We start from the raw sequence: 82,403 nt of genomic DNA, 5'->3' as shown, positions 1-82,403 counted from the left end.
AGTCATCAGTCCAATTTATTATAGAGCCTAAAAAAACTGAGAAATGCTACATGGGAGCGTCTTCTCAGTTATTTTATCTTAATATATTTATGTTTAGTTAAATTCAACGGTTTTTATGACTTACTTCAATTTAGAATAGGCAATTTCATCATCATGATCTACTTTTTCAACGAGGACTTCATTGTCCTCAAAATACCATAGATCTTCTTCTGAAACGACTAATATCAAATCATTATAATTTTCTTCGTAACCAATTTCTACATCTTCTCTTGGTTCAACGCGAAAGGCAGGACTGAAACCTTGTTTAAGTTGAAATTCACCACCATAGCGAACGTAAAACTGTAAAACTTTGTTATTTTCAGGTAAGTCTAGTTCATCTTTAAACCATTCTACAGCTTGATCTGTTAGTTTAATTTTCATTACATTATCCTCCTACCTTATTTATCTATTACTTGGATTTTATTTTTTAAATGGAACTCTTAGAATTATAACATATTCATATTTTGAGATAATCCATAAGGTTTCAATGAAGATATAAAAAAGCATTAAGCGAATTGATACGCTTAATGCATTATTATCGGTATTAGATTTACATCCATTTTATTTTTGGCTCTTCGCCTTTAAAAATTCTTACAATATTGGTGAGATGTCTTACTATTAAAATTATGGAAACGAGTAAGCTCATCCCAAATAATATGTAATCTTGTATGATGAGAGAGCCAATAACGCAACAAATTGCTGCAATAATACTTGAGAGTGAAACATATTTAAATATATATAATACTCCAAAGAATATAATTGCCAATATAAGTAGTAAGATAGGATTTACGCCTAAGACAACACCAGCACTTGTAGCTACAGCTTTTCCACCCTTAAATCTAAGATATATTGGATATACATGGCCAAGTATTGCGAATAAACCTACAATTAACCCATGTGTGAAGAACGTGCTAAGCGGTCCATCTGCATGCACTGGAAACCAAATAGGAAAGAACACAGTAATAAATCCTTTAAATATATCTAAAAAGGTTACAATAAATCCTGCTGGTTTACCTAGAACTCGGAAACTATTAGTTGCGCCAGTATTACCACTGCCATATTGTCTAATATCTTTTTTGAAAAACAGCTTTCCTATAACATATCCATTAGGAATAGCACCGATGAGATAGCTTAATATGAGCATGACTACTATCATCATATAACTTTACACATCCTTTAATAACGTAGCTATATTTTACCATAATCTAATAGATAACAACGACCAATTTTAAAAATTTGTTCTTAACAGGAACTTTAAATAGATTAGTTTTAACTCACGCTTGCAATTTAGACCGATTTATATAAGAATAACTATTGTATAGTTTTTAAAACGAACGTACGTTTGTAGGAGGCGAACGCATTGGCAACAAAAAATTCAAATCATTACTCAGATGATTCTATTCAAGTATTAGAGGGATTGGAAGCTGTAAGAAAGCGTCCAGGTATGTATATAGGATCTACTGATAAACGAGGACTACATCATTTAGTGTATGAAGTAGTAGATAACTCCGTAGATGAAGTTTTAAACGGATATGGTAACGAAATAAATGTAACAATAAACCAAGATAATAGTATTTCTATTGAAGATAATGGTCGTGGTATGCCTTCAGGAATGCATGCATCAGGTAAACCTACTGTTGAAGTTATTTTCACTGTATTGCACGCCGGTGGTAAATTCGGCCAAGGCGGATATAAAACATCAGGTGGATTGCATGGGGTTGGTGCATCTGTAGTTAACGCATTAAGCGAATGGTTAGAAGTAGAAATACATAGAGACGGGAATATTTACAAGCAAAGCTTTAAAAATGGTGGAGTGCCAGCATCTGGATTAGTTAAATCAGGTAAAACAAAAAAAACGGGAACTAAAGTTACATTTAAACCAGATCCCGAAATATTTAAAGCTACAACTACATTTAATTTTGAAACCTTAAGTGAGAGGTTACAAGAATCTGCCTTCCTATTAAAGAATCTTAAAATAACATTGAAAGATTTACGTAGTGGCAAAGAACGTGAAGATGTTTATCATTATGAAGAGGGGATTAAAGAGTTTGTCAGTTATGTAAATGAAGGCAAAGAGGTTCTTCACGACGTAACTATGTTTACAGGTGCTTCAAATGGTATAGAAGTAGATGTCGCTTTTCAATATAATGATCAATATTCAGAGAGTATATTAAGCTTCGTAAATAACGTGCGTACCAAAGATGGCGGAACACATGAAGTAGGATTTAAAACTGCAATGACACGTGTGTTCAACGATTACGCAAGAAGAATCAATGAATTAAAAGAAAAAGACAAGAATTTAGACGGTAATGATATTCGTGAAGGTTTAACTGCAGTTATATCAGTTCGCATACCTGAAGAATTGTTACAATTTGAAGGGCAAACTAAATCTAAATTGGGTACTTCAGAAGCTCGTAGTGCTGTTGATTCAGTAGTTTCTGATAAATTGCCATATTATTTAGAAGAAAAAGGTCAACTTTCTAAATCTCTAGTGAAGAAAGCAATTAAAGCACAACAAGCTAGGGAAGCTGCGCGTAAAGCACGTGAAGATGCACGTTCAGGTAAGAAGAATAAACGTAAAGACACTTTATTATCAGGAAAGTTAACACCTGCTCAAAGTAAAAATACTGAGAAAAATGAATTATATTTAGTCGAAGGTGACTCAGCAGGTGGTTCAGCTAAACTTGGAAGAGATAGAAAATTCCAAGCGATTTTACCTTTAAGAGGTAAAGTTATTAATACTGAAAAAGCAAGACTTGAAGATATTTTTAAAAATGAAGAAATTAATACTATCATTCATACAATTGGTGCTGGTGTTGGAAACGACTTTAAAATAGAAGACAGTAATTATAATAGAATTATTATCATGACTGATGCCGACACAGATGGTGCACATATTCAAGTATTATTATTAACCTTCTTCTTTAAGTACATGAAACCGCTTGTACAAGCTGGAAGAGTATTTATCGCATTGCCGCCACTATATAAACTGGAAAAAGGAAAAGGTAAATCTAAGCAAGTTGAATACGCATGGACTGATGATGAACTTGAAAAACTTCAGAAGAAATTAGGAAAAGGATTTATGTTGCAACGTTATAAAGGTCTAGGTGAAATGAACCCTGAACAGTTATGGGAAACAACTATGAATCCTGAAACTAGAACATTAATTCGTGTTCAAATTGAAGATGAAATGCGTTCGTCTAAACGAGTTACAACTTTAATGGGTGATAAAGTTGCGCCACGTCGTGAATGGATTGAAAGTCACGTTGAATTTGGCATGCAAGAAGATCAAAGTATATTAGATAATACTGAAGTACAAGTACTAGAAACTGAAGAATATACTGAGGAGGAAACAAATTGAGTGAGATAATTCAAGATTTATCACTTGAAGATGTGATAGGTGATCGTTTTGGAAGATATAGTAAATATATTATTCAAGAACGTGCATTACCGGATGTTCGTGATGGCTTGAAGCCAGTACAACGAAGAATTCTTTTCGCAATGCATAGTAGTGGGAATACGTATGATAAGAATTTCCGTAAGAGTGCGAAGACAGTCGGAGACGTTATTGGTCAGTATCATCCTCATGGCGACTCATCAGTATATGATGCAATGGTGCGCTTAAGTCAAGATTGGAAATTACGTCATGTTTTAATTGAAATGCATGGTAATAACGGTAGTATCGATAATGATCCTCCTGCAGCAATGCGTTATACTGAAGCGAAGTTAAGCCAATTATCGGAAGAACTTGTCAGAGATATTAATAAGGAAACTGTTGCATTTGTTCCAAACTATGATGATACAGCTTTAGAACCAATGGTTTTACCAGCAAGGTTTCCTAATTTATTAGTTAATGGTTCAACAGGGATTTCTTCAGGTTATGCGACTGACATCCCACCGCATAATTTAGCAGAGGTAATTCAATCAACATTGAAATACATCGATAATCCTGATATTACTGTTACTCAACTAATGAAATATATAAAAGGTCCAGATTTCCCTACTGGCGGTATTATTCAAGGTGTGGATGGCATTAAGAAAGCTTATGAGACTGGTAAAGGTAAAATTGTTGTACGTTCTAAAGTGGATGAAGAAACCCTTCGTAATGGTCGTCAACAACTTATCGTTACTGAGATTCCTTACGAAGTGAATAAAAGTTCACTAGTCAAAAGAATCGATGAGTTAAGAGCAGATAAAAAAGTAGATGGTATTATCGAAGTCCGTGATGAAACTGATCGCACTGGATTACGAATAGCGATCGAACTGAAAAAGGATGTAAATGCAGAAGCTATAAAAAACTATTTATTCAAAAACTCTGATTTACAAATTACTTATAACTTTAATATGGTTGCAATTAGTGACGGTCGTCCAAAACTAATGGGTATTCGCCAAATTATTGATAGTTACTTAAATCATCAAATTGAAGTTGTGGCAAATCGTACGAAATATGATTTAGATCACGCCGAAAAACGCATGCATATTGTGGAAGGTTTAATGAAAGCACTATCAATATTGGATGAGGTTATCACGTTAATTCGTAACTCTAAAAATAAAAAAGATGCTAAAGACAATTTAGTTGCTGAATTTGAATTTACGGAAGCTCAAGCAGAGGCTATTGTCATGCTTCAACTTTATCGTTTAACTAATACAGATATCGTTGCATTGGAAAATGAACATAATGAGTTAGCTAAATTGATTAAAGAATATCGTCATATACTTGATAATCATGATGCATTGTTACAAGTAATTAAAAGTGAATTGACTGATATTAGAAAACGATTTAAATCTGAGCGTTTATCATCAATTGAAGCGGAAATCGCAGAAATTAAAATTGATAAAGAAGTTATGGTTCCAAGTGAAGATGTTGTTTTAAGTATTACACGTCAAGGATATATTAAACGGACATCTACACGTAGTTTCAATGCCAGTGGTGTCACTGAAATAGGGCTTAAAGATGGAGACAGTTTACTCAAATATCAAACAGTTAACACGCAAGATACGGTACTTGTTTTTACAAACAAAGGAAGGTATATATTCATTCCGGTTCATAAATTAGCAGATATCAGATGGAAAGAACTTGGACAGCATGTATCTCAAATTGTTCCCTTAGATGATTATGAAACTGTAGTTGATGTTTACAATGAACAAAGTTTTAAAGATGACGCATTTTATGTACTAGCGACTCGAAATGGAATGATTAAAAAAAGTAACGTTAGCTTATTTAAAACGACTCGTTACAATAAACCATTAGTTGCTATGAAAGTTAAAGATAATGATGAATTAATAAACGTCATTCGATTAAATGAAGATCAACTCATCAATGTATTAACACATAAAGGTATGTCATTAACGTATTCAAGTGAAGAACTATCTGATACGGGATTACGAGCAGCTGGGGTGAAATCTATCAACTTAAAAGATGAAGATTTTGTCGTTATGACGGATGTTGTAGATAATGACAGCTCAATTATAATGGCTACTCAAAGAGGTGCTGTAAAACGAATTAGCTATAAGATTTTACAACAAGCTAAAAGAGCACAAAGAGGTATTACATTACTTAAAGAGTTGAAGAAAAATCCACATCGTGTTGTTGCAGGTTATGTTGTTAAAGATGAAAGTATGTATACTTTATATTCTGAAAGTCACTCTGAAGAAGGACAAATCACTGATATTCATTTATCTGAACAATACACAAATGGGTCATTTGTTGTTGATGTTAAAGAGTTTGGAGACGTCTTAAATATGACAATCGACTAATGGATTATAAAAATTATATTTTCAATTTTAAAAGAAAATGATAAAATTGAACTTGTTATTTTAACCAATTTTAATCTCTCAAGAGATTTATATTGATATTGTATAACACTCAAACGTAATATGTACTAGTATTATTTTATTGGGTTTATTCAATACAGTATAAATCTCTTGTAGTATATCTTTGGATATTAATTTATTGTAGATGAGAGGGATTTAATGAGTGATTTTGATAATTTAATACCTGGATGGTTTAAAACAATTGTTCAGGTAGGTAATGATTTAATTTGGTCGCAATATTTAATTGGATTGCTATTAACTGTAGGGTTCTTCTTTACTATTAGTTCTAAATTCGTGCAATTACGTATGTTGCCGGAAATGTTTAGAGCTTTAACTGAAAAACCTGAAACATTGAATAGTGGTGAAAAAGGTATATCGCCATTCCAAGCATTTGCAATTAGTGCTGGTTCACGTGTAGGTACTGGTAATATTGCAGGTGTAGCTACGGCAATTGTACTAGGTGGTCCTGGTGCAGTATTTTGGATGTGGGTAATTGCTTTTATCGGTGCTGCAAGTGCATTTATGGAGGCAACTTTAGCTCAAATTTATAAAGTTCATGACAAAGAAGGTGGATTCCGAGGGGGTCCCGCATATTACATAACTAAAGGTTTGAACCAAAAATGGTTAGGTATCTTATTCTCAATATTAATTACAATAACATTTGCGTTTGTATTTAATACTGTTCAATCTAATACGATTGCTGAATCATTAAATACTCAGTACAACGTAAGTCCAGTTGTAACAGGAATTATTTTAGCTGTTATTACTGCAGCAATTATCTTTGGTGGTGTCCGCAGTATCGCGACATTATCTTCATTGATTGTTCCAACCATGGCTATTATTTATATCGGTATGGTTTTAGTTATCTTATTATTAAATATCGATCAAATTGTTCCGATGATTGGCACAATCATTAAGAGTGCATTTGGTTTCGAGCAAGTTACAGGAGGCGCTGTAGGTGCAGCGATACTTCAAGGTATTAAACGTGGTCTATTCTCTAACGAGGCTGGTATGGGTTCTGCGCCGAACGCAGCAGCAACAGCGTCAGTGCCACATCCAGTTAAACAAGGTTTAATTCAATCACTTGGTGTATTTTTCGATACAATGTTAGTTTGTACAGCCACAGCGATTATGATTCTTTTATATTCAGGATTAAAATTTGGAGAAAATGCACCTCAAGGTGTTCAAGTTACACAATCAGCATTAAATGAACATTTAGGTTCAGCTGGAGGTATCTTCTTAACAATCGCAATTACGCTATTTGCATTTTCTTCTGTTGTTGGTAACTATTATTATGGTCAATCAAACATAGAGTTCTTATCTAAAAACAAAGTAGTTATGTTTATTTTTAGATGCTTAGTTGTCTTATTAGTATTTGTTGGATCAGTAGTAAAAACTGAAACTGTATGGAGTACTGCCGATTTATTCATGGGATTAATGGCAATTGTTAACTTGATTTCTATAATTGGTCTTTCAAATATAGCGATAGCTGTAATGAAAGATTACCAAAAACAACGTAAAGCTGGTATGAAACCTGTGTTTAAACCAGAGAATCTTGAAATTAACTTATTTGGTATTGAAACTTGGGGTAGAGAAAATCAACTACCTAAAAAATAATCACTTAAGTGATTGATTAAAATAGAATTTATTCATACTCCTTTCAATGTGTTGAAACTTTCATTCAAAACTTTGAAAGGAGTTTTTACATTAAGTTAGAAATCTTTTCATTTTTAATAAATAGATTTATAATTCATATATTACAGAGAAAGGTGATTATGATGAGTGAGTATACCATTTCTAAAGCTTTAAATAATAACGTCATCATATGCACTTATAATAATCAAGAGGTCATTCTCGTTGGAAAAGGTATTGGCTTTAATAAAAAGGCTGGAATGACCTTAGATGAAAGTGCTTCAATAGAAAAGGTTTATAAATTAGAGCAAAAACAACAGCAAGAATATTACAAATCTTTAGTTGAAATTGCCGATGAAGATGTTCTACAAGCGATTATTGAAGCAGTCAATTTTATTACAAGTACAACTCATACTACAGATGATAAAAACCTTGTTGTTGCATTGACTGATCATATTATATTTGCATATAAAAGATTAAAACAAAATCAAATTATTAGTAATCCATTTGCTATCGAAACCAAACATTTATATAGTGGTGCGTATGCTATTGCAAGTCAAGTTATTGATAAATTGAATCAACGACTAGATGTTAAGTTCCCAGCTGATGAAATTGGATTTATTGCATTACACATTGCTTCAAACACAGAGGATTTAACGATACATGAGATGTCTTTGATTAATAAATTGATTAGTAAAAGTATACTTATTATTGAAAATGATTTAAATCATGAAATCGATAATCATACGGTTCAATATCAACGTTTTATAAGACATATTCAATTTTTAATTCGACGACTTAATAAAAAAGAATACATATATGCTCAAGATTTTTTTATAGATATGGTTAAAAATCATTATCCAAATGCATATAATACTGCTTTTAAAATCTCAAAAATGATTCAAAAGCACTTGAATATTCCTATCGATGATTCCGAAATTGTGTATCTTGCATTACATATTTATCATTTTGAAACTCAAATAAGTTCATCGCATAACTAAGGAACACTTAGTTATTTTTTGTGTTATGATGTAAAATAGCTTTAGTTTTAATAGTTAGTTAAGGTATGGTGAAAAACATGGCAATTGAAAATAAGCAAGTTGAAGAAAAAAGCGCAAAAAAATTTAGTTTTACAGAAACGCGTTTTATGAAATTCTTAGGCGGTAAAGATTTATTATTTGCTTTGCTTTCATTAGTGCTCATAGGTATTGTAATATTTATATTTGATAAAGTTTCTTATGTTTTTGAACCATTTATCATCATATTTAATACAATTGTAGCACCAATTATTTTATCGCTTATTTTATTCTATCTTATTAATCCAGTGATTAATTTGATGGAGAGATATAATATTCCAAGATTACTAGGAATCATTATTGTATTTTTAGCTATTGTTGGTGGAGCGACATTAATTATTAATTTATTAATTCCGCTTATTGGAGATCAAATCACACGTTTAGCTAACAACTTCCCTAAATATGTAGATAAATTTAATAACGCAATAGATCAAGTCACACATTTTTCTTTCTTATCATCATTTTATACTCAAATACAAGATTGGTTAGACTCAGTTTCCAATAAGATACCTTCTATGGTTTCAAGTTATTTTGATGGATTTGGAACTAAAATTAGAAGTTTTGCAGAAGCTATTGTTAACGTAGGTGTAGTTCTTGTCACAACACCTTTTGTATTATTCTTCATGTTAAAAGATGGTCACAAATTTAAAGAGTATTCAACGAAGATTATGCCACCTAAATTTAGAAAAGATTACCATGATTTAATGGAAAAAATGAGTGTACAAGTTGGATCATATATCCAAGGTCAAATTATTGTTTCATTTTGTATTGGTATCTTACTCTTTATAGGCTATTCAATTATTGGTCTTGATTACGGTCTTGTACTTGCTTGTATAGCTGCTGTTACAAGTGTTGTACCTTATCTAGGACCAACGATTGCTATTTCACCAGCCATCATTATAGCGATTATTACATCGCCATTCATGTTATTGAAATTAATTGTAGTATGGACGCTTGTTCAATTTATTGAAGGACATTTCATTTCACCTAATGTTATGGGAAAAACATTGAAAATTCATCCTTTAACGATTATTTTCATCTTATTGAGTGCTGGTAATTTATTAGGTATTGTTGGTGTTATTTTAGGTATTCCTGGATATGCAATACTTAAAGTAATAGTCTCACACCTATTCTTATTATTTAAACGTCGTTATAACAAGTATTATGGTGATGATTCAGGAGAATATGAAATTAAAAAAGAAGAAACTAAAGAATATACTAAAGCTGAATAAGCTCTAAACGAGTATTAAGTGTAAAAGCCAGTTTATCTAGCTTTCTCAGTTTTAGTTACCTAAGCGGGAATGAGATAATGAATTCATTTTGGATTCTGTATCATTCCCGCCTTTTTTTAGAAAGTATTTAATCTTACACACATTACAATAATGTTAGTATGAGTTATACATATTCATATGTTCATTCAAATGAAGGTATGATATATTTTTAAATAATCGTAGGTGAAGGTAGAGGTATGACATGACTGAAGAACTTAAGAATAGATTATTATCATTACTCAAATTTGTTTTTGCTGCAGTTTTATTTATAGCAGTTGTTGCAACGCTATATCATGAATTAGCACACATTAATTTTAAACAAACACTTGAAGCATTTAGCAAAATTAATCGTTGGTATCTAGTTGGCTTATTCATTTGCGGTGGTTCAGCTATGATTTTACTAAGTTTGTATGATCTTATCTTAGTAAAAGGGTTAAAACTGGATATACCACTTATTAGGGTTTTTAAAATCAGCTATATCATTAATGCACTTAATGCCATTGTTGGCTTTGGTGGATTTATAGGGGCTGGATTTAGAGCATTTATTTATAAAAATTATACAACTGATAGAAAAAAATTAGTTCATGCTATTTCAATCATACTGATTTCTATGTTAACGGGTTTGAGTCTTTTATCAATCCTTGTCGTGTTACATATCTTTGATGCTTCTCATATAATAAATAAAGTAAGTTGGGTTCGATGGATTTTATATGTTGTTGCATTATTTTTACCTTTATTTATTTCCTATACCATGATTAATCCTATTGATCGTAACAATAAATATTTAGGTGTTTATTGCACACTAGTATCAAGTTTTGAGTGGCTGGCAGCTGCCACAGTACTCTATTTATCAACAGTTATTGTAGATATTAACATAGCATTCACTACTGTTATCGGTATATTCATCATTGCTGCTCTTTCTGGATTGGTTAGTTTCATACCAGGTGGCTTCGGTGCTTTCGATTTAGTTGTATTATTAGGTCTTAAGTCTTTAGGCGTTCCTGAAGAAAAAGTACTATTAGCGTTATTATTATATCGTTTCGCTTATTACTTTGTACCAGTTGTTATTGCACTTGTTTTATCTACATTTGAGTTTGGATCATCTGCGCGAAAATACTTCGAAGAATCTAAATATTTTGTACCTGCAAGAGATGTAACATCTTTTTTATTCTCTTATCAAAAAGATATTATTGCTAAGATTCCGTCATTTGCCTTAGCTATGTTAGTACTAATAACAAGTTTTGTTTTCTTTATTAATAACATTACAATTGTTTATGATGGTTTATACGATGATCATCATTTCGCATATTATATTATGTTATCTGTGCATACAAGTGCTTGCTTATTATTACTTATCAATGTTAGAGGTGTATTTAAACAAAGCCGACGTGCTATTTTGTTTGTAATGATTTCACTTGTTTTAATATTTAGTGCAACAGTATATACTTATGCATCTTTAATTCTTTTATCATGGATTTTATTAATATTTGTATTACTTGTTCTCGCTTATCGTCGTTCTAAAGTGATGAAACGACCATTCAGATTAAAACGTTTAATTTTTACAATTATTTTAAGTATGCTGGTATTGTATGTTAATCATTTTATAATTTCAGAAACTTTATATGCACTTGATATTTACCACATTGAAATGGATACTTCTTTATTGAAATATTATTTCTGGTTAACGGTTCTTGTCGTAGTCATACTTGTAGGTATCGTCGCATGGTTATTGGAGTCTAGATACACTAGACCACACCAATTAGAAGATTTATCGAGATGTAAATCAATTATTGAAACGTATGGTGGCAATTATTTAAGTCATTTAATCTATAGTGGAGATAAAGATGTCTTTATGCATGAAGCGCAACAAGCTTTTTTAATGTATCGCTACAAAGGTAACGCTCTTGTTGTGTTAGGAGATCCAATCGGTGATACGAAGGCGTTTCAGTCTTTACTTATTGATTTTTATAACTACGGTGAAAAGTTAGGCTATGATATTATATTCTATCAAGTTTCAGATCGCTTTATGCCGCTATATCATAATTTTGGTAATCAGTTTTTCAAACTTGGTGAAGAGGCAATTATAAATTTAACTCAATTTACGACATCAGGAAAGAAACGTCGTGGTTTCCGAGCAACACTTAATAAATTCGATGATTTAAATATTCAATTTGAAATTTTAGAGCCACCTTTTTCGAAAGATCTCATTTTTCAATTAAAACAAGTTAGTGATCAGTGGCTAGATGGACGTAATGAAATGCATTTTTCAGTAGGTCAATTTACAGAAGAGTATTTACAACAAGCACCTATTGGAATAATGAAGAATGAAGAAGGTAAAGTCATTGCGTTTTGCACTTTAATGCCTACTTATTATAATGAAGCTATTTCAGTAGATTTAATTCGTTGGTTACCTGATTTAGATTTACCTTTAATGGATGGCCTATATCTACATATGTTACTTTGGGGTAAAGATAAAGGCTATAAAGCATTTAACATGGGTATGGCAACTTTATCAAATGTAGGTCAATTAAATTACTCTTACCCTCGAGAGCGTGTAGCTGGGCGTGTATTTGAACACTTCAATGGTCTATATCGCTTTCAAGGACTACGTAAGTATAAAGAAAAATATAGTCCAAATTGGGAACCAAGATTTTTGGTTTATAGAAAAGATAGTTCACTATGGTATAGCATGTTAAAAGTAATGAGAGTTATTCGTCATAAATAATTGTTAAAAAAGGCATCCAACAAGTGAATGGGTGATAATCACCTTGAAGGGTGCCTTTGATTATTTAAAACTTTAATTGGATTTATAGTTTGCTCGGTCTTGTTGTTCTTGAGCATAACGCTCAGGGTTCTTTTTGTAAAAATCTTGATGATATTCTTCTGCTTTGTAAAAAGTTGAAGCGGGTAATATTTTAGTCACTATTGCTTTTTCTGAATGAATTGTTTGCTCGAGTTGGTGAACGTATTGCTCAGCAAGTCTTTTTTGATCCTTATTCGTGTAGAATATAGCTGTTCTATATTGTGAACCTCTATCTTGAAACTGGCCACCATCATCAATGGGATCAATAACCGAGAAAAATACTTCTAATAATTTGTTATAAGAAAACAATGCAACATCATATTCAATTTTTACAGTTTCATAATGTCCTGTGGTCCCACTTTTCACATCTTCATAAGTAGGGTTGTGAGTTGAACCACCCATATAGCCAGATGTTACTGTTTCTATACCATCGAATTGATCGAAAGGTTTGGTCATACACCAGAAACACCCACCAGCAAAATATGCTGTATTAATATTCATTTATGACATCCTTTCATTGGACCTTAGTACCATTTATTTAAAAATTACTTGATTTTTCAAAGCAACTTCTATAATTTAATTATATATAATTATAGTACATAGATATATAATTTTGAAGATTTTTACTAGACGTAAGGTAGGTAAATATGACAGAAGAGAAGGATAAGACAGTATACAGGCGACAAGCAGACGCACAGACACCTTCTAAACGACGGAATAAGAAAAAACTACGTAAATTACCTTTTATCATTTTGATTATATCGATATTGCTAATCGCAGCTATTATCTATATTGTCCATGGTTATCGTAGTGGTGTTAATTACGCTGAGAAACATGCAAAAGATATCAAAGTACATAAGTTTAATGGACCAGTAAAAAATGACGGTAAGATTTCTGTACTCGTGTTAGGTGCTGACAAAGCTAGCGGTGGTAAGTCGCGTTCAGATTCCATCATGGTAGTTCAATATGATTATATCCATAAAAAAATGAAAATGATGTCAGTGATGCGTGATATTTATGCGGAAATACCTGGATATCAGAATTATAAAATTAATGCAGCCTATTCACTTGGTGGACCTGAACTTCTTAGAAAGACTTTAAATAAGAATTTAGGTATTAATCCTGAATATTATGCAGTCATTGATTTTACGGGTTTTGAAAAAATGATTGATGAATTAGAACCTAATGGCGTTCCTATGGACGTAGAAAAAGATATGTCTGAAAATATTGGCGTATCTCTTAAAAAAGGTCATCATCGTTTAAACGGTAAAGAATTACTTGGATATGCGAGATTTAGACATGACGAGGAAGGAGATTTTGGGCGAGTTAGACGTCAACAACAAGTTATGCAGACGTTGAAAAAAGAGTTAGTTACACCTAGTTCAGTAATAAAATTGCCTAAAGTAGCTGGTATATTAAGGGGTTATATTAATACAAGTATGCCAAATTCAGCTATCTTCCAAACAGGTATTAGTTACGGTTTAAGAGGAGATAAGAACGTAGAATCTCTTACAGTTCCAATTAATAATTCGTACCAGAATATTAATACAAATAACGATGGCAGTGCCTTAGAGATTGATAAGAAGAAAAATAAAAAAGCTGTCAAAGAATTTCTAAATAACTAAAACGTAAAAGAGCGCACTCGATTGGGTGCACTCTTTTTTTACGCCTTTAATAAATACCATAATATTATTATGTAAACTAATCGAAGTTTTATTCTGCGTCTGATTTTCTAACTCCTGCAACGCCATAGTGATTTTTTTGCATTTCTTCAATAATCACATGAATTGCCTCTCTATTAGCTCCAGTAGTTTTTTCAACTGCATTTGTTACTTCTGTTACTAAATTTTTTAATTGTTCATCTGAGCGTCCTTCTAACAATTTAACATTGATGATTGGCATTTTATTTCCTCCTTGAATTAGTAATTTCATCCATAGTATAGCATGTTTTAGGGCAGTACTCCAAAAGAAATTTGAGAACATTAGTTCTTATTTTTATTGAAATAGAACAAGTGTTCGTATATAATAAAAAGGACTAAGGGAGGTATCTTGGCATGTATGATTATAATTTATTGGAAGAAAGAGACATATTATGTATCGATCAAAAGAGTTTTTTTGCTAGTGTGTCATGTATCCAAAAGGGATTGGATCCTCTAGAAACAAAGTTAGCAGTAGTTGCAGACACTAAAAGACAAGGATCGGTTGTTTTAGCAACCACACCTAAATTAAAAGAAATTGGTATCAAAACAGGGTCAAGACTATTCGAGATTCCGCATCGTAATGATATTTATATTATCAATCCTAGCATGAGAAAATATTTAGAAGTTTCAATAGCAATTTCTAAAATTGCGCTTAAATATGTACCGGGAGAAGATTTACATCAATATAGTATAGATGAATTCTTTTTAGATGTGACTGATAGCTATCATCGATTTAACTCTACTGTACAATCATTTGCAGAAAGATTACAAAAGGAAATAGAAGATAAAATAGGGATATATTGCACTATTGGTATAGGATCAAACATGTTATTAAGTAAGGTCGCAATGGATATTGAAGCAAAACATACATCCAATGGTATTACAGAATGGAGATATCATGATGTCCCACAAAAGATGTGGAAAATTACGCCGTTACGTGATTTTTGGGGCATTAACAAGAAAACAGAAGCAAAGCTCAATAAGAAAGGGATTGTAACTGTTGGAGATTTAGCTCAATATCCATACAGATTTCTTAAAAGAGATTTTGGTGTATTAGGGATAGATATGCATTTACATGCTAATGGTATTGATCAAAGTAAATTGAGAGAAAAATATAATGTTACTAATCCATCCATATGTAAAAGCCAAATACTGATGAGAGATTATCGGTTTGAGGAGTCGAAAATTGTAATGCGAGAATTAATTGAAGACGTTGCTAGTAGAATAAGAGCACGTAAACAACTGGCAAGAACAATTCACTTTTCATTTGGTTATACAGAAGGCGGTGGTGTTCATAAGCAATATACACTAACAGATGCGACTAACTTAGAAAGAGACATCTATAAAGTAGTCAATTATTATGCGAATCAATTGTGTGATAAGAATGCACTGTATCGAACATTGAGCGTATCATTGACTCAACTTATTAATGAGGAAGACCGCCAGCTTAACTTATTTATAGACGAATATGAAAGAAGAAGAGATGAAAAGCTAGCTAAAACCATTGATTACTTACAAAACAAATATGGTAAGGGAATCGTATCTAAAGCGATATCTTACACTGATGCTGGAACAAAGCATGGTCGCTTGGGCTTAATGGCAGGGCATAAAATGTAAAATATACCCTCCTATCAATGAAATGAGCATTTAAAAGAAATCGAGCGCATTTCATTGTATTAGGAGGACATTATTATAGAATGTATGTTTCAAAATCACTGAGCGCCTTAATACCTCGTTCACGATCTTCAGGAGTTTTAAAGCTAATTTGCAAAGCACCTAAAATATCTTCACGAATTTCAAGGATTTTTAAGTTACTTATAGAAATATTATGTAAACTCAAAATAGAAGTTACTTTGCTAATCATACCTGATTTATCTGGAATATCTACATAAAGATCATACGAAATACTTAGTGCACCTTGTTGTTTAACGGGAAGTTGATCCCTAAACTTTTTAGCAGCTGAAAAGAAATTATGGACTTCGTTAGTATCATTTAAACGAATATGGGATGAAATTGAATCTAACTGTTGTTGCAACATTTCTAATAGGTGTAATATATTTTCTTGATTACTAAACGTAATATCTCTCCACATATCTGCGTTACTACTAGCTATACGTGTGACATCTCTAAAGCCACCAGCTGCTAATTGTGTTACTAGAGTATGGTTCTTTGAGTTTGTTTCACTCAAATGAACTAAGCTTGAAGCGATGATATGTGGAATATGACTCACAACTCCAGTAACATAATCATGCTCTTGTGCCGATGTTGTTATAAATTTTGCCGATGTAGTTGATAACAATGTTTGTAGTTTTTTTGCCGATTCAGCATTACGTGCATCATCATAAACGAGAATGTAATAAGCATTTTCGAATAAATGCTTTTTTGAATTAAGAACACCAGATTTATGACTTCCAGCCATAGGATGGCCACCTACAAGATGAATGTTGTTGTTTAAGAGAAACTTTTCATAGCTTTGAATATTAGATTTAGTGCTACCAGTATCAGTTACAATTAAATGAGATTGTGTTTGATAATTAGGTAATTCTTTTAAGTATAATTCAGTTTGTTGTACGGGGGTAGCGTAAATGATGATATCTGCATTTTTTACGCCTTCACTATAGTCTTCAATTTTTTTATCAATTATTCCTATTGATAATGCTTTTTCAAGTTGATCTTTATCAGCGTCGAATGCTGATATTGTTAGATTAGGTTGATAATATTTTAAATTACTTGCTAAACTGCCACCAATCAAACCGAGTCCTATAAATAAAATATTTTTCATGATGAATCACCTTATTTCAAAATTTTCAGAATATGTACATTGTAAGGTAGAGTGTGCAGATAAACAATAGTAAAATGAATGAATTAATAGTGATAGTTCTATAAATACGATAAAATGTTATCAATAATTATTTTAAAAAAGGGGAGATAATGATGACGCAAAAAGTATTGAAAACAATAAAAGAACTTACAGAAATTAATAGCCCATCTGGTAATGCTACGGAAGCAATTAATTATGTTAAGAACAAAGTTGAAGCGTTAGGTTATGATACTAAGACAACCAATAAAGGTGCCTTAATTATCGAAGTACAAGGTGAAAATGATGAACAACAAAGATGCATTACTGCCCATGTAGATACACTAGGCGCGATGGTCAAAGAAATTAAAGAAAATGGTCGATTATCTATTAGTTTAATAGGTGGATTTACATATAACGCGATTGAAGGAGAGTATTGTGAGATACAAACTGATTCAGGACAAGTATATACAGGAACGATTTGTTTGCATGAAACAAGTGTCCATGTTTACAGAAATAATCATGAAATACCTAGAGATGGCGAACATATGGAAATTCGTATCGATGAAAAAACAACGTCTGATCAAGAGACAAGAGATTTAGGGATTGAAGTGGGAGATTTTGTAAGTTTTGATCCCAGAACTGAAATTACATCATCAGGATTTATTAAATCAAGACACTTAGATGATAAAGCAAGTGTAGCAATGATACTAGAACTGCTTGAGAAACTTAAACAAGAAGAAACGCAATTACCACATACGACTCAGTTTTATATTTCTAATAACGAAGAAATAGGATATGGTGCAAATGCATCAATATCCGATAAGATAGTAGAGTTTATTGCATTTGATATGGGAGCGCTAGGCGATGGTCAAACCTCAGATGAATATACTGTATCGATTTGTGCTAAAGATGGATCAGGTCCTTATCATAAAGAATTAAAATCACATTTAATAAATTTATGTAAAATTAATGACATACCTTATAAAGTTGATATTTATCCTTATTATAGCTCTGATGCATCAGCAGCACTAAAAGCAGGTGCAGACATTCGTCATGGTTTATTTGGTGCTGGTATAGAATCATCTCACGCGCTTGAAAGAACTCATATTGAGTCTATTGATGCAACTCAAAATCTTTTATACGCATATTGTTTATCGCCAATAAATTTATAATTGATTGTTGACAAATAAAATAGAGTTTTGTATTATACTGAATTATAAGAAATATCAAACAATTCTATGAATGAAGTAGATAATATGATTTGTAGCAAATAGAAAGCCAATGGGTGATGTAAATTGGCACAACATATTAATCGAATTGGGTCTAGAATTTTAAATTTTAATAAAGTATGAGTGAGCAAAGTATTGTTAACTAAGGTGGCACCACGGTAACGCGTCCTTATAGAGTAAAGCGCGTATGCTGTGGTGTTTTTATGTACAATTAAATAGGCATAAATGAAGTAGTGGTGAGTAAGGTAGTGACAGAAAGTTGATGGTAGATGCAAATCAACACCCCTTATCATGAATTTGGGTTTATGTTGAAAGACAAATCAATAAGACTGAGTGAACGCTTAATATTTCGATTATTCGGAATATTTCGTTAATTAAGGTGGTACCGCGCGTCAGCGTCCTTTACATAAGGAGGCTGGCGTTTTTTTAGTGAAAGGGATGAGAAAATGGAATTTTATTATGAAGTATTAAAAGCTCACATAACACCTGAAGCTTTAGGACAGTTGAATGAACATAAAATTATATTTGAAAGCGCAAGTCAACAACAATTAAAAGGCAGATACTCTATCGTAGCATTCGATTATTATGGCACCGTCAAATTAAATGATAATGAATTAATTATTAAGACTTTGAAAGAAGATAAAGTTATAACTACTGAGCCATATAATTATTTAAAAACATTCATCAATCAATTTGATTGTGTCATAAATGATGAAAAATTAAAGCAACTGCCATTTATTTCTGGCTTTATGGGAACATGTGGTTTTGATTTAGTGCGACATGAATTTCCAATTTTAAAACGAGTAGCTATTAAGAGTATGAAAACAATATCAGACGTGTCTTTCTACATGATAGAGGATGTATTTGTATTTGATCATTACAAGGATGAATTATACGTGATTGCTTCTAATCAATTTTCAAAAGCAAGTAATGCAGAATTAAAATTAAGAGTGAAGCATAGAATTCAAGCATTGTCTCAAATTAAAATTTACCAAGAGAATAATAAAATGGTGCCTAAGAGATCAGAGATAAAAGTAAATATTTCTGATAAACAATTTATCGATATTGTTACTCAAATGAAACAACGGATTACTGAGGGAGATATGTTTCAAGTTGTGCCCTCTAGAATATATAGCTACCAACATCATTTCGGAAAAAATAAAAACCAATTGAGTTATCAGCTTTATCAAAATTTAAAACGTAAGAACCCTAGTCCATATATGTATTACATGAACATGGAAAATGAGATTATAGTTGGAAGTTCACCAGAAAGCTTTGTAGCAGTGCATAACGGCGAAGTAATAACTAATCCAATTGCAGGAACGATTAGACGTGGCACTACCTCAGAGGTAGATGAACGCAATGCACACCAATTAATTACAGATGAGAAAGAAATAAGTGAACATAGTATGCTTGTGGATTTAGGTAGAAATGATATTCATAGAGTAAGTATTACGGGGACATCTGAAATATCAAAACTAATGGTGATTGAAAGATATGAACATGTCATGCATATCGTTAGTGAAGTAAAAGGAAAAATTAGAAAAGATATATCTCCAATGACTACTATAGCAAGTCTTTTACCAACTGGGACAGTATCGGGAGCACCTAAACTAAGAGCTATTCAACGCATATATGAATCCTATCAATATAAAAGAGGCGTATATAGCGGTGGCGTTGGTTATATCAATTGTAATCAAAATTTAGATTTTGCATTGGCAATACGAACCATGTTGATTGATGACGACACTGTTAATGTCGAGGCAGGCTGTGGTGTTGTGTACGATTCTATACCTGAAAAGGAACTTGAAGAAACACGACTTAAAGCAAAAAGCTTATTGGAGGTAACACCATGATATTAATTATAGATAATTACGATTCGTTTACGTATAACTTGGTTGATATAGTTAGTCAAATTGATGAAGTGATTATTAAATATCCAGATGATAAAGATGTATTGAACTATTTAGAGAAAATTGATGGGGTAATCATTTCTCCAGGTCCTGGTCATCCTTTAGATGGCGATGAATTGGTAAAAATTATCGATAAATATCATACTTTACCAATTTTAGGTATTTGTTTAGGTGCTCAAGCATTAACGTGCTACTACGGTGGCAAAGTTATTCAAGGAGAGAAAGTCATGCATGGAAAGGTAGATACACTTGAAGTTAAAAACGAGTCAGAACTCTATTTGACGATACCGCACCAATTCAAAATTATGAGATATCATTCACTTGTAAGTGAGATAAAATCTTTTCCTAAAAATTTAATCATTACGGGAAGTACATCAGATTCAATACAATCCTTCGAGGACAAACAACATCTTCATTTCGGTATACAGTATCATCCAGAATCATTTGCTACTGAGTTTGGTTCACAAATTATTAAAAACTTCATTCGTATTGTAAAAGAAAGGGTGAATTTGAGTGGGATTACTAAAACAATTGGATAATGACATAACTTTAACGCAATCAGAGACAACACAATTCATAACCTATCTAACTAATCCTGAAATTGATGTGGAAGACAAGGTCGACTTATTAACGCGATTTACGAAAAAGGAAATTAAACAACAAGAATTAACCTATGTCGTTAATAGTTTAATTCAAACCATGTATCCTAATCAACCAACATATGAAGGAAGTATGTGTGTATGCGGTACAGGAGGGGATAAGTCAAACAGTTTCAATATTTCTACAACAGTGTCTTTTGTAGTAGCAAGCGCTGGTATTCCAGTCATTAAACACGGAAATAGAAGTATAACATCCCATTCAGGAAGTACTGATTTGTTAAATCAATTGGGAATAAAGACGACAAAAGTTTCAGAAGTCCCATTACAAATTGAAGAACAGGGATTGGCATTTATTAGTGCAATTGAGTCTTATCCAATAATGAAATATATCCAACCTGTTAGAAAAATGATTTCTATACCGACTATTTTTAATATAGTTGGGCCACTTATCAATCCATTTAAATTGACCTATCAAGTGTTAGGAGTGTACGACCCAAGTCGATTGTACATGATAGCACAAACATTGAAAGATTTAGGGCGACGGAGAGCAATAGTGTTACATGGAGCAAATGGTATGGATGAAGCTACGCTTTCAGGAGACAATGAAGTTTATGAATTAAATGAAAATGGAGACATAACGCATTATTTTGTAAATGCTAAAGATTATGGTTTAAAGATTGCAAGTAATCAAGATTTAGAAGGAGGCAGTCCAAGAGAAAACAAAATGATTACATTAGATATTATAAGTGGAGATGATAAAACTTGTAGAAGGGATGTTGTTTTGTTAAATGCTGCACTTGCGTTATATGTTTCTGAAAAAGTAGATACGATAGCATCTGGAATAAGTTTAGCTACGTTCTTAATTGATAGTGGTAGAGCGATGGAACAATTTATGAGAATGAGAGGTGATATCTGTGACGATATTAAGTGAAATAGTGGATTATAAAGAGCAATTATTAAAAGACGGCTATTATCATGATAAATTACAAAATTTGAAAGAGGTTAAACATAAAAATAAATCACGATTAACGGATGCTTTAATTAATAATGACAATTTAACATTAATTGCTGAAATCAAATCGAAGAGTCCATCTGTACAAGCTTTTCAACAAACGAATATAATTAAACAAGTAATTGATTATGAACGTTATGGAGCAAATGCGATCTCCGTATTAACAGACGAACGTTATTTCGGTGGTAGCTTTGAAAGATTACAGCAAATATCCGAAACAACACAATTACCTGTTTTATGTAAAGATTTCATCATTGATTCGCTTCAAATTGATGTTGCACAAAAAGCAGGTGCTTCAATTATTTTACTCATTGTAAATATACTTACCGATGAAAAGTTACGACAACTCTATCAATATGCAAGTTCTAAGGGACTAGAAGTGTTAGTAGAGGTACATGATGGTATTGAATTACAACGTGCCTATCAATTAAATCCACAAATCATTGGGGTAAACAATCGTGATTTAAAATCATTCAACACCGATGTTAAACATACTAATCAAATACTTAAGTGTAAGAAAGAGAACTATTTATATATATCTGAAAGTGGAATTCATTCACAACAAGAGGTTAAGCAAATAGTAAAAAGTGGGATCGATGGCTTATTAGTTGGTGGAGCCTTAATGAATTGTAATGAGTTAGAACATTTTATACCCTCACTCAAATTAAAAAAGGTGAAACAATGATTTTAAAATTTTGCGGTATAAAAACTAAAGTAGAAGCATTAAGCATTCGACCACTCAATATAAACATGGTGGGATTTATACACTATCCCAAAAGTAAACGACATTTGGATATTGAGCAAATAAATAAACTATCAAGATTGTTGCCAGACGAAATAGATAGATTAGTCGTATTAGTTAATCCAACATTGCAATTAATAAAGAAAATTATTAATGCTACTAATATTAATGCTATCCAACTCCATGGTGAAGAGACGATTGATTTTATCAAACAATGTCGTTTAAATTTTAAGAATATTAAGATAATTAAAGCTTTACCAGCTACTCAAAATATAATAAATGATATCGATCAATTCAAAGAGCATGTTGACTTATTTATTATAGATACGCCATCAGAGCAATATGGTGGGACTGGACAATCTTTTGATTGGACATTGCTTAAGGGCTTAGATCAATCTATACCGTTTTTAATTGCTGGAGGTATTGACGTTGATAAGATAAAACAAATTGAAATGATGAAGTTGAATCATTTAGGTTATGACATTTCAAGCGGCATTGAAACGGATGGTATAAAAGACAAAAATAAAATGTTAACTGTGATACAACAAGTGAAGGGAGAATTATAATATGTATAATATACAAACTGAAGCAGATGAATTAGGTTTTTTCGGAGAATATGGTGGGAAATATGTTCCAGAGACATTAATGCCAGCAATTATTGAATTAAAACAAGCGTATAAGAAGGCTAAACAAGATCAATCATTTCAAGATGAATTAACTTATTATTTGAAAGAATATGTAGGTAGAGAAACCCCATTGACTTATGCAAAATCATATAGTGAAGCGTTGGGTGGAGCTCAAATATATTTAAAACGTGAGGATTTGAATCATACCGGCGCACATAAAATTAATAATGCGATAGGGCAAGCTTTATTGGCAAAACGTATGGGCAAAAATAAACTAGTTGCTGAAACGGGCGCGGGTCAGCATGGTGTAGCAAGTGCCACAGTAGCTGCGTTATTTGATATGGAATTAATCGTATTTATGGGAAGAGAAGATATCAAACGTCAACAGCTTAATGTATTTCGTATGGAATTATTAGGAGCTAAAGTTGAAGCAGTGGATGAAGGTCAAGGAACACTTTCTAATGCGGTAAACAAGGCATTACAGTATTGGGTAAGTCATGTTGCAGATACACACTATTTACTAGGTTCGGCATTAGGACCTGATCCTTTTCCAACGATGGTCAGAGATTTTCAAAGTGTTATAGGTCAAGAAATTAAAGAACAATTACTTCAAAAAACTGGTCGATTACCAGATGCAGTTGTTGCATGTATAGGCGGAGGGTCTAATGCAATAGGGACTTTTTATCCTTTTATTAAAGATAAGGTCAAATTATATGGTGTAGAGGCTGCAGGACAAGGGATTGATACTGCTAAGCACGCACTTGCAATTGGAAAAGGACGTCCGGGCGTACTTCATGGTTCAAAAATGTATTTAATTCAAGATGAATATGGACAAGTAGAATTAGCACACTCTATATCTGCAGGTTTAGATTATCCAGGTATAGGTCCTGAACATTCATATTATCACGATATTGGACGTGTGCAATATAAACATGCCACTGATACAGAAGCAATGGAGGTGCTCATCCGCTTCAGCAAAATGGAAGGAATCATACCTGCCATTGAAAGTGCACATGCACTTAGTTATGTTGAAAAGATAGCACCTAAAATGAATAAAGATGAAATTTTAGTAGTTACTATTTCAGGTCGCGGTGACAAGGATATGGAAACAATTAGACACTATATGCAAACAAGAGGTGAATCACATGACTAAATTATTTATTCCATACATTATGGGGAATAAGTCATTTATTAAAAATATGAAAATCTTAGATGAGAATGGTGCTGATATAATAGAAATTGGTATACCATTCTCTGACCCAGTAGCTGATGGTCCCATAATAATGGAAGCAGGCAACCGAGCTATCAAGCAAGGCGTTACCATTAATTACATTTTTAATGAATTATCCAAAAATAAAGATGAAATTAATTGCAAATATGTACTAATGACTTATTTCAATATCATTGTTTCTTATGGAGAAGAAGCTTTCTTTAAAGAATGTGAAAAAGTAGGTGTTTACGGGGTAATTATTCCGGATTTGCCTAACGAATTAACTCAAAAATTAAAGCATAAAATATCCAAATTTGATGTTAAAGTAATATCTCTCATATCAATGACTGCAAATGATGATCGTATAAAAGAAATCGTTAAGCATGCTGAAGGGTTTATATACACTGTAACTATGAATGCAACAACAGGCAAAAAATGGAACGTTTCATCCTCAATTAAAAGATAAATTAAAACATCTAAAAGCACATACGGATATACCTGTAGTTGCAGGTTTTGGCATCAGAACTAAAGAACATATAAAGGATTTAGCTACTTTTGCTGACGGCGTAGTCATTGGTAGTGAAATTGTAAAACGCTTTTGTCAAGATAATAACGAGGATACGATTCACTATTTGAAACAAGTAAGAGAAACGCTAGATACGCTTTAGGTATAAGATGTACCTTGGTGGATATGTAATTTATAAAGGAAGTTCACTAGAGATTAAGACGATGTTTGATGTCTTAATCTCTATTTATTTATTTTGCAAAATATTTCAAACTAATAAATGGTTTGTATTTTAGTTTTGTTAATATCTATTGTATACTTAATGAAACTGGATAAATAAATTTTTGGTTGAAGATAAAGATATTATTGAAAATTATAATTTAAATTTTGAACTAAAAAGTAGATAAAGATTCTTTGAAGTAGGAGCAATAAATAATGAAGTTTACAAATTTAACAGCTGCAGAGTTTGGCAATTATACAGATAAGATGTCATATAGTCATTTCACACAAATGACTGAAAACTATGAGATGAAAGTTGCAAATAAAACAGAAACTCACTTAGTTGGTATAAAAAATAAAGAAAATGAGGTTATTGCAGCCTGCATGTTGACAGCAGTACCAGTCATGAAATTTTTCAAGTACTTTTATTCTAACCGAGGACCTGTAATTGATTATGATAATAGAGAGCTTGTTCACTTTTTCTTTAATGAGTTAACAAAGTATTTAAAACAGCATAATTGTCTTTATGTTCGAGTTGACCCTTATTTACCATACCAATACTTAAATCATGATGGTGAAATTACAGGTAATGCTGGTAATGATTGGTTCTTTGATAAGATGAAGCATCTCGGATTTGAACATGAAGGCTTTAATAAAGGTTTTGATCCGATTAAACAAATCCGATATCATTCTGTTTTAGATTTAAAAAATAAAACATCTAAAGATATATTAAATGGAATGGATAGTCTACGTAAACGTAATACTAAAAAAGTTCAAAAAAATGGTGTGAAAGTTAAGTTCTTATCAGAAGAAGAACTTCCAATCTTCCGTTCATTTATGGAAGATACAACCGAAACGAAAGAATTCCAAGATAGAGATGATAGTTTCTATTATAATCGTTATAGACATTTCAAAGATCGCGTGCTTGTACCGCTAGCTTATATTAAGTTTGATGAGTACATCGAAGAATTACAAAATGAACGTGAAACTTTAAATAAAGATGTTAATAAAGCTTTAAAAGATATTAAAAAACGACCAGACAATAAAAAGGCATTTAATAAAAAAGAAAATCTTGAAAAACAATTATATGCCAATCAACAAAAATTAGACGAGGCTAAAAAATTACAAGCCAAACATGGTAATGAATTACCAATTTCAGCAGGTTTCTTCTTTATTAATCCATTTGAAGTTGTTTATTATGCAGGTGGAACTTCTAATAAATATAGACATTTTGCAGGCAGTTATGCTGTTCAATGGACAATGATTAACTATGCAATTGATCATGGTATTGATAGATACAATTTCTATGGTATTAGCGGTGATTTCAGTGAAGACGCTGAAGATGTTGGAGTCATTAAATTTAAAAAAGGTTTCAATGCAGACGTAATTGAGTATGTTGGAGACTTTGTGAAACCTATTAACAAACCTATGTATTCAGTGTATAAGACACTCAAAAAGATTAAAAAATAGATTTAATTAAGAGGGGAATAGACGAATATGAAATTTACAGAGTTAACAGTTAAAGAATTCGAAAACTTTGTACAAAACCCATCATTAGAAAGCCATTACTTCCAAATGAAAGAGAATATTCAAACACGTGAAAATGATGGCTTTGAAGTAGTGTTACTAGGTGTAAAAGATGAAAGCAATAAAGTACTAGCTGCTAGTCTTTTCTCTAAAATTCCGACCATGGGAAGCTATGTATATTACTCAAATCGAGGCCCAGTAATGGATTATTCTGATTTAGGCTTAGTTGATTTTTATTTACGTGAATTAGAAAAGTATTTACATCATCACCAATGCTTATACGTTAAAATTGATCCATATTGGATTTATCAAATTTATGATAAAGATATTAATCCACTTGAAGATAGAGAGAAAAATGATGCTGTAGTTAATTTATTTAAATCACATGGATATGAACACCATGGATTCACTACTAAATATGACACATCAAGTCAAGCAAGATGGATGGGTGTTAGCTTTCTAAAAGGGGAAACACCTGCATCATTAAGAAAACAATTTGATAGCCAACGTAAAAGAAATATTAATAAAGCGATAAACTACGGGGTGAAAGTAAGATTCCTTGGTAGAGATGAGTTTCATATATTCTTAGATTTATACCGTGAAACAGAAGCAAGAACAGGTTTTGTATCAAAAACAGACGAATATTTCTATAACTTCTTTGATACTTATGGAGATAAAGTGCTTGTTCCACTTGCATATATTGATTTAGATGAATACATAAAATCATTGCAAGACGCTTTAAATGATAAAGAAAACCGTCGTGATCAAATGATGGCAAAAGAAAATAAAAATGATAAACAACTTAGAAAAATTGCAGAATTAGATAAGCAAATTGAACACGATAAAAAAGAACTCTTACAAGCAAGCGAATTACGTCAGACAGATGGCCAAATTTTGAATTTGGCATCAGGAATTTTCTTTGCAAATTCATATGAAGTGAATTACTTCTCTGGAGGTTCATCTGAAAAATATAATAGTTATATGGGACCATATATGATGCATTGGCATATGATGAACTATTGCTTCGAACATGGATATGATCGATATAATTTTTATGGTTTATCTGGTGATTTTACAGAGAACAGTGAAGATTATGGTGTTTATCGCTTTAAAAGAGGATTTAATGTTTACATTGAAGAGCTAATCGGGGACTTCTATAAACCTATAAACAAGGTTAAATATTGGTTGTTTAATACACTTAATACAATTCGCAAAAAAGTAAAAAAATAAATTGATGTTATTAAAGGCTGTGACATGGTGGATGTCACAGCTTTTTTTTATCGTAACTCGTGATAGAGACAAGTTACAATACAGTGTAGGTAAATTCTAAGTTGATTTTCATGTTGCCCCCTACAATTTAATATTACCACACGTCTGATTTTTAGCAATAATATTACAAAACAAATTTATTTTGCTAAATTTAAAATATTTTCATTATTATTCTTTAGCAAATTTAGTTAAGACTAACAATTTATATAAATAGATACCAAGATTTATACGAAAAAGTTACGATTCATTCAAATGTAATAACTAAACCTAATATCTAAAATTGAGATTATTACATTTACTTAAGTCTATATAATAAGAATTCTTGATGGCTCGCTTTATGTAGATGATATTAATGATTGTTGTAGTACTTAATTAGTTAACAATTAGCTTTGACAAAGATTAAACACATTATCATAGGATTAATATCTCTAAACGTATAGACATATATAATCATGTGTATTTATGAGTTTTAAATTAATTAGCTTAGGATGAACAAATTATTTAAGCTAAATATTGTAAGATAACAATCAATCATACGTAACAATAATAAAACATGTTCAGAAATCGTCATGACAGCGTATTAATTTAAAGGTTTTATGTAGATAATTATTTGTGCTCCATTTTAGTTTACATAATATATATTATAGGAAGTTATAAATAGTAACTCAGGGGACCTATCTTGCTACCTACTATGTCTGATTTTATATATACATTTACTATCTATTCAGCAACAATTCATTTAAATATCTGGTTATATATAGTTATTTATGCTTAACTCTAAATATACTAATATATAAAGGAAATATATCAATATCGTGTTGGATATTGATTGAACAATTTGCTTTGATGGTCGTCAAATTGACTGTAAAATTACCGACCAACTTTTTAGTTTACATAATATAAGACATAAAATTATTTTTGCTTCAGCTAGACCAATTCGTGATTTATTACCTGTACTACCTAATAAATTTCATAAATTTGCACTTATTGGTGGTAATGGTTCCATTATCTCTATTAATGGTCGTATAAATACACTTGCAACTAATCAGTTTGAAACATTTAATGTGATAAAACATGTCATTAATCAATATAACTTGAATTACATTGTTAATGATGAATGGAATTATGCAGCACGTGTTGATGCTACAAATACAATTTATCAACGCCTAGATCCTCAACTATTAGCACAAAAATTAACTATTAATGAGATTACTTCACCTATTAAGACGATTTTATTGAACATAGATGAAAAAGACTTTGACGAAGTTGTAACATATATAGCTACCAATGCACCTAGTCTTTCACTAATTAATCATTCAAATGAACTTAATATTGATATTACAGCTAAATATATTAATAAATTTACTGCTATTGAGCATATACTCGGTAAATATCCTACGTATGTTGCATTCGGTAACGATCATAATGATATTGAAATGTTGCAACATGCTAAAGTTGGTTATTTTGTAAATAATGAATCAATGGATGCATCTATTTTAAAAAATAATAAAAATATCCGTTGTATTTATGCAAATACGGAAGCGCTATGTGTATCTTTAGATGAATTAAGCAAACATTACTAAAATAGCTACATTTATAATGAAATATAAACAACTTCTTATCGAAAATGATTATCAATTGCAAATATAATAATTTCATAGGAGGTTAATTATGAAAAATTCATTTAAATTTATAGCTATACTTTTCACAATAGTTTTATTATTATCTGCGTGCGGTAAGGATTCAACTTCTAAATCGTCGTCATCTTTAAAGGATACGATTACAGTTGAGAATACATATGAGTTTAAAGATAAGAATAATACACATACTAAAGGAAAAATGAAAACTGAGAAAGTTAAGGTACCAGTAAATCCAGATAGAGTGGCTGTAATAGATTATAGTGCATTAGAAATTATGAAACAGATGGGATTGGAAGATAGGATTGTGGCAATTGCGAAAGGTAAAGGTGCTACTTTCTTACCTTCTTCCCTTTCAGAATTTTAAAATGATAAGTATACTAATTTAGGTAACCCTGGACAACCTAATTATGATAATTTAGCTAAAGCTAAACCCGAAGTTATCTTCACATCATTTAGACAAGCACATACTAAAACGCTAGATGAAATAAAAAAAGCTGACCCTAACGCTAAAATATTATTTGTAAGTCTTGATAATAATCGTTATATTGATTCCATTAAAGAAAATACGACATTGTTTGGGAAAATATTCAAACAACAAAACAAAGCTAAAATGCTTAATGAGAAACTAAGTAAAAAAGTTGCTGAAACTAAAAAGTTATTAATGACGATACGGTCTTGTTTTTAAATGTGGATGATAAAGGTGTTAAAGCATTTGGACCTACTGGTCGTTTCGGAGGGTTCTTAAATAAAGATTTAGGATTAAAACATGCTGACACAGCCATGAAAGCCAATTCTGCTGGGAATTCTATTACTTATGAGTATTTAAACAAAGTAAACCCAGATAAACTATTTGTAATTGATCGTACTCAAAAAGGAAATGATAAGTCGTTACCTTCTGCATTAAATAACGACCTTATAAAAATTTTAAAAGCTATTAAGAACAAACAAGTATATCAATTTGAATCTAACGCATGGTATTTTTCTGAGGGTGGAATTGAAACTACCATTGAGCAATTAGACAAAATTGAAAAAGCTTTTAAAAATAATTAGTGAAACGCTTTTTTATTATCTTCTACGACGACGGATTGTTTCGTCATCATCTTCATATTTACGAATTTCTTTTTCTAGTTGTTTCTTTTTACGTTCACGACGCCAATTTCTAGTGAAATACCATAATAAAAAGCTGATAATTAAACTGATAATGGCTAGAAAAGCAGCATATCCTAGTAATGGTTGAAATGAGATATCATAAAAATTAGGAATAAAAAATGCTAAGATAGCTAACGCAACAAATGTAATTACTGCGGATACAAACCATTTCTTAAGTACTAAAGCACAGAAGACAGTTAAAATTATCGTTGCAACTATTGTAATCCATAAATAGTTGGGCATATCAAAAATAGTCATGTATATCTCCTATCATAATAAAAATCTTTCTTTTAAATACTATACAATAATATGAAATTAAATTATACCCCTTTGCCTATAAGCATAACTCGGTCTTGAGGCTTAATAATGAGTTTGAAAATGATATTGTGTATAATGATTGTGAAATGATTTTTAAGGGAGTGGAATTTATGACGTCAGGTTTACCATTTAGAAAAGATGTTCCAGAACTAGAAAAATGGAATTTAAATGATTTGTTTGATAGTGATGAACAATTTTTTGACGCTTTAGATAATGTACTAAATCAATCGAAGTCGTTTAATCAACAATATAAAGGGAAAATTTCAGATGCTAAGATGATAAAAAAAGTATTATCAGAATTTGAAAATATTCTTATTCAACTTGATCGTCTTGGTAATTATGCGGAACTAAGACTAAGCGTTGATACTGCTAATACTGATGCACAAACATTAAGCGCAAAGTTATCGACAAATTATGGTAAGATTTCAAGTCAGTTATCCTTTGTAGAATCTGAAATATTAATGTTACCTGAAGAGATTATTAAAGAAGCAATAGAAGAATCTGATGTGCCTCACTACTTAGAGAAATTAATTGAAAGTAAGCCATATCAATTGTCACCTGAAGTGGAACAAGTAATGGCGAGTTTATCGCCTACTTTTCAAAGTGCATATGAATTATACGGCACAACGAAAATGCTTGATATTGCCTTCGAATCATTTGAACATAACAATGTGACATACCCTATGGATTACGCAACATTTGAAAATGAATACGAGGATAATGCTGATCCAGAATTTAGACAAAAAAGTTTTAAAAGCTTTAGTGATGCTCTGAAAAAATATCAACATACTACTGCTGCGACTTACAATCAACATGTGCAACAAGAAAAAATTGAGGCTGACTTAAGAGGATATGATTCTGTCATAGACTATTTATTACACGATCAAGAAGTTACACGAGAAATGTATGACAGACAAATCGACGTAATTATGAGTAATTTAGCACCTGTAATGCAAAAATACGCTAAATTATTACAACGTATACACGGTTTAGATAAAATGCGCTTTGAGGATTTAAAGGTTTCTGTTGATCCAAGCTATGAACCTGAAATATCAATCGAAGATTCTAAACAATATATTCATGGTGCTTTAAATGTACTGGGCGAAGATTATATACAAATGGTTGAGCAAGCATATAGTGATCGTTGGATAGATTTTGCACAAAATAAAGGAAAAGACACAGGTGCTTACTGTGCTAGCCCTTATTATACACATTCATATGTATTTATTTCATGGACTGGAAAGATGACTGAAACGTTTGTACTAGCACACGAATTGGGACATGCAGGTCATTTTACATTGGCACAACAACATCAAAATTTATTAGATTCTGAAGCTTCAATGTACTTTGTAGAAGCACCATCTACCATGAATGAAATGTTAATGGCAAATTATCTATTCAGTAACAGTGAAGATCCTAAATTTAAACGTTGGGTAATTGGATCTATTTTATCACGCACATATTATCATAATATGGTAACACACTTGTTAGAAGCTGCTTACCAACGTGAAGTATATCGCAAAGTTGATAATGGTGAGTCACTCACAGCACCTGTGCTTAATAAGATTATGAGAGACGTTTATGAACAATTCTTTGGTGATGCTGTTGAATTAACAGATGGAACTGAATTAACTTGGATGCGTCAACCCCACTACTATATGGGATTATACTCATACACTTACTCTGCTGGATTAACAATTGGTACGGTTGTTTCACAAAAAATTAAACAAGAAGGCCAACCAGCTGTAGATGCATGGCTTGAGACATTAAAAGCGGGTGGAAGTCTATCTCCTATTGAATTAGCAAAAATTGCAGGTGTTGATATCACTACAGATGCACCACTTAAAGCTACTATTAAATATATCTCTGATTTAGTTAATGAAGCTGAACAATTAACAAATGAAATTGACAACAAGGCTAATTAAATTATATATATTTTGATTAATAGTAAAACCCTGATAATAACTGATTTAATCAGTCTTATCAGGGTTTAATTGTTTGATTTTGGGTTATTTAGGATTTGATACTATATTATTTTTCATAATGTTCACCAGTATAGAAATAATAAACGCTCTCTGCAATATTTCTAACATGGTCTCCGACTCTTTCAAGATTTCGTGCAGCTAAATGTGCTTGGCCAGCAACAAAAGGGTCATTATCTATTAAATATGTTGTGTTAACTATATTTGCATAAAGATCATCAATATCTTTATCACGCTCAATAATTTCTTTGATTAACGTTATATCCTCTTGTTTCGTAGCTGTATTAAGATCTTGCAACATTAGCATTGCTAATTTCCCCATCGTTTTTAATCGAGTCAATACATAGTGATCTGTAATCTTTACTCGAAGACGAATATGCGCTATATGTGCTGCGTTATCTCCCATGCGTTCAAAGTCTGTGGAAATTTTTAAAGCTGCCATCATCATTCTTAAATCCGTAGCAATTGGCTGTTGCTTTGTAATTAACATAATAACTTTTTCATTAATATCATAATCTAAGTTATTGATTATTTTATCATTCTCAATGACTTGTCTTGCAAAATTTTTATCCTCTTCACTTAACGACACTAATGCATGTTCGAGATTAAAATAAACACGAAGACCAAGGTGACGAATATCCTTAATTAATTCACCTAATTGACCTTCGTATTTATGTCTAATAATGGTCATCATTATAGAATATTAACCAAAACGTCCTGAGATGTAGTCTTCTGTTTGTTTATCAGAAGGATTAGAGAAGATTTTATCAGTGTCGTCGTATTCGTTAACATAACCATTAAGGAAGAATGCTGTTTTATCAGATACACGTGCAGCTTGTTGCATGTTGTGTGTAACCATAATAATAGAGTAATTTTCTTTTAATTCTTGAACAAGTTCTTCAACTCTTAATGTAGAGATTGGGTCTAAAGCTGATGTAGGCTCGTCCATTAAAATAACATCTGGTTCAATAGCTAAACATCTAGCAATACAAACACGTTGTTGTTGCCCACCAGATAAACCGTAAGCGTTTGTGTGTAATCTATCTTTTAATTCATCCCAAATTGCCGCGCCACGTAATGATTTTTCTACGATTTCATCTAATAATTTTTTATCTTTAATACCGTGAGTTTTAGGACCATAAGTGATATTATCGTAAATTGATTTTGGGAATGGGTTTGGTTGTTGGAATACCATACCTACATTTGTTCTTAATTTTTCTTTAGAATAGTTTTCATCAAAAATATTTTGGTCACGGTATAGAATTTTACCAGCAGTTTTTACTGAAGGTACTAATTCTACCATACGATTTAATGTTTTAATATAAGTTGATTTACCACAACCAGATGGTCCAATAATAGCAGTTACATTATTTTCTAAAATATCTAAATTAATGTTTTGTAGCGCATGTGTATCTCCGTACCATAAATCTAAGTTTTGTGTTGAATAAACTACTTTTTTATTGCTATCTGATTCTTTATTGTGTTTAACTTCATTAGATGAAACTACTGTTGAAATTGATTCTTGAGATTGATCAGTATGTTTTGCTAACTCTTTATCTTTAATATTTGTATTTGCCATAATTAAAACTCCTTTATATCTGTAAGATTGAAACGATAGTTATGCTCTATTAAAAACATGATATTATCGATTCAACCTTCACTCCCTAAATTATGTTGTATTTGATTGGATTAATATTTTCTAGAGAACTTGTTACGTAAGAAAATGGCTATTGCGTTCATTAGTAATAAGATTACAAGTAATATAATAATTGCTGCTGATGCAACATTTTGGAATTCAGCTTGAGGCATTTTAGCCCAAGTGTAAATTTGAGTTGGTAATGCTGTGAACATAGACATAATGCTTGTTGGTGTTGCTAATAGAATAGTTGGTATACCAATTAAGATTAATGGTGCTGTTTCTCCTAATGCGCGTGATAGTGATAAGATGAATCCAGTCAAAATACCAGGTAAAGCAGCCGGTAATACGACACGACGAATAGTTTGCCATTTATTTGCACCTAAGCCATAAGAAGCTTCGCGAACAGAATTAGGAACTGCTCTGATTGCCTCCTGACTTGATACGATAATAATCGGTAGAATTAACAATGACATTGTTAAAGCGGCAGCAATAACGCTATTTCCTAATGCTAATGCTTGAATACCGCCACCACGAACGAATAATGTTAATCCAAGTAAACCGAATACGATAGAAGGTACACCAGCTAAGTTAGAAATACTAATTTTAACGAAACTAGTAAAGAAATTGTCTTTAGCGTATTCTTCTAAATAAATCGCTGTACCTACACCAAGAACGATAGAGATTGGAATAATACTTATCATTAACCAAATTGTCCCTGCTAACGCACCTTTAATACCTGCTTGTGAAGGTGTAGAAGAAGAGAAATTTGTAAAGAAATCTGGTGTAAGATAGCCAACACCTTTAACAAATGTTTGTATCAATAATGCTGCAAGTACTAATAAAGCTATTACAATACATGTAAAGAATAACCATTTATTTAATTTATTTGTTTTATCACGACTTGAGATATTTTTTTCTACTTTGTTTTGGTCAATTAGTGTTTTAGCTTTAGGATTTGTAGTAGCTGTCATATTAATACTCCTCTCTGAAGCGTTTCGAAATCCAATAAGAAATTAAGTTCATTATCAATGTGAAAATAAATAATGTGAAACCTACTGCATAAATACTGTAGTACATATCAGAACCGAATGTAGCATCTCCAGTTGCAACTTCAACAATATAACCAGTCATAGTTTGAATTGAATTCGTTAAGTTTAATGAAGCTGTTGGTGAACTACCTGCAGCTAATGAAACAATCATAGTTTCACCGATCGCTCTTGAAATACCTAATACGATTGAAGCTACAACACCTGAAGCTGCGGCTGGTAATACTACTTTAGTAGCAACTTCAAATTTTGTTGAACCTAAACCATAAGCACCCTCACGAATTTTGTTTGGAACAGATGCCATTGCATCTTCACTCATACTTGTAATTACTGGAACAATCATGATACCTACTACAATTCCTGGACTGACAGAATTGAAACTATCAAGTGCTGGAATTATTGTTCTTAGTACAGGTGTTACAAAAGTTAAAGCAAAGAAACCAAATACAATTGTTGGAATACCTGCTAAAATTTCAAGAATTGGTTTAATAATACGTCTTGCTTTGTCACTTGCGTATTCACTTAAGTAAATTGCAGCACCTAATCCAATTGGAACTGCGACGATAGTTGCAATTACTGTAATTTTCAACGTACCAATAACTAAAGCCCAAATACCATATTTAGGATCAGAACCAGTTGGGTTCCAGTCTTTAGTGAATAAAAATTCAACAATAGATACGCGTGTGAAGAATGTTATTGTCTCAGTTATCAAAGTGAAAAGAATACCAATTGTAGTTAAAATTGAGATTGCAGCTATAATTCCTAAAATAATAGGTACGATTTTATCACTGAAACCGCCCTTTTTAGCGTTATTTTTAGCTATCAAGTCTCTAACATTAGTTTCCGATGCCATATATAACCCTCTCTTTTTCTCCCAATAAATATAAAAAAGCGCTAGAAATTATCAGGTAAACAATGAGTTCAAATTAACCTAAAACATTTTAACAATCACCCATATATTCGAGAACAAGGTAGCAGAGTTGCTACCTTGTAATACCCCTTGAATAATTCCCAGCCCTTTGATATTAATAATGATTATTATTTATCTGATTTTTTATCGTATTTTTTTAATTCTTTAAGTTCATCTTTGTAAGTTTTTTCTGGAGAAGCTACATAACCAGCATCTTCAGCAGATTTACCTTTGTCTTCTAATGTGAATTTGATGAATTCTTTCATAACATCATTATCTTTTAATGATTTTTCTTTAACATATAAGAATAATGGTCTACTTAAAGCATATGAACCGTCTTTGATTGTTTTCTTAGTTGGTTCAGTTGTTTTACCTTTATCGTCTTTGATTTTAACTTCTTTTAATTTATCTTTGTTTTGTTCGTAGAAGTTATAACCGAAGTAACCGATACCCTCTTTGTTTTTCTCTACTGATTGAACAATTACGTTAGTGTCTCCGTTTTTCTCTGCTTTGATATCTTCTTTATTCATTACTTCTTCTTCAAAGAAATCATAAGTACCGTGACTTGAGTTTGGAGAGAAAGCTTTGATTTTTTTGTCAGGCCAGCTAGAGTTTACATCTTTCCAAGTTTTAGCTTCGCCGTTGTAGATTTTTTTCAATTGATCTTTAGATAATTCTTTAACAAAGTCGTTGTCTTTGTTAACTGCAACAGTTACACCATCTTGTGCAATTTTTAATTCTTTATATTTAATGTCTTTGTCTTCTAATTTTTGTTTTTCTTCATCTTTAATAGGTCTAGAAGCTTGTGAGAAATCAGTTTCGCCAGCGATGAATTTTTCAAAACCAGCACCAGTACCTGCTTGACCAGATGAAATAGTAGCGTTTGGATGATCTTTAGCCCATTTTTCGTTTAATTTCTCAACGATAGGAGCTACTGTTGATGAACCTTCACCTTTTGCTTCACCTTTAAGGTCTTTGCCATCTCCTGAACCACTTCCACTGCTATCTCCACCGCCACATGCGCCTAATAATACTGAAGCGCCTAAAACAGTTGTACCAACTAATTGCCATTTTTTCATTAAAATATCCTCCTAATAGATAACCCAAAATGTTATATGTATTTCTTACAATGCTTATGATACATGCCTTTTATTAATATAAAATAGTTTAAATGTAAAGTTTTCGTTAAGATTGCAGGAAAAACAATATTTTTCATAAAAATTATCTATAAAAAAGACGGGAGTGATACAGCATTCATAATGAAATGCTGTATCACTCCCGTAAAGGTGACTGAAAGCGTAAAATATATTGTTAGTGTTGTATTTTACTTTGAATAAGTAATATGACTTTAAATTAATTTTTAACGTTATTATTTTGTACTAATAAAACAACTATTTTAATAGAAGGAAAATGTTTATATTTATGATTATTTATCTTCTACTCGACTCCAACCCTTTTTGGTTAAAGAGATCTTGCCTGTTTCAATATTAATAATTTTATGTTTGTATAAATGACCTATTGCGCGTTTAAAAGAGCCTTTACTCATATTGAACACCTCTTTAATTGCTTCTGGGCTTGATTTATCCCAAAAAGGTAATTCACCTTCATATTCTACTAATAAATCAAATATTACTTGACCATCATCATCAAGACGTTCATGAGCTAAAGGTAAAAATGAACCATTGAGTTCGCCTTTGTCATTATGACCAATAACACGTACTTCTACTTCTTCACCTAATCGGGGTTCTTCTTTACGCTCTGATTCATGCACAAAGATTTTATGGCCTTCCTTCGATAATAAGAAACTACCAATTCTTAATAGTCGATATGGTCTAGCTTTAATCAGTTCATTCTGTTTTTCATCATCATATACAGGTGTAAACATTTTTTCTACAATTGTTTCACTAGCAAGACGAGCAAACATTTGATTTTCTCTATCTATACGTAATGTTACTAATACATAATCTCCAGTTTGTGGCCATAGTGATTTTACTTTTGGTAAATCTTCCCATGGGATTAGCACTTCTCTTGGTAAACCTACATCTACACGTGCACCATCTCGGTCTGTTTTTAACACTTTTGCAAAATCATATTTATCTTTTGTAATGTCAGGCATGTTTTGAGTAGCAAATAATTCGCCTGAGCGATTTGGATATATGAAGAAACTATATTCTTCACCTGTTTCTAATTCATCTTCATCATTGATTTCTGATTGATTTAATTTTACTTGTTCACCATTAGGACCTTTTAAAAGGTATGTAGAACCTTCTAAGCCAATGACTTCTAAAAATTCAATTGAACCAACAATATCTTTATCTAATGCCATAATATTCTCCTTCGAGGGTTTGTATTCTTCATTATTATAACATGCATACTAAAAACTATCATTCACGTGTTTAGATTTGCATTAGGTCGAAACTATATAAAGAATATGATATAATTTTTCCGTTAGATAAACGATAAATAAAGGAGTAAAAGCATGCTACAAGTAACTGATGTAAGTTTACGTTTTGGCGATCGTAAACTATTTGAAGATGTAAATATTAAGTTTACTGAAGGAAATTGTTATGGGCTTATCGGGGCTAATGGTGCTGGTAAATCAACGTTTTTAAAAATTTTATCAGGAGAAATTGATTCTCAAACAGGACATGTTTCAATGGGTAAAGATGAACGTTTAGCTGTTTTGAAACAAGATCACTTCGCCTATGAAGAAGAACGAGTATTAGATGTTGTTATCAAAGGACACGAACGCTTATATGAAGTCATGAAAGAAAAAGATGAAATTTATATGAAACCTGATTTCAGTGATGAGGATGGTATACGTGCCGCTGAACTAGAAGGTGAATTCGCCGAAATGAATGGTTGGAACGCAGAGGCTGACGCTGCTTCTTTACTCTCAGGTTTAGGCATATCTGCTGATTTACATGATAAGCAAATGTCAGAATTGGAAAATAATCAAAAAGTGAAAGTCTTATTAGCTCAAAGTTTATTTGGTGAGCCTGATGTACTTTTACTCGATGAGCCTACCAATGGTTTAGATATTCCTGCCATTAGTTGGTTAGAGGATTTCTTAATTAACTTCGATAATACTGTCATCGTGGTATCTCATGACCGTCACTTTTTAAACAACGTATGTACACATATTGCTGATTTAGATTTCGGTAAGATTAAATTATATGTAGGTAACTATGATTTCTGGTATCAATCTAGTCAATTAGCTCAAAAAATGGCTCAAGAACAAAATAAGAAAAAAGAAGAAAAAATTAAAGAGTTACAAGACTTTATTGCACGTTTCTCAGCTAATGCCTCTAAATCTAAACAGGCAACAAGTCGTAAGAAACAATTAGAAAAAATTGAATTAGATGATATACAACCATCTTCAAGACGATATCCATATGTTAAATTCACACCAGAACGTGAAATCGGTAATGATTTATTGACTGTTCAAGGACTTTCTAAAACAATTGATGGTGAAAAAGTACTTGATAACATTTCATTCACTATGAATCCTAATGATAAAGCAATTTTGATTGGAGATAGTGAAATTGCAAAAACTACATTATTGAAAATTTTATCTGGTGAAATGGAGCCTGATGAAGGTACATTTAAATGGGGTGTAACGACTTCATTAAGTTACTTCCCTAAAGATAACTCAGAGTTCTTTGAAGGCGTAGACATGAATTTAGTAGATTGGTTACGTCAATATGCACCTGAAGATGAACAAACAGAAACTTTCTTACGTGGTTTCTTAGGACGAATGTTATTTAGTGGTGAAGAAGTTAAAAAGAAAGCTAGTGTACTTTCTGGTGGTGAAAAAGTTCGCTGTATGTTAAGTAAAATGATGCTATCAAGTGCCAATGTTTTACTATTAGACGAACCTACTAACCATCTTGACTTAGAAAGTATTACAGCAGTAAATGATGGATTAGCTTCTTTCAAAGGATCAATCATCTTTACATCTTATGACTTTGAATTTATCAATACTATTGCAAATCGTGTGATTGATCTAAATCAATCAGGTGGTTTATCTAAAGAAGTTCCTTATGAAGAATATTTACAAGAGATTGGCGTATTACAAAAATAATCTATAAATACATACGCACTTCCCTATTACTAAATTGGGGAGTGCGTATTTTACTATCTTATTACCCATTTCATAAACCTTTACTTACATATGGTAAAAATACTTTCTGATTTTTCAGTCTATTTCAAAAAATCACAATTATCGGTTTACAGACACAATTGCCATATGTATAATATAAAACATAGCAATTGAATAAGAAATTGATGAGGCGCATCAATCATCAGTATATATTAGATAAACTGTCTGCAACAGCTAATATAGAAAGGGTGCGATGCCGAAATGAATCATAATCGCAGCTATGATTTGTTGGACTTTGTGGTTAAGAGCTGAAAGTTTGTCATTATTATTTAATAATGGAGTGCATCACTTGTATATAAATCACGAACAAGTTCGCACTTCCGAACTTGTTCTTTTTTATAGCGTGTGCCTCCCTATATTTTAGGAGGTAAAGTTTTGAAGCGAAGTGTTTTGAAGTTCGGTGGTTCATCCGTCGCTGATTTTATAAAGATAAAAAATATTGCAGAAATGCTTAAGAACCGTGTGGATGACGGTGAACAATTAATTGTAGTTGTTAGTGCTATGGGTAAAACAACAGATCAATTAATGGATAATGTATCAAATCTTACTGCTACACCTAAAGATGAGGAACTCGCCCTACTTTTAACGACCGGTGAACAACAGACGGTATCATATTTATCCATGGTGTTAAATGATATCGGTGTTAATGCTAGAGCAATGACTGGTTATCAAGCAGGTATTAAAACGATTGGCCATCATTTAAAAAGCAGAATTGCTGAAATCAATCCAGAAACATTTGATAAAGCATTCACCGACAAAGATGTGTTAGTCGTTGCTGGTTTCCAAGGTATTAATGATGCATTTGAACTTACAACGTTAGGACGTGGAGGATCAGATACAACGGCAGTTGCAATTGCTGCAAGTAATCAAATTCCATGTGAAATATATACTGACGTTGATGGCGTTTATGCCACTGACCCTCGAATATTAAGTAAGGCAAAACGTTTAGATTATGTTTCTTATGAAGAAATGATGGAAATGAGTGCATTAGGTGCAGGCGTTCTTGAAACTCGAAGCGTAGAACTTGCTAAGAACTATGATATCCCATTGTATCTCGGTAGAACTTTATCAAATGAGAAAGGAACATGGATTATGTCAAGAACAGACTTATTAGAGAAAAAAGCTGTAACAGGTGTAGCATTAGATAAGCATATGATGCACGTTACAATTAGTTATCCCCTACCTGATAATCGTCTTTTAACGCAATTGTTCACAGCATTAGAAGAAGGTTCAGTAAATGTGGATATGATATCCCAAATAGTTAACGTTGAAGGATTGCAGCTATCATTTTCTATTAAAGATAGTGATGTACAACAAATTTCAACTATTTTGAGTAACCTTTCTTCTTCATTTAACGCATTGGATTATAAAATTAATGAAGAATACGTTAAAATTTCGCTTATTGGTTCGGGTATGAGAGATATATCGGGCGTTGCATCAAAGGCTTTCATTACTTTAATTAATGCAAATATCCCATTCTATCAAACTACAACATCTGAAATTAGTATTTCTTATGTGATAGATGCTGATAATGGGGAAAAAGCGGTTGAAGTATTATACAATGCATTTGATATTTAAACATCAACATGCTACTTATAAATAATTTTTTTAAAATTCAAACAAATGATATTGGAGTGACTTTTATGACAAGATTAGCAGTAGTCGGAGCAACAGGTTTAGTTGGAACAAAAATGTTAGAAACAATTGATCGCAAAAACATCAAGTTCGATGAGTTAGTATTATTCTCATCAGCTAGATCAGCAGGAAAAGAAGTTCAATTTCAAGGCCAAACGTATGTTGTACAAGAATTAACAGAAGAAGCAGCAAGTGAAAAATTTGACTACGTTCTAATGAGTGCCGGTGGTGGCACAAGTGCACAATTCGCCCCAATCTTTGAAAAGGCAGGTGCAATTGTCATCGATAACTCTAGTCAATGGCGCATGACTGAAGATATTGACTTAATTGTACCTGAAGTAAATCAACCTGAATTTAAGCGCGGCATTATTGCCAACCCTAACTGTTCTACAATTCAATCAGTAGTACCATTAAAAGTATTACAAGATCAATTTGGTTTAAAACGTGTTGCATATACAACTTATCAAGCTGTTTCAGGTTCAGGTATTAAAGGTAAAAGAGATTTAGCTGAAGGTGCAAATGGTAAAGAACCAGAAGCGTATCCTCACCCTATTTATAATAATGTATTACCACATATTGATGTATTCTTAGAGGATGGATATACAAAAGAAGAACAAAAAATGATTGATGAAACACGCAAGATTTTACATGAGCCTGAATTAAAAGTAACTGCAACATGTGCACGTGTTCCAGTACAAGATAGTCATAGTGTTGAAATTGACGTTACTTTAGATAAGGAAGCAACTGTACAGGAAATTAAAGATTTATTTGATAAAGACGAACGTGTTGTATTAGTTGATAATCCTGAAAAAAATGAATATCCTCAGGCACTTAACTCTACTGGTAGAGATGAAGTATTTGTAGGCCGTATCCGTAGAGATGACTCATTAGATAATACATTCCACGTTTGGTGCACATCTGACAATTTATTGAAAGGTGCAGCATTGAATGCAGTACAAGTATTAGAGCAAGTAATCAATTTAAAAGGAGCTAGATAATATGCCACATTTATTCGAAGGTGTGGGAGTAGCACTTGCTACCCCATTCACAAATAATGAAGTTGATTATAATGCATTAGAGAGACATGTAGATTTCCTATTAAACAATGGTGTAAAAGCAATTATTGTTAATGGAACTACAGCTGAGAGCTCTACTTTAACTGAAGAAGAAAAAGAACAAGTATTGGAGTCAGTTATAAAGCAAGTTAATCATCGTGTGACTATTATTGCAGGTACAGGTACGAATAATACTGCCAAATCAATTCAAGCATCTCAACGCGCTAAAGCACTTGGTGCAGATGCAATTATGTTAATTACCCCCTACTACAATAAAACAAATCAACGTGGCTTAGTTAAACACTTCGAAACGATTGCGAATGAAGTTGAATTGCCAGTTGTACTATATAATGTACCTTCTCGTACAAATATGACAATTGAACCAGAGACAGTTGAAACATTAAGTCATAACCAATATATTGTTGCAATCAAAGATGCCACAAATGACTTTGAATATTATGAAGACGTTAAAAGTCGTATCAATCAAGAAGAATTCGCTTTATATAGTGGTAATGATGATAATGTTGTCGAATTTTATCAAAGAGGTGGCAATGGTGTTATCTCAGTTATTGCAAATGCAATTCCTAAAGAATTCCAAGCTTTATATGATGCTAAACAAAGTGGACAAGATATTTCAAACGATTTCGAACCAATTAGTAAATTATTAGATGCCCTTTCTGTAGATGTTAATCCTATTCCAATTAAAGCGTTAACAAGTCATTTAGGTTTTGGTAATTATGAATTGCGTTTACCACTTCTTCCGTTAGAAGATGCAGATGCCAAAGTCTTAATCAATGCATTTGAACAGTTTAAAGCAGGTGAACTTTAATGAAAATTTTACTTATTGGTTACGGTGCAATGAATCAAAGAGTAGCTCGCTTAGCAGAGGAAAAAGGTCATGAAATTATAGGTGTTATTGAACCTCGAAAAAATGAGACAACACCATATACACACTATGATCACATTGCTGATGCACAAAATGAAGCGGATGTAGCGATTGATTTTTCAAATCCTAATCTATTGTTACCACTTCTTGAAGAAGAGTTTCAATTACCTTTAGTTATAGCTACTACAGGTGAAAAAGAAAAATTAGTTGAAAAGTTAAATGAATTAAGCCATAACATGCCCATATTCTTTAGTGCAAATATGAGTTATGGTGTACATGCTTTAACTAAAATATTAGAAGCAGCTGTACCACTTCTTCAAGATTATGATATCGAGTTGACTGAAGCACATCATAATAAAAAAGTAGATGCTCCTAGTGGTACATTAGTAAAAATATATGATGTTATTAAAGACTTACGCCAAAATATCACACCAGTTTATGATCGACATGAACATACAGAACAACGCACTAAAGATGAAGTTGGCATTCACTCTATTCGTGGTGGGACTATTGTAGGTGAACATGATGTATTATTTGCAGGAACAGATGAAACCATTACAATCTCACATAAAGCACAGTCTAAAGATATTTTTGCAAATGGAGCAATCACTGCTGCTGAAAAATTAATAAACCAATCTAGCGGTTATTACACGTTTGACAACTTATAAGATATAAAATCTAGAAAATATTAAGGAGAGACTTAAATTATGGTACAACATTTATCAGCTGAGGAAATTATTCAATATATTAGTGACGCCAAAAAATCTACACCATTAAAAGTATATGTTAATGGTAATTTTGATGGTGTTACCTTCCCTGATTCTTTTAAAGTATTTGGTTCCGACAATTCTAAAGTAATCTTTTGTGAAGCCGATGATTGGAAACCATTCTATGAATCAAATCAAAATACAATTACTGAGTTAGAAATTGAAATGGATCGTCGTAATTCAGCAATTCCACTTAAAGACTTAACAAACACAAATGCGCGTATTGAACCAGGTGCATTTATACGTGAACAAGCTATTATTGAAGACGGTGCTGTCGTTATGATGGGCGCAACAATCAACATTGGTGCTGTAGTTGGTGAAGGAACTATGATTGATATGAATGCTACATTAGGCGGTCGTGCGACAACTGGTAAGAATGTGCATGTAGGTGCTGGCGCAGTTCTAGCTGGCGTAATTGAGCCTCCTAGTGCTTCACCAGTAGTCATAGATGATAATGTATTAATTGGTGCTAATGCAGTCATTTTAGAAGGTGTTCATGTTGGCGAAGGCGCGATTGTCGCTGCAGGTGCTATTGTTACTCAAGATGTTCCAGCTGGTGCAGTCGTAGCTGGTACCCCTGCTAAAGTGATTAAACAAACTTCGGAAGTAGAAGACTCTAAACGTGAAATTGTTTCAGCATTAAGAAAATTAAATGACTAATGATATGAGTATTTGATGAGTGGTAATGACAAAAGACTATTTTATAGCTGTATTGCATAATCACAATGGCCTTATTGAACTGAGAAGGCGCTTAACTGAGCCCTTCTCAGTTTTAGTTATTCTTATGAAGAGTGGATTTGGCATAATAAAGCGTATTTATTTAGAATTTTTACCAATAGACCCAAGCAGTGGACAAATAATCCATGCGACTCTATTTCAAAATTAAGACTATTTTAAATTAATATCACCTCATACATAAAAAGATGAAATAAGTTACAATATTAATAAGACAAATTAAGTTAATAAAGGAATGATATGATGAGTGAATTAGAGTTTGTAACTAAACATAGAAGACATTTACATCAACATCCAGAATTAAGTTTACATGAATTCGAGACGACAAAATACATCACACAGTTTTTAGACGAATTAGGAGTGTCATATGAGCGCCCTCTTGAAACTGGTGCAATAGCATACTTAAACGGTAATAGTGATCATACCATTGCATTTCGTGCGGATATCGATGCGTTACCAATTTTTGAAGAAAATGATGTCGATTATCGAAGTCAAACGGATAATGTAATGCATGCATGTGGTCACGACGGACATACAACGGCATTAATGTTATTTGTTAAACGCTGCAAAGAAATGTTCGATAAAGGAACGCTTCCACACAACGTTGTATTCATCTTCCAACCTGCCGAAGAAACTGGTGGCGGAGCGAATCGTCTAATTAAAGCAGGTGCGTTTAATAACTATCCAATAGAAGCTGTTTTTGGCATCCATGTTAATCCATTTGCCGATGAAGGACAAGTTGTTATCCGTGATGAAGAAATTACAGCAAGTGCAACTGAATATCGCTTCTTCTTAAAAGGATTATCAAGTCATGTTGCAGATAAAGAGCAAGGTCATTCCTGTGGTGAAGCCCTTCTACACGTTCTAAATCAAGTAGGACAAATACAACAGTATCATCTTAATGGCTTAAAACGAAATATTGTTCATATGGGTCATTTTGAAGCTGGAGAAGCTATTAACACTGTAGCTAGCCATGGATATTTAGAAGGAACGATTCGAACTTATGATCCAAATGATTTAAATGTAGTAAAAACACAAATGCATAAAATTGCTGAGAGTGTAAGCTTATTATTTAATGTGGATTGTGAAGTGAAATTTGAAGAAGGCTACCCACCTACTATGAACAGCCCTAAATTGCGTGCGAGTGTAGAACAAGCAATTAATGCTGCAAATCTAGAAGTTATAGATAAACCCCTACCATTTTTATTTGGTGAAGACTTTAGCTTCTATGGTCAACAGTTAGCCCCTGCCTACTTTGCATTCGTTGGTACGCGTAATGAAGACAAAGGTTATGTGACTGGACTTCATACGTCTCATTTTAATTTTGATGAGAAAGTATTAATCTATGTAGCAAATTATTATGAACAATTATTAATGCATTATGGAGAGGAGTAATTCACATTGACAGCAATATGGTCCGTCGATAAAGAAGCGTTTTTACAAAATGCTATTAAAGTTAAAAATGATAATTCAATTATGGCTGTGGTGAAGAACAACGCTTATCATTATGGTTTGGAGTTTGCTGTTACTACTTTTTTAAAAGCTAGAATTAATACATTCAGCACTACCTCTTTAAAAGAAGCCATTAAAGTACGAGAAATAGCACCTGATGCCACTATATTCTTAATGAACGCTGTTTATGATTTTGAAAAAGTAAGAAAATATCAAATACAAATGACTTTACCGTCATTAGCCTATTATTACAAATATAAGAATGATTTGAATGGTATCAAAGTGCACTTAGAATTTGAAAATTTACTTCATCGTTCAGGATTTAAAACATTAGAAGAAATTAGAGAAGTACTCAATGATCATTATATTAACTCAAATGAAGACAAAATGATTATTAGTGGATTGTGGACGCACTTTGGTTATGCAGATGAATTTGATGTGCCTGAGTATAGTATAGAACGTGAAGCATGGTTAAATATAGTCGATACCTTATTAGATGAGGGTTATCAATTTGATTTAATTCATGCGCAAAATAGTGCAAGTTACTATCGTGAAGGTCAGAAACTTTTACCCTATCATACACATGCGCGTGTAGGCATTGCATTGTATGGTTCTCGACCATATAGTGATTTAGATGAGTATAGTATTAAACAATCTCTTACTGTAAAAGGTAATGTGATACAAGTGCGTGAAGTGAATGATGGAGATAATTGTGGGTATAGTTTTGCATTTGAAGCTACAAGAGATCATACGCGATTAGCAGTTGTAGATGTAGGCTATGGAGATGGTATTCTTAAATCGAGAGCTAAACATGAAGCTTTAATTAAAGGTAAACGCTACCCTATTCGCGCATTAATGATGAGTCACATGTTTGTAGAAGTTGATGATGAAGTCCATGCACAAGATGAAGTGATATTATATAATAACGATATACGCATTGATGAATATACATTCAAAGGTGTAGGCGCTAACTCAGAACAACTTAGTGCGATGAATCATGATTCTCTCATAAAGGAGTATAGATAAAAATGGCATTAAAATATAATGAATATGGTGAATTAACTATGGCAGGTACAAGTTTAAAAACACTTGCTCAAAGTTTTGGTACCCCTACTATTGTTTATGACGAAGATGAAATTCGCAATCAAATGCGTAGATACCATAAAGCTTTTCAAAAAAGCGGTTTGAAATATAATATTTCATATGCTTCGAAAGCATTTACATGTATCCAAATGGTCAAATTAGTACAAGAAGAAGACTTACAATTAGATGTAGTTTCTGAAGGTGAATTATATACTGCATTAGAAGCAAAGTTTGACCCAAGTAAGATCCACTTTCATGGAAATAACAAAACTAAACGTGAAATACAATACGCTTTAGAAAGTGGCGTTGGTTATTTTGTTATCGATTCACTTGAGGAAATTGATTTAATCGACAGATATGCGAGCGACACTGTAAATGTAGTATTACGCGTAAATCCTGGTGTTGAAGCACATACGCATGAGTTTATTCAAACTGGCCAAGAAGATAGTAAATTCGGTTTATCAATTCGCCATGGCTTAGCGATTGAAGCGGTTAATAAAGTGAGCGACTCTAAACGTTTACATCTAAAAGGTATTCACTTCCATATTGGTTCTCAAATCGAAGGAACTGAAGCGATGATTGAAACTGCTAAGATTGTGCTTAACTGGCTTTCTGAAAATGATATCAAAGTTGAATTACTTAATCTAGGTGGAGGTTTCGGTATCAAATACGTTGAAGGAGACGTAAGCTTCCCTATTGAAGAAGGTATTGCAGAAATTACAGATGCAATCAAAGCTGAAACTGAACGTCTAAATTATGAAGTACCGGAAATTGGTATTGAACCAGGCCGTTCTATTGTTGGAGAAGCTGGAATTACTTTATACGAAGTAGGTACAATTAAAGAAATTCCTGAAGTAAACAAATATGTTTCAATTGATGGTGGCATGAGCGATCACATTAGAACTGCATTATATGGTGCCAAATATCAAGCATTATTAGTAAACCGTCATGAAGAAGCTGATGAAACAGTAACAATTGCTGGTAAATTATGTGAATCAGGTGACATCATTATTCGTGATGCAAAACTCCCTTCTTCTGTTCAACGTGGTGATTACCTAGCGATTCTTTCTACAGGAGCATATCATTACTCAATGGCTTCTAATTACAACCAAATGCATAAACCACCTGTATTTTTCATAAAAGATGGTAAAGCACGTGAAGTTATTAAACGCCAATCATTACGTCAATTGATTATTAACGACACTAAATAAAAATTAACAATAAAAAAATAATTCTTAAGAATGTTAAAAGAGAAGTTTAAACTTAAAACCTACGTAGACTTTATAAATTTTGCTACGTAGGTTTTTAATATCTTAATAATTAATTTTATTATTAAGATATATGATTACTAATATTGTAATTTTTTAAAAATAAGTTTTGATACAAGATATATAACTACTATGTATAATAAAGTAATAACACTCATTATTAATAAATTTTTTGGAAAGCTAATATTACTATCAAATTTGTCATTAAATAATGATTATATTTAGTATCTTTTAATAATTTCGTTTGTCAAAATAAACTAGACAATTTCTCATCTTCGATGAAACTCATAAATACTTCCAATGGTGTTTTATAGCCCAGCGATTTTCTGGGACGATGATTTATATTTTGAGCAACACTAATGATAAGATCATCAGTGACTGAATTAAAGTCTAATTCTTTATCTAATCCATTGCGTCTAAGTATCCCGTTAGAATGTTCATTCAATCCACATTGCGACGGAGTGTCGGGGTCAGCAAAGAATATCGAGATATCGTATCGGTTACAGATTGTTTTCCAGTTGGAGAGCTCCTTACCACAATCGAAAGTAATCGATTTAAATATATGAGGAGGTAAAGCTGAAAACATAGAGTGAAGAGCATCTTCAATATCATCTGCCTTACGGCTTTGAGGTCGTATAGTGATAATCATCTTAGTGATTCTTTCTACTAAGGTTATGACAGCACTCCCATGATTACGGCCAATGATAGTGTCACCTTCAAGATGACCAAATTCTTGCATAATCACTTCTCCTTTCTCCTACTTATCAGCATAATAATATATATAATAAAAATGATATTGTATTTTGTACTATTGAATTAAAAACAAACTTTCTTTATAAAAAATGAGATTAATGAAACAAATTGATAGTTTCATTAATCTCATTTTTCGTAGAACTTTTTTCTTAAGCAATTTTAACTTAAAAATAAAAAAACACCCTACATCTTGGTAAGGTGTTACTAAAGTCAATATTTTACAATCTATTTATTATAGTTTAACAACGTTTGCAGCTTGAGGACCGCGATCGCCTTCAACTACTTCAAATTCAACTGATTGACCTTCTTCTAATGATTTGTAACCATCTTGGTTAATTGCTGAAAAGTGTACGAATACGTCGTTTTCACCTTCAACTTCGATAAAACCAAAACCTTTTTCAGCGTTAAACCATTTAACTGTACCTTGTTTCATAATTCTGAAACCTCCAAGACTAAATTCTTTCAATATGCATTATTCGCATATTACAAAAAATACATGTGACAATTATGTATTAATAACAAAACGCTATATATAACTCTTACAGATATTCTTTGCAATATGGAATAAAACCATTGCTTAATAATAATTATATGTTAGTTCTTACCAAATTGCAATACAATTATAGAAAATTATCTTTTAATTAATTTTTGGTAGATTATAATATACTTCTTTATTATTTAATACAATAAAACTATAAAATATTTGTAAATCTTCTTCACAATCTTCACAAAAGTTTAAATCGCAATTGTTATAAAACGCATGAATATTGTATTTTCCAACAACATAATTATCGTAATAATCTTTACTTTTTGAAATTATGTTAATGTAGTAGTTTAGCATTTCATCATATGAAGTAAATTGATATTGCTCTATAATTTTATCTGTCCAGTCACTAAATAACCACCATCCCTCATAGTCAGCTCTAATTTTGGCAACTGTCCACATATATATTTCCCCTTTCAATTAGCCTATAATAATTATTTTAACTATTTTATATCTGAATTAAAAATATAATGTCTCATACTTTTGTCCGATAGCCTATTTATTCCATAGTAATTATTAGTTTTTTAGTATAAAACTTCGTATAATAAGTATAAGGAGTGATACTATGAAGCAAAAGCATTTACAAGTGTTTGGGACGGTTCAAGGTGTAGGCTTTCGATATTATACACAAAGATTAGCGAATAAGTATCATATTCTAGGCACTGTCCAGAATGTAGATGATTATGTTGAAATATATGCAATAGGTAATGACGATGACATCCAACAGTTTATTAATGCTGTAACTGAGGGTGCATCACCTGCTTCACATGTTACACACTATGAGCTTGAAGATACTAATGTGAGTGAAGATTTTTCTGATTTTAAATCGATTTAAATATAAAAAGGAAGATGTAATTTGAGATATAATATTTCTCGACTTTTAGGCGTAATTGTAGGAATTCCAGTAGCTATGGTATCTTGGATGGTCAGCGTATTTAGCTTTGATCTTTCATTTATTATTGACGCTTTGGTTGGTATTGGGATGTTTTTTGTGTCCTACTTCCCTACTCAACGACTCACGTCTAGGAAGTATTTAACAAAAATTGGTCTTTCACGAAGAGACTATCATTACGTAAGCAACCATTTAAAGCAAACACAAGATAAGATACGAACAATATTAAAATCATTTGTTAATGTAAGATCTATTCAAGATTTCAGACAAATCAATGATATATATAGGATTTCAAAATCAATTCATTTTGCTGTTAAACAAAGGCCAGCAATGTTTTTTAAAGTAGAGAGTTTCTTTTATTCGCATATAGATAATGCGCTAAATTTAATAGAGTCATATACTCGATTAGCAAAAATGCCGAAAAAAACTATTGAAGAAAAACAAAAATTAGAACATACTCGTATAACTTTAGATGAAGTTAAACGTACGTTGATTGCTGATCTGAAGAGAATCAATGAAGATGATTACGAGCGTCTAGATGTTGAAATGGAAATTAACAAATTAGAACAAAAACGTCATAAAGATAACTAGAATAAAGAAATGGAGCGATTTTTTAAATGCCTCGAAATGATCAATTTAACAACTCACATCCATTAGATGATTATATAGTACAACAACAACTAAAAAACCTAGATAATAATAGCAATGTCAGTCTAGCGAATCAAAATACAGTTTTAGATGATTTTCAGCAACAATTCAATGATAAAGAAATGCAAAAAATTGAAAGTATTAGTCAACAAATTAAACCTTTAGACAATGATGGTCTATTATCATATGGCTCACATTTGCAAGAAAATATGTCTCAATTCTCACATAAAATGCTGGATGAAGTGCAGACTAAAGATATTGGACCTGTTGGAGATTCACTTAATCAATTAATGACTAAGTTAAAAGCTGTAAATCCTGATGAGTTAAATCCAGAGAAACAATCCAAACTTAAGCGCTTTTTTAAACGTACCAAAGCTTCAATTAATGAAGTGTTTTCTAGGATGCAATCAGTAAGTTCCCAAATTGATAGAATTACAATTCAGCTTGATAAACACAAAAATAATCTATCAAAAGATATCAAATTATTAGATGGATTATATCAACAAAATAAAGATTACTTTGATGATGTTAATTTATATATCGTCGCCGCTAAAAGAAAAAAACATGAAATACAAACGAACGACATTCCGAAACTACAAGAACTTGCCAATCAAACTGGTAATCAAATGGATATACAAGCCGTAGCGGATATGGAGCAATTTGTTGATCGCTTAGATAAGCGTATTTATGATTTACAATTATCTCGTCAAATTGCAATACAAACTGCACCACAAATTCGCATGATTCAAAACGTTAATCAAGCATTGGCTGAGAAAATTCAAAGTTCTATTCTTACAAGTATTCCACTTTGGAAAAATCAAATGGCAATTGCCCTTACGTTAATGAGACAGCGTAATGCAGTGTCTGCCCAACGTGCCGTAACAGATACAACCAATGATTTACTTACTCAGAATGCGGCTATGTTAAAACAAAATGCCATTGAAACTGCTACGGAAAATGAGCGTGGCATTGTAGACATTGAAACACTTAAAACAACACAAAGTGATATTATTGAAACAATTGAACAAACACTTCAAATCCAACAAAATGGTCGTCAAAAGCGTAAAGAAGCTGAGAAAGAACTTGTTGGCTTAGAAGATGAATTAAAACAACACTTACTTTCGATGAAGAAGGAATAGCTAAAATGATTAAAGCACATCACAACTCAAAATGAGTATGATGTGCTTTTTTATTATAATTAATTCGTTTAGATAGCTATTCTTTTTGATAAACAATATGGTCTTGGTTTACGAATTTAGCAACGACATATCCAATAATAGTTGCGACTACTGCTATTGGAAACCATTCTAAAGAATATTGCTTTAACGGTAAAGCATCTATAAATGACATCTTCACCCAACCATTAGTACTTATAACACTTAATATTGAAACAATACTAATAACTGCAATTGGTACTTGCTGTGCAACTGGTTTAGTTGGAATGAATCGTGCAAGTAAAATTAGTAATACAACAGTTATTGCTATAGGATAAATAACGCTCAATACTGGTACTGACATAGAAATTACAGCATTTAAACCTAAATTTGCCAGTATGAAACTAATCAAAGTAAAGAATATTGCATAAGCTTTGTATGAAACTTTAGGGAATATTCTATTAAAATATTGACTTACAGATACAATTAAGCCACAAGCAGTTGTTAAACAAGCGAGTGCAACGATAATACCCAATAAATATTTACCGAAGACACCAAAACCATTCGCCGCCATTGTTGTTAATAAATAAGCACCAACATTTTGATCTTTAGCTGTCAGATTTTTAAGTGTCGCACTGTCAATGTTCATATGATTGCCTATAAATCCTAATGAAACATATATAAATACAAGCGCTATGGCTGCAATTAAGCCTGACATAACTGTTTGTTTAAATATTTGATTTGCATGTTTAACCCCTGTAGCTTTTATCGCGTTAACTACTATCATTGAAAAAGCAATTGCTGCGATTGCATCCATAGTTAAATACCCTTCTGTAAAGCCTTTTGAGAAACTTCCAATAGCTGAATTGTAATCAACCTTGTTTCCATGAGATGGTGCATTACCATTATAATCAACAAATCCTTTAATAATCATTGCTAAAATTGTTATTAATAATAATGGTGTTAATAAAGATCCTATACGATCTACAATTTTACCTGGATTTATACATAGGTAAAGAACGACTAGGAAATAGATAAGAGTGAATATAAATAACACTAAATTACTATTCGTATGAGCAATTGGTGTCACAGTCATCTCAAATGAAGTCGAAGCTGTACGCGGAATTGCAAACAGAGGCCCTATTGTTAAATATATAATAATTAAAAATATTACAGAAAATTTAGGTGATATTTTATTTAATGAACCAACATAGCCTTGCTTATCTAATGCGCCAACGATAACGCCTAACAATGGTAAGCCGATTCCTGTTAAACAAAATGCGATAACTGCTGGCCAAAAGAAATGACCACTATCTTGGCCTAAATTTGGTGGGAAAATAAGATTACCTGCGCCAAAAAACATAGCGAATAATGTAAATCCTACTATCCAAGTATTCTTATTCATAGAATTGCTCCTTTTTATGTGTATGTTTGCAATATTAAACATTCTAGCATAAAAAGGATTTACAAGTCTATGTGATTTCAGAAAATTTGAAAAGTTGATAAATATTTAAAATAGAAATCATATATCTATTAAAATGATTTTAGAAGTAATTTTTTTAGTAATGGCGATAAATGACTCGGCAAATTTTCTACACCTTCTACAAATAATGCGTATTGACCATAAATGTTATGAATGGTTTGTTCAATATCTTCTGTTATAACATCTTGACTCAAAAACACATTAAATACTTCAATACCATATTTGCGGGACATTTCTACACCTTCATAAGTGTCTAAAATACCATCTTGTGCATAATTGTAGGCTGAAGGCTCACCATCGGAAAATACTATCAAGAAACGTTGATTATGACTTCTTCTTAGCAAGCGTTCGCTAGCAATACGTATAGCTACGCCATCACGGTTATCATCTTGTGGGTGTAAAGACATGATTCGAGGGCCACTTTTTTCCATGGTTGAATAATCATAATGAACAATTTCATCAATGATGTTAGGCTGTTTACGATCATCAGAATCAAATGCATCTTCATTGAACGCAAGTATTTCATGTTTAACATTTAATGCTTTCAATGTTTCGTGGAAAAGAACAACCCCTTTGATTGTCTCTTCCATCTTATCGAACATACTTGCAGATGCATCAATTAATAAAGTAAAAGTGGCATCAAACGTTTTACTTAAATCTTGTTTTTTATAAAATAATTTATATTGATCATCGATAAACCAATTTGTTAAATCTCTTTGCAAACGACCTTTAGTAAGGTTATGTCGCTCATCAACATGTTCGCGATCAATAGTTTTCTTGATAATTTGAATTAAATCCTTAGTTTCAAATTGAACATCGTTTTTAACATTTTGATACTCTAATAAGTAATCCGGTTCGATATCGGGAACATTCCATTTAACTTCTACATTTTCATTAATCCCTTTAAGTGCGAATGATGCATTCTCTCCTATAGAGCCACCTTCATCATTATTTAATGTATTGTCAGAACCGCGACCCTTTTTGGTCATCATGTCTGTCATATCGTCTGTAGAATCACCTTCACGAGCAGTATCATTATCACTTATTACCTCACTATTCTCGCCCTCATGAAGTTCCATTTCAAGGTAAGCACCGCCTTCTGATTTACTATCTTGGGCATTCGTTTCAGCTTCAGCAGTCTCAGAGTCAGTATCCTCAGAGGTATTGTCTTTTCCATCTACATTACTCGCATCTGTACGTTTTAACTCATCAAACGTCATTTCATGGATTGCCTCATATACACGACGAGGGAGATGATAATATTCATTTAACATATCTTTGGTTAACATATCATCAATTTGGAACATGATACGTTGAGCTAAGTACATATTATCTTCTGATGTTTCATTTTGGAAAAAGTTAGGCAGATATTGAAACATAGAATTCAAAATATCGTCTAATTGTGAATGCATCATTGGAATATCAAAGAAATTCTGACTAAGAAATGCTTTTTCTAAATATAAAAATAGTAAATCAGTATACACAGTTTTAGTTTTATAGAATTTAATTTGAGATTCAGTATAAGACAATCTCGTTTGTAAACGTAAATCTATTAATTTAGAAGTACTTGGGCGTTCATTACGAATATGATTAAACACGCGCATATCTTCTAGTAATCTAAAAATTTGCTGATAAAACTTAGGGTGTTCAAACTCATTATCATGTAATACTTCATTCACAATAGATTCATCCATCATTTGATACCCATAAGCTGCGAGCATCACGTCAGTTTTAAGTCCGGCTTTCTCTATATGCTCGGGACGGTGCGACCAGAACCAACTTGTGATCAATATGTTATTAATTGGATCATAGTAAGGGAATTTTTGAATTTTAACTTGTGTTTGCTCATTTTTAAGAAGTAAGCGCGCTAAGTCCTGTAGCATCATAACTTGCTTAGCATCTAATTGCTCATCATTAAATTTGATAAAACGATCGCTCATAATAATCCCTCTCTAAAAGTTTAATTCAATCGCATTTTTTATTGCTTGTTGTTCACGCTCATCTTCTAATTTATCGATAATTGTGCGTTGAATAGCACGCTCAATTGGCATTACAGTAATTAAGTCACTTAAATCTATTAATGCTCTGATACTAGCTGCTTCTTCAGAAATTTGTCCTTGTTTAGACATTGTACGTAAATCTTCATTGAATTTGATAATTTGTTCAATAATAGCATCATCTTGAAGTTGACTTTGTTGCTTAATAACGTCTTTTAATATTTCACCGTCTATATAATCTACTTGAATAACAACAAAACGGTTTTTCAAAGCTTCGTTCATAGGAAGTGTACCTACATAGCCTTCATTAATTGCGGCAATAACGTTGAATCCTGGCGCCGCTTTTATCACTTCTCCAGTGAATGGGTTTGTAAGTTGACGACGATAATCTAGAACACCATTTAGTATTGGTAAGGTTTCAGGTTTGGCCATATTTATTTCATCAATATAAAGGATATGTCCTTCACGCATTGCTTTAATTACAGGACCATCTATAAAAACAATTTCTTGTTGACCTTGTTCGTTTGTTTTAATTGTCTTAAAACCAAGTAGACTTTCAGCGTCTAAATCTACTGAACAGTTAACTTGATGCATTGGTGTATTAACAGCTGCACTAAGTGTTTCCGCTAATTTGGTTTTACCAGAACCTGTTGGCCCTTTAAGTAATATATTTTTATTTAAATTAAATAATGCTTTAGCATCGTTAAATACGGATTCATCTGAATTAATATATTGATTCTTAATCATTTTTGTAGTTTACTCTCCTTCTTTAAAATGAAAAATAGACTAAGAAGTTGCATTGAAAAAGTAATGTTGAGTATATTTCAACGGTTACATCACTTTTTCAAAATAACCCCCAAGTCTTGATTAAATCATGAACATGCTTAATTATTGATACTATACTTCTTTAAAGTACGTTTTATAATAACCACCGACTAAACCAGAATTATCAATAATTTGATAGTATTCCTCAGTTTCATTAATAACATCATATTGCTTTCCAACAGTTAACATATCAGAAACTGTAAATTTCTTAGCATCTGTATTAATTACTTCAACTTTTTTAATAGGTGTACGTGTTTTCCATGTTTCATGTAACATTGCCATAAAATTCATGCCTCCATATAATTATTGTTTTACTTTTCTAATGTATAAATAAATGAGATGCCACTATTCTCAGTAATACGTAGTGATTGAGCATCGCCTTGATTTAATGTCTGATAAGGAATGCCAATGTCATCTAATTCCTTTTGTGCATTGTTGAATGCTTCAACTGAATTTGCACTAAATTCAATTTGCTCAACGATGCCTTCTTCTTTTAATTCAATAGGTTCATTAGGCTGATATAAATGAAGTTCACCACCTAAACCACCTTCGCCAATTTGAAATACTTGTATCACTTGGTCAGGAAACTCTGTTGATTCGTACTCAGCATAATGAGTTAAGTTAAATACATTCTTTAGGATAGATGCTGTAACTGGCAATTCATTAACTTTAATAATGATAGGACCAAGTCCCTGAATTTGGTGTAGCGGATTTACTGTACTATCAAAAGTGGGTGTGCCTAGTCCGACGCCCGTATTATGTTCATTCGAATAAATATCAAAAATTTGATGGTTGCTATCTTCGAAATTAAAATGCTTATTACCGTTTAACTCAGTAATTTCACTTGCTTGAATTTGATTATCTTTAAAAATCGTTTGATACTCATCCAATCCTGAATCTGTCGGCGTTCTCAAACCAACACTAGCGATATGTTGATTTTCATATTCAGAATTTGGCACTTCAACAAAATGTATTCGTGTACCTGGACTTAAATCTGCATCACCAAAACGTAAAGCTTGATTTTTAGATGCTACATTTAGTCCTAAAATATCTTTAAATAGTTTATTTGTTTTAGAAAGATCACTTGTCCCTAATGTGACACTTCTAAGTCCACTCATGCATGACACCCCTAATATTTGTCTTTTCTTAATTATTATAACGCATTTTAAATATGATTTATATCATGAACTATATAATGGACCGTTAATTTAATGAGTTCAAAAAATACATACGAAGAGAAATATAAATTTGATAAAATTCGTATAATGAATATAAATACAAATTTATAATAAATATTAACAAGTCCTCCCCTACCCTTATTCTATAAGGTAGGGGGTGATTTGAAATATGCCTTTTAACTAATGATTTAATTTTATATAATTAAAAATAGTTCGTTTTTTAGTCAATTAGTAATGACTATACTTATAATATAATAGTTGGATTATTTAAGAGATGTAATAATTATTATAAGAATTATCTATTCCATAATTAGTCAATAATATAAACGCTAATTACTTAAATACTTTATTTGCTGTTCTCTAAAAATCACAATCTGAATTTTCTATACAAATGTCTTATGAACTTTTATAAATGAGTGTTATTTATTTTCGGCCAAGTAATATATCTTCTAACTCTTCATCAGAGACTTATATGGCAATTTTAGATAAATCAGCTTCTTTTGTGATTGATTTATATATTCCAAGTAACTTATCCATTTCTTGTTTCTCTTTTCCATTTTTCCTTAATTATTCGTGCACTTGGCATTTTGTGAACTATAACTCTTAATTTTATTTGTTCTTCATTATAACACCTCGATTTATTTTAAGGGCATTGAATATAGTCTTAGCACTGCTTATATAATATTAATTGAATATCATCTTTGGTTTTTTTATGTATTTAATATAACTTACACATAGGCGCATTACCTTTCTTTTTTATTTTGTTTGGTAGCTAATAATTATAGAGGTAATTGCGCCATTTTTGTATTCAAACATAAAAATTGGACTGATGATTTTTAGTCATCAGTCCAATTTATTATAGAGTCAAAAAATACAACGACGATGTGACGCCGTTGTATCAATATTAGTTTGAGGTTATATTCCTTTGAGCTTAGCTTTCTAAAAGTAAATCTTCAGGGCTTTCGATTAATTCTTTAATCGTTTTTAAGAATCCTACTGCTTCTTTACCATCAATAATTCTATGGTCATAACTTAAAGCAATATACATCATTGGTCTATTCTCAATTGTATCTTTATCAATTGCAATTGGACGAGTAATGATTGAGTGCATACCTAGAATAGCTGCTTGGTTACCATTAATAATTGGTGTACTCATCATTGAACCAAATACACCACCATTAGTAATTGTAAATGATCCATTAACCATATCATCTAAACCAAGTTTTTTATCTCTTGCTTTAACTGCTAAGTCAGCAATAGCTCTTTCAAGTTCTGCAAAGTTCTTTTTATCACAATCTCGTACGAAAGGAACTAATAAACCGTCATCAGTAGAAACAGCTACACCTATATCATAATATTGTTTAGTAATCATATCATCGCCGTCGATTTCAGCATTGACTTCAGGATATTTTTTCAATGCAGCAACTGCAGCTTTTGTAAAGAATGACATGAAACCTAGTTTAGTACCATCATGATCTTTAATAAATTGTTCTTTTTTACGTTTACGTAATTCCATTACGTTTGTCATATCTACTTCATTGAATGTAGTTAACATTGCTGTATTATTAGAAACTTCTAATAATTTTTTAGCAGCTGTTTTCTTTCTACGAGACATTTTTTCTCTAATTACAGGTTTATTAGGTGAACCTGTAGATTTTTTAGGTTCTTCTTTTTTGCTTGCTTCTTGAGAAGATTGGGATTGAGCTGCTTTTTGGCTATTTTCGACATCATCTTTACGTACAACATCGTTTCCTTTTCCAGAAACAGTGCTTAAATCTACACCGTTTTCACGTGCATGACGACGAGCTGATGGCGTTGCATTAACACGTTGATTGTTAGGGTTGGATTGTGTTTCTTCATTATTTGATTGAGATTCTTTTGGTTGAGCTGATTGTTTAGTCGCTTCATCATTGTTCGCAGATTGAGATTGGTCTGAAGATTCATCTTTGCTTGAAGAAGCATTACCACTACCTTCGCCAACAGTTGCGATAACTTGGCCGACTTCCACAGTGTCGCCTTCAGAAGCCAATTGTTCTTGAAGTACACCTTCTTCTTCAGAAACAACTTCAACGTTTACTTTATCTGTCTCTAATTCTAGGATAGCTTCGCCTTTTTCAACGCTATCTCCCACATTTTTTAACCATTCTGCAATGGTACCCTCTGTTATAGATTCTGCTAATTCTGGAACTTTTACCTCTGGCATAATATTTCCCCCTAGTTATTTTTCAATACTACTTTCAATAATTTGATTTTGAACAAGTTTATGAATTTCTCCATCACCTTCAGCTGGCGCTGCACGTTGAATTCTACCGTGATAGCTTAAATTAAATTGGTTACCTACAAGTGATTTTAAATAAGGATAAACGAATAACCAAGCGCCTTGATTTTTAGGTTCTTCTTGAACCCAAGATACTGTTTCAAGATTAGGTAATTCATTTAATACTTCTTTAATTTCCCCTTCAGGGAATGGATATAAACGTTCAACTGCAACTAATAAAATTGAATTATCAGGATTTTTAGCTAAATGTTCTTTTAAATCTATGAACATTTTACCTGATGCTAATACAAGTTTAGTCACTTTCTCTTTATTTCCATCCTCGACAATAATAGGTTTGAAACCACCTGAAGTGAATTGATCTATTGGTTTAGCAACTGTTTTATTTCTTAATAAGCTTTTTGGAGACATTACAATTAATGGTCTCATAGCTTCAGTACCTAAACTCTTAGCTTGTGCTCTTAGTAAATGGAAATAGTTACTTGAACTAGATAAGTTAACAACTGTACTATTATTTTCAGCTGCTAGTTGTAAGAATCTTTCTAAACGTGCTGAAGAGTGTTCAGGTCCTTGCCCCTCAAATGCGTGAGGTAAGAATAGCGTTAAACCACTTCTTTCTCCCCACTTAGCACGTGCTGATGACATGAAATTATCGAACATCATTTGAGCCATATTAGAAAAGTCTCCGTATTGAGCTTCCCAAATATTCATGCTATTTTTATTTTCAACATTATAGCCATATTCAAAGCCAACGACAGCTGCTTCAGATAATGGACTATTGTGAACTTCAAATGTGGCTTTTTGATTAGGAACATGATGTAATGGTGTGAATGTATCACCATTTTCTTCATCGTGTAATACAGCATGTCTATGACTGAACGTACCACGCTCACTATCTTGTCCAGTTAATCGAACAGATATGCCATCTTGAACAATCGTTGCAAATGCAAGTTGCTCAGCTTGAGCCCAGTCTACTAAACCATTCTCATTTTCGAAAGGCTCTCTACGTTTTTCAAGAACTTTGTTTAGCTTTTTAAGTACATGGAAATCTTCAGGATATGAAAGCATAGCATCATTAATTTCTTTAAGATGATCTACTGAGAAATCCTTATCATCACTTTGTAAAGGTTCTTGCAATGACTCAGGTCCTTCCATATCTGGATTATCCATTTTATCTGATTTATCAATCTTGTCTTGAGCAGCACGCATTTCTTTTTGAACTTTATCCATTACGTCTTCCATTTGTTCCTTAGAAATAACGCCGTCTTCAACTAACTTATTACCATAAATAATTTCAACTGAATCATGTTTGCGAATATTATGATATGGAAGTGGATTTGTAATCGAAGGTTCGTCCATTTCATTATGCCCGTAACGACGATAGCCAACTAAATCAATTACAAAATCTTTATGAAATTCTTTTCGGAATTCCATTGCAATATCAATAGCTTCAATTGTTGCTTCAACATCATCTGCATTTACATGTAAAATTGGTACGTCATAACCTTTCGCAATATCAGTTGAATATGTTGTTGAACGTCCATCAACTGGTTCCGTAGTGAATCCAATTCTATTATTTGTGATGATGTGTAAGGCACCACCAGTTGAATAACCATCTAGGTTACTTAAATTCATTGTTTCAAAATTAATACCTTGTCCTGGGTATGCAGCATCCCCATGAATTATAATTGGCATACCTTTATGGAAATCTGTAGATGGTTTACCTGCGTGTTTTGTGTCATCTTGTGATGCACGTGTCTTACCAATTACCACTGGCGCAACAATTTCCAAGTGACTTGGGTTATTAGCTAATGAAATTCGTTGTGCAATACCATATGAAGAAGTTGTCTTCACACCACCTAAGTGATACTTCACATCTCCTGTCCATCCAGCAGTTAGTTCAAGACTACCATCTTCTGGTAAGAATTTCATAGGATCTGTGTGCATAAACTCAGAAATCATCATTTCATATGGTTTTTCTAGCACATGAGTTAAAACATTTAAACGACCTCTGTGTGCCATACCAATTTGAATATTGTTAATTTCAACTTCAGCAGCACGTTTTAATGTATGTTGTAACATTGGAACTAATGTATCAACACCCTCAATAGAGAATCGTTTAGCACCAACAAAGTTTTTGTGTAAATACTTTTCAAAGCCTTCTACATGCGCTAAAGTATCAAATAATTTTTTTCTTTCATCATTATTGATATTAGCTCTATATGGTGTTTCAATACGTCGTTTTAACCACGTACGTTCTTTATTATTATTAATATGATTATATTCAAAGGCTATCGGCCCTTTATAACGCTTCTCCATTCTTTCAATTGCCTCGTAAGCATTATCATATATATCTTTGAAATGATCAGATACAATTTCAGCTGAGACATTTTCTAATGTTTCTTTATCTAAGTTAAACTCTTCAATTTCTAACTTAGGAAGATTAGTTCTTTTAGGAGCATTAACAGGGTAAATATCAGCTTTAAGGTGACCGTATTGTCTTATATTGTCGATTAAGCGCATAATACGCTTAATTGTACCATCGCCCGCTGATGAACCACTCCCTTCAGTGGTTGACTTAGCTGCGACATGAGCTTCGCCATTTTTAATAGTGCTGAAAAGAACTTGTAAATCATCAGGCACTGAACTAGGGTCTTGTAGATAGTCATCGTATAAATCTAACATTAAACCTAGGTTAGCACCGAAGTTTACAGGAGCTTCTGTAACATCCTTGTTATCCTTTGCCATAGTATTACCCTCCACAAAATAGTTAAACCGCTTACAAGTCAATAATAGCACTATTTGTGGCTTTGATAAAGTCCATTGACTGAATATTATGGAAAAAACAAAAATACTAAATCTAGTAATTTGAATTTATATGATTTTGTGTGAAAATTGATGGGAAATTTTTCTGAAAATGTGAAATAGAGATAGTTTGAATGAGTATTTTAATTGTAGATGATTATTTGAAAGAAAGTTATGCATTAAAAAACCGGAACAACTTAATTGTCCCAGCTTCGATTTAAACATTTATTTAAATATAATTTTAAACGTTGTATATTGGTTTACTTCGCTGTCAACAGTTATATATCCACCATATTGTTGTACTATCTTCTCAGCAATTGCAAGCCCTAAGCCATTGCCACCCTGACTTCTTGCGCGGGATTTATCAACTCTATAAAAACGATCAAAAATAAACTCCTGATCTTCTTTAGGAATACCAAGACCATGGTCTGTAATTTCAATACTAATTTGTTTGTTTCTTAATTGAGTAGCTATCTCGATTTGCTTATTATCTTTGTCATACTTCATTGCATTATCAATAAAAATAAGTAATAGCTGTTCAAATTGATGGCGATTAATCTGTAATGTTAATGGTTTCTTTGATAGATGCGTTTTAAATTGATAATCTGGATGTAATTGTTTTAAAGATTTAATACGTGAACGAATTTCTTCGTTAATATTTACTTCTTCAAATTCTAATGACTGAATATTAACTTTGTCTTTAGTCAATAATAATAATTCTTCAACCAACTTCGTTATTCGATTCATTTCCTCTAATGAAATATTAAGAGACTCTTCAAGTACAGCTGGGTCTTTTTTACCCCAACGTTGAATTAAATTTAAATGACCTTGAATGATTTGTAGCGGCGTGCGTAACTCGTGAGAAGCATCTTCAACAAATTGACGCTGTTGGTTAAATGATTCCTCAATTTGGTACATCATATCATTAAAGGTATCGATTAAATTATCTGTTTCTTCATAGTTCGTCTTGAGTTCAAGTTTATTTTGAAATCCATCTCGTCGTATTTGAATCATCTTGTTCGACATGGTTACGAGTGGCTTAGTTAATTGCGTTGAAAAAATATAACTAATACCCGCCATAATGAAAGTTGCCAACAAACCAAATGCAATGGCTACAAAATATAGAGAACGAACGACATTGTTATATCCTTCAAGGGAGTGAATTAAAACACTATAGCCTTCAAAACGTCCACTATGTATTGGTTCTGTAATAATTAAGTAAGGGATTCCATTATGCTTTGAAATTTGAATCGTTTCAGGATCAACAAAATCAATATCAGGTTTAAAATTAATCATATTTTCATTTGAGGATTGCATTAATTGTTTACCATTTCGATCGTAAATGATGGCTTCTTCAAAATTCTCCAACATAGCAGTCAAATCTAATGTAGTAATATTATTCATAGATCGTGATTCTACTAAATTAACGATATCATTTGAACTGTGTTCAGCCTCATCAATCTCACCGTCTCTTAAGGTATCTTTTAAAAAGAAGATTATAACAAGACAGAAAAGAATAATTGTGCTAAACATGATTAACGTTGTAATCATCATCCACTTATATTTTAAAGTACCCTTTTTAATCATCTAATCACGTACCCAACACCACGAACGGTTTCAATCGTTTTATCTTTACCATAAGGTTTAAGTTTGTTGCGTAAATATCGAATATAAACATCTACGACATTCGTCTCAACTTCACTGTCATAGCCCCAAACACGATCTAAGATTTGTTCTCTTTGTAGTACACGGTTTCTGTTGGTTGCTAATAAATATAGTAAGTCATATTCAGTTTTAGTGAAATCTAACTGTTCTCCATTAATTGTGACATTAAAAGCATCGACGTCTATTTTAATGCCATTGATATCAATGATATCCTTTTGAGGTTGACGACGGAGTACTGCACGAATGCGTGCAAATAGTTCTTCAATTTCAAAGGGTTTTACAATATAATCGTCAGCACCGTAATCTAAACCGGTCACTTTGTCATATGTATCGCTTTTAGCCGTAATAATAATGATAGGCGTTGATTGTTCTTGTCTGACACGGCGACATATTTCTAAGCCATTTATATTTGGTAACATTAAATCTAATATAATTAAATCGTAATTATTACTTAATGCTTTATCGAGCCCTGCTTGTCCTTCATATTCTATATCTACACTATAATTATCATGAGTTAGTTCTAGTTCTAAGAAGCGGGCTAAATTTTGTTCATCTTCTACAATAAGTATATTAGTCATTATTATTTTTACCTCTTTTATTATGTATTAATCATATTTTAAATAACTAGAATGAGTTAAATCAATGATGCGTTTTCGAATGCATATTCTTATAATATAAGCTATATTTTATCACAGTAAAGACTGAAATTAGAGAATGGATTTAAATTGTAATGATATAATCAAATTTAAATGAGAATTTTTCGCAATTATAATTGACAATGATTATCAATGATGTATAATAATATTTGAAAATGATTATCAATACCGAATAAGACAATTCCCCCCACATATATTTCGTTCTTAAAGGATTGGTCATTTTCAAGTTATTCCCCTTTTATATGCCCGTAAAAGACTAACGTTAAAGTTTCAAACTTACTTTAAACGTTTTAATAAAAAGCAGTGAATCTAATGCCGAGGTTCATTGCTTTTTTTATTTAGTTTATTTAGTTATTCTGATTTGATTAAATCTTTTGAGTATCTACCAATTCAAATAGCTTATATTTAATCCTTAAAAAAATCGAGATACATTCTCGCGTTTTAAGAATGTATCTCGATATATTTTACGTAGTTGTTGGATATAAATGATTTTTAAGTATTAATGTTGATAGAACAATACAAAAAGCACCGCCAATTATACCAGCAATGACATCTGTAGGATAATGCACACCTAAATATACTCTTGAAATAGAAATCAGAAGAATAAATAATGCGCATAATCCTATAATAATTCCTTTATTATTACCTGATGCTTTTCTACTTGCTATGAACATCGCACTACCAAAGAATGATGTTGACCCCATAGCATGGCCACTAGGAAAGCTAAATCCAGATATATCAATTAACCGTAATAATGTTGGACGCTCTCGGTCAAAAATATTCTTCAGTAATGGATTTAATATACTTGAAAGAGACATAACAATCACAAAGAATAGCGCTTCGATTTTAAAGCGTTTTAACATTAAATATGCGACTAACATTAAAGATAGACAGACCATTGCCCATACTTCTCCTAGTTTAGTGGCACCCAAGAGGATAGAAGTAGTGATGAAACTTTCAGATGAATAAATAAATTCATATACTTCAGTATCAATCCATTTACCCAGTCTAGACTCATGGAAGGATGCAATGATACCAAATATTAAGGTAAAAACGATTAGCAAAGTAATACGTTTCGTACGATTCATTGTCTGCACCTCCTGAGTTTATAGAGCGTCCTTTAAAATTTTATTAAATAGATCTTCTTTCGTATAACTTTCTGTGTAAGTCTGCATTTGTTTAATGATTGACTCTCGATCATTTTCAATTTCTTTAAGTTGTTCTAATAATTTAACCTGTGTAAGTTGATCTTCAGGGATGGTTCTACCGTACCCTTTAGATTCAAAATTCTCAGCATTATCAATTTGATCACCACGTGATTGGTCAAGTCCTAAAGGTATTAATAACATAGGAATACGCAATGTTAAAAATTCATAAATAGCATTAGATCCTGCACGGCTAACTACAGTATCTGTAACAGCTAATAAATCTGTTAACTCTTCTTTAACAAATTCATACTGAACATAGCCTTTAGCATCAATACTAGAATCAACTAGTCCATGACCTGTTAAATGAATAATTTGATAGTCTTGAAGTAATGCTTCTAAATTTTCACGTATAGCTTGATTAAGCTTTTTACTACCTAAGCTACCACCCATGACGAGTAATACTTTTTTTGAGGCATCGAAACCTGTTAACTGGTAACCACGTGATTGATTACCTTCTTTTAAGTCTTGTCGAATGGTAGCGCCAACGAAGTCTGCTTTATCTTTAGGTAAATATTTTAATGTATCTTCAAAAGTTGTATAGATTTTTTTAGCAAATTTCAGTGAAATTTTATTAGCTAAGCCTGGTGTTAAATCCGATTCATGTATAATTGTTGGAATGTTTAGTGAGCGTGCAGCTATTACTACGGGAACTGAAACAAATCCTCCCTTAGAAAATAATAGATCTGGTTTCTCTCTTTTTAATACTTTGCGTGCATCAATAACACCTTTTAAAACTTTAAATACGTCTTTCGCATTATCAACTGATAGATATCGACGTAATTTACCGCTAGATATTGGATAATATTTAATGTTAGGTAATTGTGATTCAATCATTTCACGTTCTATACCTGTTTTAGAACCAATATAAAATGCGTCGTGCCCTTTATCAGTAGCTGTTGGAATTAAACTTAAATTGACCGATACATGTCCAACAGTACCGCCACCGGTAAATGCTATTTTAGACATAGTAATTAACCTCTATTCTTAAATGTTTTTATAATATGCGTAGAATGGTGCGCCTCTATCAAATGGATGATAGTCAATTTCTGCTTCACCGACTTTTATGAAACCAAATTTTTCAAAGAGTCCTTGTGCTGGCTTATTTAGAGCAAAAGTATCAGTTAAAAGAACATGGATATTATGTTCTTCAGCTAACTTAACTGCGAAATCAAATAACTCAGTAGCTGCTCCTTTATACTGTTGTGATCCAGCAAGTCTATGAATGACATAGGCACCTTCACGATCGATTGGCCATTCTAACTCATCATACCATTCTGATTGTTGTTGGTCGACCACGATAAAGCCATAAATTGTGTCATTTTCTTCCAACACATATAGTGTTTCGGTATTGATGTCTTCTTCAAAGTGTTCTGTAACTGGATATTTATCATCCCATTGATTATTATTAAATTCTTTCATTAATTTTTTGGCTTCTTCAACTAAAGTTTCTATTTGTGAAATATCTTGCATATTACCTAGTCTTATCATTGTTTTTGACACACCTCTTTATTTTAGTTTATTAATTAATTCATCTAAAACTTTATCTTCTTTATTAGCTTTTTCAACTAATAACTGTGTAAATTTCTCATTAGTGTTTTTATCGAATTTACCATTTAATGATAATTCATGTTCTGATTGGAATTTTTTAATAGCTGATTCCAAATTTGTATCAAATTGTTTAGAATCATTGTTAACGTCGTAGCCTAATGCATCTAAACCGATTTTGATAGATTTCACGTATTTTGTATTGTCACCAACAGAATAAGATTTATCAGTTGGAATGACACTGATAGATTGATATTTAGGTGAAGCTATTTTTGTATCAGGTTGTATACCTTTCCCATGAATATAATGACCATCAGGTGTTAACCATTTCATTTGTGTATATTTCAATAATGAGCCATCTTTAAATTCACGAGTTGTCTGTACTATTCCCTTACCAAAAGTTTTTGAACCGTAAACTTTAGCTTTTTTGTGGTCTCTCATTGCACCAGTAAATACTTCTGATGCACTGGCAGAACCTTCATTTACTAAGATACTAACTTTCATGTCTTTAGCTTCTTTAGAAGCGTCATTTGACGTTTTGATTGATTCTGTGTCATCGCCTTTTTCAAGTTTTACAACTGTCTGATCTTTATCTATAAAGATATTAGCCATTTTTACGGCTTCATCAAGTAGACCACCAGGATTATTTCTTAAATCTAATACTATATTACGAACACCGTCTTTATGAGCTTTAATAATAGCAGATTTAAGTTCGCCTGCAGTATTATCTTGGAATTTGTTTATAGTAAATACTCCAATGTTGTCTTTCTTCTTATATTCCACGCTTTTTACATGGATTTTACCACGTTTAATTTTAATTTCTTTTTCTTGAGAACCACGTTTTATTGTTAGTTTGACCATTGTTCCCTCTTTACCACGTACTAATTTTACTACTTGCTCTAAAGGTTTGCCTACTACGGATTTTTCATCCACTTTAGTAACAACATCTTTTGGTTGGATACCGGCTTTTTCAGCAGGAGAATCTTTCATTGGACTTGTAATCATAATTTGTTTATCTTTTTTTTGCATTTCTGCACCAATACCTACAAAGTCGCCTGAAACATCTTCATTAAAGCTTTTCGTTTCATCTTTAGTCATATAATCTGAATAAGGATCTTTAAGTTCTTTAACCATGCCATCTATAGCAGCCTCAGATAATTTACTAGCATTTTGTTTTTTGTAGTAATCATTATTCAGTGTCTTATAAGCATATTCAATTTTTTTAATTTCTTGACGTTCATCTTTAGTTAATCCACTTATTTTGTGACTGATACCAATTGTAGCAGCAACTGTAATACCAGCTGTAATAATGATAACTCCTAATAAAAGTACTATAATTTGCCAAGTTTTAAAATTGATTCTTTTATTAGAAGATGTTTCATTTTTATGTTTGGAGTCTATACTACTTTGTTTTTCCTCAGAATGTTGACTCATAAAACCACTTCCTCATATAACATCTTATGAATTTATAATTTCATCTAAAAAGATAATATAAGTATGTCGTTACTTAGACACAAACGCAACTTTTAAAAATTAAGTTGAATAAAAAGCACAAAAGGAGTGGGACAGAATTCATAATGAATTCGTTCCACCCCCGAAAAGATGACTAGAATTGAGAAAGGCTTGATATACTTCTCATTTAGCTAGCTGTTATGAAATTTTTAATGCAATTTTAATATGATACATGTGCTAATCACATTACTGAGTAAGTCAGAATTTTAACCATTCTGTATACTCTTCATATAAATCATCAAACACTGACATGGGTACTGATATGTCGCTTTGCATTTCAATATAGTCAGACAATTGATTGAAATCTTTTTCATGTTTTGGAAAAGACAAATCATTAAATATTTCTTCAGCTAATTCTCCCTTGCTATCTTTACGCCCTCTAACCGTTAGAGCAAATTGATAGAATGAATGTTCTTTCATTAGCTCATTGTCACATCAACAATTTTAGTTTCACCTTTAATGACTGCTTTAACATCATTAACGTGAATTGATTCAGTTTGATCTGAATTTGTAATAATAATTGGTGAAATAACATCTTTCGCATTATTTCTAATATATTCTAGATCAAATTTAAGTAATGGATCACCAACTTGAACAGTGTCGCCACTACTTACTAAGATTTCGAAACCTTGACCATCTAATTGAACAGTGTCTAAACCAATATGAACTAATATTTCTAAACCATTATCTGCTTTAAGTCCTATTGCGTGTTTAGTTGGAAATACATTGTCAACTTTACCTTCAATTGGAGAAACAACTTCTCCTTCAGTTGGGTTAATACCAAAGCCTTCGCCCATCATTTTTTGTGCAAATACTGGATCTGGAATATCCTCAATATTAATATATTCGCCAGTTAGTGGTGCATAGATTTCAATTTCTTTATTAACTTCTTTACCTTTACCAAATAATTTTTTAAACATAATTAGTCACTCCTATTTTTCAAAATGCGGAATTAAATCTCCATATCCAAGTTCTTCTAACTTATCATAAGGGATAAATTGAATCGCTGCGGAATTAATACAATAACGTAGTCCACCACTTTCTTTCGGACCATCGTTGAATACATGACCTAAATGACTGTTAGCATCTTCCGATCTAACTTCTGTTCTAATCATACCAAATGTTTTGTCTACGAGTTCAATGATTTCATTATCATCAATTGATTTAGAGAAACTTGGCCAACCACAATTAGATTCAAACTTTTCCTCAGAAGTAAACAATGGTTTGCCCGAAATTTTATCTACATAAATACCCTTATCAAAATGATTCCAATATTCATTTTGAAATGGAGGTTCAGTACCATTTTCTTGAGTAACTAAATATTCCATTTCATTTAATTCATTTTTAGCTTTTTTAATCATTTTGAGACCCCCAATGTGTTTCGATAAATGATTTTCTTCCTGATCCACGTTGATATTGCTCATAATGAGCAGGGTTTTTCTTGTAATAATCTTGATGATAGTCTTCAGCAGGATAAAAGTTTTTGTATGGAAGAATTGGCGTTATAACAGGTTTTTTAAAAATACCTTCTTCATTTAATTGTTGTATTTTAAGTTCAGCTGCTTTCTTTTGCTCTTCATCATGATAAAAGATAGCCGGTTCATAGCTTTCTCCTCTATCAAAGAATTGACCACCGCCGTCTGTAGGGTCAAAAGTTTTAAAATATACATCTAAGATATTTTCAAAGGACGTAATGTCTGAGTTGAACTGAATTTGAACAGCTTCCCTATGTCCAGTTTGATTAGTACAAACTTGTTCATACGTTGGATTTTCAACATGACCTCCACTATATCCAGATACTACCTCTTCAATACCGGGATATGATGTAAAAGGCTTAACCATACACCAGAAACATCCTCCAGCTAAAGTTGCATATGCCATATTACTACCTCCTCTGTCATTATTTAAATTTACGATATAAATACTATTATTTAAAGTAATCTACTCACATTGATGAATTTTATTAAAAGAACAATAGGAAGTAAACAATGAGATTAATTTGATTCACGAACAACAACCAAGCCGATTGCTCCTTGACCAGTATGAGTTGAAATAACTGGTGTCGTTACATTAACATCATATTTCTGTTGGCCGAATACCTCATCAAATTGCAACTTGAGCTTGTTAACAAAGTCAAGAACGTTTGCGTGAGCAACACCAATCGATTTAATTTTATTTTTATCGATAAATTCTGAAATTTCTTTTTTTAGATATTGAATACTAGAATTTTGTGTACGTGCATTATGTACGATTTCTAAATATCCATCTTCTAAAGTGCCGACGGGTTTAATTTTCATTATATTACCAATAAAACCTTTTGTCTTACTTATGCGCCCACCTTTAATTAATTGATTTAATTGTCCAATTACAACAAAGAGTTTAGTGTTCTTTTGTAATTCTTTGAGTTTGTCTACGATTTGATTAGACGAAAGATTCGTATTAATTAATTCAACAAGTCGTTGGATTTGGTAGCCGAGTCCGAATGAAATAGATTTGGAATCAATTACGGTTACTTTAGTGTCAACCATATCACTGGCTTGCAAAGCAGTTTGGTATGTACCGCTTAGACCTGATGACATATGGATACTAAAGATTTCAACATCCTCTTTACCAAGTTCTTCGTATAGTTCAATAAATTTCCCGATTGGTGGTTGGCTTGTTTTTACGTCGGCATCTTCCTCAATTCGTTGAATATAAGCCTCAGATGTAATATCTATTTGATCAACAAATGATTTTCCGTCAATCGTTAAGCTTAAAGGTACTACGTGTATATTATTTTGTTTTAGATATTCATGTGATAAATCTGATGTAGAATCCGTCACGATAATTTGTTTAGTCATAAGTGCCTCCGGTATATCAATTTAATTTAATGTTTACGTACTAAATGTAAAAACGTATGTGGAATTGTATTTTTCTCATCTAACTCTCCGTCTACCGATGACTCTACTTCCCATTTTTCAAAAGTATAAGGTGGGAAAAATGTATCGCCCTGATGTTTACCATCAACAACAGTAATGTACATATCATCTACTTTATCAATCATTTCTTCAAATAATGATTGACCACCAAAGATGAAAATGTGACCTTCTAATTTGTAAATATCATCTATAGAATGAATCACATCTACACCATCAACGTTAAACGTTGTGTCACTCGTTAACACTACATTTCTTCTGTTAGGAAGCGGTTTACCAATTGACTCAAATGTTCTTCTCCCCATCACTAGTGTATTTCCAGTTGATAATTTTTTAACATGTTTCAAATCATTAGGTAAATGCCACGGTAAATCATTATTATATCCAATAACGCGTTGTTCATCATGTGCTACTAAAATTGATAAAGTCATATTTCCCCTCCGTATGAAAAAATTGTTTATATTAATAACCGCAAAATTTCAGCCTATTATACTGCAATAGGTGCCTTAATTGCAGGGTGTGAGTTATATCCAATTAATTCTAAATCTTCGTAATTGATATCGAAAATGGATGCATTTGAATTAATTTTTAAAGTTGGCGGATCAAAACTGTTTCTAGACAATTGTGTTTTTATTGCTTCAATATGATTAGAGTAAATATGTGCGTCACCAAAAGTATGCACAAATTCTCCAACTTCAAGATCACATTCTTTTGCTATTAAATGTGTTAATAATGCATAGCTAGCAATATTAAATGGTACACCTAAGAAAATATCTGCACTTCGTTGATACAATTGACAACTTAATCTGCCATCTTGAACATAAAATTGGAACATAGTATGACATGGTGGCAAAGCCATGCTATCTATTTCTGTTGGATTCCATGCTGAGACAATATGTCGGCGAGAATTTGGACTATTTTTAATTTGTTCAATAACTGTTTTAAGTTGATCAAAGTGGTTACCTTCTTTATCTACCCAATCTCTCCATTGTTTACCATATACATTACCTAAATCTCCGTATTTTTTTGCAAATGAGTTATCATTTAAAATGTGTTGTTTGAATTTAGACATTTCTTCTTTATACAGTTCATTAAAATTATCATCTTGTAGTGCTCTATGACCAAAATTGGTCATATCAGGACCATGATAATCATTAGATTGCACATATTTTTCGAAGGCCCACTCATTCCAAATATTATTATTATATTTTAGTAAGTATTGTATATTTGTATCGCCTTTAATAAACCATAATAATTCTGTAGCGATAAGTTTGAAAGATACTTTTTTTGTTGTAAGTAATGGGAAACCCTTAGATAAATCAAATCGTAACTGATGACCAAATTTAGAAATAGTACCGGTATGAGTACGATCATCCCGTTGATTACCAATTTCTAATATTTCTTCGCATAAAGCATGATAAGCTGAATCAAAGGAATTTAACATTTTGCTCATCTCCTAGAATTGTTTATATTACTGAATATTATACTAGATAATGCGTATTTATAAAATTAAAATAAAAAAATCCCAAATATAAAATTAGTTTTTAATTTTATATTTGGGATTGAAAAGTGAGTCCTTATTTATTCAATTCAAGTTTATACCCTTAATTTAGGATTACAATAGTAACTCTGAGTGTATTCTTTAATAAGGATGACTCAAATTATTTAAAATTATACTGCTTAACAGTTTTCGTCAAATGCATCTTTAATATCCATACAGATATCTTGAATGTCACGACCTTCGATATATTCCCTAGGGATAAAATGTTTTAATACTGTTCCTTTAAATAAAGCGTAGGATGGACTTGATGGAACTTGTTGGATGTACTCTCGCATCGCTTGAGTTGCTTCTTTATCCTGTCCAGCAAATACAGTGATTTTATTTGTTGGTTTTTTGTCATTTTGCTCTGCTACGGCAACAGCTGCAGGTCTGGCTAAGCCAGCAGCACAACCACATGTAGAGTTAATTACTACAAATGTTGTATCTTCTTCGTTAACATTTTTCATATAATTTGATACATCTTCACTTGTTTCTAAACTTTCAAAACCATTTTCAGTGAGTTCAGCTCTCATTTGTTGTGCTAATTCTTGCATATATTGTTCATAAGGATTCATAATTTTCACTCCTAATTTAATTTTACTTTAACATAATTATTTATTTCGATTAGCTATTTGTTTCCATACAGAACCTAGTGCCTCATTACCATTTTCAATTCTAGAAATTGCCATCTCAATTTGAAGTTTGACCTCATAAGCAGGATCATTAGCGTGTGACTTTAGGCTAGGTAATTGTTCAGGTCCGCCTTCATCAAATAGAAACATAGCAGCTCTCCAGCGTACAATTTTTTGCGGATCATTTAAGGCTTTTTCCATTTCAGGCAGAGCCTCTTTAAAACCTAAATCACTTAAGCAATCTCCAGCAGTGCGTCTAACAGCTGGACTCTTATCATGCAAGCCTTTATATAAGTATGGAAGAATTTCTTTATCTTCAATCATGCCTATTAATACTATAGCTTGTCGTCTTAGGGGTGCTTTATCTTCTTGTAAAGCTTCATCTAATAAGTCAATATTTTGAAATGTAGGTGTTGGAAATTCTTTTAACATTCTTAATTTATCTTTCCAATCAGTAGCCTCTTTATATTCATTTAAAGTTACATGGTGATATTGTTGTTGCGGAATAACAATATCAGTTTCTAATGCAGTTTGAACTAGAGATGCTAACTTTTCAGATGGATATAAAGCAATGATTTCTTCGTACACTTCATTCATAACTTCTTCTAAATCACCGTATCTAACTCCCAAATCTTGCCATTTACGTAAAAACACAACATTGTCTCCATCTTTTTGAGCTTTTAACATACTCTCAACAAAATAGTCCGGCAACTGCTTACGATTTTCATCTGAAGTCGTAGTGAGTTTAATTTGATATGGAATACCTTTAAACATAAGTGCTTCAGCTTTAATCTCTCCATAGTGTTCATCAAGCTTTTGTGATGAATCTATAAATGACTCACTATTTAAAGTTGAAGTGATTTGAGGTAAGACCACTTCCCAATCGGATTTAGGCTCTTTATCAATAGCTAAGAAGTCCATCACATAAAATATAGATTTGACACCGTCAATTGCTAATAAATCATTAATAAATTGTGGTTGTTGTTCTTCTATGTATGTGAATGTATTAGATTTATTATCTTCCCTTTTGTTAGATAATACGATTTTCATAGTATTAGGGCTTGGTGTCGGCTCTACTCTTAATATTTCCATAAGTGCATGTCCCCTTGTAAATATTTATTCAAAAGTATATTGAATTTGAGGAAGAATATTATTCCAATCTGCATTATCTTCTTTATCGACAGAAATAAAATCCATAACATAGAATATTGATTTTACACCCTCAATCTCGAACAGTTTATTTATGAAATCAGGTTGTCCTTCTTGTGCAGAAGTAAATGTATTAGATTTGTTATCTTCTCTTTTTTCACTTAGGTTAATTTTCATAGTGTTATGATTTGGTGTTTCTTCAATTGAAACAATTTGCATAGTCCTTACCTCCTATTGAAGTTCATTACCTAATTGTTTGATTTGTTTACCTATCGAACACTCAGATATACAAAAATGGTGTGCTTGTGTCTTACCTTCCGTCTTTCTGATATGTGTTTTTAGTAAACATTTTTCACAATAGGTATTCATTAATTCATCAATTTTATCAATTGCTTCTTGTTCGGAATGTGTAAGTATAACAGTCACTCCTTAAATACAGTATTGTCTTAATATAAGCATGGAATAAGTATAACTTAATTTGTATTTATTTTGAAATAATCGATTTAATAAATAATAAGTGTTGATGAAAACGGTAAGTCTTATTGCATTTATGTAGTAATTACTATAAAATAATTAAGTTGTTTTTTGCGGTTTCTAAACACCCGCATCATCAAAATTTAGGAGGATATTTATGTATAATGAAATTTTCGGTGTAACAACATTTCTTGTTACATTTATATTAATGGTTATAATGTTTCGATGTTTTGGCAAACAAGGCTTAATTGCTTGGGTAGCAATTGGTACAATTATTGCTAATATTCAAGTAATCAAAACAGTTCATATTTTTGGTATTTCTGCTACTTTGGGTAATGTCATGTTTGCGTCTATTTATTTAGCTACAGATATACTTAATGACATTTATGGTCGCAAAGTTGCGAAAAGAGCTGTATGGTTAGGATTTTCTTCTACATTGGTTATGATTATTGTTATGCAAATGTCACTACATTTTATACCGGCACCTGAGGATATGGCTCAAAAATCTTTATCAACAATATTTGATTTAGTGCCAAGAATTGCATTAGGTTCAATTATTGCGTATATTATTGGACAACACGTTGATGTATTTATTTTCTCCGCAATTAAAAAAGTATTTAGCTCAGATAAAACATTTATCATTCGTGCTTATGGTAGTACCATGTTAAGTTCAATTATTGACACAGCACTGTTTGTCACAATTGCGTTTGCAGGAACTTTACCAAATATGGTTGTATTCGAAATATTCATTACAACTTATTTATTAAAACTTATTTCTACTATATTTAATGTACCATTCGGTTATATAGCTAAATCTATGTATCGTAAAGGTCAAATTCATAAACTAGATAAGGGATATTAAAGAATATTATGGGAATGGAAATGATTTCTTAATGAAATCTATGCCATTCCCTATTTTCTTATTTTGTAATACGATAAGAATAGTGAAATTATAAAAATTAAAAAGGTGTTAAATTTATATGGCAAAAATTTACTTTGATGCAGCTACCAGAGGTAATCCTGGGCGAAGTGCATGCGGAATAGTTATCAAAGAGAATGATGAAAAGTATGTATATACGCACGACTTAGGGGAACTAGATAATCACAGCGCGGAATGGGCTGCCCTTATTCATGCACTTGAACATGCTCGTGAACTGAATGTTGTTAATGCTTTATTATATACTGATTCAAAATTAATTGAAGATAGTGTTAATCAAGGATTTGTAAAAAACGCACGATTTAAACCATATTATGAGAATTTGGAAATACTTGAAAAAAGTTTTGAATTGGTGTTTGTAAAATGGGTACCTAGAGAACAAAATAAAGAAGCAAATCATATGGCGCAACAAGCATTGTTTAAACTAACTAAAAAGAAAAATTAACATTAGTTTAATACATTACACCCCTCTATTTAATTTGAAATTAAATAGAGGGGGTGTTTTTTAGTTAAGTAAAAAAGCCATTACTTCTCTTCTTTTTTAAATCTTCTTAATAATAATGCGATCCCACTTAATAGTGAAGTCATTAAGAATGCAGTTGATGATTCACTATTGTTGTAACCAGTGTTAGGTAAAGAGCCTACAGTATTTTGATTTCTATCATTTTGATTATGATTGTAATTGTTGTGATAATTTTGATTATTACCATTTTGATTATAGCCATTCAAATTATCACCTTGATCACCTGTATTTCCACTATTGTGTTTTGAATCTTTTTGAATTGTATTGTGAGTACGACGACCATTTTTATCTGCTCTATCATTGTCTGCTAATGTTGCTTTAACTGGTTTAGATAAAGAACTATTTGGTTGTGCTGCATTGTCAGTCGCTTTTACGTAAATATTTCCTTCAGGGATTGGAAGATTTGGCGTTATTGTTACGTGCCCTTGACCGTCTGTAATGCCAGAACCAATGATATTACCATCCTTATCAATAATATCAACATGAGTATTGGGGTCAGTCGTAATTGAAATTGGTGTTAGAGTTCCACCTTTATCAGAAACGTCTGTATTAAATGTTGGTATATTCGGTGGCGTCGTATCAGTCGCTTTTACTGGATCCGAAATTGAACTGTTAGGTACTTCCGCATTATCTGTTGCCTTGGCAGTGACATTACCTTCAGGAATAGGTTTAGTTGGTGTAATAAACGCACGTCCAGTACTATCAGTCATGCCAGAACCAATCACATTACCATCTTTATCTAAAAGTTCAACTTTAGTATTTGGATCAGTAGTTACTTCCACAGGATCAATACTACCGGCTTTACCACCCAAGTTACCCACAACAGATGGTTTTGTAGGTGGTGTTGTATCAGTCGCTTTTACTGGTTCAGAGGTAGAACTATTAGGATGTTCTGCATGGTCAGTCGCCTTAGCAGTGATATTGCCTTCAGGAATTGCTTTATTCGGTATGATTGTCACTTGTCCAGAACCATTTGTTTCACCAGAACCTAAACTATTACCATCTTTATCAAACAATTCAACAGTTGTGTTAGGATCAGTCGTAACAGTGATTGGCGTTTGAGTACCAGCTTTGCCACCTATCTCTGTATTAAAAATTGGAATGATTGGTGGTGTTGTGTCCGTTGCTTTTTTAGGCTGAGAAGTAGAACTATTTGGATGTTCTGCGTTATCAGTTGCTTTAGCGGTTACATCACCTTCCGGAATCGGACGATTAGGTTTAATTGTTACGTGTCCAGTAGAATCAGTTGTTCCAGATCCCAGACTATTACCATCTTTATCAAACAATTCAACAACCGTGTCAGGATCTGTTGTAACTGTAATCGGTGTTTGAGTACCAGCTTTACTAGTTAGGTCAGTTTCTAGATTAGGTGAAGTTGGTGGTGTTAAATCTGTTACATTTACTGGGTCTGAATAACTGCTATTTGGTGTTTCCGCATCATCTGTTGCTTTTGCCGTTAATGGTCCTTCAACCAATGGTCTATTTGGAGTAATTGTAATATGTCCAGTATGATCAGTCATTCCACTACCTAATAAATTATTATCTTTATCAAATAATTCAACTTTAGTATCAGGGTCAGTAGTAATTTCAATTGGTGTTACTGTACCTACTTTATCCACTAAATTTGTATGAATAATTGGTTTATCAGGCGGTGTAGTGTCGGTAGCTTTCTTAGGATCTGAAGTAGATGAGTTTCCACTATCGTCAGTAGCTACAGCTGTTACATTACCTTCAGGAATAGGTCTAGTTGGTACAATGTAAGCATGACCTTTATCATTTGTTCTTGAAGCCCCTAAAGGTTTATTGTATTTATCCCTTAATTCAATTCTTGTAAAAGGATCAGTTGTAACTTCGATTACAAATGGTCTATGTTGAGGGTCTATATTCAACGCTTCCACAGGATCTGATGTAACACTTTCCGTACCACGAGTGGCTCTTGCCGAAACATTACCTTTGGGAATCCACTGCTGTGGAGTAATAGTGACATGACCCGTTTCATTTGTTCTACCAGTACCCATTGTTGCACCATCTTTATCCAATAGTGCTACCTCAGTATTAGGTGAAGTCAATATTTCAATTGGTCTTTTCGTATTAGCTGCATCGCCCACACTTGTAACAAAAGTTGGTTTAATAAGCGGTGCTTGCTGATCATTTGTCGTTGGTGATGAAGGGTTTGTTGCTGGATTAGAAGAATCTTCAACTGTTCCTGTAACTACTCTAGTGAAATCAGTTTCATCTGAATTAGAAGCTCTTTTTTTTCTAATGTGAATGTTTTGTGGATGATTTGATACACTAGAATCATTATTAGTTTGTTTAATTAATTTAACTTTATTATTAGTGTTATTGACTTGATTTGATTGTACTTGACCTGTGTTATTATTGGCTAAATGTTGAATTGACGTATTTGTACTTTCGTTAATTATACTTTCTTGATTGTTATTCGTAAGTTGTTGAGTGAGATTTAAATGCTCGCTAGCTTGTGCATCGTTGTTTACCCCTAAAAATACGAATGTCGCTACTAATGTTGAAAAAGTACCGATTGCATATTTACGAATGCTAAATTTTTGTAATTGATTATGTTGATTCATGGTGCGATATTCTCCTTTACTATTTTAGTGGAAATTAATAAAAGTTATTGTTTATGACATTTTAATTTAGCGCATTTCACATAACTATTAATTTAATATCATACTAGATATAGAAATCAAATTTAATTTATATAATATTATTATATCATTCGTTTTGTAATAAATGTTGTGATATTTAAAAATAGTCTTCTTATTTTAATTCGTTTCTAAACGGGGTAAAGTTTTTAATAAATGTCTCTGAAATATTTCGTCAAATTATATTGATATGATTATATTTTCAATAGATACTTTAATTTTAAATTAATATAAATATATGAATTTTTGAAAATCAAAAATCCACTGAAATCATTTAAGATCTCAGTGGATTTTCTAATTAGCATATATATAAGAAATATTAGAATTACTTATTTCTGTTATTATCTTTTCTTCTACCAATTAGTAAAACAAAGCTACCTAGTAGTGTAACTAAATAAGGTAAAGAATTATCTGTTGTTTCTTTTATACCAGTATTTGGTAAATCTTTTACTTTATTTTTAGAAATACCATCTACATTAGTTTCATTTTTCTTTACACCACGTATTGTATTTTTAGATTTATTTGAATTTTGGTTTCTATACTCTTTTGAATTATGGTTCTTAGATATTTTTGTTTTATAGTGTTTAGCTTTTTTACCTGATTTTACAGTCGGTTTAGTAGCTTTTACTGGCTTAGATACAGAACTATTAGGATGTTCTGCATTATCCGTGGCTTTTACAGTGACATTACCTTCTGGAATAGGCACCGTTGGTGTAA

The 82,403-nt window shown here is 32.0% G+C and carries 73 protein-coding genes, 4 pseudogenes and 1 riboswitch; of the genes and pseudogenes, 35 read left to right on the top strand and 42 right to left on the bottom strand.

Annotated elements, in window-relative coordinates:
• Positions 1 to 120: 120 nt before the first annotated feature.
• Together HMPREF2715_RS06550 and plsY are read right to left on the bottom strand one after the other, a co-directional pair.
• Complete coding sequence (locus HMPREF2715_RS06550) at positions 121 to 420, bottom strand: HesB/YadR/YfhF family protein (RefSeq protein WP_011275847.1); 300 nt, start codon at positions 418 to 420, stop codon at positions 121 to 123.
• Between the two features lie 169 nt (positions 421 to 589).
• Positions 590 to 1,198 (bottom strand): glycerol-3-phosphate 1-O-acyltransferase PlsY, encoded by a 609-nt coding sequence (gene plsY, locus HMPREF2715_RS06545; protein ID WP_070839674.1) that lies wholly within the window; start codon positions 1,196 to 1,198, stop codon positions 590 to 592.
• Between the two features lie 201 nt (positions 1,199 to 1,399).
• Between plsY and parE the strand changes: the two genes are divergently transcribed.
• From parE to mprF, 6 genes are all read left to right on the top strand, one after another.
• The gene (gene parE / locus HMPREF2715_RS06540; RefSeq protein WP_037558066.1) at positions 1,400 to 3,400 is read left to right on the top strand and encodes a DNA topoisomerase IV subunit B; all 2,001 of its coding nucleotides are present in this window, start codon (positions 1,400 to 1,402) and stop codon (positions 3,398 to 3,400) included.
• Entirely contained in the window at positions 3,397 to 5,796 is a 2,400-nt protein-coding gene (gene parC / locus HMPREF2715_RS06535; protein ID WP_070440062.1) for a DNA topoisomerase IV subunit A, read from the top strand. The genes parE and parC overlap by 4 nt, the downstream gene beginning before the upstream one ends.
• A 216-nt stretch (positions 5,797 to 6,012) precedes the next feature.
• Positions 6,013 to 7,470, top strand: a complete 1,458-nt coding sequence (locus tag HMPREF2715_RS06530) for a glutamine transporter AlsT (protein WP_037558069.1) — start codon at positions 6,013 to 6,015, stop codon at positions 7,468 to 7,470.
• Positions 7,471 to 7,631: 161 nt separating this feature from the next.
• Complete coding sequence (gene glcT / locus HMPREF2715_RS06525) at positions 7,632 to 8,486, top strand: glucose PTS transporter transcription antiterminator GlcT (RefSeq protein WP_070440059.1); 855 nt, start codon at positions 7,632 to 7,634, stop codon at positions 8,484 to 8,486.
• 77 nt (positions 8,487 to 8,563) lie between these two features.
• The gene (locus HMPREF2715_RS06520) at positions 8,564 to 9,793 is read left to right on the top strand and encodes an AI-2E family transporter (protein WP_070839671.1); all 1,230 of its coding nucleotides are present in this window, start codon (positions 8,564 to 8,566) and stop codon (positions 9,791 to 9,793) included.
• Positions 9,794 to 10,034: 241 nt separating this feature from the next.
• Positions 10,035 to 12,557, top strand: a complete 2,523-nt coding sequence (gene mprF, locus HMPREF2715_RS06515; RefSeq protein WP_070440055.1) for a bifunctional lysylphosphatidylglycerol flippase/synthetase MprF — start codon at positions 10,035 to 10,037, stop codon at positions 12,555 to 12,557.
• A 72-nt stretch (positions 12,558 to 12,629) separates the two neighbouring features.
• On the opposite strand, the gene msrA (HMPREF2715_RS06510) is transcribed toward mprF, so the two are convergent.
• Positions 12,630 to 13,136, bottom strand: a complete 507-nt coding sequence (gene msrA / locus HMPREF2715_RS06510) for a peptide-methionine (S)-S-oxide reductase MsrA (RefSeq protein ID WP_070440053.1) — start codon at positions 13,134 to 13,136, stop codon at positions 12,630 to 12,632.
• A 146-nt stretch (positions 13,137 to 13,282) separates the two neighbouring features.
• Here msrA (HMPREF2715_RS06510) and HMPREF2715_RS06505 point away from each other — a divergent pair, with 146 nt between their 5' ends.
• Positions 13,283 to 14,260, top strand: a complete 978-nt coding sequence (locus HMPREF2715_RS06505) for an LCP family protein (RefSeq protein ID WP_070440051.1) — start codon at positions 13,283 to 13,285, stop codon at positions 14,258 to 14,260.
• Between the two features lie 88 nt (positions 14,261 to 14,348).
• Here HMPREF2715_RS06505 and HMPREF2715_RS06500 read toward each other — a convergent pair whose 3' ends face one another.
• The gene (locus HMPREF2715_RS06500; RefSeq protein WP_011275837.1) at positions 14,349 to 14,537 is read right to left on the bottom strand and encodes a 2-hydroxymuconate tautomerase; all 189 of its coding nucleotides are present in this window, start codon (positions 14,535 to 14,537) and stop codon (positions 14,349 to 14,351) included.
• Between the two features lie 152 nt (positions 14,538 to 14,689).
• Between HMPREF2715_RS06500 and HMPREF2715_RS06495 the strand changes: the two genes are divergently transcribed.
• A complete protein-coding gene (locus HMPREF2715_RS06495) occupies positions 14,690 to 15,952 on the top strand; it encodes a Y-family DNA polymerase (RefSeq protein WP_070581397.1) in 1,263 nt (420 codons plus the stop codon).
• A gap of 73 nt (positions 15,953 to 16,025) precedes the next feature.
• Here HMPREF2715_RS06495 and HMPREF2715_RS06490 read toward each other — a convergent pair whose 3' ends face one another.
• Positions 16,026 to 17,117 (bottom strand): prephenate dehydrogenase, encoded by a 1,092-nt coding sequence (locus tag HMPREF2715_RS06490; protein ID WP_070581396.1) that lies wholly within the window; start codon positions 17,115 to 17,117, stop codon positions 16,026 to 16,028.
• Between the two features lie 152 nt (positions 17,118 to 17,269).
• Here HMPREF2715_RS06490 and HMPREF2715_RS06485 point away from each other — a divergent pair, with 152 nt between their 5' ends.
• The 12 genes and pseudogenes from HMPREF2715_RS06485 to HMPREF2715_RS06430 all read left to right on the top strand — a co-directional run bounded on the left by HMPREF2715_RS06485 (position 17,270) and on the right by HMPREF2715_RS06430 (position 30,676).
• Complete coding sequence (locus tag HMPREF2715_RS06485) at positions 17,270 to 18,307, top strand: M42 family metallopeptidase (RefSeq protein WP_070485391.1); 1,038 nt, start codon at positions 17,270 to 17,272, stop codon at positions 18,305 to 18,307.
• Positions 18,308 to 18,810: 503 nt separating this feature from the next.
• Positions 18,811 to 20,220: an anthranilate synthase component I gene (locus tag HMPREF2715_RS06480; protein ID WP_070839669.1), complete on the top strand. Its 1,410-nt coding sequence runs from the start codon at positions 18,811 to 18,813 to the stop codon at positions 20,218 to 20,220.
• Complete coding sequence (locus HMPREF2715_RS06475) at positions 20,217 to 20,816, top strand: anthranilate synthase component II (RefSeq protein ID WP_070440043.1); 600 nt, start codon at positions 20,217 to 20,219, stop codon at positions 20,814 to 20,816. The genes HMPREF2715_RS06480 and HMPREF2715_RS06475 overlap by 4 nt, the downstream gene beginning before the upstream one ends.
• Positions 20,791 to 21,807, top strand: coding sequence for an anthranilate phosphoribosyltransferase (gene trpD, locus HMPREF2715_RS06470; protein WP_070485392.1), 1,017 nt, complete (start codon positions 20,791 to 20,793; stop codon positions 21,805 to 21,807). The genes HMPREF2715_RS06475 and trpD overlap by 26 nt, the downstream gene beginning before the upstream one ends.
• A complete protein-coding gene (gene trpC, locus HMPREF2715_RS06465; RefSeq protein ID WP_070440039.1) occupies positions 21,791 to 22,573 on the top strand; it encodes an indole-3-glycerol phosphate synthase TrpC in 783 nt (260 codons plus the stop codon). Before trpD ends, trpC begins: the two co-directional genes overlap by 17 nt.
• A complete protein-coding gene (locus HMPREF2715_RS06460) occupies positions 22,570 to 23,196 on the top strand; it encodes a phosphoribosylanthranilate isomerase (protein WP_070440037.1) in 627 nt (208 codons plus the stop codon). Before trpC ends, HMPREF2715_RS06460 begins: the two co-directional genes overlap by 4 nt.
• Before the next feature lies 1 nt (position 23,197).
• Positions 23,198 to 24,409: a tryptophan synthase subunit beta gene (trpB, locus tag HMPREF2715_RS06455; RefSeq protein ID WP_070581394.1), complete on the top strand. Its 1,212-nt coding sequence runs from the start codon at positions 23,198 to 23,200 to the stop codon at positions 24,407 to 24,409.
• Positions 24,402 to 25,134, top strand: a pseudogene (gene trpA, locus HMPREF2715_RS06450) (tryptophan synthase subunit alpha). The gene trpB and the pseudogene trpA overlap by 8 nt, the downstream one beginning before the upstream one ends.
• Positions 25,135 to 25,406: 272 nt before the next feature.
• On the top strand, positions 25,407 to 26,660 hold the full coding sequence (locus tag HMPREF2715_RS06445) for an aminoacyltransferase (protein WP_070581393.1): 1,254 nt from the start codon (positions 25,407 to 25,409) through the stop codon (positions 26,658 to 26,660).
• Positions 26,661 to 26,687: 27 nt separating this feature from the next.
• Complete coding sequence (locus HMPREF2715_RS06440; protein WP_070581392.1) at positions 26,688 to 27,947, top strand: aminoacyltransferase; 1,260 nt, start codon at positions 26,688 to 26,690, stop codon at positions 27,945 to 27,947.
• Between the two features lie 875 nt (positions 27,948 to 28,822).
• A complete protein-coding gene (locus HMPREF2715_RS06435) occupies positions 28,823 to 29,569 on the top strand; it encodes an HAD-IIB family hydrolase (protein WP_305366869.1) in 747 nt (248 codons plus the stop codon).
• Positions 29,570 to 29,657: 88 nt separating this feature from the next.
• Positions 29,658 to 30,676 (top strand): annotated as a pseudogene (locus HMPREF2715_RS06430) (siderophore ABC transporter substrate-binding protein).
• Positions 30,677 to 30,691: 15 nt separating this feature from the next.
• On the opposite strand, the gene HMPREF2715_RS06425 reads toward HMPREF2715_RS06430, so the two are convergent.
• The gene (locus tag HMPREF2715_RS06425) at positions 30,692 to 31,033 is read right to left on the bottom strand and encodes a hypothetical protein (protein ID WP_070581391.1); all 342 of its coding nucleotides are present in this window, start codon (positions 31,031 to 31,033) and stop codon (positions 30,692 to 30,694) included.
• Positions 31,034 to 31,203: 170 nt separating this feature from the next.
• Here HMPREF2715_RS06425 and pepF point away from each other — a divergent pair, with 170 nt between their 5' ends.
• Positions 31,204 to 33,018 carry an oligoendopeptidase F gene (gene pepF, locus HMPREF2715_RS06420; protein ID WP_070839666.1) on the top strand — a complete coding sequence of 605 codons (1,815 nt, stop codon included), beginning with the start codon at positions 31,204 to 31,206 and terminating at the stop codon, positions 33,016 to 33,018.
• A 106-nt stretch (positions 33,019 to 33,124) separates the two neighbouring features.
• Here pepF and phoU read toward each other — a convergent pair whose 3' ends face one another.
• The 6 genes from phoU to cvfB form a co-directional block, all read right to left on the bottom strand.
• Positions 33,125 to 33,766 carry a phosphate signaling complex protein PhoU gene (gene phoU / locus HMPREF2715_RS06415; RefSeq protein WP_037551427.1) on the bottom strand — a complete coding sequence of 214 codons (642 nt, stop codon included), beginning with the start codon at positions 33,764 to 33,766 and terminating at the stop codon, positions 33,125 to 33,127.
• Positions 33,767 to 33,778: 12 nt separating this feature from the next.
• Complete coding sequence (pstB, locus tag HMPREF2715_RS06410; protein ID WP_070581389.1) at positions 33,779 to 34,654, bottom strand: phosphate ABC transporter ATP-binding protein PstB; 876 nt, start codon at positions 34,652 to 34,654, stop codon at positions 33,779 to 33,781.
• 110 nt (positions 34,655 to 34,764) lie between these two features.
• The gene (gene pstA / locus HMPREF2715_RS06405; protein WP_070581388.1) at positions 34,765 to 35,685 is read right to left on the bottom strand and encodes a phosphate ABC transporter permease PstA; all 921 of its coding nucleotides are present in this window, start codon (positions 35,683 to 35,685) and stop codon (positions 34,765 to 34,767) included.
• Position 35,686: 1 nt separating this feature from the next.
• Positions 35,687 to 36,613 carry a phosphate ABC transporter permease subunit PstC gene (pstC, locus tag HMPREF2715_RS06400; RefSeq protein WP_011275815.1) on the bottom strand — a complete coding sequence of 309 codons (927 nt, stop codon included), beginning with the start codon at positions 36,611 to 36,613 and terminating at the stop codon, positions 35,687 to 35,689.
• A 185-nt stretch (positions 36,614 to 36,798) separates the two neighbouring features.
• The gene (locus tag HMPREF2715_RS06395) at positions 36,799 to 37,749 is read right to left on the bottom strand and encodes a PstS family phosphate ABC transporter substrate-binding protein (protein WP_037551398.1); all 951 of its coding nucleotides are present in this window, start codon (positions 37,747 to 37,749) and stop codon (positions 36,799 to 36,801) included.
• 347 nt (positions 37,750 to 38,096) lie between these two features.
• Complete coding sequence (gene cvfB, locus HMPREF2715_RS06390; RefSeq protein WP_070440022.1) at positions 38,097 to 38,996, bottom strand: RNA-binding virulence regulatory protein CvfB; 900 nt, start codon at positions 38,994 to 38,996, stop codon at positions 38,097 to 38,099.
• A gap of 153 nt (positions 38,997 to 39,149) precedes the next feature.
• On the opposite strand from cvfB, the gene HMPREF2715_RS06385 reads away from it, so the two are divergent.
• From HMPREF2715_RS06385 to lysA, 9 genes are all read left to right on the top strand, one after another.
• Entirely contained in the window at positions 39,150 to 40,754 is a 1,605-nt protein-coding gene (locus HMPREF2715_RS06385; protein ID WP_070440020.1) for an ABC-F family ATP-binding cassette domain-containing protein, read from the top strand.
• Between the two features lie 195 nt (positions 40,755 to 40,949).
• Positions 40,950 to 41,126: riboswitch (Lysine riboswitch) on the top strand.
• 81 nt (positions 41,127 to 41,207) lie between these two features.
• A complete protein-coding gene (locus HMPREF2715_RS06380) occupies positions 41,208 to 42,410 on the top strand; it encodes an aspartate kinase (protein ID WP_070440018.1) in 1,203 nt (400 codons plus the stop codon).
• Positions 42,411 to 42,475: 65 nt separating this feature from the next.
• A complete protein-coding gene (locus tag HMPREF2715_RS06375; protein WP_011275809.1) occupies positions 42,476 to 43,465 on the top strand; it encodes an aspartate-semialdehyde dehydrogenase in 990 nt (329 codons plus the stop codon).
• Between the two features lies 1 nt (position 43,466).
• Complete coding sequence (dapA, locus tag HMPREF2715_RS06370; RefSeq protein ID WP_070581386.1) at positions 43,467 to 44,351, top strand: 4-hydroxy-tetrahydrodipicolinate synthase; 885 nt, start codon at positions 43,467 to 43,469, stop codon at positions 44,349 to 44,351.
• Positions 44,351 to 45,076: a 4-hydroxy-tetrahydrodipicolinate reductase gene (dapB, locus tag HMPREF2715_RS06365; RefSeq protein ID WP_070581385.1), complete on the top strand. Its 726-nt coding sequence runs from the start codon at positions 44,351 to 44,353 to the stop codon at positions 45,074 to 45,076. The genes dapA and dapB overlap by 1 nt, the downstream gene beginning before the upstream one ends.
• A gap of 39 nt (positions 45,077 to 45,115) precedes the next feature.
• On the top strand, positions 45,116 to 45,835 hold the full coding sequence (dapD, locus tag HMPREF2715_RS06360) for a 2,3,4,5-tetrahydropyridine-2,6-dicarboxylate N-acetyltransferase (RefSeq protein WP_070440012.1): 720 nt from the start codon (positions 45,116 to 45,118) through the stop codon (positions 45,833 to 45,835).
• A gap of 318 nt (positions 45,836 to 46,153) precedes the next feature.
• The gene (locus tag HMPREF2715_RS06355) at positions 46,154 to 47,305 is read left to right on the top strand and encodes a M20 metallopeptidase family protein (protein ID WP_070581384.1); all 1,152 of its coding nucleotides are present in this window, start codon (positions 46,154 to 46,156) and stop codon (positions 47,303 to 47,305) included.
• 6 nt (positions 47,306 to 47,311) lie between these two features.
• Positions 47,312 to 48,388: an alanine racemase gene (locus tag HMPREF2715_RS06350; protein ID WP_070581383.1), complete on the top strand. Its 1,077-nt coding sequence runs from the start codon at positions 47,312 to 47,314 to the stop codon at positions 48,386 to 48,388.
• A gap of 2 nt (positions 48,389 to 48,390) precedes the next feature.
• Complete coding sequence (gene lysA / locus HMPREF2715_RS06345; protein WP_070839664.1) at positions 48,391 to 49,656, top strand: diaminopimelate decarboxylase; 1,266 nt, start codon at positions 48,391 to 48,393, stop codon at positions 49,654 to 49,656.
• Between the two features lie 304 nt (positions 49,657 to 49,960).
• Here lysA and HMPREF2715_RS06340 read toward each other — a convergent pair.
• From HMPREF2715_RS06340 to msaA, 3 genes and pseudogenes are all read right to left on the bottom strand, one after another.
• A pseudogene (locus HMPREF2715_RS06340) lies at positions 49,961 to 50,449 on the bottom strand (IS30 family transposase); the annotation flags it as partial.
• 249 nt (positions 50,450 to 50,698) lie between these two features.
• Positions 50,699 to 50,899 (bottom strand): cold shock protein CspA, encoded by a 201-nt coding sequence (gene cspA / locus HMPREF2715_RS06335; protein WP_002433901.1) that lies wholly within the window; start codon positions 50,897 to 50,899, stop codon positions 50,699 to 50,701.
• A 204-nt stretch (positions 50,900 to 51,103) separates the two neighbouring features.
• The gene (gene msaA, locus HMPREF2715_RS06330) at positions 51,104 to 51,412 is read right to left on the bottom strand and encodes a regulatory protein MsaA (protein WP_037551417.1); all 309 of its coding nucleotides are present in this window, start codon (positions 51,410 to 51,412) and stop codon (positions 51,104 to 51,106) included.
• A 163-nt stretch (positions 51,413 to 51,575) separates the two neighbouring features.
• Between msaA and HMPREF2715_RS06325 the strand changes: the two genes are divergently transcribed.
• From HMPREF2715_RS06325 to HMPREF2715_RS06315, 3 genes are read left to right on the top strand one after another with little or no spacing between them, the layout of a single operon-like run.
• Positions 51,576 to 51,845: an acylphosphatase gene (locus HMPREF2715_RS06325; protein ID WP_037551418.1), complete on the top strand. Its 270-nt coding sequence runs from the start codon at positions 51,576 to 51,578 to the stop codon at positions 51,843 to 51,845.
• 21 nt (positions 51,846 to 51,866) lie between these two features.
• On the top strand, positions 51,867 to 52,493 hold the full coding sequence (locus HMPREF2715_RS06320) for a 5-bromo-4-chloroindolyl phosphate hydrolysis family protein (protein WP_070581381.1): 627 nt from the start codon (positions 51,867 to 51,869) through the stop codon (positions 52,491 to 52,493).
• A gap of 26 nt (positions 52,494 to 52,519) precedes the next feature.
• Entirely contained in the window at positions 52,520 to 53,689 is a 1,170-nt protein-coding gene (locus HMPREF2715_RS06315) for a toxic anion resistance protein (RefSeq protein ID WP_070581380.1), read from the top strand.
• Positions 53,690 to 53,765: 76 nt separating this feature from the next.
• On the opposite strand, the gene brnQ is transcribed toward HMPREF2715_RS06315, so the two are convergent.
• From brnQ to HMPREF2715_RS11655, 25 genes and pseudogenes are all read right to left on the bottom strand, one after another.
• Positions 53,766 to 55,109 (bottom strand): branched-chain amino acid-like transporter carrier protein BrnQ3, encoded by a 1,344-nt coding sequence (gene brnQ, locus HMPREF2715_RS06310; RefSeq protein WP_070581379.1) that lies wholly within the window; start codon positions 55,107 to 55,109, stop codon positions 53,766 to 53,768.
• A gap of 128 nt (positions 55,110 to 55,237) precedes the next feature.
• Positions 55,238 to 57,127, bottom strand: coding sequence for a vWA domain-containing protein (locus HMPREF2715_RS06305; protein ID WP_070581378.1), 1,890 nt, complete (start codon positions 57,125 to 57,127; stop codon positions 55,238 to 55,240).
• A 12-nt stretch (positions 57,128 to 57,139) separates the two neighbouring features.
• Entirely contained in the window at positions 57,140 to 57,931 is a 792-nt protein-coding gene (locus HMPREF2715_RS06300) for an ATP-binding protein (RefSeq protein ID WP_037551425.1), read from the bottom strand.
• 150 nt (positions 57,932 to 58,081) lie between these two features.
• Positions 58,082 to 58,285 carry a DUF6501 family protein gene (locus tag HMPREF2715_RS06295; protein ID WP_029376685.1) on the bottom strand — a complete coding sequence of 68 codons (204 nt, stop codon included), beginning with the start codon at positions 58,283 to 58,285 and terminating at the stop codon, positions 58,082 to 58,084.
• 35 nt (positions 58,286 to 58,320) lie between these two features.
• A complete protein-coding gene (locus tag HMPREF2715_RS06290; protein ID WP_037551426.1) occupies positions 58,321 to 59,127 on the bottom strand; it encodes a VOC family protein in 807 nt (268 codons plus the stop codon).
• 991 nt (positions 59,128 to 60,118) lie between these two features.
• Positions 60,119 to 61,390: a dihydrolipoyllysine-residue succinyltransferase gene (sucB, locus tag HMPREF2715_RS06285; protein ID WP_037551432.1), complete on the bottom strand. Its 1,272-nt coding sequence runs from the start codon at positions 61,388 to 61,390 to the stop codon at positions 60,119 to 60,121.
• Between the two features lie 15 nt (positions 61,391 to 61,405).
• The gene (locus HMPREF2715_RS06280; RefSeq protein WP_070581377.1) at positions 61,406 to 64,210 is read right to left on the bottom strand and encodes a 2-oxoglutarate dehydrogenase E1 component; all 2,805 of its coding nucleotides are present in this window, start codon (positions 64,208 to 64,210) and stop codon (positions 61,406 to 61,408) included.
• A gap of 282 nt (positions 64,211 to 64,492) precedes the next feature.
• Positions 64,493 to 65,854, bottom strand: a complete 1,362-nt coding sequence (locus tag HMPREF2715_RS06275; protein WP_070581376.1) for a HAMP domain-containing sensor histidine kinase — start codon at positions 65,852 to 65,854, stop codon at positions 64,493 to 64,495.
• Positions 65,851 to 66,510, bottom strand: a complete 660-nt coding sequence (locus HMPREF2715_RS06270) for a response regulator transcription factor (protein WP_070581375.1) — start codon at positions 66,508 to 66,510, stop codon at positions 65,851 to 65,853. The genes HMPREF2715_RS06275 and HMPREF2715_RS06270 overlap by 4 nt, the downstream gene beginning before the upstream one ends.
• Positions 66,511 to 66,701: 191 nt before the next feature.
• Positions 66,702 to 66,808 (bottom strand): annotated as a pseudogene (locus HMPREF2715_RS12235) (hypothetical protein); the annotation flags it as partial.
• A gap of 244 nt (positions 66,809 to 67,052) precedes the next feature.
• Positions 67,053 to 67,676, bottom strand: coding sequence for a phosphatase PAP2 family protein (locus HMPREF2715_RS06265; protein ID WP_070581374.1), 624 nt, complete (start codon positions 67,674 to 67,676; stop codon positions 67,053 to 67,055).
• A gap of 18 nt (positions 67,677 to 67,694) precedes the next feature.
• Positions 67,695 to 68,762 carry an undecaprenyldiphospho-muramoylpentapeptide beta-N-acetylglucosaminyltransferase gene (locus tag HMPREF2715_RS06260; protein WP_070581373.1) on the bottom strand — a complete coding sequence of 356 codons (1,068 nt, stop codon included), beginning with the start codon at positions 68,760 to 68,762 and terminating at the stop codon, positions 67,695 to 67,697.
• Between the two features lie 18 nt (positions 68,763 to 68,780).
• Positions 68,781 to 69,284 carry a GNAT family N-acetyltransferase gene (locus tag HMPREF2715_RS06255; protein WP_011275782.1) on the bottom strand — a complete coding sequence of 168 codons (504 nt, stop codon included), beginning with the start codon at positions 69,282 to 69,284 and terminating at the stop codon, positions 68,781 to 68,783.
• Positions 69,285 to 69,302: 18 nt separating this feature from the next.
• Positions 69,303 to 70,775 (bottom strand): S41 family peptidase, encoded by a 1,473-nt coding sequence (locus tag HMPREF2715_RS06250; protein WP_070581372.1) that lies wholly within the window; start codon positions 70,773 to 70,775, stop codon positions 69,303 to 69,305.
• 276 nt (positions 70,776 to 71,051) lie between these two features.
• Complete coding sequence (locus HMPREF2715_RS06245) at positions 71,052 to 71,273, bottom strand: YozE family protein (protein WP_070439979.1); 222 nt, start codon at positions 71,271 to 71,273, stop codon at positions 71,052 to 71,054.
• Complete coding sequence (locus HMPREF2715_RS06240; RefSeq protein ID WP_053017653.1) at positions 71,273 to 71,773, bottom strand: PTS sugar transporter subunit IIA; 501 nt, start codon at positions 71,771 to 71,773, stop codon at positions 71,273 to 71,275. The genes HMPREF2715_RS06245 and HMPREF2715_RS06240 overlap by 1 nt, the downstream gene beginning before the upstream one ends.
• 12 nt (positions 71,774 to 71,785) lie before the next feature.
• Positions 71,786 to 72,214: a peptide-methionine (R)-S-oxide reductase MsrB gene (msrB, locus tag HMPREF2715_RS06235; RefSeq protein WP_037551444.1), complete on the bottom strand. Its 429-nt coding sequence runs from the start codon at positions 72,212 to 72,214 to the stop codon at positions 71,786 to 71,788.
• Positions 72,207 to 72,734 carry a peptide-methionine (S)-S-oxide reductase MsrA gene (msrA, locus tag HMPREF2715_RS06230; protein WP_011275777.1) on the bottom strand — a complete coding sequence of 176 codons (528 nt, stop codon included), beginning with the start codon at positions 72,732 to 72,734 and terminating at the stop codon, positions 72,207 to 72,209. The genes msrB and msrA (HMPREF2715_RS06230) overlap by 8 nt, the downstream gene beginning before the upstream one ends.
• Positions 72,735 to 72,847: 113 nt before the next feature.
• Positions 72,848 to 73,693 (bottom strand): DegV family protein, encoded by an 846-nt coding sequence (locus HMPREF2715_RS06225; protein ID WP_070439972.1) that lies wholly within the window; start codon positions 73,691 to 73,693, stop codon positions 72,848 to 72,850.
• 26 nt (positions 73,694 to 73,719) lie between these two features.
• On the bottom strand, positions 73,720 to 74,199 hold the full coding sequence (locus HMPREF2715_RS06220; RefSeq protein ID WP_070581371.1) for a dihydrofolate reductase: 480 nt from the start codon (positions 74,197 to 74,199) through the stop codon (positions 73,720 to 73,722).
• 56 nt (positions 74,200 to 74,255) lie between these two features.
• Positions 74,256 to 75,212 carry a thymidylate synthase gene (locus tag HMPREF2715_RS06215; RefSeq protein WP_070581370.1) on the bottom strand — a complete coding sequence of 319 codons (957 nt, stop codon included), beginning with the start codon at positions 75,210 to 75,212 and terminating at the stop codon, positions 74,256 to 74,258.
• Positions 75,213 to 75,448: 236 nt separating this feature from the next.
• A complete protein-coding gene (gene brxA, locus HMPREF2715_RS06210; protein WP_070839661.1) occupies positions 75,449 to 75,883 on the bottom strand; it encodes a bacilliredoxin BrxA in 435 nt (144 codons plus the stop codon).
• Positions 75,884 to 75,919: 36 nt separating this feature from the next.
• A complete protein-coding gene (locus HMPREF2715_RS06205) occupies positions 75,920 to 77,032 on the bottom strand; it encodes a conserved virulence factor C family protein (protein WP_070581368.1) in 1,113 nt (370 codons plus the stop codon).
• Positions 77,033 to 77,056: 24 nt separating this feature from the next.
• On the bottom strand, positions 77,057 to 77,308 hold the full coding sequence (locus HMPREF2715_RS06200) for a NifU N-terminal domain-containing protein (RefSeq protein ID WP_070439964.1): 252 nt from the start codon (positions 77,306 to 77,308) through the stop codon (positions 77,057 to 77,059).
• Between the two features lie 12 nt (positions 77,309 to 77,320).
• Positions 77,321 to 77,515: a zinc-finger domain-containing protein gene (locus tag HMPREF2715_RS11655; RefSeq protein ID WP_075140546.1), complete on the bottom strand. Its 195-nt coding sequence runs from the start codon at positions 77,513 to 77,515 to the stop codon at positions 77,321 to 77,323.
• A 205-nt stretch (positions 77,516 to 77,720) separates the two neighbouring features.
• Here HMPREF2715_RS11655 and HMPREF2715_RS06195 point away from each other — a divergent pair, with 205 nt between their 5' ends.
• Complete coding sequence (locus HMPREF2715_RS06195) at positions 77,721 to 78,425, top strand: queuosine precursor transporter (protein ID WP_053026685.1); 705 nt, start codon at positions 77,721 to 77,723, stop codon at positions 78,423 to 78,425.
• A gap of 118 nt (positions 78,426 to 78,543) precedes the next feature.
• Entirely contained in the window at positions 78,544 to 78,945 is a 402-nt protein-coding gene (locus HMPREF2715_RS06190; protein ID WP_037551461.1) for a ribonuclease HI family protein, read from the top strand.
• Between the two features lie 80 nt (positions 78,946 to 79,025).
• Here HMPREF2715_RS06190 and HMPREF2715_RS06185 read toward each other — a convergent pair whose 3' ends face one another.
• Positions 79,026 to 81,611 carry a YSIRK-type signal peptide-containing protein gene (locus HMPREF2715_RS06185; RefSeq protein WP_070839658.1) on the bottom strand — a complete coding sequence of 862 codons (2,586 nt, stop codon included), beginning with the start codon at positions 81,609 to 81,611 and terminating at the stop codon, positions 79,026 to 79,028.
• Between the two features lie 400 nt (positions 81,612 to 82,011).
• The coding region (locus HMPREF2715_RS12035; RefSeq protein WP_176746967.1) for a hypothetical protein at positions 82,012 to 82,403 on the bottom strand (392 nt) is incomplete at its 5' end.

Origin of the sequence: Staphylococcus sp. HMSC062A01, assembly GCF_001836805.1 — a bacterium.
Lineage (GTDB): Bacteria > Bacillota > Bacilli > Staphylococcales > Staphylococcaceae > Staphylococcus > Staphylococcus haemolyticus.
Note: the sequence above shows the minus strand (reverse complement) of the source record. Positions and strands in the feature narration are given on the sequence as shown.

Excerpts from the sequence above, each read along its gene's own strand:
- HMPREF2715_RS06485 (WP_070485391.1), top strand. The coding sequence starts at position 17,270 with ATGACGCAAAAAGTATTGAAAACAATAAAAGAACTTACAGAAATTAAT.
- pstC (WP_011275815.1), bottom strand. The coding sequence starts at position 36,613 with ATGGCATCGGAAACTAATGTTAGAGACTTGATAGCTAAAAATAACGCT.
- dapA (WP_070581386.1), top strand. The coding sequence starts at position 43,467 with ATGCCACATTTATTCGAAGGTGTGGGAGTAGCACTTGCTACCCCATTC.
- HMPREF2715_RS06205 (WP_070581368.1), bottom strand. The coding sequence starts at position 77,032 with ATGGAAATATTAAGAGTAGAGCCGACACCAAGCCCTAATACTATGAAA.
- HMPREF2715_RS06495 (WP_070581397.1), top strand. The coding sequence starts at position 14,690 with ATGTATGATTATAATTTATTGGAAGAAAGAGACATATTATGTATCGAT.
- brxA (WP_070839661.1), bottom strand. The coding sequence starts at position 75,883 with ATGAATCCTTATGAACAATATATGCAAGAATTAGCACAACAAATGAGA.
- HMPREF2715_RS06220 (WP_070581371.1), bottom strand. The coding sequence starts at position 74,199 with ATGACTTTATCAATTTTAGTAGCACATGATGAACAACGCGTTATTGGA.
- HMPREF2715_RS06275 (WP_070581376.1), bottom strand. The coding sequence starts at position 65,854 with ATGATTAAAAAGGGTACTTTAAAATATAAGTGGATGATGATTACAACG.
- trpB (WP_070581394.1), top strand. The coding sequence starts at position 23,198 with ATGTATAATATACAAACTGAAGCAGATGAATTAGGTTTTTTCGGAGAA.
- HMPREF2715_RS06200 (WP_070439964.1), bottom strand. The coding sequence starts at position 77,308 with ATGCAAATTGTTTCAATTGAAGAAACACCAAATCATAACACTATGAAA.
- HMPREF2715_RS06375 (WP_011275809.1), top strand. The coding sequence starts at position 42,476 with ATGACAAGATTAGCAGTAGTCGGAGCAACAGGTTTAGTTGGAACAAAA.
- HMPREF2715_RS06265 (WP_070581374.1), bottom strand. The coding sequence starts at position 67,676 with ATGAATCGTACGAAACGTATTACTTTGCTAATCGTTTTTACCTTAATA.
- msrA (WP_011275777.1), bottom strand. The coding sequence starts at position 72,734 with ATGGCATATGCAACTTTAGCTGGAGGATGTTTCTGGTGTATGGTTAAG.
- msaA (WP_037551417.1), bottom strand. The coding sequence starts at position 51,412 with ATGTGGACAGTTGCCAAAATTAGAGCTGACTATGAGGGATGGTGGTTA.
- HMPREF2715_RS06300 (WP_037551425.1), bottom strand. The coding sequence starts at position 57,931 with ATGATTAAGAATCAATATATTAATTCAGATGAATCCGTATTTAACGAT.
- HMPREF2715_RS06505 (WP_070440051.1), top strand. The coding sequence starts at position 13,283 with ATGACAGAAGAGAAGGATAAGACAGTATACAGGCGACAAGCAGACGCA.
- lysA (WP_070839664.1), top strand. The coding sequence starts at position 48,391 with ATGGCATTAAAATATAATGAATATGGTGAATTAACTATGGCAGGTACA.
- HMPREF2715_RS06250 (WP_070581372.1), bottom strand. The coding sequence starts at position 70,775 with ATGAGTCAACATTCTGAGGAAAAACAAAGTAGTATAGACTCCAAACAT.
- msrB (WP_037551444.1), bottom strand. The coding sequence starts at position 72,214 with ATGATTAAAAAAGCTAAAAATGAATTAAATGAAATGGAATATTTAGTT.
- glcT (WP_070440059.1), top strand. The coding sequence starts at position 7,632 with ATGAGTGAGTATACCATTTCTAAAGCTTTAAATAATAACGTCATCATA.
- HMPREF2715_RS06290 (WP_037551426.1), bottom strand. The coding sequence starts at position 59,127 with ATGAGTGGACTTAGAAGTGTCACATTAGGGACAAGTGATCTTTCTAAA.
- HMPREF2715_RS06480 (WP_070839669.1), top strand. The coding sequence starts at position 18,811 with ATGGAATTTTATTATGAAGTATTAAAAGCTCACATAACACCTGAAGCT.
- cspA (WP_002433901.1), bottom strand. The coding sequence starts at position 50,899 with ATGAAACAAGGTACAGTTAAATGGTTTAACGCTGAAAAAGGTTTTGGT.
- HMPREF2715_RS06500 (WP_011275837.1), bottom strand. The coding sequence starts at position 14,537 with ATGCCAATCATCAATGTTAAATTGTTAGAAGGACGCTCAGATGAACAA.
- phoU (WP_037551427.1), bottom strand. The coding sequence starts at position 33,766 with ATGACCATTATTAGACATAAATACGAAGGTCAATTAGGTGAATTAATT.
- HMPREF2715_RS06190 (WP_037551461.1), top strand. The coding sequence starts at position 78,544 with ATGGCAAAAATTTACTTTGATGCAGCTACCAGAGGTAATCCTGGGCGA.
- HMPREF2715_RS06325 (WP_037551418.1), top strand. The coding sequence starts at position 51,576 with ATGAAGCAAAAGCATTTACAAGTGTTTGGGACGGTTCAAGGTGTAGGC.
- HMPREF2715_RS06270 (WP_070581375.1), bottom strand. The coding sequence starts at position 66,510 with ATGACTAATATACTTATTGTAGAAGATGAACAAAATTTAGCCCGCTTC.
- HMPREF2715_RS06245 (WP_070439979.1), bottom strand. The coding sequence starts at position 71,273 with ATGAAAGAACATTCATTCTATCAATTTGCTCTAACGGTTAGAGGGCGT.
- HMPREF2715_RS06315 (WP_070581380.1), top strand. The coding sequence starts at position 52,520 with ATGCCTCGAAATGATCAATTTAACAACTCACATCCATTAGATGATTAT.
- HMPREF2715_RS06240 (WP_053017653.1), bottom strand. The coding sequence starts at position 71,773 with ATGTTTAAAAAATTATTTGGTAAAGGTAAAGAAGTTAATAAAGAAATT.
- pstB (WP_070581389.1), bottom strand. The coding sequence starts at position 34,654 with ATGGCAAATACAAATATTAAAGATAAAGAGTTAGCAAAACATACTGAT.
- HMPREF2715_RS06445 (WP_070581393.1), top strand. The coding sequence starts at position 25,407 with ATGAAGTTTACAAATTTAACAGCTGCAGAGTTTGGCAATTATACAGAT.
- HMPREF2715_RS06185 (WP_070839658.1), bottom strand. The coding sequence starts at position 81,611 with ATGAATCAACATAATCAATTACAAAAATTTAGCATTCGTAAATATGCA.
- mprF (WP_070440055.1), top strand. The coding sequence starts at position 10,035 with ATGACTGAAGAACTTAAGAATAGATTATTATCATTACTCAAATTTGTT.
- HMPREF2715_RS06530 (WP_037558069.1), top strand. The coding sequence starts at position 6,013 with ATGAGTGATTTTGATAATTTAATACCTGGATGGTTTAAAACAATTGTT.
- HMPREF2715_RS06490 (WP_070581396.1), bottom strand. The coding sequence starts at position 17,117 with ATGAAAAATATTTTATTTATAGGACTCGGTTTGATTGGTGGCAGTTTA.
- HMPREF2715_RS06460 (WP_070440037.1), top strand. The coding sequence starts at position 22,570 with ATGATTTTAAAATTTTGCGGTATAAAAACTAAAGTAGAAGCATTAAGC.
- HMPREF2715_RS06475 (WP_070440043.1), top strand. The coding sequence starts at position 20,217 with ATGATATTAATTATAGATAATTACGATTCGTTTACGTATAACTTGGTT.
- dapB (WP_070581385.1), top strand. The coding sequence starts at position 44,351 with ATGAAAATTTTACTTATTGGTTACGGTGCAATGAATCAAAGAGTAGCT.
- HMPREF2715_RS06385 (WP_070440020.1), top strand. The coding sequence starts at position 39,150 with ATGCTACAAGTAACTGATGTAAGTTTACGTTTTGGCGATCGTAAACTA.
- brnQ (WP_070581379.1), bottom strand. The coding sequence starts at position 55,109 with ATGAATAAGAATACTTGGATAGTAGGATTTACATTATTCGCTATGTTT.
- pstA (WP_070581388.1), bottom strand. The coding sequence starts at position 35,685 with ATGACAGCTACTACAAATCCTAAAGCTAAAACACTAATTGACCAAAAC.
- sucB (WP_037551432.1), bottom strand. The coding sequence starts at position 61,390 with ATGCCAGAGGTAAAAGTTCCAGAATTAGCAGAATCTATAACAGAGGGT.
- dapD (WP_070440012.1), top strand. The coding sequence starts at position 45,116 with ATGGTACAACATTTATCAGCTGAGGAAATTATTCAATATATTAGTGAC.
- HMPREF2715_RS06425 (WP_070581391.1), bottom strand. The coding sequence starts at position 31,033 with ATGACTATTTTTGATATGCCCAACTATTTATGGATTACAATAGTTGCA.
- HMPREF2715_RS06550 (WP_011275847.1), bottom strand. The coding sequence starts at position 420 with ATGAAAATTAAACTAACAGATCAAGCTGTAGAATGGTTTAAAGATGAA.
- HMPREF2715_RS06305 (WP_070581378.1), bottom strand. The coding sequence starts at position 57,127 with ATGAGCGATCGTTTTATCAAATTTAATGATGAGCAATTAGATGCTAAG.
- HMPREF2715_RS06260 (WP_070581373.1), bottom strand. The coding sequence starts at position 68,762 with ATGTCTAAAATAGCATTTACCGGTGGCGGTACTGTTGGACATGTATCG.
- msrA (WP_070440053.1), bottom strand. The coding sequence starts at position 13,136 with ATGAATATTAATACAGCATATTTTGCTGGTGGGTGTTTCTGGTGTATG.
- HMPREF2715_RS06295 (WP_029376685.1), bottom strand. The coding sequence starts at position 58,285 with ATGTTACATGAAACATGGAAAACACGTACACCTATTAAAAAAGTTGAA.
- HMPREF2715_RS06255 (WP_011275782.1), bottom strand. The coding sequence starts at position 69,284 with ATGATAAGACTAGGTAATATGCAAGATATTTCACAAATAGAAACTTTA.
- HMPREF2715_RS06225 (WP_070439972.1), bottom strand. The coding sequence starts at position 73,693 with ATGACTAAACAAATTATCGTGACGGATTCTACATCAGATTTATCACAT.
- cvfB (WP_070440022.1), bottom strand. The coding sequence starts at position 38,996 with ATGGCATTAGATAAAGATATTGTTGGTTCAATTGAATTTTTAGAAGTC.
- plsY (WP_070839674.1), bottom strand. The coding sequence starts at position 1,198 with ATGATGATAGTAGTCATGCTCATATTAAGCTATCTCATCGGTGCTATT.
- HMPREF2715_RS06280 (WP_070581377.1), bottom strand. The coding sequence starts at position 64,210 with ATGGCAAAGGATAACAAGGATGTTACAGAAGCTCCTGTAAACTTCGGT.
- HMPREF2715_RS06395 (WP_037551398.1), bottom strand. The coding sequence starts at position 37,749 with ATGAAAAAATGGCAATTAGTTGGTACAACTGTTTTAGGCGCTTCAGTA.
- pepF (WP_070839666.1), top strand. The coding sequence starts at position 31,204 with ATGACGTCAGGTTTACCATTTAGAAAAGATGTTCCAGAACTAGAAAAA.
- HMPREF2715_RS06440 (WP_070581392.1), top strand. The coding sequence starts at position 26,688 with ATGAAATTTACAGAGTTAACAGTTAAAGAATTCGAAAACTTTGTACAA.
- HMPREF2715_RS06215 (WP_070581370.1), bottom strand. The coding sequence starts at position 75,212 with ATGTTAAATTCCTTTGATTCAGCTTATCATGCTTTATGCGAAGAAATA.
- HMPREF2715_RS06520 (WP_070839671.1), top strand. The coding sequence starts at position 8,564 with ATGGCAATTGAAAATAAGCAAGTTGAAGAAAAAAGCGCAAAAAAATTT.
- HMPREF2715_RS06195 (WP_053026685.1), top strand. The coding sequence starts at position 77,721 with ATGTATAATGAAATTTTCGGTGTAACAACATTTCTTGTTACATTTATA.
- HMPREF2715_RS06355 (WP_070581384.1), top strand. The coding sequence starts at position 46,154 with ATGAGTGAATTAGAGTTTGTAACTAAACATAGAAGACATTTACATCAA.